We start from the raw sequence: 111,015 nt of genomic DNA, 5'->3' as shown, positions 1-111,015 counted from the left end.
TCGTGGCCCGTATCCGGCGCCTGCTGCGTATCGCGGCGGCCTTCGAGATCGTGCCCGGCGCGGCGGATGGCGCGCTCGGCGGCCTTCTCGCTCTTCGCCCCGTTGAAGATCAGGTTCAGCACCACGGCCGACACCGAAGCGAGCAGGATGCCGCTATGGAGCAGCGGCGAAAGCGCGGGCGGAAGCTTCGCGAAGAAGTGCGGCGACACCACCGGCACGAGGCCGAATCCCACGCTCACGGCGACGATGAACAGGTTGTGCTGGTTCTTCACGAAGTCCACGCGCGAGAGCACCTTGATGCCGTTCGCCGCCACCATGCCGAACATCACGATGCCCGCGCCGCCCAGCACGAACGCCGGCACCGAGGCGACCATCTGCGCCATCTTCGGAAAGAGGCCGAGCAGCACGAGAATCACGCCGCCCATCGCGCATACATAGCGGCTCTTCACGCCCGTCACGCCGATCAAGCCGACGTTCTGCGAAAACGACGTATGCGGAAACGAGTTGAAAATGCCGCCGATCATCGTGCCGAGACCGTCTACGCGCAGGCCGCGCACGAGCGTCGCCTGATCGACGGGGCGATCGACCATGTCGCCCACGGCGAGGAACATCCCCGTCGATTCGATGAAGGTCACGAACATCACGATCACCATCGTCGCGATCGGAAGGATGTGGAACTTCGGCACGCCGAAGTGGAACGGCATGACGAAGCCGACCCACGGCGCGCTCGCCATGCCGGCGAGATTCACGCGCCCGAGCGCGAGGGCGATCGCGAAGCCCGCGACGATGCCGAGCAGCACCGAGATATTGGCGATGAAGCCGCGCCCGAACTTGTTGATGAGCAGGATCAGCATCAGCACGAGCAGCGACAGGCCGAGATAGACGGGGTTGCCGTAGTCGGGATTGCCGACGCCGCCCGCGGCCCAGTTGATGCCCACTTCCATGAGCGAGAGGCCGATCACGGCGATCACGGTGCCGACCACGACGGGCGGGAAGAAGCGCAGCAGCTTGCCGATCATCGGCGCGATCAAAATGCCGATCGCGCCCGCGGCGATGGTCGAGCCGAAAATGTCGAGAATGCCGAGCGAGGGGTTGGTGCCGATGGCGATCATCGGGCCGACCGAGGCGAACGTGCAGCCCATGATGACGGGCAGGCGGATGCCGAAGATCCACAGGCCGAGCGTCTGGATCAGCGTGGCGATGCCGCAGGCGAAAAGATCGGCGCTGATGAGGAAGGCGATCTGGTCCTTCGGCAACCCGATGGCGCCGCCGATGATGAGCGGCACGGCGACCGCGCCTGCATACATCACGAGCACGTGCTGGATGCCGAGTGTCAGCAACTGGCCGAACGGCAGGCGCTCGTCGCAGGGATGGACCTGCTTCTGGCCGGACCGCTGGGCGGCCTGGTCCTCAATGCCCTTGGCTTGCATGTCGTCTGTCTCCGTCTCTCTGTTCAAGGATATGGCCTCCAAGGTATGCGGTACGAAAACATGCAACAAGACCGCTGGGGACTATTCCGTGCTTTCCGGGGACGATATGCGCTCGCGCCGCCGCAGGGGCGACATAAGGGTGCAATCGGCGCGATCGGTATGCGCGCGGCGGCTTCGGGGCGTGCCGCCTCGCCACGCACATGCGGCGGCGCAACGCGCGAAGCCCCTTGTTTCCCGGCTTCGAAGGCCCTTGCGTAACAGGGAGGGCGTGTGAACCCCGCGGCGAAACGGCGGCGACGGCATGGACGCGCACATCGTCGGCGCAGGCCGAAAATGCGCGGCGGGCCATGCCGCATATGGCCGCGCCGTTATGATCTCTATTTCGAATGCGGAATGTGAGCCATTCGACATTGCGCGAACCTCCACCGGGTTTACCCGCGAAAGCACGTTTTCGCAGGGAAATCGGCGGGGTTGCGTGCGGGTTCGCGGCGGGTTCGAAAGCGCTGCCGGATGCGATCTTCGCGTCGCTTATCTCGCTGCGCCCTGCGCCGGTATGATGGCGCTTTCCCTTCTTCCTGCCTCGCGCACCGTTTCCCATGAGCTCATCGCAGACGCGTTTTCTCGGCATCGACCTCGGCACCGGTTCGCTCAAGCTGGGCATGTTCGATAGCGATGGCGTCGAGCGCGGCGCCGCGAGCGTCGCCTATGCGCTCGAGACGCCGCAGCCCGGCTGGGCCGAAATGCACGTCGAACGTTGGTGGGATGCGCTCGTCGCGGCTTGCGCGCAACTGCCCGAAAGCGAGCGGGCGGCGGTGCGCGCGATCGGCTTTTCCGGGCAGATGCACGGCGTCGTGCTCACCGACGCGGCGGGCCACGCCTTGCGTCCCGCGATGCTCTGGCCCGACACGCGCGCGCACGCGCTGCTCGACGCGTGGCCGGACGAGCCCGCGCGTGCGCAACCCAATCCCGTCGCGCCCGGCATGGCGGGTCCGCTGCTGCGCTGGGTGCTGCAGTACGAGCCGTACATCGCGCAGGCCGCGCGCTGGGCGCTGCAGCCGAAAGACTGGCTGCGCGTGGCGCTGGGCGGCGCGTTCGTCGCGGACCCGTCGGACGCGTGCGCGACGGCGCTCGCCGCCCCCGACGGCGCCTGGGACTTCGCGCTGATCGAGCGCCTTGGTTTGCCTTCGCGCTGGTTCGCGCCGCTGGCCGCTTCCTGTGAAGCGAGCGGGACGCTAAGCGCCGCAGCTGCGCACGCGCTAGGCCTGCCGGCCGGCATCGTGCTCGCGACGGGCGCGGGCGACACGCCCTGCGCCGCGCTCGGCAGCGGTCTTGCCGACGAAGGCGGCGCGCTCCTCACCACGGGCACGGGCGGCCAGATCGTCGTGACCGCGCGCAGCGAGCCGCGCGCGCGGCGCGGGCTCCATCGCTATCGTTCGGCCACGGGCGGCTGGTACACGATGGCCGCCATGCAGAACGTCGGTGTTGCGCTCGAAGCGGCGCGCGGCTGGTTGGCTTACGATTGGGCCCTCGCTTATGCGGACGCGTTCGCCGCGCCGCCATCCGCGACGCTCGCGTTCCTGCCTTACCTGAGCGGCGAGCGCTCGCCGTGGCTCGATCCCGCGGCGCGCGGCGGCTGGCTTGGCGCGTCGCTCGGCGACACGCGCGGCACGCTCATGCGCGCGGCGTTCGAGGGCGTCGCGTTCGCGTTGCGCGCGGGGCTGGACGCCGTGCGCGACGCCGGCGAGCACGGGGACGAGGGCACGCGCAATGCGCAAACCGCACGGCCCGTGCCGGCGCTCAAGCTCGCGGGCGGCGGCTCGGTGGACGCGCGCTGGCGGCAGTTGCTCGCCGACGCGCTCGACGCCGACCTCTACGCGATCGACTGCCCGAACGCGGCGGCGCGCGGCGCGGCGCTGCTCGGCGGCCTGGCGAGCGGGCACTGGCGCAACAGCGATCTCGCGGCGCTTGCGCCGGCCGCGACCCGTGTGGCGTCGCCGCGCGCGGACGCGGCGCTCGCGCAACCGCTTGCACAACCGCTTGCACAACGTTACGCGCGCTTCATCGATCTGTACGGCCGGGTGCGGACATGGTTCGCACCGGCGGCGCGATGAAGCGCATCGATATCACCGCTTCACAGGAGCAACGAAGATGAAAACGAAAGCCGCCGTCGCATGGAAGGCAGGTGCGCCGCTTACGATCGAGGAAGTGGATCTGGAAGGCCCGCGCGCGGGCGAAGTGTTGATCGAGGTGAAGGCGACGGGCATTTGCCACACCGACTACTACACGCTTTCGGGCGCCGATCCCGAAGGGCTGTTCCCGGCGATTCTGGGCCACGAGGGCGCGGGTGTGGTCGTCGATGTCGGGCCGGGCGTGGGCACGGTGAGGAAGGGCGATCACGTCATTCCGCTCTATACGCCCGAATGCCGGCAGTGCAAGTTCTGCCTCTCGCGCAAGACGAATCTCTGCCAGGCGATTCGCTCGACGCAAGGCAAGGGGCTCATGCCCGACGCGACGTCGCGCTTCTCGCTCAACGGCAAGCCGCTCTATCACTACATGGGCACTTCGACGTTTTCGAATTACATCGTCGTGCCGGAAATCGCCGTGGCGAAGATTCGCGAGGACGCCCCGTTCGACAAGGTTTGCTATATCGGTTGCGGCGTGACGACGGGCGTGGGCGCCGTCGTCTATTCGGCGAAGGTGGAAGCGGGCGCCAACGTGGTGGTGTTCGGTCTCGGCGGCATCGGCCTGAACGTGATTCAAGGCGCGAAGATGGTCGGTGCCGACAAGATCATCGGTGTCGACATCAATCCGAAACGCGTCGAGCTTGCGAAGAAGTTCGGCATGACGCACTTCATCAACCCGAACGAAGTCGAGAACGTCGTCGATCACATCGTCCAGCTGACCGACGGCGGCGCCGACTATTCGTTCGAATGCATCGGCAACACGAAGGTGATGCGCCAGGCGCTCGAATGCACGCACAAGGGCTGGGGACAGTCGTTCATCATCGGCGTGGCGGCCGCGGGCGAGGAAATCAGCACGCGTCCGTTCCAGCTGGTGACGGGCCGCGAGTGGAAGGGCTCGGCGTTCGGCGGCGCGCGCGGGCGCACCGACGTGCCGAAGATCGTCGACTGGTACATGGAAGGCAAGATCAACATCGACGATCTCATCACGCACACGCTCAAGCTCGACCAGATCAACGAGGGCTTCGACCTCATGAAGAAGGGCGAGTCGATCCGCTCGGTGGTGCTGTACTGAACGGAGGCGCGCGATGCTGACCCTGCTCGAAGAGCACGCCTGTCATGACGGCGTGCAACGCATCTACAGGCACGATCCGGAAACGATCGGCCTGCCGATGCGCTTTTCGGTGTATCTGCCGCCGCAGGCCGGTGGCACCGGCGGTGCCGGCGTGCCGGGCCTCTTCTATCTCGCGGGTTTGACCTGCACCGAGGAGACGTTCCCGATCAAGGCGGGCGCGCAACGCTTTGCCGCGCAGCACGGCATCGCGCTGATCGCGCCGGACACGAGCCCGCGCGGCGCGAACCTGCCGGGCGAGGCCGATGCGTGGGACTTCGGCGTGGGCGCGGGCTTCTATCTCGACGCCACGCGCGAGCCGTGGTCGAAGCACTGGGGCATGTACTCGTACGTGCGCGACGAATTGCGCGAGGCGGTGACGGCGAATCTGCCCGTCGATGGCGCGCGCCTCGGCATCTTCGGGCATTCGATGGGCGGGCACGGCGCGTTGGTGCTTGCGCTGCGCAACCCGGAGATTTATCGCTCGGTGTCGGCGTTCGCGCCGATCGCGGCGCCCACGCGCTGCCCGTGGGGCGAAAAAGCGTTCAGCGGCTATCTCGGCGACGACCGCGAAGCGTGGAAGCAGTACGACGCCAGCGAGCTCGTCGGCCGCGCGGCGCGCAAGTTCGAAGAAGGCATTCTCGTCGATCAAGGCACGGCCGATCCGTTCCTGCCGAACCAGTTGAATCCGGATGTATTCGAAGCAGCCTGCAAGGCGGCGGGGCAGCCGCTCACGCTGCGCCGCCACGACGGCTACGATCACGGGTACTTCTTCATCCAGACGTTCGTCGAGGATCACCTCGCGCATCACGCGCGGATCCTGCTGAAGTAGCGGGCGCCTCGCAAGGGCGAAAAAAAGGCGTTGCCACCGCGAGGGGCAACGCCTTTTTCCATGCGCACGCAACGTGTCAGCGCCGTCCGGTCAAACTCGCGCCGTAGACGAGCGCGGCGAGCGCGGTGATCCAGAAGCTGGTCGGCCAGTCGGTGTAGAAGGCGAGCGTGACGCCAAGCCACGCCTGCACGAGGGCGAGCAGCGCCGCGAGCACGAGGCCGGTCGAAAGGCGCGTGGTGAGATTCTGCGCGGCGGCGGCCGGGCCGACCATCAGCGTGAAGACGAGCAGCACGCCGACGATCTGCGTGCACGCGGCCACCGCGAGCGCGGCGATGGCGAGGAACAGCATCGAAACCGTGCGTAGCGACACACCTTTCGCTTCGGCGAGTTCGGGCTGCAGCGAGGCGAACAGCAGCGGTCGCATGATGGCGGCCAGCGCCGCCAGGCTCGCAACCGCGAGCGCGGCGAGCACGCCGAGCGTCTCGCGGCTCACGCCGAGCACGTTGCCGAACAGGAGCGCCGTGACCTGCGTCGCATACGACGTGAAGAAGTGCAGGAACAGGAGGCCGAAGCCGAGCGCGAGCGAAAGGATCACGCCGATCGCCACGTCGCGGCCCGCGAGTTTTTCGCCGAGCGCGCCCATCGATACGCCCGCGGCAAGCGTGAAGCCCACCATGCCCCACATTGGCGAGATGCCGAGCAGCACGGCGCCCGTTGCGCCCGTGAAGCCCACGTGCGAGAGTGCGTGGCCCGCGAAGGTCTGTCCGCGCATGACGAGGAAATAGCCCACCACGCCCGCGAGCACCGCGACGATGCCCGACGCCGCGAAGGCGTTCACCATGAAATCGTATTCAAGCATCGTGCGTGTGGCCGTGTGCGTTGTCGTTGCCGCCGCGATCCTGTCCGTGGTCGTGGTCGTGGCCGCCGTGATCGTGCTCATGCTCGTGGTCGTGCTTTTCGACTTCCACGTCGCCCGACATCACGAAGATGCGGCCCTTCATGCGCATGACCTCGATGGGCGAGCCATAGAGGCGCGAAAGCACGGGCGCGGTGATGACTTCGTCGACGCCGCCGAGCGCGGCCACGCCGTTGCCGAGATAGAGCACGCGGTCGAGCGCATTGAGCAGCGGATTGAGCTCGTGCGCGGAGAACAGCACGGCGATGCCGAGTTCGCGCTGCACCCGGCGCACGAGTTCGACCACGCCACGCTGATGATTCGGGTCGAGGCTGATGAGCGGCTCATCGAGCAGCAGCAGCTTCGGGTCGCCGAGCAGGCACTGCGCGAGCAGCAGGCGCTGGCGCTCGCCGCCGGAAAGCTCCGGGAGCGGGCGATCCGCAAGCGCGCTCGCGCCCACGAGATCAAGCACGCGCGCGACGTCGGCGCGCGTGGCGGCGTCGGCGCGCGGCAGGCCCCAGCGATGGCCGTCGGCGGCCATCGCCACGAAGTCGCGGCCGCGCACGCGCCGGCTCGCCAGCGCGGCGCGCGTTTGCGGCATGTAGCCGATCTTCGCGTTGCCGCGCGCGACCGGCTCGCCCAGCACCCGGATCACGCCGCGCGTGGCCGGCACGAGCCCGAGAATCGCGCGCATGAGCGTGGTCTTGCCCGCGCCGTTCGGCCCCAGCACACCGATGAATTCGCCCTGGTTCACCGCGAAGTTCGCGTCGCGCAGGATCGTGCGTTCGCCGAGCGCGAGCGTCACGCCCGCGAGCGTGAGCACGGGCGTCGGCGCGTGCTGGGCACCCTGCGCGTCGTGCCGCGGCGACGCGGCGGGTGATTCGCGACGGTTGGGCGAGGGGCCGGCCCCTGTCATGGCGTGTGTCCTTGCTGAATATACGGTTAGTGTTGCGCCGGCGTTCCCGCTGCGAGCGCCTTGTCGAGCGCGTCGAGCTGCGCAAGCATCCATTGCTGGAAGTTCACGCCGGACGGCTGCGTTTCGGTCACGCTCACCGACGGCACCTTCGACTGCTGCGCCAGCGCCAGCATGCGCCGCGTGAGGGCTTCGGTCGCCTGGCTGTTGTAGATCAGCACGCGCACGCGTCGCTCGCGCAGGTCGCGCTCGAACGCCGCGATGTCCGAAGCGCTCGCCTCGGTGTCGTTCATCGCGGCGAGCTGGAAGCGCTGGTTGCGCATGTCGAGGCCAATCGCATCCGACATGTAGCCGAACACCGGCTCCGTGGCCGTGACGGGCTGGCCGTGGTAGCGCGTGCGCAGTGCCGCGACCTTTGCGTCGACCGGTTGCAGCGAAGCGAGGAACGCCGCCAGGTTGGCATCGTACACGCTCTTGTGCGCCGGGTCCGCCGCGCCGAGTGCGGCGCTTATGGCGCGCGCGACGGCGGGCATGGTCTTCGGGTCGTACCAGAGGTGCGGGTTGTCGCCCGCCTTCTTCCCGATGAGATCGGCCGCGATGATCGTCGCGCGCGCGCCGCCGTTCTTTCCTCCCTGCGTGGCGCCGAGCAGCTTCGTCATCCACGGATCGTAATCGGCGCCGTTGTAGACCACGAGGCGCGCGCTCTGGAGCGCACGGGCCGTCTTCGGGCTTGCCTCGAAGAGGTGCGGGTCCTGGTCCGGGTTGCTCAGGATGCTGGTCACGTCCACGTGGCTGCCGCCGATCTGCTTGACGACGTCGCCGTAGAAGTTTTCCGCCGCGACCACGGGAATCGTGGCGCTGCTTGCCTGCGCGGCCAGCGCGGCGCTTGCGCCGCCGAGCGCCGCGCCCAGCGCGAGCGCGAGCCCGCCCGCGAGGCGCGCGAGCGCGGGTGCCAGACGCCGGGTGCGGTTCGCGTGGGTGAACGTAATCATGGTTCTATCCTTATCTTGGCGGAGTCTGAAAGAGAACGGGGACGCGTCGATGTTGCGAAGGCGAGATGATATAACGTATCACTCAACTTGGCGAGCCGGCTCGCTGTCCGGCCGACGGGGCCGGGTCCGTCAGCCGCAGTCGGCTGTGGCTTGCGCGTCGCACCATCGAAATCTTGCTCAATCGTGTGGGTTCGCCTTGACAGGCTCCTGGTCGTATCCGATCATTCGATCAACGATAGAGCAAATGCTCACATGTCGGGCGATCGCTCAGGTGCTCCTACGGAATGCCTGCCGGGCGCAGCCCGCACGAACGAAAACGAAATTGGAGACAACCCTGTGGCACATTCCGCGACCTCGGCGGCAGGACGTTTGCAGGACAAGGTGGCCGTGCTCACCGGCGCGGCGAGCGGCATCGGTGAAGCCGTTGCACAGCGGTATCTGGACGAAGGCGCGCGCTGCGTGCTCGTCGACGTGAAGCCGGCCGGGGCCGTCGCGCCCGCGCTGGCCGCCGCCTGCCCCGAGCGCGTGCTCGCCCTGACCGCCGACGTCACGCGTCGCGACGACATCGAGCGCATCGTGCAGAGCACGGTCCAGCGCTTTGGCCGCATCGACATTCTTTTCAACAACGCGGCGCTCTTCGATATGCGCCCGCTCCTCGACGAATCCTGGGACGTGTATGACCGCCTCTTCGCCGTCAACGTGAAGGGCATGTTCTTTCTCATGCAGGCGGTGGCGCGCCGCATGGTCGAGCAGGGGCAGGGCGGCAAGATCATCAACATGTCCTCGCAGGCGGGCCGCCGCGGCGAGGCGCTCGTTTCGCACTACTGCGCGACCAAGGCCGCGGTGCTGAGCTACACGCAGTCGGCGGCGCTGGCGCTCGCGCCGCATCGCATCAACGTGAACGGCATCGCGCCGGGCGTGGTCGATACGCCCATGTGGGATCAGGTCGACGCGCTCTTCGCACGCTACGAACACCGTCAGCCCGGCGAGAAGAAGCGCCTCGTCGGCGAGGCCGTGCCGCTCGGGCGCATGGGGCTGCCCGGGGATCTCACGGGCGCTGCGCTCTTTCTCGCCAGCGCCGACGCCGACTACATCACCGCGCAGACGCTCAACGTCGACGGCGGAAACTGGATGAGCTGACTTCCCGCAACCTGGCACGACGCAACACGACAGCAGCACGACATAACGCAACGAACAAGGAGACAACGCCATGAAACCCGCTTTGAAGACCGCAGCAGCGCGCATAGGTCGAGTTGTGAGTGCGGGCGCACTCGTCGCCGCGGCGAGCGCCGCTCACGCGCAGACCGTGACGATCGCCATGTTGAACAATCCGGACATGATCGAGCTGAAGAAGCTCTCGCCGGCTTTCGAAAAGGCGAATCCGGGCGTCAAACTGAACTGGGTGATTCTCGAAGAGAACGTGCTTCGCCAGCGCGCGACCACCGACATCACGACCAACAGCGGCCAGTTCGACGTGATGATGATCGGCACCTACGAGGCGCCGCAGTGGGGCAAGCGCGGCTGGCTCGTGCCGATGACGAACCTGCCCGCGAGCTACGATCTCGAAGACGTGGTGAAGACGGCGCGCGACGGCCTTTCGTACAACGGCACGCTGTTCGCGCTGCCGTTCTACGTGGAAAGCTCGATGACGTATTACCGCAAGGACCTCTTCGCGAACAAGGGCCTCAAGATGCCCGACCAGCCGACGTATGACCAGATCAAGGACTTCGCCGACAAGCTCACCGACAAGTCCGCCGGCACCTACGGCATCTGCCTGCGCGGCAAGGCAGGCTGGGGCGAGAACATGGCGTACGTGACGACGGTGGCGAACACCTTCGGCGGCCGCTGGTTCGACGAAAAGTGGCATGCGCAGCTCACGTCGCCCGAGTGGAAGAAGGCGGTGAACTTCTACGTCGATCTGCTGAAAAAGGACGGCCCTCCGGGGGCGAGCTCGAACGGCTTCAACGAGAACCTCACGCTGATGTCGTCGGGCAAGTGCGCGATGTGGATCGACGCGACGGTGGCGGCCGGCATTCTCTACAACAAGCAGCAGTCGCAGGTGGCCGACAAGATCGGCTTCGCGGCCGCGCCCACGCAGGCCACGCCGAACGGCGCGCACTGGCTGTGGTCGTGGGCGCTTGCGATTCCGAAGTCGTCGAAGTCGCAGGATGCCGCGAAGAAGTTCATCGAATGGGCCACGTCGAAGGACTACGTCGAACTGGTCGCGAAGGACGAGGGCTGGGCTTCGGTGCCGTCGGGCACGCGTATTTCGACGTATCAGCGTCCCGAGTACAAGCAGGCCGCACCGTTCTCGGACTTCGTGCTGAAGGCGATTCAGACCGCCGACCCGAACCACCCGACCGCGAAGCCGGTGCCGTACACGGGTATCCAGTTCGTCGGGATTCCCGAGTTCCAGTCGTTCGGTACGGTCGTGGGCCAGAGCATCGCGGGCGCCGTCGCGGGACAGATGAGCGTCGACCAGGCGCTTGCCGCCGGCAATGCAGCGGCCGACCGCGCCGTGGCGCAGGCCGGGTACCAGAAGTAATGCTGCGAAGTCATGCGTGAACCCGCGCAGCCAGCGTAGTACTGCAAGTGCGCGCCGCACCACCCGGCGCGGCGCGCACCCTCGCAGCCGATGCAGCGCCGTGCCTCCCGCAGGCGCGCAATAGAGAAGGGTGGTTCTCATGCGTCATCTCCATCTCCCCATGCCCATATTCAATCGAGCGCGTACGCCCCGGTCCCGGCAGGTCGAAACGCGGCGCTCGGCGTCACGCTGGCTCGTGTCGCCATCCGTCGCGGTGCTGCTGCTATGGATGACGATTCCGCTCGCGATGACGATCTGGTATTCGTTCACGCGCTACAACCTGCTGAACCCCGACCTCAAGGGGTTCGCGGGCTTCGACAACTACCGGTTCCTCGCCACCGATCCCTCGTTCGTGCCGTCGATCGTGCACACCATCGAGCTGATCGTGGCGGTGCTCGTCATCACCGTGGTCGGCGGCGTGCTGATGGCGGTGCTGTTCGACCGCAAGTTCATCGGCCAGGGCGTGGCGCGCCTGTTCGCCATCGCGCCGTTCTTCGTCATGCCCACGGTGAGCGCGCTGATCTGGAAGAACATGATCCTGCATCCCGTGTACGGCCTCGTGGCCGTCGCGATGCGCGCGATGGGCATGACGCCCATCGACTGGTTCGCCGTCTATCCGCTCACCGCGGTCATCATGATCGTGGCGTGGCAGTGGCTGCCGTTCGCGTTCCTCATTCTCTTCACGGCGATCCAGTCGCTCGACCAGGAGCAGAAGGAAGCCGCGAAGATCGACGGCGCGGGCGCGTTCGCCCTGTTCTTCTACATCACGCTGCCGCACCTGCGGCGCGCGATTGCCGTTGTCGTGATGATGGAGACCATCTTCCTGCTCTCGATCTTCGCCGAGATCTACACGACCACGGGCGGTGGCCCCGGCAACGCGACCACCAACCTCACTTACCTGATCTACTCGATGGGCCTGCAGCAGTTCGACGTGGGCATCGCCTCGGCTGGCGGCATTCTCGCCGTCGTGCTCGCGAACATCGTGTCGTTCTTCCTCGTGCGCATGCTTGCGCGCAACCTCAAAGGGGAGTACGAAAAATGAGCCAGATTACCGCTACGCCCGCGCCATCGCCCGACGCGGTCAACCGCGCTTCGCCGCTGCAGTTCGTCGGCCGCGCGCTGCCGGGGCTGCTTGCATGGATCATCGCGCTCGCGCTGTTCTTCCCGATCTTCTGGATGACGATCACGGCATTCAAGACCGAGCAGCAGGCCTACGTGCCGACGATCTTCTTCATGCCGACCCTCGACAGCTTCCGCGAGGTATTCGCGCGCAGCAACTACTTCGCGTTCGCGTGGAATTCGGTGCTGATTTCGGCGGGCGTGACGATCGTGTGCCTGATCCTCGCCGTGCCCGCCGCCTACGCGATGGCGTTCTTTCCCAACCAGCGCACGCAGAAGATCCTGCTGTGGATGCTTTCCACGAAGATGATGCCTTCGGTGGGTGTGCTCGTGCCGATCTACCTGCTGTGGAAGAACTCGGGGCTGCTCGACACCGTGACGGGGCTCGTCATCGTCTATACGCTCATCAACCTGCCGATTGCGGTGTGGATGGCCTACACGTATTTCAACGAGATTCCGCGCGACATTCTCGAAGCCGGACGCATGGACGGCGCGGCCACATGGCAGGAAATCGTCTATCTGCTCATGCCGATGGCCGTTCCCGGACTCGCGTCCACCGCGCTGCTGTTGATCATTCTTTCGTGGAACGAAGCATTCTGGAGCATCAATCTTTCCAGCTCGAACGCCGCGCCGCTCACGGTGTTCATCGCTTCTTATTCGAGTCCCGAAGGGCTCTTCTGGGCGAAGCTTTCGGCGGCGTCGCTGCTGGCGGTCGCGCCGGTGCTGATCGTCGGCTGGCTTTCGCAGAAGCAGCTGGTGCGCGGGCTCACGTTCGGGGCGGTCAAGTAATGGCGAATGCGACTGCCTTTCGAGCCCTGATCTGCGACTGCGACGGCGTGCTGATCGACAGCGAGGCCGTGGCGGCCCGCGTGCTGGTGCGCGAGCTGGAAGCGCGCTGGCCCGGGGTGGACGCCGCGCCGGTCGTGCTGCCGCTGCTCGGCCAGCGCATCGAGCGCGTGCTGGGCGGCGCGGGCGCGGCGCTCGAGCGCAGCCTCACGGCCGCCGACGTCGACGCGATCCGCACGGTAGCCGAGGCCGAAGCGCGCGAGGCGCCGCTCTTTCCCGGCGTGGCGGCCGCGCTGGAAGCGGTGACGCTCACGAGGGCCTGCGCGAGCAACAGCTACACCGACGTGGTGCGCGAAGTGCTGGCGCGCAACGGATTGCAGCGCTTCTTCGGCGAGCGCGTGTACTGCGCCGATATCGTGGCGATGCCGAAGCCGGCGCCCGACGTCTACCTCGCGGCGGCGCAGGGTATGGGCGTTGCGCCCGCCGCCTGCCTCGTGGTCGAGGACAGCGTGACGGGCGTGAGCGCGGCGCGCGCGGCGGGCATGACGGTGCTCGGTTTCGTGGGCGGCACGCACGTGGGCGGCGACGCGCATGCGCATGAGCTGCGCGACGCGGGTGCGAGCGAAATCTTCGACGACATGACGACGCTGCCCGCGCGGGTGGCGCACTGGATGAACAAGGCGGAAGTGGGCTCGCACTGAGCCGCTTTTGCAGCAAAGGAGACACATCATGGCAAGCGTGATCCTGAGAGACGTACTGAAGCGCTACGACGACAACGAAGTGCTGCGCGACGTGAACCTCGACATCGCCGACGGCGAGTTCGTCGTGTTCGTGGGCCCGAGCGGCTGCGGCAAGACCACGCTCATGCGGATGATCGCGGGGCTGGAGGATATCAGCGGCGGCGACCTGATGATCGACGGCACGCGCATGAACGACGTGCCGCCCGCGAAGCGCGGCATCGCGATGGTGTTCCAGTCGTACGCGCTCTATCCGCACATGACGCTTTACGACAACATGGCGTTCGGCCTCAAGCTCGCGGGCGCGAAGAAGCCTGAAATCGACGCGGCCGTGAAGAACGCCGCGAAGATCCTGCACATCGACCATCTGCTCGATCGCAAGCCCAGGCAGCTCTCGGGCGGCCAGCGCCAGCGCGTGGCGATCGGGCGCGCGATCACGCGCAAGCCGAAGGTGTTCCTGTTCGACGAGCCGCTCTCGAACCTCGACGCCGCGCTGCGCGTGAAAATGCGCCTCGAATTCGCGCGCCTGCACGACGAGCTGAAGACGACGATGATCTACGTGACGCACGATCAGGTCGAGGCGATGACGCTCGCCGACAAGATCGTCGTGCTGTCGGCGGGCAACGTCGAACAGGTCGGCAGTCCGAACCGTCTGTATCATGCGCCCGCGAACCGCTTCGTGGCGGGCTTCATCGGCTCGCCGAAGATGAACTTCCTCGACGGCACCGTTCAGCAGGTCGCGAGCGACGGCATCGTCGTGCGCTACGAGACCGGCGAGACGCAGAAGGTGGCGGTCGAACCGGGCAACGCGCGCGAAGGCGACAAGGTGACGGTGGGCATCCGCCCCGAGCATTTGCACATCATGGCGGGCGCGGAAGGCGTGAGCGCGAAGGCGATGACCGTGGAGTCGCTCGGCGACGCGGCGTATCTCTACGCGGAATGTCCGGTTGCGCCCGAAGGCCTGATCGCGCGCATTCCGCCGCTCGAGCGGCACGAGCGCGGCGAGTCGTTCAAGGTCGGCTCGACGCCCGATCACTGCCATCTCTTCGATGCGAACGGCCTTGCCTTCGAGCGTCGTTTCGCGCAGCAACTGGCTGCGTGATTTCACTGGCTTGCTGGACGCACCGCCTCGACGGATGAGGCGGTGTGCTGTGTGGCGAGGTACCTGAGGTTGTCTTTCATACGCCCGCTTCGCGCGGGCGTTTTTTTCGCCACGAGCATCTGGCGCGCGGGCGTTAGCGTTCGAGCGCCGCGCGCGCGCTCAGCTCGTCGGTGACGAGCCCGGAAAGCCAGCCGCCGTTGAGCGCCGCGATCACCGCTTCGCGCTTGCGCGCGCCGCCCGCGAAGCCGATGGTCGGGCGCCGCGGCGGCGAATCGAGGTACACGCTCGTCACGCGCCGGCCCGTGGGCGAATCGACGCGCTTGCCGGCCGCGTCGATCGGCAGGCCCAGCATTTCGGCCACGGCGCCCTGGCTCATCAGTTCGCGCACTTCGTCCGAGGTGATGAAGCCGTCCTCATGCAGCGGACAATGCTCGCCGATGTTGCCGATGCCGACGAACGCGACGTCGGCCTCGCCCGAAAGCGATTCGACGATGCGATAAAGCCGGTGATTGCACCATTGCGCGCGCTCGGCCTCGTTATCGGCGATGAGCGGCGCGGGCAGCAGGAAGTGCTTGCCGCCGGTCTTCTCCGAGATATGGAGCGCGACGTCGTAGCGGTTCGACGAACCGTCTTGCGCGATGGCGCCCACCATCGAAACGAGCCGGTGCTGAGGCCGCTCGAGCTGCGCGATCTGATCGACGGCCGCCTTGAGCGTGCGGCCGCTGCTCACGGCCACGACCATCGGCCGCTCTTCGCCGAGGTAGCGCTCCATGACCTGTGCGCCCGCCACCGCGAGCTTGCGATCGATTTCCTCGGCCGTGTCGTTGTCGACGGGCACCACTTCGCAAACCGAAAGACCGTAGCGCTTCGAAAGCGCGTCGGCGAGTGCGAGGCAATCGGCCAGCCGGTGATCGACGCGCACGCGTATCAGATTCTTTTCGACCGCGAACGCGACAAGGCGCTGCGCGACCGGGCGCGACACCTGCAGCTTCTCGGCGATTTCGTTCTGGGTGTTGCCGGCCACGTAGTAGAGCCAGGCGGCGCGGGTCGCGAGATCGAGTTTTTCGGAGGACTTGGGCACGGTGAAGGTCGTCGGGTCGGGATCGAGACGGGCGGTGCGCTGCGCACCTTACGCAAGGCGTTCGCGCGAAGGCTCGAAGAGCGGGCGCACATGGCGGTACAGCGAGCGATAGGCGGCGAGGCGCTCGCGCAGCGCCGCGTGGCGCGCGGCACGCGGCGTGTACTCGGCCACCACGGGCGGCTTGCTCAGCACTTCGCGCGCGTCGCCGCCCGCCGCGAGCCAGCCAAGACGCGCCGCACCGAGCGCCGCGCCCGTCTCGCCGCCGCCGTGCTGACGCGTGGGCGTATCGAATGCGTCCGCGACGAGTTGCGCCCAGTAGCCGCTGCGCGCGCCGCCGCCCAGCATCGACAGCGCGCCCACCTCGGTGCCGGCGGCCGCGAGCGCGTCGAGGCCGTCGGTGAGCGCGAGCGTCACGCCTTCGAGCACGGCATAGCCGAGCAGCGCGCGGTCGGTCGCGTGCGTCATGCCGAAGAACACGCCCTGCGCATACGGATCGTTGTGCGGCGTGCGCTCGCCCGAAAGATAGGGGAGAAAGAGCGGCGCTTCGCCGAGCGTTTGCGGGGCGAGCTGTTCGACTTCGGCGAGCAGCGCGGGCTCGTTCGTGCCCGTGAGCTTGCAGACCCAGCGCAGGCAGCTTGCCGCCGAGAGCACGACGCTCATCTGATGCCAGCGGTCCGGAATGGCGTGGCAGAACGCATGCACGGCGGAGGCGGGATTGGGCCGGAAGCGGTCGCCCACGACGCACAGCACGCCCGAAGTGCCGAGCGAGACGAAGCCGTCGCCGGGCTGGGTCGCGCCGATGCCGATTGCGCTCGTTGCGTTGTCGCCGCCGCCCGCCGCGACGACCACGTCTTCGCGCAGGCCGAATTCTCGCGCGAGCGCGGGCAGGAGCGTGCCGGAGGGCGCGCTGCCTTCGGCGAGCGAGGGCATGTGCGCGCGCGTCATGTTGCAGGCGTCGAGCAATGCGTCGGACCAGTCGCGCTTCGCCACGTCGAGCCAGAGCGTGCCCGCCGCATCGGATGGATCGGACACCTTGCCGCCCGTCAGGCGCAGGCGCAGATAGTCCTTCGGCAGCAGCACGCAGGCCGTCTCGCGAAAGATGTGCGGCTCGTGGCGCGCAACCCACAGCAGCTTGGGCGCGGTGAAGCCCGGCATGGCCAGATTGCCGGCGATGCGATGCAACTGCGGCGCACGCGCGGTCAGTTCGGCGCATTCCTCGACGGCGCGCATGTCGTTCCAGAGGATCGCGGGGCGCAGCACGTTGTCGTGCGTGTCGAGCAGCACGGCGCCGTGCATCTGCCCGGAAAGGCCGATGCCGCGCACCTGCGCGAATTCGTGCGGATGCGCCCCGCGCAGCGCGGCGAGCGCGCGGCGCGTGCCGTCCCACCAGTCGGCGGGATTCTGTTCGGACCAGCGCGGATGCGGGCGCGAGACGACGAAGGGCGTGCCGGCGGTGCCGATCACGCGGCCGTCGGGCGCGAGCAGCAGAACTTTCACTTCGGAGGTGCCGAGGTCGATGCCGAGATACATGGGGCGCGCTGAAGTCGTGATGAGAGTTGCGCTACTTTAGCGGCCCGCCGGGCGCGACGCCATGCGCGCCGACCCGCAGGGCGCGCGTGGCGCGTGGTTTGCCGCTTGCCGGGCGGTTCGGGGTTCTGTCTGCGCGCGTCGTCAAACGCTGCAGCCGCGCGAGGCGAGCCATTGGTCGACGCGCGCGAGCGCGCCGCGGATCGCGCCGCCGAGTGCCGGGTTGCCGGCGAGACCGCCCCAGAGCAGCTTGTCGCCGAGAAACGTCGAGACCGGATCGCCGCTCTCGAACATCCGATGCACGGCCGCATCATCCATTACGCCGTCCTGGTAGCGGTAGGGCAGCGTGTCCTTGTGCCAGCGTTCGAGAAAGCGCAGGAAAAGCGCGGGCAGCATGGCCGTGGCGGCGGGCGTCGCGCCTGCGGCGATCCGCTGAGCGAGTGTCGGCGCGATGAAGCCGGGGATCTTCGAATAGCCGTCGGCGGCCACGCGCTGGTTCGTGTCCTGGATGTACGGATTGCTGAAGCGCTCGAGCACGATGTCTCGATACTTCGCGAGATCGAGCGGGCTGGGCGTGAGGCAGGGGATCACGTCTTCGCTCACGTACTCGCGCGCGAAGGTGCGGATATCCGGGTCGTTGGTGCCCTCGTGAATGAAGTCGAGCCCGACGAGCGTGCCCGCCCACGCAATGCAGCTATGCGTTGCATTGAGAATGCGGATCTTCGCTTCCTCGTAGGGCATCACCGATTCGACCATTTCCGCGCCCGCGCGCTCCCAGGCGGGCCGCCCGGCGCAGAAGTGATCTTCGATCACCCATTGGATGAACGCCTCGCCCATCACGGGGCAGGCGTCGTCCGCGCCGGTTGCCGCTTTCACGCGTTCGCGCACGTCGGGCGTGGGGCGCGGCGTGATGCGGTCGACCATCGAGTCGGGGCAGGCCGTGTTCGCGTCGAACCAGGCGCGCAGATCCGTCGCGCCGCGCAGCGCGAGGAACTCGCGCATGCCCGCGTGAAAGCGCTTGCCGTTGCTGCGCAGGTTGTCGCACGTTTGCAGCGTGACGGGGCCGCCGCTGCGCGCCATGCGGGCTTCGAGAATCGTGGCGAGCGCGCCGTAGATCGTCGTGCGCGCGCCCTGGAGGTCGGCGGCGAGGTCCGGGTTCGCGGTGTCGAGGCGGTCGTGCTCGTCCAGGTAGTAGCCCCCCTCGGTCACCGTGAACGCAATGATCTTGCACGACGCGTCGGCGCCCGCGTCGATCAGGCCCGCGAGGTCGGCGGACCAGGGCAGCACGCGCGTGATCGAGCGGATGGTTTCGTAGCTGCGCTCGCCTTGGGGCGTGACGGTTTCGAGCGTGTAGACGCCGTTTTGCGCGGCCAGCGCCTCGAGCACGGCGTTCATGTCGGCGCGGATATTGCCGACGGTGAGCGACCAGGCCGCCTCGCCGGGCTTGCGAGCGAGGTTCGCGCGATGCAGGTACCACGCCTGATGCGCCCGGTGAAACGACCCGGCGCCGATGTGCAGGATCACGTTCGCGTCGCTGCGTTCGGTGTTCATTCGGTGTCTCCTTACTCAAAGCTGCCGGTCGGCCAATGCTTGAGCAATTGCTCTATTGATGAACGAATGATCGTATCCGGGCGATTGAAAGTCAAGCGGGCCGCGGCGGTTTTCCGTGGCGCGCTGCGGTGGGGGACGATTTGCTCGTGGCGGTCGAAGGGGCGCCGCGCGGGGGTTTCTGGAGGATTTTGTGGCGCACAAGCCCGCGCCCGGAAAGCGGCTCGCAAGCCGACGGCGCTGTGCGGCGCGTGTCGCCGGTCGCGATATTCGCCGTTCGCGGCTCGCGCGAAGACGACCACCGGCGCGCAGACGCCCTAGCCGCCTGTCCGCTCCACCGCCGCAACGGCCTGCGCGGTCGCGTCGGCCGCGCAGCAATCCACGACGATGCGCTCCGGCATCGCGCGCAGCCACGTGAGCTGGCGTTTGCAGAGCTGGCGTGTGGCGAACACGCCTTTGTCGCGCATGGTGCCGTAGTCCACTTCGCCGTCGAGGTATTCCCACACCTGGCGGTAGCCCACGCAGCGCATCGAAGGCAGGTTGGGATTCAGGTCGCCGCGCGCGCGCAGCGCCTTCACCTCGTCGATGAGACCGCCCGCGAGCATCGCGTCGAAGCGCGCTTCGATGCGTGCGTGCAGGACGCCGCGATCCGAAGGTTCGAGCGCGACGGGCACGAAGCGGTAGCGCTCGGCTTCGTCTTCGCGCGTGGATGGCGTGGCGAGCAGCACCGACATCGGCTGCCCGCTCAGCATGAATATTTCGAGCGCGCGCTGGATGCGCTGCGAGTCGTTGGGCGCGAGGCGCGCCGCCGTGGCCGGATCGACGAGCGCGAGGCGCGCATGCATGGCGGGCCAGCCGCCGCGCGCGGCTTCGGCGTCGAGTTGGGCACGCACGGCGGGGTCGGCCGCGGGCAGATCGTTGAGGCCTTGCGTGAGCGCCTTGTAGTAGAGCATCGTGCCGCCCACGAGCAGCGGCACGTTCCCGCGCGCGACGATTTCGCCCGTCACGCGCAGCGCGTCGGCGCGAAAGTCGGCGGCGGACCAGGCATCCGCCGGATCGACGATATCGATCAGATGATGCGCGACGGCTGCGCGCTCGTCGGCGGTCGGCTTCGCGGTGCCGATGTCCATCTCGCGGTAGACGAGCGCCGAATCGACGCTCACGATTTCGACCGTGCGCCCGCGCGTCGCCGACTGCGCGGCGTAGGCGAGCGCGGCCGCCGTCTTGCCCGAGGCCGTGGGGCCGAGCAGGCACGCGACGGGCAACGCGCTGCGGGGTGTCGTGGCCTGCGTCATTGACCGCGCATGAAGAGCCGATCGAGATCGGCGAGCGTGAGCTGATACCAGGTCGGCCGGCCGTGATTGCACTGGTCGGCGCGTTCGGTCGCTTCCATCTGGCGCAAGAGCGCGTTCATCTCGTCGAGCGTGAGACGGCGGTTCGCACGCACCGCGTGATGGCAGGCGAGCGTGCCGAGCATCTCGTGCTGCCGCTCGGTCAGCACGCGCGAGCCGCCGTACGCATGCAGATCGGCGAGCACGGCGCGCGCGAGCGCCTGGAGGTCGGCGTCCTTGAGCAGCGCGGGCACCGCCCGGATCGCGATCGACGTGGGCGAGAGCACGGCGAGATCGAAGCCGAGCGCTTCGAGCGTGGCCTTTTCTTCTTCGACGGTGCCGGTTTCGACGGGATCGGCCGTCATCGAGATCGGGATCAGCAAGGGCTGCACGGCGAGCGAGCGCTCGGCGAGCGCCTGCTTGAACTGCTCGTAAAGAATGCGTTCGTGCGCGGCGTGCATGTCGACGATCACGAGGCCGCGCGCATTTTGCGCGAGCACGTAGATGCCGTGCACCTGGCCGAGCGCGAAACCGAGCGGGTGGTCCTCGCCGGCTTCGAAGGCCGGTTGCGGCGCGCGGGCGGCCAGCTCGCCCGCGGCGGCGTCCGCCTGCGGCACGGTCGCGCCTTGCGCCGTGCCCGCGCCGACGTCCTTGCGGCCGAACAAGGCGTCGTACAGCGCGAGCGGCTGCGCGACGGGCAGGCTGCCTTGCGTCATGCGGGACTGGCGCAGCCAGGTGTTGCCGCTACCGCTGCTGCCCGAGCCCGAGCCGCCCGGCGGCCCGAAGCCGGACGCCCGCGATTCCGCGCCGCCCGAGCCGCCGAAGCTGCTTGCCACGCTAGCCGTGCCGAATTGGCCGGCCGCGCCGAAGCGGCTGGCTGCGCCAGGCGCGCCGTCTGCGTGCGGGCGATCCGCCGCGCCGGAAGCCAGCCCGGCCGAAGCGCCGAGCACGCCGGCGCCCGGCAACGCACGCGGCTCGATGAGCGCGGCATGTCCGCCCGCGGTGGTTTCGGGCGACGCGCCCGCATGGCGCGCGAGCGCGCGCTGCACCGCATGAAACACGAACTGGTGAATCGAGCGCGAGTCGCGGAAGCGCACCTCGATCTTCGAGGGATGCACGTTCACGTCGACGGCCTCGGGCGGCAGGTCGAGGAACAGCACATACGACGGATAGCGCTCGCCGTGCAACACGTCCTCATAGGCCGAGCGCACGGCGTGCGTGAGCAGCTTGTCGCGCACGAAGCGACCGTTCACGAAGAAATACTGCTGATCGGCGCGGTTGCGGCTGGCCGTGGGCAGGCCCGCGCAGCCATAAATGGCGAGCGGACCCGCGCGCTCGTCGAGCGGCAGGTGCGCCGTGGCGAACACTTCGCCGAGGATCTTCGAGACGCGCGTGCCCGGATCGCTTGCATTCCAGTGCTCGACGGCGCGCCCGTTGTGCAGCACCGAGATCGCCACGTCGGGGCGCGCGAGCGCGCTGCGGCGGATCATTTCGAGGCAATGACCGAGTTCGGTCTGTTCGCTCTTCAGGAATTTGCGGCGCGCGGGCGTGTTGAAGTACAGCTCGCGCACTTCGATGGTGGTGCCCTGGCCGCCCGCCGCGGGCGAAACGGCACCCGTGTGCGCTTCGATCTTCACGGCGTGCGGCGCGTCGGCGCTGCGGCTCGTGATCGACATTTCGGCCACCGAGGCGATCGACGCCAGCGCTTCGCCGCGGAACCCGAGCGTCGCGACGCTCTCCAGTTCGGCAAGCGAGCGGATCTTGCTCGTGGCGTGGCGCATGAGCGCGAGCGGCAACTCGGCTTCGGGAATGCCGCAGCCGTCGTCGGCAATGGAAATGCGCTTCACGCCGCCCTCATCGAGCAGGATGCGCAGCGTGCTCGCGCCCGCGTCGAGCGAGTTTTCCAGCAGTTCCTTGACGACGGATGCGGGCCGTTCGACCACCTCGCCGGCGGCGATCTGGCTGATGAGCTGGTCGGGCAGGGCCTGGATCGCGCGCGGGAGCTGGGCGGCGCGCGGCGCGGCCGCAGCGCCGGTGATGCCGGCGGCGGAATCGGCGGTCCGGGCCGGATCGGGCGCGGCACCGGTGAGTTCGGAATTCGAAGACATGCGCGCAATTATAACGACTCGGCGCCATGCGGCTGGGCGCCCATGGGGGACCGGGAAAGCGCCGTCTCGCGGCGCTTTGTGCGCGAATTCACCGAAATTCGCGGGAAATTTTCGTGACGTAAGGGCACTTTCGGTATCATGGCGCGGTCAATTTTGCTTCTCGCGCAACACGGGGCGAACGCACGTTTTCAGGCGCGCGGCCCACGTCAATAAGGGACACCTTTGGATACGCTTCTGCAGTTCGCCAACCTTGTCTTGCACATCGACAAGTTCCTTGGGGTCTTCATCCACCAGTACGGCGCCTGGGTCTACGCGGTGCTGTTCCTGATCGTGTTCAGCGAAACCGGGCTCGTCGTCCTGCCATTCCTGCCCGGCGATTCGCTGCTCTTCATCGGCGGCGCGTTCGCGGCCACGCACGAGATGAATCTCGGCCTGCTGATCGTCCTTCTGGTCGCCGCGGCGGTTTCGGGCAATACGGTCAATTACCTCATTGGCCGCGCCATCGGCCCCAAGGTGTTCAACACGCACATTCCCGTGCTCGAACGCTTTCTCGATCGCGCCGCGCTGCAGAAAACGCACGAGTTCTACGAGCGCCACGGCGGCAAGACCATCGTGCTCGCGCGCTTCATCCCCGTCGTGCGCACGTTCGCGCCATTCGTGGCCGGCGTTTCGCAAATGGGCATGAAGCGCTTTCAGCTCTTCAACATGGCGGGCGCACTCTTCTGGGTGCTGCTGCTCGTGCTGCTCGGCTATTTCTTCGGCAACATTCCGTTCATTCGCCAGTACCTCAACGTGATCGTGCTCGTCGGCATCGGCGCCGCCATCGTGCCGGTCGTGATCGGCGGCGTCTGGAAGATGATGCGCAAGGACTCGCGCGGCGGCGCGGTGCGCAAGCCGAACGGCGGCTGAGCGCGTTCGTCCCGCTACGGGTCACGCTAGAAAAAGAAACGGCATCGCCTGCGAGGGCGATGCCGTTTCTTTTTGGCGACGACGTAAAGCGCGTAAAGCGCTACGAACCCACGCGACGAATGATCGACGGTGTTTCGGGCGTCGGGTAGCCGGCGTCCTTGAAGGTCTCGACAATCGCGCGATTGGTGTCGAAGTAGACCTGCCAGTAGGTCTCGTTGCCGGTGTAGGGCCGCACGGCCAGCAGCGGCCCTTCGGGCGTGAACGAGAGGATTTCGACGTCGGGCGGCGGATCCTGCGCAACGTTCGGAATCTTCGCGATGGCCGCGCGCAGGCGGCTGGCCGCATCGACGGGATCGACGCCGTTGGCGATCTTCGCGGTGAGCTCGACGCGTCGCACGGACGTCGCGCTGAAGTTCGAGATGGTGTCCGAAAAGATCTTGTTGTTACCGACGATGTTCACGACGTTGTCCGGCGAGATGATGGTCGTGCCGAAAATGCCCAGTTCCTTCACGGTGCCCGTCACGCCGCCCGCCGTCACGAAGTCGCCCACCTTGAACGGCCGCAGCACCTGCATGAACACGCCCGCCGCGAAGTGCGCGAGCAGGCCGCCCCACGCCGTGCCGATGGCGAGGCCGAGACCGGCGAGCAGCGCCGCGAACGAGGTGGTCTGCACGCCGAATACCTGGAGGATCGCGAGAATCAGCAGCAGGTTCAGCACGGCGGCGAGTATCGAGCTGAGGTAATGCGCGAGCGTGGCGTCGACGCGTTCGTTGCGCGCGAGCACCTTGCGCAGCAAGCCGGCAACGAGGTTGATGGCCCAGCGTCCGATGATCCACAGGACGATCGCCGCCACGACCTTGGTCCCGAAATCGATGCCTCGGGTCATGATGAAGACGCGGATGGTTTCGAGATCCAAAATGCCCTCGCTTGTGCCGTGGTTGAGCCGGAAAGACGTGCAACTGACATTGGCGGGGAGCCGTGAGCGGCGTCGATGGCCGGCGCCGTCTGTCCCTCGGTGCATTTATAGGCGAAGTGGCAAAAGCGCGCATTCAACGTGCCCGACTGCCTGCCTCGCGGTTGACACTGGGCAGGCCGCGCGGACCGGTCGATGCGGCACGGACGGCCATTCGCCTGTATCGTTGCGAACCGGCACGGACACGAAAAGGAGGCCCGCCATGAACCTTCAGAACACCGACCTTCATCTCATCACCGTGAAGCTCGCCGAATTGCGCCCTACGCAGATCACGGTTGGCTATCGCGAGGTGAGCGCCAAGCGTGCGCACTGGAATACGCTCGGCAGGAAGGGCCGGGCGGCGGTCATCGACTCGCACTGGTTTCCCGCCGTGCTCGGGCCGAAGTCGCGCTACTACGTGGTCGATCACCACCACCTTGGGCGCGCGTGGCTCGAGGAATCGGTGGAAAGCGTGCGCGTGACCGTGCTCAAGGACCTTTCCTGGCTCGAGCCCACCCTTTTCTGGCGCATGATGGAGCACAACCAGTGGGTGCATCCGTTCGATGCGGCGGGCGAGCGCTGCGAATTCGACCAGTTGCCGAAACAGCTCCTCGGTCTTGCCGACGATCCGTATCGCAGCCTCGCGGGCGAATTGCGCACGGCGGGCGGCTATGCGAAGGACACGACGCCGTTCAGCGAATTCCTGTGGGCCGACTATCTGCGCCGCAAGGTGTCCGAAACGCGGCTGCGCAAGGACTTCGACGCCGCACTCGCCGATGCGCTTTCGCACGCGCACGATCCCGAGGCGCGCTATCTGCCGGGTTGGTCGGGCGTGGTGCCGCCCGTAACGGCGGCGGCTCCGGGCAAGGACGGGAAGGCCGGCAAGGTCAAGAAAGGCTGACGCGGGAAGATGCGATCCGCGTGCGAGGCGGGACGCGGGGTTTCGTGCGTCTTACGTCACGTCGGCAGCATCGATTTGCTGCACGCGGACGTCGGGGGCGGCCGTTGGCGCCCCGCGTGCCTTGCATGCCTCTCGCGCGTCATGTGATTTCCGCCGCCGCGCGCGCCACGCCGGATACCACGCGAGCAATGCGGCCAGCACGTAGGCGAGGGCGCGCTCCCGCCAGGTTTCGCTCGGATTATGCGATCGCCACGGACCGCCTGCTTCGGCGAAGACGAGGAAGGTGACCGCCGTATCGAACGCGAGCGCGATCGCCATCAAGCCTTGAAACAGGCGTGCGCCGTTCGGCGTGAGATCGGGCCGCGCGCAGCCGACGAGCCAGCAGCCCACGCGCACGGCGACGAGCAAGGCGAGATTCCAGAGCAGAACACAGACGAAGTTGACCATGATGCGAGTTGACCGACCCGGATGACGCGCAGCCCGCTCCGAGGCGAGCGGTGGCGCGATCCTGGCATGGCGATGCATCTTGATAAATACGGACAGGCCGTGGTTTTGGCTCGCGTGTCGCATGCGCCGTCCGTGCGAGCAAAGCGCGGCGCGGCTCGCGCCGGTTTGTCAAGCATGGTCAAGCGTGCGCGCCGTTGCGTGCGCACCACGGCTACGCGCTGCCGGGTTTCAGCGCGCGTCGGGCAACGGCGCTTGCGGCGGCGTGCCTTGCGTCAGGTAGTGGCTGAGCCACTCGCTCGCCGGGCCCCTCGCCGTATCGGTGCGATGGATCAGCGAAACGTTGTAGTTCACCGAGCGCCGGTCCGCGAGCGCCACGCGCACGAGCCGCCCGGCTTCGAGATCGGCTTCCACGAGATGCTTCGGCATCGAACCCCAGCCGAGGCCCGCGAGCAGCAGCCGGTGCTTCGCGCCCAGGTCGCCGAGCTTCCACGCGCGATTGCTGTACACCCCGAACGTTTGCCCTTCGGTAAGGCGGCTGCGATCGGTCAGGACGAGTTGCGTGTGCTCGCGCGCATCCGAAATCCGCACGGGCTGATCGGCCTTCGCGAGCGGATGGCAGGGTGCGGCGACGAGCACGAGCTCCACCGTGCCGATGGACTGCGCCTCGATCACGTGCGGCCAGTTATGGTTCGGCCCGCTGATGCCGAATGCGCAGTCGCCGTCGAGCACGAGCTTGAGCACGCCGCCAAGCGCTTCCATCGTGAGATTGAGCGCGACAGTGGGGAACGCGAACGCGAATGCCTGCAGCGCCTCTACGAGCCGCTGCGACGGAAACATCACGTCCACGGCCACCGAAACTTCGCCTTCCAGCCCGCGCTGCAGGCCGGCCGCCTTGGCGTTAAGCTGGCCCATGAGCAGATCGAGGCGGCGCGCGTCGGCGAGAATCGCGCGGCCCGCGGCCGTGAGTTCCGGCTTGCGCTTGCCGCGCGCGAACAGCGCGACGCCCAGCAGCGCCTCGAGATTGGCGATCGTATAGCTGACCACCGACTGCGCGCGGTCGAGCTGGCGCGCGGCCGCCGAGAAGCTGCCCGTTTCGGCGACGGCGATCAGCGCGCGCAACTGTTCGAGGCTAGGGGAGCGGTCCGAGGTGCGGTCCATCGTCGAATTATCGAAAAAATAGATGATAACGATCCATTTTAGACGATTGTTTGAATATGTTTGCCCGGGTAAAGTGCATGCCTCGAATATTGGAGCCGTATGCCGATGAACCCTACCGTCAAGCCCGCCGGCCGCTATAACGGCATCGCCATGCTGCTGCACTGGTTGATCGCCGCGCTGATCGTCTGGGGCTTCGCGCTCGGCTGGGTGATGACCGACATTCCCGGCATCACGCCCACCAAGCTGCGTTACTTCTCGTGGCACAAGTGGATTGGCGTGACCGTGCTCGCCCTCGTGCTCGTGCGCATTCTCTGGCGCGCCACGCACGCCGCGCCCGCGCTGCCCGGGTCCATGCACGGTTGGGAGCGGCGCGCCGCGCATGCGGGCCATTTCGCGCTTTACGTGCTGATGGTCGCGATTCCGGTGACGGGCTACCTCTACAGTTCCGCGGCCGGCATTCAGGTCGTGTATCTCGGCATCTGGCCGCTGCCCGTGCTGATCGGTCCGGACACCGCGCTCAAGGGCGTACTGCGCACCGTGCACGTTGCGCTCAACTACACGTTGCTCGCCGTCGTCGTGGTGCACGTGCTCGCGGTCGCCAAGCATCAGTTGATCGACCGCCAGAACATCCTTTCGCGCATGCTGCCGTTCGGCACGCCGCGCGACTGACCGCACGGCGTGTTTCGCGTCATGCGAAACACGCCGGAACCTTTCCCCCACGCATTGCCTGCATCCACCTTGGAGCGACCGCCCATGATCCAGCGTCTTGCCCATGCCGCTTCCGTCGTCGCGCTCGCCGCAGGCGCGGCGGCTTTCGTCACGAATGCCGACGCCGCCGCCGAAGCCGCAAAGAACTCCGTGACCGCCGTGTTCAAGCAGATGAACGTGCCGGTCGAGGGACGTTTTAACCACTTCACCGCCAATGTGCGCTTCGATCCGGCCAACGTCGCGGCGTCGAGCGCGAAGCTCGACGTCGACGTGGCGAGCTTCGACATCGGCGCGCCGGAATACAACAAGGAAGTCGCGGGCGACGAGTGGTTCGACGCGGCGCACTTTCCGCACGCGACTTTTGTCTCGACGCAGATCAAGCCCGGCGCGAACGGCGCGTTTAGCGTGACCGGCAAGCTGACGATCAAGGGCAAGACGACCGACGTCGTCGTGCCGGTGCAATACCACAAGGACGGCGCGAACCAGGTGTTCGACGGCACGCTGCCCATCAAGCGCCTCGCGTACAACATCGGCTCGGGCGAGTGGAAGGACACCTCGGTCGTCGCCGACGACGTGCAGATCAAGTTTCACATCGTGTCCGCCGCGCACTGACGCGCGCCGGGCATCGCTTTTTCACGCAGTTTCTCTTCCCAGGAATCGTTTCATGAAGACCACGATTATCGCCGCAGCCGTCGTTGCCGCTTCGTTCGCGGCCGCCGTTGCCACGCCCGCGCTCGCGGCCGCTACGACCTACAATCTCGACCCGACGCACACGTATCCGAGCTTCGAGGCCGATCACTTCGGTGGTGTCTCGGTGTGGCGCGGCAAGTTCACGAAGAGCTCGGGGACGGTTACGCTCGATCGCGCGGCGAAGACGGGCACGGTGGACGTGACGATCGACGCATCGTCGATCGATACCGGCAACTCGCAGCTCGACAAGCATGTGAGCTCGGCAGAATTCCTCGACACCGCGAAGTACCCGACGGCTACCTACAAGGGCACGTCGATCCGCTTCGACGGCGACAAGCCCGTGGAAGTGATCGGCACGTTCACGCTGCACGGCGTGACCAAGCCGCTGAACCTGAAGATCGATTCGTTCAAGTGCTTCCAGAACCCGATGCTCAAGCGCGAAGTGTGCGGCGCGGACGCATCGGCGCAATTCGACCGTGCGGACTACGGCGTGAACTGGGGCCAGTCGTATGGCTTCAAGACGGCCACGACGCTGCAAATCCAGGTCGAAGGCATCAAGGCCGACTGAGTTTGCGCGCGGCATTGCTCGCTGCCCGTGCGCTCTGTGGCGCGCGGGCTTTTTCATAGCGGGGGCGGGGGGTGCCGTTCGGCGACCCTCAAATATGCTGACGACGATGAGGATTGCCAGGTAGTCGTCGAAGCGGTCAAGCCGAACGCATGGCCGCGCGGGCGCCGGCCCGATGCCCGCGCTTACTGGATCGGCGAGCTTGTGCGCGTGCTGCGCGGCGACAGCGCGACATCGACGACGTGCGAATGCCAGATGCCGCAGGTGGCCTTCACGGGAACCCAGGCGTACTTGCCGCGCACCTTGGCGAATGCGTGCAGATTGATGAGCGTGTCGATGGGTGTTGACTGCGCGACGGCGGCGCTCGCCGAGGGCACGGGCGTGGCGTTGACGGGCGCGGGCTGCTCGATTTTGGCGGAGAGCGCGTGGCGATCGGGCACGAGCAGCGAATCATAGCGCTGCGCCTTGTGCACCCACTGGTCGAGCGCGGCGACGCAATTGACGACGGCGTCCGGCACACGAATGCGGCGCAAATACGCGTAGTCTTCGGGTTGGGGCTGGGTTTGCGCCTGAACGCGCAGACTGAGCCAAAGAAGCGCGAGCAGAGCGCAGGCAAGGGTCGTGAACTTCATGATGACGTGGCCTGTGCAGCGGAGGATGGGACGGCGGGGAAGGAGCGAGTATACATGCTGAGCGCACGCCTACGTGCCGAGCGTTTCATCGCCGGTTGCAGCCGATTCCCAATGATAGCCGCCGACGCCGCGAAGATCCGGCGCGAAAAGCAAAAAGCCCAGTCCGAAGACTGGGCTTTTTGATTGATTCTTTGGTAGGCCGTACTGGATTCGAACCAGTGACCAACGGATTAAAAGTCCGCTGCTCTACCAGCTGAGCTAACGACCCAAAAGAGAAGCGGGATTATAGCGGGGCACGGTCGAAGCGTCAACCGTTCCCGCCACAATGTCGATGGAAAAAGCCCGAAGCACGCCGTGCCCCGGGCCTTTTCTGTACGCGAGAGGCGCATTTCGCGGCATTGGCATATCGTGCCGCCGCGTCACGCCAAAAGCCGTCAGCAGCGCTTATTTGAGTTGTGAAAGCTTGCTCTGCGCCGTCTGTGCCACATCCGAGCTGCCATACTGCGCGACGATCTGCTCGAGGGTGCGCCTGGCCGCAGCCTTTTGCCCCTGCTCGATCTGATTGTTCGCGATCGCCAGCAACGCCTCGGGGGCGCGCGGATGCTGCGGGTAGTTCTTGACCACGTTCTGCCACGTAGCGGTCGACCCCTTGTAGTCCTTCAACGCATAGAGTGCGTTGCCGAGCCAGTACTGCGCGGTCGGCTGGTAAGGGCTCTGCGGATACTTCGAGATGAAGCTGCGGAACGATGCAGCCGCGTTCTTGAAGTCGCCGTTGCGAAACTGCTGCGAAGCGGCGTTGAAGGCGTCCATTTCACCGGGCTGAACCGTGCCTTGCATGCCGTCCACGGTTTCCTGCTGCGGCTCGAACTTCTTGAGCCGCGTGTCGAGATCCGTGTAGTAGTCCTTCTGTTGCTTCTGCAGGGTCGCCAACTGGTTCGCCATGTCCTCGTTCTGTCCGCGCAGCGTGGCGACCTGCTGGTTAAGCTGGTCGAGATGGTTGGACTGGTCGAGGATCGTGCGCTGGGCGGCGGACAACTGGCTGGACAGGTTGTCCGTTTTCGCGCGCAGGTCGAGGATCGCCTGGCGCGCCTGATCGTCATCGAAGAGACCCGCGTGGGCCGGCAGCGCCGCAAAGGCGACGCCGGCCACGCAGGCGGCTGCGGCTGCCCGCAGCGGGGAGAAACGGTGCGACATACGCCCCTTCATCCAATGCTCAATTACTGTTGATACACGAGGTCAGCACGGCGGTTTTGCGCCCACGATGCTTCGTCGTGGCCCGTTGCGACCGGCTTTTCCTTGCCGAGGCTGACAGCTTCCATCTGCGAGTCGGGCACGCCCATCAGCGAGAGGGCGCGACGCACGGCTTCAGCACGCTTTTGACCCAGCGCCAGGTTGTACTCGCTCGTGCCGCGCTCGTCGGTGTTGCCCTGGATCAGGACGTGACGTTCCGGGTGCGTCTTGAGGTATTGCGCATGAGCTTGCAGCAGCGACTGGTAGTCGTCCTTGACGGCGTAGCTGTCGAAATCGAAGTACACGCTGCGCTTGGCGAGCGGGCTGTTCGGGTTGTTCAACTCATCGACGTTCACCTGCGCAACCGCGTTCGGGTTCGGCTGGGTGTTCATCGCGCCGGCGTTCGGGTTCGTTTCCTTGACACCCGACTTGCACGCTGCCAGCGCACCGATCATCAAAACAGCCAAGGCCAGGCGTACTTTCTTCGACATCATTTTTGCTCTCCTGAAGTGTTATTGCATAAAAGGACCCCAGGACGGCTCGCGTACGCTGCCGCCCTGAACGGACAGGATTTGCCGCGTACGACCGTCGGTCGATACAGCGGCCAGCACGCCACGGCCGTTCACCTGAGTGGCGTAAAGAATGTACTGACCGTTCGCCGCGAAGCTGGGCGATTCGTCATGTGTCGTGTCAGTGAGCGCCGTGGCGACGCCGGACTGCAGATCTTGAATGTACAGCTTAAATCCGCCACCCGTGCGTGAGATGTACGCCAGTTGCTTGCCGTCGGGGCTGACCCGCGGGCTCGTATTGTAGTTGCCGCTGAACGTCACGCGTTGCGCCGCTCCGGCGCTTTCGCCCTGGGCCGGCATCTTGTAGATCTGAGGCTGGCCGCCGCGGTCGCTCGTGAAATAAATCCAGCGTCCGTCGGGAGAGTAGGTGGGTTCGGTGTCGATCGTCGTGCCTTGCGTGAGGCGGCGCAGGCCGGTGCCGTCCGCGTTGACGGCGAAGATCTGCGTGTTGCCCGTGCGCGACAGCGCGACGGCGAGCGTGCGTCCATCCGGCGACCAGGCGGGCGCCGAATTGTTGCCCTTCTGGTCGGAAATGATCACGCGACGACCCGTGGGAAGGTCATGCACGTAGACGATCGGCTTCTTCTTTTCGAAAGATACGTAAGCGACTTTGGTGCCGTCGGGCGACCAGGCCGGCGAAATGATCGGCTCGGGACTCGAGAGCGCGATGTGCGCGTCTTGTCCATCGGAGTCCGAAACCTGCAACTGGTAGCGGCTACCGGTCTTGATTACGTACGAAAGACGCGTGGCGAACACGCCGCGATCGCCGAGCAGCTTCTGGTAGATATAGTCCGCAACCTTGTGCGCGGTCATGCGCAGGCCGCTCGGTGGGCTCGTCAGCACGAGGCCGCCCAGGCTTTCGCCCTTCACGGTGTCGTAGAGCTTGAAGCGCACTTCGTACTGGCCGTTCGCGAGCCTGTTCACGCTGCCTGCGACGAACGCATTGGCGCCCTTGGCCTTCCAGCTGCCGAGGTCGACGGAGTCGTTTTCCGAGACGGGCGCGCCGCCGGCGTCGATATTGGTGAATTTCCCGCTGCGCTGCAGGTCGGCGCGCACGATGGCGGCGACCTGTTCGGGCGAATTCGCTTCACCGGCAAAGTTTGCCGTGGCGATGGGGAACTGGGTGGAGCCCACGCCGGTGACGAGGACGTTGAGTTGAGCGTTCGCTGCGCCGCCCGCCGTGATCAGGCAGGACGCGACGAGGGTTCGCAGGCCAAGCTTCGTCATCAAACTCATGCTGTGATGTTTCCTGAAAAAAGCAATTTTTATCACACCGCGTAACAGCAGACTGACCGGCAAACGTCCGATTCGTTCCTTGGTCAGCCGCTTGTTCCACTGTTGCGCGCGGGCTTTCCTCAACCTCTCCATGTCTTGCGGTGGCCGTTAACCCGCCGGGCGCAAGGTAATCGCGAAGCTCGCAGGCGTTTTGCCGTCCGTATCGACCGGCATCGGATCCGAGCGCTGGACCGCCCGCAACGCGGCGTCGTCCCACGACGAATTGCCGCTGCTGCGCGTGATCGTCGCCGAAAGCAGCGTGCCCGTCGGCGAGCATCGCACGGCGATCTCGGTTTCGAGACCAGACGTCTCGCCCGACCAGATGATGTTCGGACGCACGCGGCGACGCACCTTGTCCGCATACCCCGGCGATGTCGCGTTGCCGCCCGATCCGCTGCCAGTGCCGCTCTTCGCGAGACCGTTGCCGCTCGTGCCTTCGCCGCCGCCCATCGAGCCTTGCATCTGCGCGATACGTGCGCGGCGTTCCGCGTCGAGCTTCTTCGCCTGGGCGTCAGCCTGTGCCTTCGCCTTGGCCGCCTTCTCGGCGTCGGCCTTCTTTTGCGCGTCGAGCTTCGCCTGCTTCTGCTGCTCTTCTTCCTGCTGCTGCTTCTTGAGCGCTTCCTGTTGTTGCTGCTGTTTTTGTTTTTCGGCAGCGGCCTGCTGCTGCTCCTGCTTCAGTTCCTGCTGCTTCAACCTCTCCGCCTTCTGCTGCGCCGCGAGCTGCGCAGCCTGCTGGGCCGCGAGCTGCTGCTGGCGCTTCGCCTCGGCTTCCTGCTGCTGCTTGAGGCGCTGCTGTTCGGCCAGTTGCGCCTCGCGCTGGGCTTCCTGCTGCTTACGCTTTTGCTGTTGCAGCGCGATGTCCGCTTCCTCGGTTTGCGGCGGCGGCGGGGCGGGCGCTACCGGCGCAGGAGGCGGCAGTGGCTTCGGTGTCGACATGTCCGGCACCTCGGTCCAGAGTTCCGCCTCTTCACCTGCCGGCGTGCTGTTCTGCCAGTGGATGCCGTGATAGAGGAACAGACCGAGCAGCACGTGCATGAGCACCGCGAGCGCGATAGCACGTCCCGTGCCACGCTCACGCGGAGGCTGCAGCGGATACGAATCGTTCTTACGGGTCATTGCGATTTGACGAGCAGTCCGACACGTTTGACGCCATGTGCTTTCAGATCGGACATCACGTTCATCACCGTCTCGTATTTGACGGACTTGTCGGCGGCGATCACGACGGGCTGGTCGGGATGGCTCTGCTCGCGGTCGGCGACGAAGCCGTTGAGATCGGCGCGCGTCATGTTTTCCTGCTGCGTGGCGCCGGAGTCATCTTTATAGCGTACGCTCAGATTGCCGTCGGGGCGAATGTTCACCACGACAGGCGGCGTTTGCTGCTGCTGCGACGCACCGCCCACTGTGGGCAGGTTGATGATGGACGGCGCGACGAGCGGCGCCGTCACCATGAAAATGACGAGCAGCACCAGCATCACGTCGATATACGGCACGACGTTGATGTCGGCCATCGCACGGCGCGAGCGGCTGCCTCGCATGCTCGAACGGACTGAGCCTCCCATCTTCGACTCCTTGCTTCGTGAAGATTAGTGAGCCTGACGCTGCAGGATATTCGAAAACTCTTCGATGAAGGTTTCGAAGCGGATCGCCAGACGGTCGATGTCGTGCGCGTAGCTGTTGTACGCGACCACCGCAGGAATGGCGGCAAAAAGACCGATCGCGGTGGCCGTCAACGCTTCCGCAATGCCGGGCGCAACGTTGGCGAGCGTGGCCTGCTGAACGTTCGCGAGCCCGCGGAACGCGTTCATGATGCCCCATACGGTGCCGAAAAGACCGATGTACGGGCTCACCGAACCGACCGACGCGAGGAACGAGAGATTGGCCTCGAGCGCGTCCATCTCGCGCTGGAAGGCCGCGCGCATGGCGCGGCGCGCGCCGTCGAGCACGAGGCTCGGATCGCTCAGGCGCTTCTCTTTCGCCTTCAGGAATTCGCGCATGCCCGATTCGAAGATACGCTCAAGCGCGCCGATCGTGTGACGGTTGTTGGCCGCGCTTTGATAGAGCGCCTGCAGGTCGCCGCCCGACCAGAAATCGCGCTCGAAGCGCTCGGTCTGGGACCGAGCCCGGCGGATTGCAAACCACTTGCGGAAAATGAAAGTCCAGGAAATCAGCGACATGAGCAGAAGAAGCCCCATCACCGCCTGTGCCAGTACGCTCGCATTAAGAACGAGAGAAATGATCGAAAGATCTTGTGTAGTGTTCATATAGGTTCGTTGTGACGTCCCGAAAGGGGCGAGCGGCTGCAAGGCAACGCAAGGCTTCCCGTAGGCGTTCGGGAAGCTCTCGCGCCGTTGCGGCCGAACCCTGCTTGGTCCTGCATTGACCGGCGCGAGTTCACTGGCGTCGTATCAACGGTAATTACTGCACCGCCGTTGACACGGCGTGCAGCTCTTTCTGTGGCCCGCGCTGCAAGACGTCATGAACGCAGGCCGGAATGGGGGCGGGGCGCATGGCTTGCCCGTCGACGCAGGCGACGCGAATGGTCCCGGTGGCGAGCAGCACGTCGTCGCGCCACGCCTCCTGCACGAAATCGATCGAGGCACGGCCGAGTTTCCCGACGCGGCTTACGGTCATGACGGTGTCGTCGAGTCGCGCGGGCGAGTGGTAACCGAGCGCAGTGCTGCGCACGACGAACAGAACGCCCGTTTCATCGGCGAGCCGGCGCTGATCGATGCCGCACGCGCGCAGCCATTCGGTGCGCGCGCGTTCGAAGAATTTCAGGTAATTCGCGTAAAACACTATCCCGCCGGCATCGGTGTCTTCGTAGTAGACGCGGACCGGCCACGTAAAACCGCGCCCGGCCGGGGACGACGCCTCGTCCGGCTTGCTGGTGGAATTTTCCATGCCGCGCATTCTACCGGAACGCGCCGCCCCTACGTCTTTCGGGCGACTGACGCAAGTATCAAATTTGTAAGGTGTTCGGCGGCCCGAAGGACATGGGCGGGGCGCGTGGCCGGCGTTGCCGCCCATGAAAACGTGCGGCGCGGCCGGCGCGCTGGGGCTGGGGGCGGGCGGTTGCCTATTCCCTCCCATTCCAATACACTAACGCGCTCAATCCCTGCGTGACTGGCGATAGGGTCCCTGAATGGCTGCGGTCCACGCTTTTTTGGGGGCTGAAGGTGGAACGACCCACCGTGAAGCGCAGGGTGCCGTTTTGCCGTTCGCCTGGGCAGCCTGTTCCGCGCGCTTTCGTTAGCGCTGCCGGGGCTGCCCTGCCTCGCGTGTGCGGCACCATCTTCCGCCACGTCAAGGCTGGCCACTTCGCCAGCAGCGCCGCGTACCCGCTACGCGTTCCGCGCGAGACCCGGTCAACCTGAACACACTTAACGGAACCCGTATGTTTGACAGAGCCGAAAGCACCATCGCCAACGTCGATCCCGAACTCTTCAAGGCGATCGAACTCGAGAACCGCCGGCAGGAAGAGCACATCGAGCTCATCGCGTCGGAAAACTACACGTCGCCCGCAGTCATGGCCGCGCAGGGTTCGCAGCTCACTAACAAGTACGCCGAAGGCTACCCTGGTAAGCGCTATTACGGCGGCTGCGAATACGTGGATATCGTCGAGCAACTCGCAATCGACCGTGTGAAGCAACTGTTCGGCGCCGACGCCGCGAACGTCCAGCCGAACTCGGGTTCGCAGGCGAATCAGGGCGTGTTCTTCGCCATGCTCAAGCCGGGCGACACGATCATGGGCATGAGTCTCGCGCACGGCGGTCACCTCACGCACGGGTCGCCGGTCAACATGTCGGGCAAGTGGTTCAACGTCGTGAGCTACGGTCTGAACGAAGCCGAAGACATCGACTACGAAGCGGCCGAAAAGCTCGCCCAGGAACACAAGCCGAAGCTGATTGTGGCGGGCGCTTCGGCGTTCGCGCTGCGCATCGACTTCGAGCGCTTTGCGAAGATCGCGAAGAGCGTGGGCGCGTACTTCATGGTCGACATGGCGCACTACGCGGGCCTCGTGGCCGCGGGCGTCTACCCGAACCCGGTGCCTTTCGCCGACTTCGTCACCACGACCACGCACAAGAGCCTGCGCGGCCCGCGCGGCGGCGTGATCCTGATGAAGGCCGAGTTCGAGAAGCAGATCAACTCGGCTATCTTCCCGGGCATTCAGGGCGGTCCGCTCATGCATGTGATCGCGGGCAAGGCCGTGGCGTTCAAGGAAGCGCTTTCGCCGGAATTCAAGACCTACCAGCAGCATGTGGTCGAGAACGCGCGTGTGCTGGCGGAAACGCTGGTCAAGCGCGGTCTGCGCATTGTTTCGGGTCGCACGGAAAGCCACGTCATGTTGGTGGACCTGCGTGCGAAGAACATCACCGGCAAGGCTGCCGAAGCGGCGCTGGGCACCGCGCACATCACGGTCAACAAGAACGCGATCCCGAACGACCCGGAAAAGCCGTTCGTGACGAGCGGCATTCGCCTCGGTTCGCCGGCAATGACGACGCGCGGCTTCGGCGTGAAGGAAGCCGAGCAGGTGGGCAACCTGATTGCCGACGTGCTCGACAATCCGGAAGACGCTGCGACGATCGAGCGCGTGAAGGCGCAGGTCGCCGAGCTGACCAAGCGTTTCCCGGTTTACCGGTAAGCCGCGCGCCAGCCCATGCGCTGCCCCTTTTGCCGGCACGAAGACACGCAGGTCGTCGACTCGCGCGTGTCCGAAGACGGCGCCGCGATCCGGCGCCGCCGCCGCTGCCCGGCCTGCGACAAGCGTTTCACGACGTATGAGCGGGTCGAACTGGCCATGCCGGCCATCGTCAAGAAGGATGGCAGCCGCACGGAATTCGACCGCCGCAAGATCGTGGCGAGCATGCAACTGGCGCTGCGCAAGCGCCCGGTTGCGGCCGATGCGATCGACGAGGCGGTGGCGCGCATCGAGTATCAACTGCTCGGCAGCGGCGAGCGCGAAGTGCGCAGCGAGCGCCTTGGCGAACTCGTGATGGGCGAATTGCGCGAGCTCGACAAGGTCGCGTTCGTGCGGTTTGCTTCGGTGTACCGCCGCTTCGAGGACGTCTCCGAATTCGAAGACGTGATCGAGGAATTCCGCCGCACGGGCGGTGCTGCCGCCCCCACGAAAAAGCGCTGAGCGCATTCGCATTCTTTTTTCCTCCCGCATTGTCGCAGTCGTGACGCCCGTATTCTCCCGAGCCCACGCTGCGCGCACCAGCTAGCCGTTCGGCTAATTGTTTCGTTTCGCCTTCGACCGTAGATTGATGGCAGTCCGCTCAACCTGAGGATTGCTGATGAAGTTCAGAGGATTCACGCTCATCGAGACGATGGTCGTCGTCGTCTTGCTGGCTATCTGCGCTACGGTTTCCACGCCGGTCTTTACGGCGTGGCGCGTTCGCGACCAGGTCGATGCGCGCGCGAACGCGATGCTCGGCACGCTCGCCTACGCGCGCAGCGAGGCGATACGGCGCAAGGCGCGCATCACCGTTTGCCGAATCGATGCGGCGCGCAACTGTCTTGCGGCGGCCAAGGCGTGTCCATCCGGTCTTGCCGACTGGTCCTGCGGCTGGGCCGTCATGTTCGAGCGAGCCGGCGCGTATGCGCCGTTGCGTGTCCAGCCCCCGCTCGACGCGATTGCCGTGGCGTCGGGGCTCACGGCCATCACGTTCACGCCGCCGGCAGGACAGAGCATCGGTAGCCTGCGCAATATCGAGATCGGCCCCCGCGTCGCGTCGGCCGCGCAGCGTGGCACGGGCTGGCGGCGCTGCATACGCATTGCGGCAGGGGGCCGAGCGCGCATGAGCGACGGCGCGTGCACGGGGGCGTCATGAGCCGGGTGAGTACGCGCAGCGTACGCGGTTCGACGTTGCTCGAAGTTGCCATTGCGCTCGGCATCATGGCGATGTGCGGTCTCGGTCTGATCGGCACGCAACTTGGGCTCGCCCGGCACGCGCAACTGGCGGCAACGCAGGAGCGTGCCGTTTTCGTTGCCGACGCGCTTGCCGAAGGCGCACGCATGGCGGGCGGCCCGGGCGCGTCAACTGCTGCGACGGACAAATGGAAGGCGCTGACCGCGGCCATCGTGCCGGAGGGGCGGGCCGAGATGGCTGGCGCGGGCGGCGACGCGTCTATCGCGACCATCACCTGGGCGGCCGCGCAGTTTGCCGCAGCGTCGGGCTCGGCGGCGGTTTCCCGGCGCGGGCCGTGTATCGACGCAACCGTGCCAGCCGGGCGCGCCTGCGTCGCCCTGGCGTTTCTGCGATGAACAAGCGTCGCGCCGCAGTGTGCCGGCAAGGTGGTCACACGCTACTCGAACTGACGATCGCCATCGCGCTCGGTCTCGTGGTGACGCTCGGCGCGCTGTCGGCCTACCGGGCACAACGCCAGGCCTTCGCATATGCAAGCGACGCCACGCGCATCCACGAGGCCGGCATGAACGCGCTGATGCTGGTTGGCGAGCAAATCCAAATGGCCGGTTTCGTAGCCGCCGATGCGCGAGCGCCGCTCGCCGCCCCGGCGATCTTCGGCTGTACGGCCGGGCGGCCAGCCGGCGCCGATGCCGTGCTCGCCTGCGAGTCGCTGTCGAGCCGGTCGGACGGACTCGCCGTGCGCTATCAAGGCGACGGCATTTCGACGTGGCCCGCCACGAGTGGCCAGGTTACCGATTGCCTGGGTCAGGCCGTGGGCGCAGCGGGCGTCGAAGTCGTCAACCGCTATCACGCCAAGGCGAGCAGTTCCACTGGCGAGCCCGAGCTTTATTGCGAGGGCTCCGGCAAGGTCGGCACGGCGCAACCGCTCGTCGAAGGCGTCGAGCGGTTGAGGTTGCGCTACTGGATAGCGGGTGCGGCGCAGGCGCTCGATGCGTCGGCGCTCACACGCGAGCAATGGGCCTCGGTCGTCGCCGTCGATTTGTGCGTGCTGGTGCGCGGCGCAACTTTTCCGCGGCGCACGCGCTATCTCGATTGCGACGGCGCGCAGGCGTTCGGCGCGGACGGGCGCGCGCGGCAGGCCTTTTGGCGGCACGTCGTACTGCGCAACGTGGCGCAGGCGCCGTCATGAGCCCACGCCGTCGGCGGCGGCTCTGCCGCATGGGGGTGAAGAGGCGCGGCGTCGCGTTGCCGGTCGTGCTGCTCATCGTTTCGATGATGCTGGTCACGTCGGCGGCCAGTTTCGAGGCTGCGCTGATGGAGCGGCGCAATGCGGACGCCGTCGCCGATCATCTGCAGTCGTTCCATGCCGCCGATGCTGCACTCGTGCTGTGCGCGCGTGCGCTGACGGAGGGCTCGCTGGCCGTATCCGCCGCAGCGACGCAATCCGGCGAACCCCAAGCGTGGCGGCGACAGGACAGCTTCGAACGGCAGTCCGTGACGCCCGTCGCCGCCTGGCCGGGTTCGGCTCGCGCGCCGCAATGCGTCGTCGAGGCGTGGCGCATCGACAGCCGGCCGCTCGCTCGGGCGTACCTCCTCACGGCGCGTGGATTCGGCGCCTCCGAAGACACGGAAAGCTGGCTGCAGGATCAGTTGGTCATCGAGGCGGCGGGCGAAGCGACGCGCGTCGAGCATCACTGGCGGCACGTCGTGGCGAGGCCGTTTTGACGAGGGAAATGGGAGGGAGGGTGAAGAGCGACCAACGCCATGCATTTACATTGCTCGAATTGGTTATTGCGCTAGCGGCAGCAGCCATTGTCGCGGCTTTCGCGTTGCCGGGATGGTACGCGCAGATTGCGCGCGGGCATCGTATCGATGCGGTGGCCGCGCTCTATCGTGCCGCGCAGTTGATCGATACGCAGGGCACGTCGATGACGGCATTGCCAGCGGGATTCGATCAGGCTCCGGCAACGGGCACGCCCGTCTACTGGCTGAGGCTCATGCCCGGCGACGAATCGAACGGCGGCTATGCCATAGCGGCCGAGCCTGTCGAAACCGGGCCGATGCGCGACGACGCCTGCGGCGCGTTCATGCTCGATGCCACCGGCGCTCGCGGCAATCAGGCTGCCGGCGGTGTTGCCGCTGCGGCAACTGCGCAAATGTGCTGGAAAGACCGGTGAACGTCCGGGTGCCCCGCAGGAAACGATCAGCCGGTGAGATCGTCTTCGTCAGACGAATCGCGGGGAGGGCGGCCCGGGGAGGTGCTGCGCTGGCGGCGAACCTGTTGCCATACGCGATACGCCTCCCATGCAGTAAACGCAAGGCCGCCCCACTTGATGACGGGGCGTGCGGCCGAAACCACGCTTGCGCGCAGCGGTTTCGCAACGATGAGCGAGATAAGAGAACTGAGCAGTGGATACTGTTTGAGAAGGCTGCCAAGGCCAGCTGCCACGCCGGCGCCGCCGCTGGCTCCGGCATGCCCGAAACCCGGCACGATGAAGCGTAGCCAGCTGAGATTGTTGACCGTCGAACGGAGCTCCACGAGCGCTTCGGCCATTTCGGCGCGCTCGACGCTGGCGCGCACGAGCAGCAACTCCTTGCGCAGCGCTCGCAACTGCGGCGCGGAGAGATCGCGCGAGCGGTTGTTGCGGCGGGGGCGGAAGGCGGTGTCCGGTTGGGGTTGGCTCATGGCGTCGGCTCGCGGCTATGGTTTCACGGACGGGGCATGCAAGGTGACGGGCAACCTGCAGGCGGGCGGTGCATCGGGCAACGCGCGGCGGTGCATGCCGAAACTTCCCGGCTAGGGGTTGCGCAGGGCATCGCGGTCTTTCTCGAATTCTTCGAGCGTCGCCTGGAACACGAGCGGCGCGGCATGCAGCCCGCGGCGGGCTTTCAGCGCGCACACAATGGCGGCGATCGCATATACCGCCACGATGCAGGCGAGCGCCTGCCAGCGGTACGTGTCCCAAAAGGCGATGGCAATGAGCGCAGTGAGCGCGATCAGGGCGAGCATCGCGAGCATCATCGCTGCGAGGCCGAGAAAGAGTACGCCTATCAGCCGCTCCTTCTCTTCAGCGAGTTCGATGCCGATCAGTTCGAGACGCGTCTGAAGCATCGCGGACGCGGAGCCGAGCAGTCGGCGCAACGGTCCGTGTTCCTGGCGCTGCGAGTGAGTGTCTGTCGTCATGGCGAAGGCAGGTGGCGCAGGCGGGTGCCCGAGCAATGCGCAAGAAAATACAGCCGGCAAGAGCGCCCGGCTAAACCACCACGCGGCACGCTGAGCCAGCAGGAAGCGGCCGGCGCGAAGGCATCCAGACGCTTCCCGGGTACGGTGCGAGCGATGGTGCTACCGCCCGCGCCGCACAGCGATGCTGGTAGACCGCTTATTTGCGGTTGATCAGCAGCCCGACCAGCACACCCACGCCGGCGGCGATGCCGATCGACGCCCACGGATGCTCGTGCACGTAGTCGTCGGTGGCGCGCACGGCTTTCTTGCCTTTCTCCACCACGACGACCTGAACGTCGGCGGCCTTCTCTTTTGCCTGTTTCAGACGCGAGAGTGCTGTTTCACGCAACTCCGAAGCGCGCTCGCCCGTGGCGCTCGCAGCCTGCTTGAGCAGGTCCTCCGCATCTGCGAGGACGGTTTTGATATCGGACATCAGCCTCTCCTTGTTGACTTCTGACATTGACTGGCTCCCATCGTGTCACATCACGCGTGAATCGTAACAAAGATACGGGCGCTGGCAAGCGTGACGCGCCGCCACGAGCGCAAATTCGCACGATCCGTTCCCGCGCAGGCGTGTGCACCGGCATGCATCCAGGAGCAAAAAACGGGCACAGGTGAGTGTCATTGAGTTGATCCGGCACCTAAAGTTTCCCTCAAATGACTCAAAATTACAAAAACTCATACCGGTGTGAGGCGATGTTCGTTCGCGGGGCGCAACCAGGACCTGTATGCTTGACATGTAAATGTCTACCGGATCAACGGGCAGCGCGCCCACCTCGTTCAAAGGAACCACCATGAGTCTACGTCTTGGCGACATCGCACCCGACTTCGAGCAGGACTCGAGCATTGGACACATCAAGTTTCACGAGTGGCTCGGCAACAGCTGGGGCGTGCTTTTTTCGCACCCCGCCGACTTCACGCCGGTCTGCACGACCGAGCTTGGCCTGACCGCGAAGCTCAAGGACGAGTTCGAAAAGCGCAACGTGAAGACCATCGCGCTTTCGGTGGACAGCGCCCAGTCGCACAACGAGTGGATCAAGGACATCAACGAGACGCAGGCGGCGAGCGTCGGTTTCCCGATTCTCGCGGATGGCGACCGCAAGGTGTCCACGCTCTACGACATGATCCACCCGAACGCGAACGAGACGCTCACGGTTCGCTCGCTCTTCGTGATCGACCCGAACAAGAAGGTGCGTCTCATCATTACGTACCCGGCGAGCACGGGCCGCAACTTCGACGAAGTGTTGCGCGTGATCGACTCGCTGCAACTCACCGACAACTACCAGGTCGCGACGCCCGGCAACTGGAAGCAGGGTGACGATGTCGTGATCGTGCCGTCGCTGAAGGACGAGGAAGTCATCAAGCAGAAGTTTCCGAAGGGCTACAAAGCGCTGCGCCCGTATCTGCGCATGACGCCGCAGCCGAACAAGTAAGCCGGTTGGCGCAGCGCTTGCGGAGCCGCAAACGCGCGAGGCCACCGCCAAAACAAAAACGCCGCACGAATTGACTCGTGCGGCGTTTTTTTGTGCGCTTTGGCGCTGGGTGGGACGGCGATCAGAAGAACGCCTGAATGCCCGTTTGCGCGCGGCCGAGGATCAGCGCGTGGATGTCGTGCGTGCCTTCGTAGGTATTCACGACTTCGAGGTTCACGAGGTGGCGCGCCACGCCGAACTCGTCGGAAATGCCGTTGCCGCCCAGCATGTCGCGCGCGAGGCGCGCGATGTCGAGCGACTTGCCGCACGAATTGCGCTTCATGATCGACGTGATCTCGACGGCCGCCGTGCCTTCGTCCTTCATGCGGCCAAGACGCAGGCAACCCTGCAGGCCGAGCGTGATTTCCGTCTGCATGTCGGCGAGCTTCTTCTGGATCAACTGGTTTGCCGCGAGCGGGCGGCCGAACTGCTTGCGGTCGAGCACATACTGGCGCGCCGTGTGCCAGCAGGATTCCGCCGCGCCGAGCGCGCCCCAGGCGATGCCATAGCGCGCCGAGTTCAGGCACGTGAACGGACCGCGCAGGCCTTTGACGCCCGGCATGATGTTCTCTTCCGGCACGAATACTTCGTCGAGTACGATTTCGCCGGTGATCGACGCGCGCAGGCCCACCTTGCCGTGAATGGCCGGCGCCGAGAGACCCTTCCAGCCTTTTTCCAGGATGAAGCCGCGGATGTCGTCCTTGCCGTCTTCCTCGAGCTTTGCCCAGACGACGAATACGTCGGCGATCGGCGAGTTCGTGATCCACATTTTCGCGCCCGAGAGCGAATAGCCGCCGTTCACTTTCTTCGCGCGCGTGACCATGCTGCCCGGGTCCGATCCGTGGTTCGGCTCCGTGAGGCCGAAGCAGCCGATCCATTCGCCGCTTGCGAGCTTGGGCAGGTACTTCTGCTTTTGCGCCTCCGAGCCGAATTCGAAGATGGGCACCATCACGAGCGACGACTGCACCGACATCATCGATCGATATCCGGAATCGACGCGCTCCACTTCGCGCGCGATGAGACCATAGCTCACATAGTTGAGGCCGGGGCCGCCGTATTGCTCGGGAATCGTCGGGCCGAGCAGGCCGACTTCGCCCATTTCGCGGAAGATCGAGGCATCCGTCTTTTCATGGCGGAACGCCTCAAGCACGCGCGGCGCGAGCTTGTCCTGCGCATACGCGGCGGCGGCGTCGCGCACCATGCGCTCTTCTTCGGTGAGCTGCTGGTCGAGCAGAAGCGGGTCTTCCCAATGGAACTGGGCGTGTGCGGCCATGGTGTCTCTCCTTCCTTTCCTGAATCCTTAGAAGTGGGCAAATTTGCGCTTGACTGAAGTTCCGCTATGCGGAACAATGTTTTGCAAATTGACCTTAGTGTAGCACTAGCGCGCCCATGTCTGCATCCGGATCGACCACTTCTTCGTTTTCTTCCTCGCTGGCCGACGGCCCGATCGACGAGCGCAAGTTCGTCGTGGCGCTTGCGCGCGGTCTCGACCTGCTGCGCGCATTCCGCCCCGGCGAAACGCTGCTTGGCAACCGTGATTTCGTGGAGCGCACCGGCTTGCCGAAGGCGACCGTGAACCGGCTCGCCTACACGCTCACCGTGCTCGGCTACCTGCGCTTCGACGAATCGCTCGGCAAATACGCGCTCGACGCCGGGGTGCTGTCACTCGGCTTCGGGCTGCTCTCGGGCATCGACACGCTGGAGCTCGCGCGCCCTCATATGCGGGCGTTCGCGCGCGAGGTGGGCGCCGCGGTGTCGCTGGGCTGTCGCGACGGCCTCGACGTGATTTATCTGGAGACGATCCGCAGCGAGACGGCGCTCACGCTCGGCCTCGCCTCGGGCTCGCGCCTCTCGATGCTGACGAGCTCGATGGGCCGCGCCTACCTCGCCGTGCAGCCGATCGACGTGCGCATGGCGCTGTTCGCGGAACTGGAGAAGGCGGCGGGCGCCGAGGGGCCGGCGCTGGTTGAGGCCGCGAAGCGCGAGATCGAGGCGTTCGGGCGGGAAGGGTGCTGCTATTCGTTTCGCGATTGGCACGAAGACGTCAATGCGGTAGCGGTGCCGTTTCGCGAGCCGCGCGAACGGCGCTGGCTCGTGCTCAGTTGCAGCGGGCCGGCTTCGTCGATGGGGCCTGAGGTATTCCGGGAGCGTGTGGCGCCGCTCCTGAAGTCGCTGGCCCGGCGTCTCGGCGAAACGGTCTGACTGCGGGCGCGCATAAAAAAGCCGACCCGAGGGTCGGCTTTTTGCATGGCGGCTGCGTGGGTTCGGCTCAGTGATTCAGACGACCGAGCAGCAGGAACTCCATCAGCGCCTTCTGCACGTGCAGGCGGTTTTCCGCCTCGTCCCAGACCACGCTTTGCGGGCCGTCGATCACCTCGGCGCTCACTTCCTCGCCCCGGTGCGCGGGCAGGCAGTGCATGAAGAGCGCGTCGGCGTTGGCGCGGGCCATCATCGGGGCGTCCACGCACCAGTCGGCGAAGGCCTTCTTGCGCGCTTCGTTCTCGGCTTCGAAGCCCATGCTCGTCCACACGTCGGTCGTGACGAGGTCCGCGCCGCCGCAGGCGTCGTGCGGATCGTCGAACATTTCGTAGAATGGCTTGCTTTCAGGCGCGACCAGCGTCGGGTCGAGCGGATAGCCCGGCGGCGTGGAGATGCGCAGCTTGAAGTCGAGGATCTGCGCGGCTTCGATCCACGTGTAGAGCATGTTGTTGGCGTCGCCGACCCACGCGACGGTCTTGCCGCGAATCGGGCCGCGATGCTCGTAGTACGTGAAGATGTCGGCCAGCACCTGGCAGGGGTGATATTCGTTCGTGAGGCCGTTGATGACGGGCACGCGCGAGCTTTCGGCAAAGCGACGGATGATGTCCTGGCCGAACGTGCGGATCATGATGATGTCGACCATGCGCGAGATAACCTGCGCCGAGTCCTCGATCGGCTCGCCGCGGCCGAGCTGCGTGTCGCGCGTGTTCATGAACACGGCGTGGCCACCCAGCTGGAAGATACCTGCTTCGAACGAGAGGCGCGTGCGCGTGGAACTCTTCTCGAAGATCATCGCCAGCGTGCGGTCGTGCAGCGGGTGATAGGTCTCGTAATTCTTGAACTTGCGCTTCAGGATGCGCGCGCGCTCCAGCACATATTCATAATCGTCAAGAGAGAAATCCTTGAACTGCAGGTAATGGCGTATGGTCCGGGAGGTCATGAAGCGAAAACGGCGCCCGATCCGGCCTCGAACTGCAGGTTTGGGCCGGCGACGCCGCTGCGGTTGGTGGTAAGTCAAAGCAGCATAAAGGATTTTGCGCATTTTGACGAGTTGCCCAAAAGTTGGGCGGCATGTGCCGGCGCGCGGCAGGCGGCGGCCCGGTCGACATCTGCGGGACCGGCTTTCGTCTTTCGGATGCCTTGTGTGCGGTGCGTCAAAACGGTCGGTACGCTATAATCTCAGCGATTTCTTAGGCACGACAAACGGGCCCTGAGCGTATGTGTCGGCAAGGTGGCAACGCCTCGCGGCAGCGGCAGGCAAGCCCGCGGGAGCGGCCTGTGCGCTGACTGGCAGTGCGCCGCGAAATCGGCTTGTCGAACGGCTTGCGATGTTTTGCAAGTGCGTCGCCGGCCATTTTCGAGACTTGAAGCCGGGCGGGGTGCGCGGGCAGCCGTTCCCTATGCATCGGACTGTCCATGCGCGTGGCGGCGGGCGAACTCCCGCGGCCGGCATCCCGCGACAAAAACGCGGGCGCAGCGCTCGTGCCGCCGTTACATGCTGCAAACGCACCCAGCAGCTATACACACAGGTACTTCTGCATGGCCGACGAAGCTCCAACCGAATACTTCATTCAAGGCATCACCAGCAAGGGGAAGAAGTTTCGTCCGAGCGACTGGTCGGAGCGTCTGGCGGGTGTGATGTCGAGCTTTGGCCCCAAGGCGACGGCCAATGCGCGCGGGCCGAACGCATATCTCCGCTACTCGCTCTACGTGCGCCCGACAATGATCGGCGACCTCAAGGTCGTGGTGCTGGATTCGCGTCTGAAGGACGTCGAGCCGATGGCCTTCAACTTCGTGATGAACTTCGCCAAAGACAACGACCTCGTCGTGACCGAGGCATGCGAGTTGCCGCAGGATCACGCGACGCAGCAGGGCGGCACGCGCTAACGGCGCGCTGCGGCTGCAGGCGTGCCCCGGTCGGGGCCGACTGCCCGCCTGGCGCAACGAATGACCCGCTTCGGCGGGTTTTTTTGCGCTTTCGCGGGTGGTGCGACGGACGGAAAGCGCAAACAAAAAACCCGCCGAAGCGGGTTTTTTGTGACGCAGCGGAAACGGGTCATGGCCGCCGTGGCGGCCCCCGAAACGCTTACTGCGCGGCTTGCATCGCCTTGATGGCGGCAGCCAGGCGGCTCTTGTGGCGAGCGGCCTTGTTCTTGTGGACGATCTTCTTGTCGGCGATGATGTCGAGCGTCTTTGCCGATGCCTTCAGAACTTCGGCGGCCGCTGCCTTGTCGCCGGCGTCGATTGCCTTGCGAACGGCCTTGATGGCGGTGCGGAACTTCGAGCGCAGTGCCGAGTTGTGCGAGTTTGCCTTCGCGGCCTGACGGGCGCGCTTGCGTGCTTGTGCGGAGTTTGCCATTACGATTCCTTGAGTTTGCGGAGCAGAGGCTTGCCGACAATGAGTCTTGCGGGGCGACGCTCTTTGCCTGGATTTGCACTTTCGGCAATGTTGCCGGAAAGCGCAAAACGGTATTCGCCGGGTTCGCTTGCGCGGACTGCATCTGCTTGCCGGCCGCGCCTTTTGTGCCAAAGCGAAGAGGTCAGCCCGAACCTTCCGGCCACGTTTAACTCTTTCGCTTCCTTTCCAAGACGCGCTTCGAGCACCCATTGAGAGAACTCGAATCGGCGATTATAGCAGCAAGTTAATCGGTGCAGCAATCAACGGCGATCGGCAGAAAGGGTGCGGCCGGAGGTGAACGCCAGTACCGCGACGCGGTCACAATCAGCGGACTTCAATCAGCGGACTTCAATCAGCGCACTTCCGCCGTTGCCGCCTCGCCGTATGCGCCGCCGCTCGGGCCTTGACGCCACGCATCTGCGACGGACCTGACGGCGCCCGTATAATGACCGCCCCATGAATCTATTCCGAGCCCTGCTGACAGTCAGCGGCTTCACGCTGCTGTCGCGCGTGACCGGTCTGGCCCGAGAAACGCTGATTGCGCGCGCGTTTGGCGCGAGCCAGTACACCGACGCGTTCTACGTCGCGTTTCGCATCCCCAACCTGCTGCGCCGCATCTCGGCAGAAGGCGCGTTTTCGCAGGCGTTCGTGCCGATTCTCGCGGAATTCAAGAACCAGAAGGGCCACGACGCTACGCGCGCGCTCGTCGATGCGACCTCGACCGTGCTCGCCTGGGCGCTCGCCGTTCTCTCGCTGCTCGGCATTTTCGGCGCGTCGTTCGTCGTGATCGTGGTCGCGTCGGGCTTGAAGAACGACGGGCAAGCGTTCCCGCTCGCCGTCGCGATGACGCGCATCATGTTCCCGTACATCGTGTTCATCTCGCTGACGTCACTCGCGTCCGGCGTGCTGAACACATACAAGCAGTTTTCGCTGCCCGCGTTCGCGCCGGTGCTGCTGAACGTCTCGTTCATCGCGGCGGCCGTGGCGTTCGCGCCTCACATGAAGCAGCCCGTCTACGCGCTCGCGTGGGCCGTGATCGTGGGCGGCGTGCTGCAATTCCTCGTACAGTTGCCCGGCCTCAAGCGCATCGACATGATGCCGCGCATCGGCCTGAACCCGCTCAAGGCGCTCGCCCACCGCGGCGTGAAGCGCGTGCTCGCGAAGATGGTGCCGGCCATGTTCGCCGTTTCGGTCGCGCAGATCAGCCTCATCATCAACACCAATATCGCCTCGCGGCTCGGCGCCGGCGCCGTATCGTGGATCAACTACGCCGACCGCCTGATGGAATTTCCCACGGCGCTGCTCGGCGTGGCGCTTGGCACGATCCTCCTGCCCAGCCTCTCGAAGGCGCACGTCGACGCCGATCCGCACGAGTACTCGGCGCTGCTCGACTGGGGCCTGCGTGTGACCTTCCTGCTCGCCGCGCCTTCGGCCGTTGCGCTCTTCTTCTTCGCCGAGCCGCTCACGGCTACCCTGTTTCACTACGGCAAGTTCGACGCCAACTCGGTCGTCATGACGGGCCGCGCGCTCGCGGCATACGGGGTGGGGCTCATCGGCCTCATCCTCATCAAGATCCTCGCTCCTGGGTTTTACGCGCGCCAGGACATCAAGACGCCGGTGAAGATCGGCGTCGGCGTGCTCATCGCCACGCAGATCAGCAATTACATCTTCGTGCCGATCTTCTCGCACGCGGGCCTCACGCTCTCGGTCGGCCTGGGCGCCTGCATGAACGCGCTCCTGCTCTTCATCGGGCTGCGCCGCCGCGGCATCTACATGCCGTCGCCGGGCTGGACCCCGTTCTTCGCGCAGTTGCTCGGGGCATGTCTCGTGCTGGCAGGCGCGATGCACTGGTGTGCGATCAGCTACGACTGGATCGCCCTGCGCCACGAACCGCTCGCGCGCATTGCTCTGCTCGGTGCGTGCCTCGTCCTGTTCGCGACGTTATATTTCGGTATGCTGTGGTTGATGGGCTTCAAATACGCGTACTTCAAGAGGCGGGCGAAGTGACAACGATGACTACGCGGGTTCTGGATTATTTCAGCGCGCTCGTTGCCGACGACGAGAGCCTGCCGCTCACCGAAGCGGCGCTCGCGATCGCGCAGGACGCGTATCCCGATCTCGATCTGCAAGGCACGCTCGCCGAGATCGACGAACTCGCGCTGCGTGTGCGCCGCCGCATGCCCGAAGGCGCAGATGTGCGCCAGCAGGTTGCGGTGCTCAACCGCTGCTTTTTTCGCGAGATGGGCTTCGCGGCCAATCTCAACGATTTCCTCGACCCCGACAATAGCCACCTGAACGTCGTGCTCAAGCGCCGGCGCGGCATTCCCATTTCGCTGGCGGTGCTGTATCTGGAGATGGCGGCGCAACTCGATCTGCCGGTGAAAGGCGTGTCGTTTCCGGGGCATTTTCTGCTGCGCGTCTCGCTGCCCGAAGGCGACGAGATGGTCGATCCCACCACAGGCCGCACGCTCACCGAGTCCGACATGGTGGAGATGCTCGAGCCCTTCGTCGCCAATGCCGGCGACTCCGTGGCGCGCGCATTGCGTATGCTGCTCGAGCCGGCCACGCGCCGCGAGATCGTCGCGCGCATGTTGCGCAACCTGAAGTCGGTGTATCTCCAGACCGAACGCTGGCAGCGCCTGCTCGCCATCCAGCAGCGGCTCGTGATCCTGCTGCCCGAGAGCATCGAGGAAGTACGCGATCGCGGCTTCGCTTATGCGCGGCTCGACTATCTGCGGCCTGCGCTCGAAGACCTCGAACAATATCTCGACGAGCGTCCCGACGCGGAAGACGCTACCGTCGTCGAATCGCAACTGCAGGAGCTGCGCCAGCGCACGCTCGACAACGATTGAGCCCGGCGCCGGCATAAAAAACGAAAAAGCCCGCGATGCACTCGCGGGCTTTTTTATCGGGAGGGCGAGGGCGAGGCCTCACTTCGGTTGCATGCGGATCGCGCCGTCCAGACGAATCACTTCGCCGTTGAGCATCGGATTCTCGACGATCTGCTTGACGAGCATCGCATACTCGTGCGGCTTGCCGAGGCGCGGCGGGAACGGCACCATCGCGCCGAGCGCATCCTGCACTTCCTTGGGCATGCCGAGCAGCATCGGTGTTTCGAAGATGCCTGGGGCGATCGTCATCACGCGGATGCCGTTGCGCGAGAGGTCGCGCGCGATCGGCAACGTCATCGCGACGACGCCGCCTTTCGACGCGGCGTAGGCTGCCTGGCCGATCTGCCCGTCGTAAGCGGCCACCGAAGCGGTGTTGACGATCACGCCGCGCTCGCCGTCCTCGAGGGGCGCGGTCTGGGCGATGGCCGCCGCCGCGAGCCGGATCATGTTGAACGTGCCGATCAGATTGACCGAAATGGTCTTCGAGAACGTGTCGAGCGGATGCGGGCCATCCTTGCCCACGGTCTTCACGGCGGGCGCGATGCCGGCGCAGTTCACGAGTCCGCGCAGCGTGCCCAGCGCCGTTGCCGCGGCCACGGCGCGCGCGCCGTCCTCTTCGCTCGCGACGTTGCACTTCACGAACCGGCCGCCCAGTTCCCCGGCGAGCGCGTTGCCCGCGTCTTCATTGAGATCGGCGAGCACGACCTTGCCGCCCTCGGCCGCGATGAGGCGCGCGCTGGCCGCGCCGAGCCCCGACGCGCCGCCGGTGACGAGGAACACGTTGTCGCGAATCTGCATGTTTGTCTCCATCTGCTTGCGCAAGGCGCTTCGCGATCGCGCGGGGCGCTTCGGCGTCAAGCGCGATTCGTTGTAGATGTGCGCGGCCCGCGCAAGGAGGAAGCCGCGAAGCCAACCAAAACAAAGCGGGCCGCCCGGCACCGCCTGCCCGGGGAGACCCGGGAGCGACGCCGGCCGGCCCGCAGGCAAACCAGCAAGCGTGCCGGGCCCGGCCCGGTTCGCTTACTTGAGCGCTTCGAACACGCGGTCGCGAATTTCGTCGACGGTGCCGAGGCCCGAAATGGCGCGATACTGCGGCGCTTTCAGACCGTTTTCCTCGCCGCGCTTCGCCCAGTCGCTGTAGTAGGCGATGAGCGGCTTGGTCTGGGCAACATACACGTCGAGACGCTTGCGCACCGTCTCTTCCTTGTCGTCGTCGCGCTGGACGAGCGGTTCGCCCGTCACGTCGTCCGTCATCTCCACTTTCGGCGGATTGAACCTGACGTGGTATGTGCGGCCCGAAGCCGGGTGCATGCGGCGGCCGCTCATGCGCGTAATGATCTCGTCGAACGGCACGTCGATCTCGAGCACGTAGTCGATCGCGACGCCCGCCTGCTTCATTGCCTCGGCTTGCGGCAGCGTGCGCGGGAAGCCGTCGAACAGGTAGCCGTTCCTGCAGTCGGGCTCCTGAAGGCGTTCCTTCACGAGATTAATGATGAGTTCGTCGGTCACGAGCTCGCCGGCATCCATGAAACGCTTCGCTTCGAGGCCAAGCGGCGTACCGGCCTTGACGGCCGCGCGCAGCATGTCGCCCGTCGAGATTTGCGGGATGCCGAACTTCTCCTTGATGAAGTTTGCCTGGGTTCCCTTGCCCGCACCCGGGGCGCCCAACAGGATCAAACGCATGTGAACAATCTCCGATCTGTGTGAATTCTTGCGGCGCGGCGACCACCTCACACGCGGTGGGGTGGCGTCGGCGGCGTCCGTGCGTCTCCTTGCCCATGCGCTGACGGCCGTCGAGGCACCGTGCTGGCGGGGCGGCGACACGTCCCACGCGGCTTTTGCCCGGTGCCTGTGACATGGGGCGGCGCTGCGGGGCGGTGCCGAAAAAGCGGGGAAGCCCCGACGCACAAAGGCTTTAGACGGCTCGCGCAAACAATTGATTATGCCATGGGATTTTTGCCCCACGGACGGAATTAAGGCCGGTATAACGCTTGCACGCGCACGAGGTCGGCCAGGGTGTCGACGCCCGGCGCGGGCGCCTGAGCCGTCACGAGCACGGCGATGCGCTCGCCGTGCCACATCGCGCGAAGCTGCTCGAGCGCTTCGACCTGCTCGATCGGCGAGTGCGCGAGCGAGGGGTAGCTGCGCAGGAATTTCGCACGGTACGCATACAGGCCGATGTGGCGGTAGACAGTCGCAGGCGCTGGCGGGGCGGGCATTGCGCCGAGATCGAGGCGCGCCGGCGACCAGTGCGGCTGCCAGGCGTCGCGGGCCCAGGGAATGGGCGCGCGCGAGAAATAAAGCGCGACGCCGCGCGCGTCGAGCACGACCTTCACGACGTTCGGGCTGAAGATTTCTTCGGGCGCCGTAATGGGGTGCGCCGCCGTGGCGATCGCGCATTCGGGGTGCGTGGCGAGGTGCGACGCAACGTCGCACACGAGCGCCGGGTCGATCAGCGGCTCGTCGCCCTGCACGTTGACCACGATCGTGTCGTCGCTCCAGCCGAAGTGCTCGGCGACTTCCGCGAGCCGGTCGGTGCCCGACGGATGATCGGCGCGCGTGAGCACGGCGTCGAAGCCGTGCGAGCGGGCGGCGTCGAGCACGCTCTGGGCATCCGAGGCGATCAGGACCTGTTGCGCGCCCGAATCGCGCGCGCGCTCGGCCACGCGCACGACCATGGGCTTGCCGCCGATGTCGGCGAGCGGTTTGTTGGGCAGTCGCGTGGACGCAAGACGCGCCGGCACGACGGCAATGAAAGGTTGTACGGGAGCGGTCATGGCCAGTTCCGGCAAGGACGGATTTCAGGAAGCAAAAGCGCGCCGGGGAGGGCGCGCTGGTTTGGCCTCGATTAGGCCTTGATTGGGCTTCGATGGGGCCTCGACCGGATCTCGATCGGGCCGCGCTCGGCGTCCAACCGGGAAGGGGGGCGGGCCGCCGGGCGAGCCTTATGCCGCGCCCGGCCCGACCGGATCGACCGGCGTGCCCTCCACGGTTTGACGGGCTTCGTCGACGAGCATGACGGGGATGCCGTCGCGGATGGGGTAAGCGAGCTTGTCGGCGCTGCAGATCAGCTCTTGCGCGGCGCGGTCGTAGCTGAGTGGGCCCTTGCAGATCGGGCAGACCAGGATTTCAAGCAGACGAGCGTCCACGGAGTTTCTCCACAACCAGGGTAATGAGGCGATGATCGAGCGCGGCTTCCACGGGGACGACCCAGATGCGCGCGTCGTTCCAGGCCCCCAATTTTACTGCATCCTTTTCGGTGACCAGGATTGCGTCGGCGACGACGTCGGCGAACGGATTGGTCGCGTAGGCGTAGTGGTCGGGCAGCGGCATGGTTTGCGGCGTCAGGCCGGCCGCCCGCAGCGTCGCGAAAAAGCGTTCCGGCGAGCCGATGCCGGCTGCCGCCACGATACGCGGGACATCTTGCGGGCCCTGTGCGCCTTGCCCCGGCGCGCTCGCCGCGAACTGCGCGAGCGGGCGGCGCAGCGCCGGATTCGCGAGGTGCCAGGCGTCCCCGGGTTCGAGCTTGAGGGCGAACGTGTTGGGCCAGGGCGGCAGCGTGCGCTCGAACGGATTGTTGACGAGGGTGGCGTCGCGGCGCCGCGAAAGCGGCTCGCGCAGCGGCCCCGCGGGCAGCAGAAACCCGTTGCCGCCGAGCCGGTGATCGAACACCACGACCTCGACGTCGCGGACGAGGCGGTAGTGCTGAAGACCGTCGTCGCTCACGATCACGTCGACGTCGCGATGCGCGCCGCACAGCGCCATAGCCGCCGCGACGCGATCGGGCGAAACCCATACGGGCACACCTGTGCGGCGCGCGATCAAAAGCGGTTCGTCGCCCGAGAGGCGCGCGGGCGTGTCCGGCGTGACGGGCGTGGGGCGCTCGACCTTCGCGCCGTAACCGCGCGAGACCACGCCGGGCGAGAAGCCCGCCGTGCGCAGCGCCTCGACGAGCGCGATCACCGTCGGCGTCTTGCCGGTGCCGCCGACCGTCACGTTGCCGACCACCACCACCGGCACGCCCACCCGCACGCTCTTGAGCCAGCCCGCCGCAAACGCGGCGCGGCGCATCCCGCTCGCGGCGGCGAACACGGCGGCGAGCGGCGTGAGTGCCCAGGCGAGCGCGCCGCGCCGTTGCCACGCGTGCGCGATCCGCGCTTCGAGGCGCTCCTTGAGGCTGGACGCGGGGCCGCTCATCGGCAATCTACGCGGGGGACTGCATGGCAAACCGCGCGGCGTCCGGCGTGCGCGCACGAGGCGTCGGACGCGGGATGCGGGAAGCTGGCAGGCAGGGCGGGCATCGAGGCGGTTCTCCGGTTCGGGGTGAGCGCCACAGCAAGAGGGCGGACGAGGGGACCAGCGCGCGGCACCGCTTCGGGCCTCGCATGGCGCGGCGCGGGCGGCTGTGAACCCGGCACTCTAGCGCGGGTCGGCAGCATGCGGCAAGCGGACTGTCCGCAGGCAACCGCCGTTTCGGCGGCTCCTCATGAAATCCCGGAAAATTCAGCGCCTGTGGATAACTTTGTGGAGAAATGGGCGCCATGAAGGCTGAAAGGCCCATTATTCGGCCCTCTCATCGGTCGGCAACGATGTTATAGAGATAAAAACTCTATATAAATCAATCGGATGTGAAAATTTATCGGCGTTTGCAAGGTGTTGCCGGTCATCATGCCGCATGACGCATACGGTGTGGACACTTCGCGCGGCTTGCCGGCCGGGCCTCATTCGTGCTGGACTGCCGCCCCCCGAACGGTCTATCGTCTGTCCGGCCGATGCTTATCCACACCTCCCGCATGCTATCCGACCGATTTTCCGCTTCCTCCGCCTCCCCGGGCGACGTCGTCGTGCCGGTCTCGGCGCTCAATCGCGCAATCGCCTCGATGCTCGAGCGCACGTTCCCGCTGGCATGGATTTCGGGCGAAGTCTCGAACTTCACGCGCGCCGCGAGCGGCCACTGGTACTTCTCGATCAAGGACGCGCAGGCGCAGATCCGCTGCGTGATGTTCCGCGGCCGCGCGCAGTACGCCGGGTTCACGCCGCGCGAGGGCGACCGCATCGAAGTGCGTGCGCTCGTCACGATGTACGAGCCGCGCGGCGAACTGCAACTGAACGTCGAGGCCGTCCGCCGCACCGGCCAGGGCCGCCTCTATGAAGCCTTCCTGCGCCTGAAGGCGCAACTCGAAGCGGAGGGGCTCTTCGATCCCGGGCGCAAACGCGCGCTGCCCTCGCATCCGCGCGCCATCGGCGTGATTACGTCGATGCAGGCCGCCGCGCTGCGCGACGTGCTCACCACGCTGTGCCGCCGCGCGCCCCATGTGCCGGTGATCGTCTATCCGGCGCCGGTGCAGGGCGCGGGCTCGGCCGAAAAGCTCACCGCGATGCTCGAAACCGCGAACGCGCGCAACGAGGTGGATGTGCTCGTGCTGTGCCGCGGCGGCGGCTCCATCGAGGACCTGTGGTCGTTCAACGACGAGACGCTGGCCCGCACGATTGCCGCGAGCGCGATTCCCGTGGTGAGCGGCGTCGGGCACGAAACCGATTTCACGATCGCCGATTTCGCCGCCGACGTGCGCGCGCCTACCCCGACGGGCGCGGCCGAACTCGTGAGTCCGCAGCGCACGCTGCTGCTGCGCGACCTCGATCAGCGTCACGCTACGCTGGCGCGCGATTTCGGCCGCCTGCTCGAGCGGCGCGCACAGCAGCTCGACTGGCTGGCGCGCCGGCTCGTCTCGCCGGCCGAGCGGCTCGCGCAGCAGCGCACGCATCTGCGCCAACTGGCGATACGGCTCGCTTCGGCCGGCGTGCGCGCGGGCGCCGAGGCGCGTGCGCACCTGAACGTCATGCAGATGCGCTGGCAGCGCGCGCGCCCCGACGCCGCCGCGCGGCGCACCTCGGTCGAGTCGCTTGGCCGCCGTCTCGACAGCGCGTTCGCGCGACAGCGCGAACGCGAGGCGGCGTGCGTTTCCGAACTCGCGGCTCGGCTCGAAGTGCTGAGCCCGCAGCGCACGTTCGAGCGCGGCTACGCTGCGCTGCTCGACGCGCAAAGCGGCACGGCCGTGCGTTCGCCGGCCGTGCTCAAGCCCGGCAAGCGGCTCACCGTGCATCTCGCGCAGGGCAGCGCGGACGTCGCGCTCGCCGATGTCCAGCCGCGTCTCGCGGACGGCTTCTGAAGATTGGCCGCATGGCAGGCGCGCGGCTTGCTGGCTCACGAAGAACCGGCGCGAACGCACCAGTGCGCGCCGTCATGACGCCATGCCGTGGCGGTGCGTAATCGTTGCAGTCCTCGTTGCGGTCTCGTTGCAATCGGATTGCATGCCGGTTACGCGAACGTTGCAACGGGTCTGCGGGTTTGCTGCATGCGTGCGCGCTCCGGGATGGGTCGCACTGCATCGCATCAAACGTGCATTGGCGCCTGCGCCGCCGTGCGCTGGCTGCACGCAGCATCAGCAAGTGAACAAGCATATGAGCGAGCACGCCATGCCGGCACGCCATCTCGCATGGCGCCGGAAGCGCTGTTCGAGCGTCGCCGCATCTTGCGACGGGCTGCGTGCGCCCAGTGCAGCACGGCAACATTGAACCGGGGAATCGGCGTAAAACGGTGTAGACGGATATGCACAAAAGCCCTTTGCAAACGATCTCCGGCATAAAGGCCGCGTGTTTGCGGGGTTATTCCAACTCGCCTACAATCGAGTGCTCCATGCCGGTTATCACGCAGAACTCCCCATAACACGACGAAGGAACCGCATCATGTCATTTACGCTCCCGCCGCTGCCGTTCGCGAAGAACGCTCTCGCTCCGCACATGTCGGAAGAGACGCTCGAGTTCCACTACGGCAAGCACCACCAGGCTTACGTCACGAATCTGAACAACCTGATTCCGGGCACCGAGTTCGAAAAGCTCTCGCTCGAAGAAATCGTCAAGAAGTCGTCGGGTGGCGTGTTCAACAACTCGGCGCAAGTCTGGAATCACACGTTCTTCTGGAACTGCCTCTCGCCGCAAGGCGGCGGCGCACCGTCGGGCGCGCTCGGCGACGCGATCAACGCGAAGTGGGGCTCCTACGACGCGTTCAAGGAAGCCTTCACGAAGGCCGCAGTAGGCAACTTCGGCTCGGGCTGGACGTGGCTCGTGAAGAAGGCCGACGGCTCGCTCGACATCGTGTCGACCAGCAACGCCGCCACGCCGCTCACGACCGACGCCAAGGCGCTCCTCACGATCGACGTGTGGGAACACGCTTATTACATCGACTACCGCAACGCGCGTCCGAAGTTCGTCGAAGCGTTCTGGAACATCGTGAACTGGGACTTCGCCGCGAAGAATTTCGCGTAATGCGAATTCCGTTCCGTGCCGTGTTTTAGTTTATTGCGGCACATGCAAAAAAGCCCTCGATGCGAATCGAGGGCTTTTTCTTTTACGCGAGCGCCGCGATGGTCTCCTGCGTCGAACGCACGTGGCCCATATGGCGGAACAGTTTCTCGAACGTGAAGTGGTGCATCTCTTCATTCAGTGCCGAGGTGGCGTCTTCGACGAACACGAGTTTGAAGCTGAAGTCGAACGCCGCGCGCGCCGTGGATTCGACGCCGAAATTCGTGGCGATACCGCCGATCACGATGGTATCGATGCCGCGGCGGCGCAACTGCTGCTCGAGGTCGGTGCCGTAGAACGCGCCCCATTGGCGCTTCGAGACGATCACGTCGCCGGCTTGCGCGCCGACTTCGGGTACGAGCTCGGACGCCTGCGCCGGGGCAGGCGGCGCATCGGGGGCGCGCGTGGGCGCGTCGGCGGGCAGGGCGAGCAGTTCGTTCAGGAGCACGCGCACCCAGACGACGGTGCCGCCCTTGGCGCGCAGCGCGTCGGCGAGCGGCCTCGCGTTAGCCACGACCTGTGCGCCGCTATGGGGCGCGACGGGGCGGCCCACGATGCCGTGCTGAAGGTCGATCATCACGAGCGCCGTGGTGCGCGGATTCAGTGAAAGTGCTTGCGTCATGGTTCACCTGTATGTGAGGATGGCTTCACATATGATACGCGAGATGTGAAGGAGGTCTCAGATATGGCCGCTGATCCGCTCGCGCGCAAGGAAGCGCAAACCGCTGGCGCACGGCGCGTGCCGCGCCAGGAACGCGCGGCGCGCACCGTGGACGCCCTGCTCGAAGCCGCGGGCGAGGCGTTCGCCGAACGCGGCTTCGAAGCGGCGACGATGACGCAGATCGCGCAGCAGGCGGGCGTGTCGGTGGGCGCGGCGTACCAGTACTTTCCAAACAAGGAGGCACTGGCGTTCGCACTGCGCAAGCGTTACGGCGACGAGATGGACGCGCGCTGGAGCGCGCTCGTCGCGGCGCACGACGACGCGGGCGAGTTGCCGCTCGCGCAGCTGGTGGAGCGCCTGTTCGATCTGATGGTCGATCTGATGCATCACTACCCCGCGTATTTGCCGCTGCTTTCCGTGCCGCTCGGGTTCAAGCGCGACGCCGCCGCGCGCAATTTGCTGCGCCAGCGTTTCACGGCGCTCTTCCTGCGCTACCAGCCGGCGCTTTCGGCTGACGAGGCCTATCGCGTCGCGGAGGTCATGCTGCAGGTCATCAAGAGCCTCAATCCGCTTTACGCCGCGGCGAAGCCGAAGGAGCGCAAGCTGCTCGTCGCCGAGTACAAGGGCGTGCTGGCGGCGTGGCTGACCGTGCGGCTCGCATGAGGCCGCGCCTCAGCGCAGCGTTTGCTCGCGCGAAGCCAGCACGCGATCGATCAGCCCATAATCGGCCGCGGCTTGCGCCGACATGAAGTTGTCGCGGTCGGTGTCGTGCGTGATCTGCTCGATGCCGCGCCCCGTGTGTGCGGCGAGCATCGCGTTCAGGCGCTCGCGCTGGTAGAGAATTTCGCGCGCCTGCAGCTCGACATCGGCGGCCGTTCCCTGTCCGCCTCCAGACGGCTGATGGATCATGATGCGGGCGTTCGGTAGTGCGAAGCGTTTTCCCCGCGCACCCGCGGCGAGCAAAAACGAGCCCATGCTGGCTGCGAAACCGGTGCACAGGGTCGAGACATCGGGTTTGACGAACTGCATCGTGTCGTGAATGGCGAGACCGTCGTAGACTGAACCGCCCGGCGAGTTGATGTAGAGATTGATGTCCTTCTCCGGATTTTCGGCTTCCAGAAAGAGCAGTTGCGCCACCACGAGGCTCGCGGTCTGCTCGGTCACGGGGCCGACGAGGAACACGATGCGCTCGCGCAGCAAACGGGAGTAGATGTCATAGGCGCGCTCGCCGCGCCCCGAGGTTTCGATCACGGTGGGGACGAGATTGAGCGCGGTCGGCGGCAGTGCTGCATGATGCGGTGCGAAGGGTTGCATGAGCGTGTCCTGGTTTTTCCGTGGGTGTGACGGCGCGTTTGCGCCGCTGCGCACATGACGCTTCGCCGGCACACTGCGTGACGAATATTTTTTTGCGCGCGGCTGTCACGTTGTCAGGCTGCCGGACGTCATCGAAGAAACGGCACGGAAGCAGGACAGAGCGAGGCGAAGGAGCAAAGCGAATGATGCAGGCAATCGGCGGGACGAATCTGGGCGCGCTCGATGAGGGCGCGATTGCGGCGGACGACGAAGCCCGGCGGCAGCAGGGCGCGTGGACCGAGGCGCGACGCGCCGCTGCGTTCGGCGAGGCGCGCGGGCGTCTTCTCGCGCTGGCGTCGCGTGTGCTGGGCAGCCGCGCGGAGGCCGAGGACGTCGTGCAGGACGCATGGTTTCGCTGGCGCGACGCCGACGCGCAGGCGGTCCGCACGCCGCAGGCGTGGCTCGCCACCGTGACGGTGCGGCTTGCGATCGACCGGCTGCGGCGTTTGCGTCGCGAGAGCGCGGCCGAACACGACGCTCCCTGTTTCGACGACGCCGCGCCGTCCGCGGAGGAGGCGGGCTTGCGCGCGGCTCGGCTTTCGGATGGCCTCGTGCTCATGCTCGAGAGGCTCGGGCCGCTGGAGCAGGCTGTTTTCGTGTTGCGCGAGGCCTTCGATTGCGATTACGCGCAGATCGGCGCGCTCACCGGCTGCACGAACGAGCACTGCCGCCAGATCGTGCGGCGTGCGCGCGTGCGCCTTGCGCGCGAGGCTGCGCCGCGGGCGGCTCCGGCCGATAAGGCGCGGCATGCGCGCACGGTGGAGCGTCTGCGCGAGGTGCTGCGTGCGCAGGATCGCGCGGGGTTGATGGATTTGCTGGGCGTGACCGCAACCGCGCTGGTAGCGGCGAGCGCGGCCAGCGTTCCTGCTGGCCATGCCGCGTCCGCGCGCCCGTTGCGCGCCGAGGCGCTCGCGCTGGACGGCGAGCCGGGCGTGGCGCTCGTCGCGCAGAACGGCGAGCTGGCTGCGTGGCTCCACGTGCGCACCGCCCGCGGCGGCCGCAACGAGCCGATCGTCTGCAGTGCGGCGATGGGCGACGCCAATGCGCTCCAGGCGGCGAACCGCGCTTTCGCCGCCGGCGAGGCCGTGCGCAAGCTGCTCGCGCGACTTGCTTCGGGCGACGCCGCAGCGTGCATTTCGACGCGCTCCGTCACTGCCGCCGCGTCCGCCCGTCGGGACGGCGCGACGCTGCTTGCGCAGGCGCTCGTCGTCGCGTGATCTAGCCGCGCTGCGAAGCCGCTTCCCAGTTGATGTCGACGCAGAGCACCTGCACGCCGTGCTCGGTTTGCGCGGCGACCGAGGCGGTCACGCACAGGTGCGCCTCGTTGATCGAAAGATAGGGCGGCGTGAACTGCACGCGGCCCGGCACCTTCATCGCGCCGATGAAGTACGGCCGGCGCTCCCAGCTTGCGCCCTCGGAATGCAGCAGCGGCCGGAAGCGCTTGGCGCGCTGCGACGTGCGGCCGTCGGGCAGGATGTTGTCACCGATCTGGCGGCCCGACGCATCGAGCAGAAAGCAGCGCGCCGTTTCGTTCAGGCCGAGCAGCGGCAGAGTGGCGTCGGACATGCTCGCGCCTTCGGCAAGCCGCCTCGCCGCCGACTCGATAGCGCTCACGTACGGCGCGAGGCGCGCGGCCTGCGCCCGGTCGCGCGCGGCGACCCGTTCGCGCAGGCGCGCGGAAAGATCGTCCATGAGCTGCGCAGCCGTGGCCGGCGGCACCGGTTCGACGTCGGGGCGCGCGAAATACGCGCCCTGCACGAAATCGGCGTTGCTTTCGAGCGCGATCAGCGCGTCGCGCTCGGTCGATAGGCCGCCCACCAGCACGAGTTGACCCGACTCGTGCAGCATCGAAACGAGCCCCGGCAGCACGCGCTCGATGTGCGCGTGGCGGCTCGCCTGGTCGAGCAGGCTGCGGTCGAGCGTGACGATGTCCGGCCGCAACTGCCACACGCGGTCGATGTTCGAATGCTTCGCGCCGAAGCCGTCCAGCGCGATCACGAAGCCTGCCTTGCGCAGCCCGTCGATGATTTCCGCGAAGCGCGAATTTTCGCCGCCGGCCTGTTCCGACACTTCCAGCACCACGCGCTGCGGCTGCAGGCCGAGCGCCTTGAGGCCGGCGAGCAGCGCATCGCCGTAGCTCGTGTCCATGAGCGCGGCCGGGTGCAGGCTCAGGAAGAGCCATTCGTCATGCGAATCGAACGCGTTGAAGTTGCCCAGATGCAGCGATTCCGCGAGGCGCCCGAGTTCCAGCAGGTCGCCGCGGCGCGCCGCCTGCGTGAACACCTCCTGCGACGGCACCTGCAGGCCCTGCTCGTCGTGCGCGCGAAGCGACGCGTGATAGCCGATCGCGCGCCGGTGCGCGACCGAGAACACGGGCTGGAACACGCTGAAGACGGTGTAGCCGCCGTACAGCACGGTGCGGCGGGCGCCTTCTTCGCCGGCGATGGGGCGCGACTGGTAGCCGGGGGGATCGAGATCGATCATGCTGGTCTTTGAGTTTGATGGCGCGCGTGACGGGCGGGGACGCGTGAGCGTCAAGTTTACAGGATAGGACAGCAAAAAGTATGCGAGTCCAGGGGCCCGCGGCCATCGGCCGTGCGCTGGCGCACGCGATATGGCGCGATGGTGCGCGCGGGCGAGAGCGGCGCACGGCCGCGAGGCGCGTGCTGCACCGTCACGGTGCGAGCGCTCGCGGCAACGGTGTGAAGACAAGGAGCACGGGGACGGCGGCCCTTCCATGGCTCGCCGGGTTCGCTGTCAGGTCCGCTCGGACGGATCGGTCTTCTTCGCGGTGCGCCGCAGGTCCGGCGAGAGTTGCGCGAAGATCCACGACGAGCCCGCCGTGATGATGCCCACGCAAATGAACGTCGCGTGGAACGCCGGAATCACGTTCTCGCCCGTCTTGTGGCCGATGATGCCCGTGAAGGTGGTGAGCAGCGCGCCCGCGACGGTCACGCCGAGGCTCATCGAGAGCATCTGCACGAGCGAGAAGAGGCTGTTGCCGCTGCTCGCGCCGCCGGTGCCGAGGTCCTTGAGCGTGAGCGTGTTCATCGCCGTGAACTGCATCGAGTTCACGCCGCCGAATATCGCCAGTTGCGCGATGCGCACCCAAAGCGGTTCGTTCGGCGTGGAAAGCGCGAAGCTCGCCATCATGAGGCCCACGAGCACGGTATTCGCGACCAGCACGCTGCGGTAGCCATAGCGCATGATGAGATACGTCACGAGCCGCTTGGAGAACATGCCGGCCGCTGCCGTGGGCAGCATCATGAGACCGGCCTGGAAGGCCGTATAGCCGAGCGCCACCTGCAGCAGCAGCGGAATCAGATACGGCATGGCGCCGCTGCCGATGCGCGCGAACAGGTTGCCGAGCAGCCCCACGCTGAAGGTGTGAATCTTGAAGAGGTCGAGCGAGAAGATCGGCTGCGGCGTGCGCACTGCATGCAGGCCATAGGCCACGAACGCGGCGAGAGAGAGGATGAAGAGCACGAGCACCGTTGCGTGCTGGATGCCGAACTCGGTGCGTCCGTCGAGCGCGAACGAAATCGCCACCATGCCGGTGATGAGCAGCAGGTAGCCCGGCAGGTCGAAGCGCGGCGTGTCCGGATTGCGGCTGTCGGGCATGAAGATGAAGGTAGCGACGCAGCCCACCACGCCCACCGGCACGTTGATGAGAAAGATCCAGTGCCACGAGGCGATCTGCACGAGCCAGCCGCCGAGCGTGGGGCCGATGAGCGGGCCGATCAGCCCCGGAATCGCCACGAACGAGAGCGCCGGCAGATAGCGCTCGGCGGGAAACGTGCGCAGCACCGCGAGACGCCCGACCGGCAGTAGCATCGCGCCGCCGACCCCCTGTGCGATGCGCGAGAGCACGAGCTGGTTCAGCGTGTGGGCGCTCGCGCAGAGGAGCGAGCCGACCGTGAACACGAAAATCGCGCCGAGGAACACGCGCCGCGTGCCGAGCTTGTCCGCGAGCCAGCCCGAGACCGGAATCATTACCGCCATCGTGAGCGAATAGGCGATCACGACTGATTGCATGCGCAACGGCAATTCGCCGAGGCTCGTCGCCATCGCCGGCAAGGCCGTGTTGACGATGGTCGAATCGAGGGTCTGCATGAAGAAGCCCGTGGCGACGAGCCACAGCATCACGGACAACGAGCGCGGAGACGGCGTGCTGCTTGACGAAGTGGATGGTGCGGACATGGGCGAGGAGTGGGCGCGCAGGCAAGCGCCATTGTAGGGAAAACGGCGTCTGCGCGCAGATCGCGCCCCGTCGGTTACCTGCCTGGCTGCTTACCGGCGCCCCCCGCCTGACGCCGCCTTTTCGCCACCGGCCGCGCGTACGCTCGTGTCGCGCGCTTCGCCGTCGAGCCGCGCCGCCGCCGCGAAGAACGCCTGCGCACGCGGATCGGGCGTGAGCGCCACGTTGATGCGGATCCACGGGCTCGTCTCGCCGTGCGGCCGGAAGTGGCTGCCGGGCGAGACCGCCACGCCGAACGGCTCGCCGCAAACCGCGAGCCGCGCCGAGTCCTCCACGTGCGGCACGCGCGCCCAGACGAACTTGCCGCCGGTCTGCGTATAGCCGCGCGCGGCGGGCGCCGTGGCCGCCGCCGCCGGGCCGCCGAACAGCTCCCAGCCGTGCGCTTCGAGCGTGCGCGCGGCCGAACCTTGCGCCTCGGCGACGCGCCTGCGCAGCCGTTCGAGGTACTTGCGGTACGCGCCGCGTTCGAGCAGCGTGGCCGCCACGGCCTGCGTGAAGCGCGAGCCGCTGATGGTCGTGAGCGCCTTGATGGCCGCGAGATCGCGCACGATCGCCGGGTTGGCCACCACATAGCCCACGCGCAGCGCCGAGGAGAGCGTCTTCGAGAGGCCGCCCACGTAGACGACGTGCTCGAACTGGTCGAGCGCCGCGAGCCGGTCGGTGGGATCGGCCTGGAAGTCGGCGTAGATGTCGTCCTCGACGATCGTGAAGCGGTGCTCGCGCGCGAGCTGCAGCAGCCGGAACGCGACGGGCGGCGAGATCGTCGAGCCGGTCGGATTGTGGAAGACGGTGTTGACGAAGAACGCGCGCGGCCGGTGTTCGGCGAGCATCGCGTGCAGGTGGTCGAGGTCGGGCCCGCTCGCCGTGCGGCGGATGCCCACGAGGCGCACGCCGTGCAGCTTCAGCAGGCCGTACAGGTTGTAGTAGCCGGGATCCTCGACGAGCACGGTGTCGCCCGGTTTGAGCATGTAGCGCATGAGCAGGTCGAGGCCCTCGCTCGCGCCTTCGGTGATGAGAATGTGCTTCGCGTCGGCGGCGATGCCGAGCGGCGCGAGCCGGTTGCGCAGATGCTCGCGCAGCGTGGCGTCGCCGGCCGGCGTGCCGTAGTCGACGAGGCTCGCCGGATCGGTGCGCGAAACGTGCCGGATCGCCTGGCCGAGTGCGTCGACGTCGCGCCATGCCTGCGGGATCGAGCCGCTGTCGAGTTGCAGCAGTTCGCCCGCGCGCTCGAACTGGCTGAGCAGATGGCCCGATTCGTCGGCGGCGTTCGTGAGATCGCACGTGCCCATGCCGGACATGCCGCTGCGCGCGTACTCGCTCACGTAGAAGCCCGAGCCGTGGCGCGAGTCGAGATAGCCGAGCGAGACGAGCCGGTCGTAGGCCTCGATCACGGGAAACCGGCTGATGGCGTAGTCGGCGGCGAACTGGCGGATCGACGGCAGGCGCGCGCCGGGATGTGCCGCGCGCGAGCGGATCCACGTCTGCACGGCGGAGACGATCTGTTCGGTGAGCGGCACGTTGCTCGTGCGGTCGAGTTCGAGTTTCATCGGGGTCTCGCTGGAATCCTGCCTCGGGCGCGGTTCGAGGCTACCTTAAGTGTTCACTTTTTTGACTGCACAGTTCCATGTGTACTGTTCGGAACTGTACATGGGACTGTGCCTCGCTGACCGCAATAATGCTCCTGCCGGGAAGTCGCTTCAAGTCGTCGCGTTTCGTGTAATCGGCATTCCGGAGGCCAGCCGAGTCCCATCGGCGGCCAGTCTGCAAGGAGCATGGCAATGCGCGAAATCCGAATCTTCCAACTGGAACACGGCGAGCCCCTCGAGACCTGGCGGCTCGCACAGGCAATGCAACTGCACGTGAGCGATGGCGAGCTCTGGCTCACGCTTGCGGGCGACGCCGGCGATTACTGGCTGCGCGCCAACGAGTCGATCGACCTCCCGGCCGGCGTGCGCGTGCACGTGAGCGCGGGCCGCGAAGGCGCGCGCTTCGTGCTGGCGCTGGGCGGGGCGATGGCCGGGGGGACGGTCGAGGCGGCCGGGCAGGCGCGGGCGGCGGCTTTGCGGGGCCTGGCCGGACGCATCGGCGAGGGGGTGCGCGCGTGGGCACAACGCGGGCAATGGGGCGTGCGGATTGCTGGCTGAGTGCCCGTCGCAAGGGGCGCGCTCGCGCTACACGACGTGCTCCCGCTCGCTTGCCGGTTCCCCGACGTAGCGCGCGCGTGGGCGGATCAGCCGCCCATCGGCCGTCTGCTCCAGCGCGTGCGCGATCCATCCCGTCACGCGGCCGGCGGCGAACAGCGTGAACGCCGCGCCGCGCGGCAGGCCCAGCACGCGTTCGATGGCCGCGAGCGCGTAGTCGAGCGTCGGCCGCGCGCCGCTCGTTTCGGCCACGGCCTGGGCGAGCGCATCGACTTCGTCCATCGGCGAGCGCGTTGGCGCACGCTGCGCAAGCAGGTCGAGCAGCAGGCGCGCGCGCGGGTCGCCGTCGGGATAGAGCGGATGGCCGAAGCCGGGGAGCGCCGGCGCGATGCCGCGCTCGTCGGGCGCGAGACGGCCGGCCAGATAGCGATGCAGATCGTCGGCGCGCGCGGCTTCGTCGAAGAGCGCGGCCACGCGCGCGGTCTCGCCGCCATGGCGCGGGCCCGCGAGCGCGGCGAGCCCGCCCGTCGCGGCGCCAAACAGATGCGTGCCCGTGGACGTGATGCAGCGCACCGTGAACGTCGAGGCGTTCAGCTCGTGGTCCGCGCATAGCACGAGCGCCGCGCGCAGCAGATCGGTTTGCGCGCGCGAGCGCACGCTCCATGCGTCGCCGAGCTGGCGGTGCAGCGGCTCGTTCGACGGCGCGGCGGAAACGAGCGCCGCCGCGAGCAGGCGCATGAGCATCGCGCCGGTATCGAGCTGCGCGTCGCGGCCCTGCGCCCAGATGCGCGGCATTTGCGCGGCGGCGGCCGGGAGCAGCACGAGCGCGCGTTCGAGCGGCGTGTGCGCGCTCCAGATCTTCAGCCACGCCGACCATTGCGCGGCCGCGATCGGGGCTTCCGGGGCCTGCAGCACGCGGCGCGGTGCGCATTGCCAGAGCAGCGCCGCCACTTCTTCGAGCGACGCCTGGCGCGCGAGCGCGACGGCGTCTTCGCCGCGATAGAAGAGCTTGCCGTCCGCGATCAGCGTGATCGACGATTCAAGCACCGGCACGCCCCAGTCCAGCACCTTCTGCGCGACCTTGCCCGCACGCTTGCCGTCGGCCTTGCGGCGTGCGAGGCGCCGCACCTCGGCGGCGGCGTACCGGTTGTGGCGGCCGTCGGGCGAGGGCGCCGAAGCGATGAGGCCCCGGCTCACGTACGCGTAGAGCGTGGCCCGGCTGATGCCGAGCGCGGCAGCGGCTTCGGCCGCGTTCATATAGCTGGACATGATGGGTCGCCTCGTACAAGCGAAGAAATCAATCTATGTTGATGATAGTAATCAAGATTGATTCGGGATTCGAGCGGCGCGACGATTCGTGACGCCACCTCGACACCTTTTCTCCCGCGAAAGGACTGCCCGCCATGACACCACGCGACGCGCTCGCACACCTTTGGATGCTCGCCGACTGCGACTCCGCCGCGCTCGAGCGGCTCGACATCGAAGGCGACGATCCCGGTCTGCCCTCGATCTTCCGCGTGGGCACGCTCGCGGCGGCGAGCATCGGCGCGGCGGGACTCGCCGCCGCGCAGCTTCACGCGCTACGCACGGGGCGCGCGCAGCGCGTGGCGATCGACGTGCGCCGCGCGCTGGCGGCGTTTCGCAGCGAGCGCTATCTGAGCGTGGACGGCAAGCCGCCCAGTGAACTGCGTCATCCCGTGACCGGCCATTTTCCGACCGGCGACGGCCGCTGGATCCAGCTACACGCGAATTTTCCGCATCATCTCGCGGGCATCTTGCGCGTGCTGCAATGCGCGGAGGACCGCGCCGCCGTGGCGCGCGCGATCCTCGGCTGGGAAGGCGCGGCGCTCGACGACGCGCTCGCGCAAGCCGGCCTGTGCGCCGCGCTCGTGCGCGCGCCGCGCGAATGGGCCGTGCAGGAGCAGGCGAAGGCCGTGGCGAGCCTGCCGCTTCTCGAGATCGAGCGCCTCGGCGATGCGCCCGCCGAGGCGCCGCGAGCGGGCGGCGGGGCGCGTGCGCTCGAGGGCGTGCGCGTGCTCGACCTCACGCGCATCATCGCGGGCCCGGTGGCCGGGCGCACGCTCGGGCAGCATGGCGCGGACGTGCTGCTCATCAACGGTCCGCATCTGCCGAACATTGCGCCGCTCGTGATCGACAACGGGCGCAGCAAGCGCTCGGCCACGCTCGATCTGCGCGACGCCGCCGCGTGCGGGCAGTTGCGCGCGCTCGTGCGCGAAGCCGACGTGTTCGTGCAGGGCTACCGGCCCGGCGCCCTCGCCGCGAGAGGATTCGCGCCCGAAGCGCTGGCGCAGTTGCGGCCGGGCATCGTGTGCGTGTCGATCAGCGCGTACGGGCATCGTGGTCCGTGGCGAGAGCGGCGCGGCTTCGACAGCCTCGTGCAGTCGGCGAGCGGCATCGTGTGGGCCGAGAGCGCGGCGGCGGCGAAATCGGGCAACGGCGGCGCGGCGGGCGCGCTGCCGTTCGCGGCGGCCCGGCCGCTGCCCTGCCAGGCGCTCGATCACGCGACGGGCTATCTCGCGGCGTTCGGCGCGATGGTCGCGCTCGCGCGGCGCATGCACGAAGGCGGCAGCTGGCACGTGCGCCTCTCGCTCGCGCAAACCGGGCGTTGGCTGCAAACGATGGGCACGCTGGAAGATGGCCAGCGCGCACCGGAGGTGAGCGCCGCCGATATCGCCGATTGCCTCGAGGAGATGGATTCGCCTTTCGGGCGCGTGCGCGCCGTGGCGCCCGCCGAGCGGCTCGCGCTCACGCCGCCGTTTCACGCGCGCCCGCCGGTCCCGATCGGCACGGACGCGCCGGTGTGGGGCGATTAGGGCCATCGCGCGCAAGCAAAGCGCGCCGCCTTACTTGCGCAGTTCCGCGACGAAGTCGTAGTAGTCGTTGCGGCAATATGTATCGGTGAGTTCGATGGCGCGCTGGTCGGCCGTGTAGCCCACGCGCGTGATGAGCAGCAGCGCCTCGTTGGGCGCGATGCTCATCTGCCGCGCGATTTCCTCGCTCGCGTTCACGGCGCGAAAGTGCTGCAGCGCGCGCACGATCGAAAGGCCGCGCTGCTCGAGAAAGCTGTAGAGCGAGTCGCCGATCGCGCTCGGGTCTGGAATCAACGCGGCCGGGAAGGTGGAGTTCTCGACGGCCATGACGATGCCGTCGGCGAGGCGCAGGCGCTTCAGGCGCGTGACGGCCGCCGCGGGCGAGAGGCCGAGCTGGATCACCTCGTCGCGGCTCGCCGGCTGGATTTCGCGCGAAAGCCAGCGCGAACCGGGCGTGAAGCCGCGCTGGCGCAGCATTTCGCTGAAGCTCGTGAGGCGCGAGAGCGGGTCTTCGATGCGCGGCGTGATGAAGCTGCCCGCGCCCTGGGTGCGGCGAATCAGGCCTTGCTCGACGAGCAGCGCGATCGCCTTGCGCGCCGTGATGCGCGAAACGCCGAGCGATTCGGCGAGCACGCGTTCCGAAGGCAGGGCTTCGCCGGCATTCCACCGGTTGTCGTGAATCGCGATGCTCAGCTTGCGCGCGAGCTGCAAATAGAGCGGGGTGTCGTTTTCCGGATCCGGGCGCAGGTCGCGCCAGCGGTCTTCCGTGGGTGCGTTCATGGGAGGCGGGCAGGGAAGGCGAACGGCAATTTTATGTCATCGGCGTGCGAACACGGTAATGAACAGCTTGCGTGGGTGCGTATGACCGCACTGCGCGCGAGGCGATACACTGGTCCTTCGATTGGCCAGCCGCGCCGCCGCAGCGGACGCAAGGGGAGATCATGACGACCGATATCGCCACCGTCGCATTGCCGGACGGCGAGCGCATTCCGAAGCTCGGGCAGGGCACGTGGGAGATGGGCGAGCGCGGCGCGCACCGCGCGGCGGAAATCGCGGCGTTGCGCGAAGGCGTCGCGCTTGGCATGACGCTCGTCGACACCGCCGAGATGTACGGCGACGGCGCGACCGAGCGGCTCGTCGGCGAGGCCTTGCAGGGGCTGCGCGACGAGGTGTTTCTCGTGAGCAAGGTGTATCCGCACAATGCGGGCAGCAGCGGCGTCGTGCGCGCGTGCGAGGCGAGCCTGAAGCGCCTCGGCACCGACCGGCTCGATCTTTATCTGCTGCATTGGCGTGGCGGCGTGCCGCTCGCGGAGACCGTCGAGGGTTTCGGGGCGCTCGTGCGCGCGGGCAAGATCCGCCACTGGGGCGTGAGCAACTTCGACACCGACGACATGGAAGAACTCTTCGCGACGCCGGGCGGCGACGCGTGCGCGACCAACCAGATTCTCTACAACGTCGCGCGGCGCGGACCCGAATTCGATCTGCTGCCGTGGAGCGCCGCGCATCGCATGCCCGCGATGGCGTATAGCCCCGTCGATCACGCGCGCCTGCCGAAGCGCTCGCCGCTCGACGATATCGCCCACGCGCACGGCGTATCGGTCTATCGCGTGGCGATGGCTTGGGTGCTGGGTCGAAGCGGAGTCTGCGCGATTCCGAAGGCGGCTCGCGTGGAGCACGTGCGCGACAACCGCGCGGCGCTCGATCTCGTGCTCGGCGCAGACGAATGCGCGTCGCTCGACGCATGGTTCAAGCCGCCGCGCGCCAAACGTCCGCTGGAGATGCTGTAGCGCCTGCGTTGGCCGCGTGCTCGCCCGAGCGGTCATGGCGTGCGCCGGCGTATCGCGAGCAGGCAGCCTCGGTGGCCGCCCAGGTTTGAGACGATGCGCGCGGCGTATCCGGCGACCGGCCCCCGGCGGCGGAGCCCGGCCGGGGGACCGGGACGCCGCCGCCGATGCCAGGACTGGCGCGATTGGCCGTCGCGCCAGATCGGAGTGGCTGCTGCGGCCGGCCTGCACCGCCGTGCAGGTTCAATGACCGCTGCCATGGCCGCCACCGTGGCCGCCGCCGTACCCGCCGCCCGGGCCGCCCGACGGTCCACCCTTGCCGAATCCGCCTCCGAAACCTCCGCCGAAACCTCCGCCGAAACCTCCGCCGAAACCGCCTGCGGGTCCTCCCGAAGGTCCGCTTGCCGATGCGCCGTGGCCGCCGCATCCACAGCCGCCTGAGTTACCGCCGCCGTTGTTACCACCGCCGTTGTTACCACTGCCGTTGTTACCACTGCCGTTGTTACCGCCACCGCTGTTACCACCGCCACCACCACCGCTGTTGCCGCTGTTACCGCCACCGCTGCCACCCCCACTCTTTCCGCCGCCGGAACTGCTGGACCCCCCACCCGATCCGCTCGGGCCAGTGCCGCCCACACTGGAGCTGCCGCTGCGAGCGGGACCCGCCCCGCTTGCCGGAGCGGCACCCGCGCCGCCGCCGTTCGAACCCGATGCGCCGGAACCGCCGTGGCTGCCGCCGTTGCCCCGAACACACGTGCCACCGGGGCGGCTGACACAATCGCCCGGCGCGAACACGGCGGAAACGTCGGCCGCGAGGTTGAATGAATCGGATTCCGAATCATCCTGCGAGGCCGCTCCTCTTGCGGGTGACCCTGGACCAGGCGATGGGGCAACCAGTGCGCCGGCGGCGCCGAAACCTTCAGGCCCGCTGGCTGGCAATGGCGCGTCGGCGAGAAGGATCACCGGATTGATGGCGTCGTCGCTGTCGGCGGCATGCGCGGCGAGCGCCGGGAGCAGCAGCCCCGCTCCCATCGCACATATTGCCGTTCGCCGAATTACCCCGTAGCAGTGCTGATGAATCTTCGCATTTTTCATCGTGTTCTCCCCGCGAGGCAGCGGCGTCTTGCGGCGTCGCTTTTCGCCTCCCCGTGCCGGGCTGCACACCCCGTATGCGTGCGCCGGTCCCCGTCGGACGACGCCCGCAGTCGATACACAGGGCACCCAGACGACCACGCGTCGGATGACCGTCTTACGCAGGACTGCTTGAGGATTGTCGGTGCCCGCGTCGTGTGGGGCGGCAGATCACAAGCGTGTCGAGCGCCCGGTCATCCGTGCGTCCGGCGCGACGACCCGCGGTGTCGCGCTGGATTGCGGCGGCTGGATGCCGCTGCGGATCTAGCCAGTTCTGTGCCATTGGCCCGGGAGTGGCCTGTGGGATGGGCTTGACATTTGATGTACCGTCCACGCGACGGAAAATCCGCTGAAAACGTTGCGGCGATGAAACGCGCCCGTGTTACCGCGTGACTTCGCGTTGCAAAAGCGGACAGCGCAACGAATTCGCGGCGATATGCGCGGCAACGCACACTCAGGTTGCCGCGCGTATGTCTTTTTCCGCGTCTTGCAATGCGCGCAGTTCAGCAATGGGAATGTGGCAGAGAATGCGATGGCCGCCACCCGCATCGGCGAGCGGAGGGGGCGCCTCGTCGCAGATGGCGCCGAGCTTGCGCGGGCAGTGCGCACGGAAGATGCAGCCGCGCGGCGGCGCCAGCGGCGTGCCGTTTGCGGACGATTCGCCAAGCGCGCGCGCGGCGAGCAGCGTTTCCGTATACGGATGCCACGGGCCGTCGAACACGGCCGCGGCGGGACCGCTTTCCACGACGCGGCCCGCGTAGAGCACGACGACGCGATCGGCGAGATAGCGCACGACGTCGAGGTCGTGCGAGATGAACAGATAGCTCACGTCGCGCTCGCGCTGCAGGCGCGCGAGCAGATTGAGGATGGCGGCCTGCACGGAGACGTCCAGCGCGGAAGTGGGCTCGTCGCAGATCACGATGCGCGGCTCGCCCGCGAACGCCTGGGCGATCGCCACGCGTTGCTTGAGGCCGCCCGAGAGTTGACGCGCGCGCGCCGCGAGATAGCGCGCGGGCACGCGCACGGCTTCGAGCAGCCCAGCGATACGGGATTCGTCGGAGGCGTCGTGCGTCGGCGGGGCGCCGTCGTGAGGCCGCGCAAGCGCGCGTGCGATCAGCCGCTTCACGGGCAGCGCGCGATTGAGCGAGCCGTCGGGATGCTGGAACACGACGCGCAGCGCCGCCCGCTCGCCGGCACGACGGCGAGCCACGCGCGCGTGCAGGCGCTTGCCGTCGAGTTCGACGGCGCCGCCCGCGTCGGGCGCGTGCAGGCCTAGCAGCAACCGCGCGAGCGTCGTCTTGCCGCTGCCCGATTCGCCGACGAGCCCGAGCGTCTCGCCCGCGTGCAGTTCGATCGACACGCCGTCTAGCGCGCGCACCGCCTGCGCGCCGTGTCCGAACGTGCGCGAGACATCGAGCGCGCGCAGCACCACGCGCGGTTCGCTTTCGCCATTCAGGACGGCGCCTTGCGATGTCCGCGGCGCCTCGGGGGGAGCGGCAAACGGCAATTCGATCGCGCGCTCGTGATAGTGGCAGCGCGACATCTGCTCGCCGTGCACCGAGGCCATGCGATGCGGCGGCGGCGCCTGCTCGCGGCAACGCGCATCGGCGAGGCGGCAACGCGGCGCATAGATGCAGCCTGGCGCGCTCGCACCGGGCGCCGGCAGCTCGCCGGGTATCGTGTCGAGCGCGCCCGCGTGCTTGTTGCGCCCGCGCGTCGGCAGGCAGCGCAGCAGGCCGACCGTGTATGGGTGGCGCGCGCGCTCGAACACGTCGCGCGTGGCGCCTTCCTCCACGAGCCGCCCCGCGTAGAGCACGCCCACGCGTTCGCACATGCGCCCGATCACGGCGAGATCGTGGCTGATGAGCAGCACGGCCATGCCGAGTTCGGCGCGCAGCTTCGCGATGAGATCGAGGACCTCGGCTTCGACGGTGGCGTCGAGGCCCGTGGTCGGTTCGTCGAGGATCAGGAGCGCGGGGTTCGACGCGAGCGCCATCGCGATCACCACGCGCTGCTGCATGCCGCCCGAGAGCTGATGCGGATAGCTCGCGAGCACGCGGCCCGGATCGGCGATGCGCACGCGTTCGAGCATCGCGTGCGAGCGCGAGCGCGCCACGCTCGCGTCGGCGCCCGCGGCTTCGAATGCTTCGCTCAACTGGCGCGCAACGGTGAGCGTGGGATTGAGCGCGCCCGCCGGGTCCTGGTAGACCATCGAAACCGCGTTGGCGCGCAGCGTGCGCAGGCCGTCGGCGTCGAGCGCGAGCACGTCCTCGCCGGCGACGGCGATTTTGCCCGCCTTCACGCGGCCGTTGCGCGGGAGATAGCGCAGGGCGGCGAGCGCGACCGTCGACTTGCCGCAGCCCGACTCGCCCACGAGCCCATACGCCTCGCCACGCCGGACGCGCAGCGAGACGTCGGTGAGCACGTCGCGCTCGCGCCCGCGCACGCGGTAGGCGACGGTGAGGCCGACGAGCGCGAGCGCGTCGTCCTCGCGCGGGGCGCCGAACGTGGCGAGAGCGGGGCGGGAGGAAGCGGGGCGGTTCACGACTGGAGCACCTCGCGCAGGCTGTCGGCGATGAGGTTCACGGCCACCACGAGCGAGGCGATGGCGAGCGCGTCGAACGCGACGGTCCACCATGCGCCGCCCGCGAGCAGCGTGTACGACTCGGCGAGCGCGAGCCCCCAGTCGGCGGAAGGCGGCTGAATGCCGAAGCCGAGGAACGACAGCGTCGCCACCGCGAAGATCGCATAGCCGAGGCGCACCGTCGCCTCGACGACGATGGGCGGCCACACGTTCGGCAGGATCTCCGTGAACATCACGGCCAGCGCGTTCGCGCCGCGCAGCCGCGCCGCCGCCACGTAGTCGAGATGGCGCTCCGCGAGCACGGCGGCCCGCACCGTGCGCGCGACGAGCGGCGCGAACGTAATGCCGATCACGAGCACTACCGCGAGATTCGAGGCGCCCACGGCCGCGAGCACGAGCAGCGCGACGATCACGAGCGGCAGCGCGAGCACGGCGTCGAGCGTGCGCGCGACGAGCGTGCCGAACACGCCTTCGAAATAGCCGGTGACGAGCCCGAGCGCCGCGCCCGCGAGCGTGCCGACGAGCGTGGCGAGCGGCGCGATCGTGAGGATGTCGCGCGCGCCCACGATCACGCGCGAACAGATATCGCGGCCAAGCTGGTCGGTGCCGCACCAGTGCGTATGGTCGGGCGGCGTGAGCGAGCTGAGCGGGTCGGACGCATAGGCGTCGTACGGCGCGAACCACGGCCCGGCGAGCGCGCAGACGATCCACCAGACGAGGATCAACACGCCCGCGACGAACGAGGGCGAGCGCAGCAGCAGATGCAGCGTGTCGCGCAGGCGCGTGTCGGCGAGCGGCTCCGTCTCCGGCTCGCCGTGCGAAATTGCTTCGGATGCCGTATCGTTCATGCGCCTCCCGGGGTGCGCAGGCGCGGGTCGAGCAGCGCGTGCAGCGCGTCCGCGGCGAGATTTGCAACCGTGTAGACGGCGCCCACCGCGAGCACGCCCGCCTCGAGCAGCGGGAAATCCTTCGCTTTCGCCGCGTTGTAGACGAGCGAGCCGACGCCCGGATAACGGAACAGCGTTTCCACCACGACGAGCCCGCCGATCAGATAGCCGAGCTGGGTGGCCGCCACCGTCACGCTGGGCAGCAGCGCGTTGCGCAGCACGTGCCGCACGATCACGACGTGGCTTGGCAGTCCTTTGAGGATCGCGGTGCGCGTGTAGTCGGCGTCGAGCGCGGCGATCGTGCCCGCCCGCGCGATGCGCGCGAGATAGCCGAAGAACACGAGCACGAGCGGCAGCACCGGCAACGCGAGATGCCGCAATTGTTCGAGCGCGCCCGCGCCGGCGGGCGCGGCGGCTTCGATCGGCAGCCAGCGCAGCCACACGCCGAAGATGAGGATCAGCACGATCGACGAAACGAACTCCGGCACCGCGCTGGCGCACAGCCCGCCCGTGCTGATCGCGCGATCGATCAGGCGGCCTTCGTGCAGCGCCGCCCACACGCCGCCCGCGATACCGAGCGGCACCACCACCACGAACGCGAGCAGACCGAGCGTGGCCGACTGCGCGAGCGCGTCGCCCACGAAGGGTGCGACGGGCTGCCTGTAACTCCACGACATGCCGAAGTCGCCGCGCAAGGCGTGCGCGATCCACGAGAGGTATTGGTCGACGGCCGGCCGGTCCGCGCCCAGCTCGTGATTGAGGGCGGCGACGGCGCGCGCGTCGGCGAGCGGGCCGAGCACGGCGCGGCCGATGTCGCCGGGCAGCAACTGGCCGCCCGCGAACACGAGCACCGAGAGCAGCCAGAGCGTGAAGATCGCCCATGCGGCGCGCCGGCCGAGAAAGCGCGCGATGCCCGCGCCCGGCGTGAACGTGCGCGGGCGCGCCGCGCCGGCGGGACCGGCCGGATGAGGCGCTGGCGGGAGCGGAGTAGCCATCGAACCTCCGTTTCGGTTGCGCTTGCGTCGCGCGCCGGGTTCAGGCGGCGAGCGTCGCGCGGTCGAAATAGAGCTGGGCGAGCGCCGTGAAGCGCACGCCCGAGAGCGCGGTGCGCTGCGCGATCAACTGGTCGTAGAAGTACGGGATGATCACGGGCGTTTCGTCGAGCAGGAGCGTCTGGATCTGCTTCGCCACCTGCTTCTGGGCGGCCACGTCGAGCGTCGCCGCGAATTGCGCGACCAGCTTGTCGTACTGCGCGTTGCGAAAATGCGCAGCATTCCACGTGCCGCCCGAAGTGAGCGGCGCATTGAGGAACACGTTCGGCACGCCGCGATGGCCGTAGTCGGTAATGCCGAGCGGCGAGTCGAGCCAGTCCGATTTGCCGAACGTCCCCGCGCCGTAATACTGCGACTGGCTCTCCACCTTGAGCGTCACGCGAACGCCGATCGCTTTCGCCGCGTTCTGCACGACCACCGCGAGGTCGGGGATCTCCATGTACTTTTCGGTGGTGAGCGTCACGTCGAAGCCGTTGGCCACGCCGGCCTGCGCGAGCAACTGGCGGGCGGTCGCGAGATCGACCTTGCGTTGCGGCACGCCGGTCGCCGTGGAGGGGAAGATCGGCGCGAACGGGCTGTCGTTGCCGACCACGGCGCGGCCCTTGAAGAGCCCGCGCACGAGCACGTCGCGATCGAGCGCCAGCGCGAGCGCCTGGCGCACGCGCTTGTCCCTGAACGTGGGCGAGTCGTTGCGCATGTGGATCTGGCGGTGCGCGCTCGAACGCACGCCGATCACCTTGAAGTCGGGATTGTTGAGGATGCCGATGCCGCCCTGCACGGTGAAGGTGCCCATCACGTCGGCCTGATGGCCTTGCAGCGCGAGCAACTGCGCCTGCTCGTCGGCGTAGAACGCGAACTGCACGCGCTCGGGCAGCGCCTTGTCGCCCCAGTAGCCGGGATTGCGCACGAAGCTCGCGCCGCGCCGCGCTTCGTATTTGTCGAGCTTGAACGGTCCCGTGCCGATGAAGGTCTTTTCGTAATTGCCCGCATAGTTGGCGGGCAGCATCACGGCATTGTAGTTGTCCGAAGAAACGTAGTAGGCGAAGTTGCCGTTGGGCGCGTCGAGATGGAACTCGACCGTGTGATCGTCGATGGCCTTCGCGCCGCCTGTCGAGAGCACGCCCTTGAGTACCGAGAGCGCCGCCGAGCCGCTCGCGGGATCGGCGAGGCGATCGAAGGTCGCGACCACGTCCCTCGCGCCGAACGGCTGGCCGTCGTGGAATTTCACGTTGGGGCGCAGCTTGAACGTCCAGACGTCTGCTTTGGCGTTCGCTTGCCACGAGAGCGCGAGCGCCGGTTGCAGACGGCCTTGCGCGTCGTCGTTGGCGAGGAATTCGCCGGTCTGGTTCAAAAGGCACAGCGCGCCCGCGTCGGTCACGGTGAGCGGGTCGACGGCGCCCGCGGGCATCAGGTGGGCGACGCGGATCGTCTGGTTGCCGGGTTTCGCCGCGGCCTGCGCGTGCGCGCTGCGCGGCACGGCGAGTCCCGCAAGGGCCGGCAGCGCCGTGAGCCCTATCGCGCTCGCGTAGCGCAGCAGCTCGCGGCGTGTGAGACGGCCGGCGAGGAATTCGTCGAGGGCGTGGTTGCCGTGGTCGCCGGCATGACGGCGCAGCGGGGCGAGGCGGGACGGGTCGGACAGGCCAGGGCCAAGGCCAGGAAAACGGCGGGACTGCGGTCGTTTCATCGGTGCGGATTTCCGTGCGGTTCCGTTCAGGGGACGCGCTGGCGTGCGCGACGGCGGCATGCGGTACGGCAAACGACGAATGGTTCCCGCGAAGCGGGGCAATCCGCGCCTAGTTTACGCGTTTTCGGCGAACGAGGCGTAGGGCAGGGTCACGCGAGGTTGCGCACGGCTAAGGCATCGTGCGAAGGGCGGCGGGCTTCGTTCAACGAGCTGGCGCGGGCCGGCGCCAGCGGTGGAACAGCACCGAGCCGATCCAGCAGGCGATGAACGCCGCGACGATGCCGTAACCCAGCTCGCCGAAGCGCTCGTTCAGGGCGGCCACGAGCATCCATGCGCCGCCGCTCGCGCCGAGCTTGCCGGCGATGAGCCCGAGCGCTTCCACGCCGCCGATCACGATCGCCACGAGCGCCGAGACGAACGTGATGCTCGCGTTGTAATAGAGCTTGCGCTTCGGGTCGTCCATGGCCCAGCCGTAGGCGTGGACCATCAGAACGTTGTCGGTGGAATCGACGAGCGTCATGCCTGCCGTGAAGAGCGCCGGGAACACGAGAATCGAATACATCGGCAGGCCATTGCCCGCTTCGGCGGCGGCGATGGCGAGCAGGCCGATCTCGGTGGCCGTGTCGAAGCCGAGGCCGAACAGCACGCCCACGGGGTACAGGTGCCAGCTCTTCGTGACGAGCGCGAAGAGCGGACGCAGCGCGCGCGAGAAGAGCCCGGCCGGAGCGGGGACGTCGCCCGCGTCGTCACCGTGCTGCGCGCGCCGGTAGCGCGTCCACACGTCGCGCAGGATCACGAGGTTCACGCCCGCGAGCACGAGCAGGAACGTCGACGAAACCAGCGTGCCGATGGTCGAGCCGATTTCGTGGAACTGCTCGAAGCGGCCGTGCAGCGAGAGCGCCGTGAGCGCGATGCCGAGCGTCGCGACGATGACGACCGTCGAATGGCCGAGCGAGAACGCGAGCCCCACGCCGAGCGGCCGCTCGCCCTGCTGCATGAGCTTGCGCGTGACGGCGTCGATGGCGGCGATGTGGTCCGCGTCCACCGCATGGCGCAGGCCGAAGCCGTAGGCGAGCAGCGCGGTGCCGAGCAGCAGCGGATAGTGGCGAAACGCGATCAGCGCCCACGCCCAGGCACCGAGATTGACGGCGGCAAGCGCGGCGTAGAGCGCGATCAGGCGGGTGCGGAGCGGGGCGGCGGGAGTCGTCATTGGCGTGGTGCGCTGCGCTCAGTGATCGTGCGGATGGCGGTGGATCGGATCGACCCAGTAGACGGTTTCGGGCTGTTCCACGGCGTCGATGTTCAGGTTCACGACGACGGCCTCGTTGTCGCTGCGCACGAGCACGCATTCGAGCGGGTCGTCGGTGCTTGCGTTGATCTCCTGGTGCGGCACATAGGGCGGCACGAAGATGAAGTCGCCGGGGCCCGCTTCGGCGGTGAACTCCAGATGTTCGCCCCAGCGCATGCGCGCGTGGCCGCGAACGACGTAGATCACGCTCTCCAGCGCGCCATGATGATGCGCGCCCGTCTTCGCGTTCGGATGGATCGTGACCGTGCCCGCCCAGATTTTCTGCGCCCCCACGCGCGCCGCGTTGATGGCGGCCGCCCGGTTCATGCCCGGTGTTTGCGCCGTGTTCGTGTCGAGCTGATCGCCGCGAATCACCTTTACGCCGTGCTCGCGCCAGTCGGGCGTGGAGGGCGCGGCGCCGTGCTCATTGTCGTGGTCGTGGCTCATGGTCGTGTCTCCTTTGGGGGGGCCGTCGCGCTTCGTCGTCCATTGCCCGATTTGCCCGGCGGATATATCGGCTCATTGTGACATGGTCAAAATTGACGCCTCGCTCCGCGCTGCATGGGCGGTGTTGCGCACAAGCACGCCGGGCGAAAAAAAAGCCCGTCCTCGCGGTAATGCAGGGGACGGGCCTCGGGTCGCCTTGCCGGGCTGGCGCCGGCAAGGCGCTTATGACTTCTTCGCGTTGATGACCGCTTCGGCCACGTTCTGCGGCGTTTCGGCGTAGTGCTTGAACTCCATCGTGTAGGTGGCGCGGCCCTGGGTGAGCGAGCGCAGCGACGTGGAGTAGCCGAACATTTCCGAGAGCGGCACCTCGGCGCGCACGATCTTGCCGCCGCCGCCCGCGATGTCCTCCATGCCCTGCACGATGCCGCGCCGGCTCGACAGGTCGCCCATCACGTTGCCCATGAAGTCCTCGGGCGTCTCGACTTCGACGGCCATCATCGGTTCGAGCAGAATGGGCTTCGCGCGCCGCATCGCTTCCTTGAACGCCATCGAGCCGGCCATGCGGAACGCGTTTTCGTTCGAGTCGACGTCGTGGTACGAGCCGAACGTGAGCGTGACCTTCGTGTCGACCACGGGGTAGCCCGCGAGCACGCCGGCCTTCAGCGTTTCCTCGATGCCCTTGTTGACGGCCGGGATGAACTCGCGCGGAATCACCCCGCCCTTGATCGCGTCGACGAACTCGTAGCCCTTGCCCGGTGGCTGCGGTTCGAGCGTGATGACCGCATGGCCGTACTGGCCGCGCCCGCCCGACTGCTTGACGAACTTGCCCTCGACGTCCTCGACCTTGTTGCGCACCGTCTCGCGGTACGCGACCTGCGGCTTGCCGACCGTGGCCTCCACGCCGAACTCGCGCTTCATGCGATCGACGAGAATTTCGAGGTGCAGCTCGCCCATGCCCGAGATGATGGTCTGGCCGGATTCCTCGTCAGTCTGCACGCGGAACGACGGGTCTTCCTGCGCGAGCCGGTTGAGCGCGATGCCCATCTTTTCCTGGTCGGCCTTGGTCTTCGGCTCGACGGCCTGCGAGATCACGGGCTCGGGGAAGATCATCTTTTCGAGCACGATCGGGTGAGCCGGGTCGCAGAGCGTGTCGCCCGTCGTCGCTTCCTTCAGGCCGACGGCCGCCGCGATGTCGCCCGCGCGCACTTCCTTGATTTCCTTGCGCTCGTTCGCGTGCATCTGCAGGATGCGGCCGAGGCGCTCGCGCTTTTCCTTGATCGCGTTGAGCACGGTGTCGCCCGATTCCACCACGCCCGAATAGACGCGGAAGAAGATCAACTGGCCGACGAACGGGTCGGTCATGATCTTGAAGGCGAGTGCCGAGAACGGCTCGTCGTCGCTCGGGTGGCGCTCGATTTCCTTGTCGTCGAGGTCGTGGCCGAGAATCGCCGGCACGTCCACGGGCGAGGGCAGGTAGTCGATCACGGCGTCGAGCATGGCCTGCACGCCCTTGTTCTTGAACGCGCTGCCGCACAGCATCGGCACGATCTCGTTGGCGATCGTGCGCTTGCGCAGGCCGGCCTTGATCTCCTCTTCGGTCAGGCTCTCGTGATCTTCGAGATATTTTTCGAGCAGCGTTTCGTCGGCTTCGGCGGCGGCCTCGACCATCTTCTCGCGCCACTCGTGCGCGAGATCGACGAGGTTCGCGGGGATGTCCGCGTATTCGAACTTCACGCCCTGGCTTTCGTCGTCCCAGACGATCGCCTTCATCTTCACGAGATCGACCACGCCCTGGAAGTGGTCCTCGGCGCCGACCGGAATCTGGATCGGCACGGCCACGCCCTTCAGGCGCTCGCCGATCTGCCGCTGCACGCGGAAGAAGTCCGCGCCGACGCGGTCCATCTTGTTGACGAACGCGATGCGCGGCACCTTGTACTTGTTCGCCTGGCGCCACACGGTTTCCGACTGCGGCTGCACGCCGCCCACGGAGTCGTACACCATGCACGCGCCGTCGAGCACGCGCATGGAGCGCTCGACCTCGATCGTGAAGTCGACGTGTCCCGGCGTGTCGATGATGTTGATGCGATGTTCGGGATAGTTGCCGGCCATGCCTTTCCAGAACGCGGTGGTCGCGGCCGACGTGATCGTGATGCCGCGTTCCTGTTCCTGCTCCATCCAGTCCATGGTCGCCGCGCCGTCGTGAACCTCGCCCAGCTTGTGATTCACGCCGGTGTAGAAAAGGATGCGCTCGGTCGTAGTGGTTTTGCCGGCATCGATGTGAGCGCTGATCCCGATGTTGCGATAGCGCTCGATGGGGGTCTTGCGAGGCACGGTGATCTCCTTGGAATGACGCGCCATGGAAGCTGCCGGGCGGCACGCGGCGCGGCCAGCGCGCGGCCCGATGCGCCGCACGGCGCCGGCCATCGTGGCACGGGTCATGCGGGGTTAACAGGATAGCGCTTGCGCGGCGGTTTTGCAGGGCATATGTCGCGGCGCGGGAAGGGCTGCGGCGGCGCCGGGCGGGGCGCCGGAGCGTAGGCGCGCGCTATGCAATGCGCACGGCGCCTCGGCGTTTACGGACGCAAAAAAACCGGCGCCGCGTGCGGGCGGGGCCGGTTTGTGCTTGTGCGCCGCGCCTCGTGACGCGCGGATATCGCACAGTTACCGCGGTTACTGATTACTGTAGCGGCGGCAATCCCTGGATCTTCATGCCGGGCTTGATGCCCTTCGACGTGAACCAGCCCTTGGGCATTTCTAGCGCAAAGGTGCCATTGTTGCGCGGGCAGTGGTTATTGGTCGTTTCGGCCTGCATTTCGTCGATGTCGGTGATCGTGCCGTCGGCACGAATGAATGCAATCGACAACGGGATCAACGTGTTCTTCATCCAGAAGCAGTGCACCGCATTCTCGCCGAAGACGAACAGCATGCCTTCATTGGGTCCGAGCTGCGTGCGGTACATGAGGCCTTGCTCGCGATCCGCATCGTTGGCGGCGACCGCCGCGTCGATCACGAACATGCCTGCCGTGAGCTTCACGCGCGGAAATTCGCCGGGTTGTTTTGCGCCGGGCGGCATTTGCTGCGCGTGGGCGATGCTCGACGTTGCCGCCGTGGTGATCGTAAGCGCCGCGCAAACGGCGAACGGCAATGCGACGGCAAACACGCAGCGCACGAAGAACGGGCGCAGTGAAAATCGCACGAGGGGCTCCTTGCTTTAGGTTAATTCGGGCATGTTACGCGACCAGGTCAGAACCGGTCAAAATGTGCTGCGCCCGGCGGATGTGCGTCCCGAGACGACACGCATGAAAACCGCGCGGCCAAACAAAAAAGGCAGAACGCCTTGCGGCGCCCTGCCTTTCGTCGCGCTGAAGAGCGGCAGCGTATGCCGTTCCTCGATGCGTCTTACAGCGAGCTTACTCCGAAGCTGCCGAAGCGGCTTCAGCCTTCGCTGCCTTCTTGTGCGACGACTTCTTGTGGGCCTTCTTGTGAGCAGCCTTGTGTGCCGGTGCCGAAGCAGCAGCAGCCGGAGCGGCCGAAGCGGCTTCCGGAGCCGAAGCTTGTGCGAATGCAGCCGATGCGAAGAGGCCAGCGACCAGAGCAGCGATCAGTTTGTTCATGTTGTGAATCCTCAGCTTGAGTTAATTAACCAAGTGACCCGGTTTTTGGAGTCAGGTCGGTAAACGTGCCATCCACCTTTCGGTTGACAGTCGCCTTCGACAAATTCGCAAGAACTTGCGTTGGTACGTCTGCCAGCGGTCGGGACCGTGCATTGCTGCGAGGACCCTGAAGGCTGAATGCCGGATAGCTTCGGGGCGGCATCTGCGTCGAATAACGCATGGTCTCGCAAGACGGTTGACGCGAAGTTTTTATTTGCTTCATCACGAGCCGGGCACGAATAGGGGGGGACGTGTCGCGTGATTGAAGAAAATCAATTGGCCGGCGAAAAATGCTTGCGCGACAGTCACTTGTGTTTGCGAGGAGCGCTTTGCCATGGGGCATTGGCGGGCACGTCAATGCTTTCGCCGGGCGCAAGGCCGAGCGAAAAAATATCGATCGCGCCGATCGCGACGCGCACGAGGCGCAGCGTCGGATAGCCCACCGCAGCGGTCATGCGTCGCACTTGCCGGTTCTTGCCTTCGCTGATCGCGATCTCGATCCACGTAGTGGGTATCGACGCGCGATAACGAATGGGCGGATTGCGCGGCCACACATGTTCGGGCGCCGCGATCACTTTTGCGCGACACGGCTGCGTCACGAAGTCACCGAGATCGACGCCGCGTTCGAGCGCGGCAAGTGCGGCCGCATCGGGCTCGCCTTCCACTTGCGCCCAATAGCGCTTCACGAGCTTGCGCTTCGGTTCGGCGATGCGTGCCTGCAAGGCGCCGTCGTCGGTGAGGAGCAGGAGCCCTTCGCTGTCGGAGTCGAGTCGGCCTGCGGGATAGACGCCCGGCACCTTCACCCAGTCCGCCAGTGACTGACGCGTTTCATGCGGCGAGAACTGGCAGATCGTACCGAACGGTTTATTGAGGGCGATCAAACGCATGAGAGGGCGGCCGGGAACGAATGGATGACGGGTTAGCGCCGTGCATCTTAATGCATAACCGGCCTCGTCGATTTCCGTGTCTTATATAAGACATAAGACAGGGGCGGGCCGGATCGCAGCCTCGCGCAGTCACGTGGGCTAGAATAGCCGCCAGATTCTCATGCGCACGGGCCGCTCGCGGTGCTTCTTCACCGTGTCGCGCGCCGTGCGCCGCGTGCCCCCGGACAGTCTTGCCGCGAACATCGACCGCGCTGGATGTCGGGAAGCCTCGACGGGGAGAAGCATGTCCGCGGTCGAAACGTCGCCGCTCCCGGAAGCGCTGCGTCATACCCGCTTCCACAGCCTTGCCCTTACTGGAGTCGATCATGCCGTATCAGCACATCAAGGTTCCGACGGGCGGTGACAAGATCACCGTCAATCCGGATTTCTCGCTCAACGTCTCCGACCAGCCGATCATCCCGTACATCGAGGGCGACGGCACGGGCGTCGACATCACGCCGGTCATGCTCAAGGTGGTCGACGCAGCGGTTGAAAAGGCTTATGGCGGCAAGCGCAAGATTCACTGGATGGAGATCTACGCGGGCGAGAAGGCAACGCGCGTGTACGGCCCCGACGTGTGGCTGCCCGAAGAAACGTTCGACGTTCTGAAGGAATATGTCGTGTCGATCAAGGGCCCGCTCACGACTCCGGTGGGCGGCGGCATCCGGTCGCTGAACGTCTCGCTGCGTCAGCAACTCGACCTCTACGTGTGCCTGCGTCCGGTGCAGTACTTCAAGGGCGTGCCTTCGCCGGTGCGTGCGCCGGAGAAGGTCAACATGGTGATCTTCCGCGAGAATTCGGAAGACATTTATGCGGGCATCGAATGGCCTGCCGAGTCCGAGGGCGCGAAGAAGCTCATCAAGTTCCTGCGCGAAGAGATGGGCGTGTCGAAGATCCGCTTCCCGGACAGTTCCGGCATCGGCGTGAAGCCGGTTTCTCGCGAGGGCACGGAGCGCCTCGTGCGCAAGGCGATCCAGTATGCGATCGACAACGAGCGCCGGTCGGTCACGCTCGTGCACAAGGGCAACATCATGAAGTTTACCGAAGGCGCGTTCCGCGACTACGGTTATGCGCTTGCGCAGAAGGAGTTCGCGGCGGAACTCATCGACGGCGGACCGTGGATGAAGATCAAGAACCCGAAGACGGGTGGCGACATCGTGATCAAGGACGTGATCGCCGATGCGTTCCTGCAGCAGATCCTGCTGCGTCCTGCTGAATACGACGTGATCGCCACGCTGAACCTGAACGGCGACTACATTTCCGACGCGCTCGCGGCGCAGGTGGGCGGCATCGGCATCGCACCGGGCGCCAATCTTTCGGATTCCGTAGCGATGTTCGAGGCGACGCACGGCACGGCGCCGAAGTATGCGGGCAAGGACTATGTGAATCCGGGCTCGGAGATTCTCTCGGCGGAAATGATGTTGCGCCATCTCGGTTGGGTCGAGGCGGCCAACCTTATCATTGCGTCGATGGAGAAGTCGATTCTGCAGAAGCGCGTGACGTACGACTTCGCGCGCCTGATGGAAGGGGCGACGCAGGTGTCGTGTTCCGGGTTTGGGCAGGTGATGATCGAAAACATGTAGGCGCGCCGCGCGGCTGCGCGCCGTCTCGCGACTCCCGGCTGGCCGACGGTCTGCCGGGGTTTTTGCTTTTCATGCGGAAATTGCGGACGGGTTGCGCGTGTCCCTGTCGGCGAGCACCGCGATGCCTCTCGTGCGATATGATGATGCGCACCAACTCAGCCGGTCCGTCGCTCCAGTCCGCATGAAATTCCTGTGTCGCTTTCTTCTAGCCTGCCTGTTCGCACTCTTTGCCGTGCGCAGCGCCACGGCATGCGAACACATGCAGCGCAGCGCGTTGCCGCCACAAGCCGTGGCTGCGGCCAGCGCGCATTGCGAGACGGCGAATGCGGGCGACGCGACGCAAACCGGCCGCCACGGTTCTCATGGCGCATGCAGCGCGACCTGCTGCGTCGCCGGTTGCGGTGCGCACTGCGGCGCGCTGCCCGTCGCGATTTCCTTCGATGCGCGGACCACCGGTCGCACCGTGCTCGCCATTCTCCCCGCAGCGCTGCGCGCCGGGATCACGCACGCTCCTCCTTTGCCTCCTCCGATCGCCTGAAGCGGGCCGCTCGCAGGTCGTCGAACACGACCCGCTGCTCGATCGAGGTGCTTCGCGCACGAGTCGCGCGCGAAGCGAATGGCCGCGCGCGCGGCGCGCCTGTCGCTGCGCGTCGCGTGCCCAGGCATGAACGAGGTAGGAGGAACCATCGATGAAACGAAGAACGTTCTTGTCCGGCGCGTTGAGCGCCGCCACGGCGTCGCTGTTCGCGCGGCGCGCATTCGCGCAAGAAGCGAACGATGCCATGCACGCAATGTCCGGCATGGCGGATATGCCCGCCATGTCGGGCGGCATGATGCAGTCGCCGCTGGCGGCTGCCGACGCGTTGCCCGCCGGCGCGCCGCTGGCCGCGCTGCGCACGCTCGCCAACGAGAGCCGCGAGCCGGGCCAGTTTCGCGCGACGCTCGTCGCGCAACTCGCGGCGCGGCCGTTGCTGCCCGGCAAGCCGCCCACGGTTTTCTGGCAGTACGATGCCGGCGCGCCGGCTGAAAAAGACGGTCCGGTCATCGGCCCGCTGATCGACGTGCACGAGGGCGACAACGTTGAAATCACGTTCGTCAACCGCCTTCCCCAGCCGTCGACGATCCACTGGCACGGTTTGCCCGTGCCCCCCGATCAGGATGGCAATCCGTCGAGTCCCGTCGCGCCGGGCGGGCAGCGCGTTTATCGCTTCACGCTGCCGCCGGGAAGTGCGGGCACCTACTGGTATCATCCGCATCCCCACATGCTGACCTCCGGGCAGGTGTCCCATGGGCTGGCGGGCCCCATCGTCGTGCGCGCCGCCGACGATCCGCTCGCCGCGTGGCCCGAGCGGCATCTGTTCGTTTCGGACCTGAAGCTCGCGGCGGACGGCACGATTGCCGCGAACAGCATGATGGACTGGATGAACGGCCGCGAAGGTCAGTTCGTCCTCCTGAACGGTGCGCGGCAGCCGCAGATCGAAGTCGTGCGCGACGAGCGCTGGCGCGTCTGGAACGGATGTAACGCGCGCTATCTGCAACTCGCGTTCGACGACGGCCGCGCTTTCGCGCAAGTCGGCACCGACGGCGGCTTGCTGGGCGCGCCGCGTGAGGGGGGCACCGCGCTTTTGCTGGCCCCCGGCGAACGCGCGGAACTGATCGTGCGCGCCGGGCCGGGTGCGTCGCACGCGTCGTTCATCGCGGCGCAGTACGACCGCGGCAAGATGTCGATGTCGCACGGCAGCTTGCCTGCGGGGCCATCGATGACATTGGCAAACGTCCGCTTCGCGCCGGAACGCGCTACGCATTCCATGCTGCCTGCGCGCCTGCGCGAGATCGTGCCGCTCGATTCGTCACTTACGCGAACGCCCCCGAAGAAAAGCGTGGTGTTCAGCGAGGCGATGGACATGCGCCTGATGCATCAGCCGGGCGCGTCCAGGCGCCGCATGCCGCGCGGCATGCAATTCATGGTGAACGGGGCGGTATTCGATCCGGCGCGCGTGACACTGTCGAGCCGGCGCGGCGAAGTGGAGCACTGGGCGATCGGAAACGGCACGGACATGGATCATCCGTTTCATTTGCACGGCACGCAGTTTCAGGTGCTGGCCCGCGAGCGGAACGGCGAGCGCAAGGAGGAGGAACTGCTGGCGTGGCGCGACACGGTGAACGTGCGGCCCGGCGAGACCGTGCACATTGCGACCGTTCAGCACGAGGCAGGCGATCGCATGTTTCATTGCCACATCATCGAGCACGAGGATCTCGGCATGATGGGCACGTTGCGCGTGAGCTAGCACGCGAACGTTAAAAAACGATGAAGCAAAAAGAAACCCGGCCGTAGCCGGGTTTCCAAGGTACGGGTACCGAACGGATCAGGCTGCTGCCTGAATGTTCGATGCCTGTTTACCCTTCGGGCCTTGCACGACCTCGAAGCTCACCTTTTGCCCTTCTTTGAGGGTCTTGAAGCCGTTCATCTGAATGGCCGAAAAGTGAGCGAACAGGTCCTCACCGCCTTCATCCGGCGTAATGAACCCGAAACCCTTCGCGTCGTTGAACCACTTGACCGTACCGGTTGCCATACCAACTTCCCCTGTAACTCATGTCACTACCACGAGCAGTTCGAAAAGCTAAACGATCGCGGCGCGATCGCCCCCTCCTCACAAGCTCACCAACGGCATTTTTTCGAATTTGAGGCGGTTGAAAAAAGTGCCAGCTTGATTGTTGGGGCTCTTTATTCTGCTGTCAAGAATATTTTGAGACGTTCTCTGACGCGTTGTAAAGAACGCATTTCCAGGGTTTTTCCTGCTTTTCGCCGACGCTGCGCGCAGTGTGCGCGTCATCTTGAAAAACCGCACAATCGACGCACATGGGATGCACCGCATGGAATCTGACATGCTGCGTGCGGGCGCCTACAGTCGCTTTCCACGGCGACGCCAAGGTTGTGCGATACTCGATTCAACGGTGGCGCGAAAGCTGCTGGCAGCAGAATTGTGTACCGGCCCCGCAGCCGGTCGAAGGGATCGGGGCCGGGTCACGGCGCGTGAATTGCTGGCGACGGCATGCAGGTCGCAAGCGCCGGGTTCACCGGACGGCCGGTCGGGTTACGGCAGGATTGCGGGCCTGTCCGAGTTGTTTAGAATGGGTGTATGGCGATTATCCCGGACAAGCAGGATTCAACCGTACTGGAGCGGCAGGAGCAAAAGGTCAAACCGCCCTCCATGTACAAGGTCGTGCTGATGAACGACGACTACACGCCGATGGAATTCGTCGTGATGATCGTGCAGGAATATTTCAATAAGGACCGCGAGACCGCAACGCAGATCATGTTGAAGGTGCATCGCGAGGGCAGGGGAGTTTGTGGGGTCTATACGCGGGACATCGCGTCGACCAAGGTTGAGCAAGTCGTTACCCACGCACGGCAGGCCGGGCATCCGCTGCAGTGTGTGATGGAGGAAGCATGATTGCCCAGGAACTGGAAGTCAGCCTGCACATGGCGTTCATGGAAGCACGTCAGGCGCGGCACGAGTTCATAACGGTCGAGCATCTGCTCCTGGCGCTGTTGGACAATCCAACGGCGGCGGAAGTACTGCGCGCGTGTGCCGCCAATATCGAAGACCTGCGACAGAACCTGCGCAACTTCATTCACGACAACACCCCCACGGTCCCCGGCACCGACGACGTCGATACGCAGCCGACGCTCGGGTTCCAGCGCGTGATCCAGCGCGCGATCATGCACGTCCAGTCGACTTCGAACGGCAAGAAGGAAGTGACGGGCGCGAACGTGCTGGTCGCCATCTTCGGCGAGAAGGATTCGCACGCGGTGTACTACCTGCAGCAGCAGGGCGTCACGCGGCTGGACGTCGTGAACTTCATTTCGCACGGCATCGCGAAAACGGGTAGTGGCGAAGCGGCCAAGGCCAGCGACGCGAACGCCGAAGCCGAAGACGCCGCCGGCCAGAAGGAAACGCCGCTCGCCCAGTTCACGCAGAACCTGAACCAGATGGCGAAGGACGGCCGCATCGATCCGCTGATCGGGCGCGAACTGGAAGTCGAGCGCGTCGTGCAGGTGCTGTGCCGCCGCCGCAAGAACAATCCGCTGCTCGTGGGCGAGGCCGGGGTCGGCAAGACCGCGATCGCGGAGGGCCTCGCCTGGCGGATCACGCGCGGCGAGGTGCCGGACATCCTCGCGGACGCGCAGGTCTACTCGCTCGACATGGGCGCGTTGCTCGCGGGCACCAAGTATCGCGGCGACTTCGAGCAGCGCCTGAAGACGGTGCTCAAGGAGCTGAAGGAGCGTCCGCACGCGATCCTGTTCATCGACGAGATTCACACGCTGATCGGCGCGGGCGCCGCGTCGGGCGGCACGCTCGACGCCTCGAACCTGCTCAAGCCGGCGCTGTCGTCGGGCACGCTCAAGTGCATCGGCGCAACGACGTTCACCGAGTATCGCGGGATTTTCGAAAAGGACGCTGCATTGTCGCGGCGCTTCCAGAAAGTCGATGTGGTCGAGCCGACCGTCGAGCAGACGGTGGCGATCCTGCGCGGCCTGAAATCGCGCTTCGAGGAGCACCACGGCGTGAAGTATTCGTCGGGTGCGCTGAATGCGGCCGCCGAACTCTCGGCGCGCTTCATCACCGACCGTCATCTGCCCGACAAGGCGATCGACGTGATCGACGAAGCGGGCGCGGCGCAACGCATCCTGCCGAAGTCGAAGCAGAAGAAGACCATCGGCAAGAGCGAGATCGAGGAGATCATCTCGAAGATCGCGCGCGTGCCGGCGCAAAGCGTCTCGCAGGACGACCGCAGCAAGCTGCAGACGCTCGACCGCGACCTGAAGGCCGTCGTGTTCGGCCAGGACCCCGCCATCGACGCGTTGTCCGCCTCGATCAAGATGGCGCGCGCGGGCCTCGGCAAGACCGACAAGCCGATCGGCTCGTTCCTGTTCTCGGGCCCGACCGGCGTCGGCAAGACCGAAGTGGCGCGGCAGCTCGCGTTCACGCTCGGCATCGAGCTGATCCGCTTCGACATGTCGGAGTACATGGAGCGCCACGCGGTGAGCCGCCTGATCGGCGCGCCGCCGGGCTACGTCGGGTTCGACCAGGGCGGTCTGCTCACCGAAGCCGTCACGAAGAAGCCGCACTGCGTGCTGCTGCTCGACGAAATCGAGAAGGCGCATCCGGACATCTTCAACGTGCTGCTCCAGGTGATGGACCACGGCACGCTGACCGACAACAACGGCCGCAAGGCAGATTTCCGCAACGTCATCATCATCATGACGACGAATGCGGGCGCCGAGTCGATGAACAAGGCGACGATCGGTTTCACGACCCGCCGCGAGCAGGGCGACGAACTGGCCGACATCAAGCGGCTGTTCACGCCCGAGTTCCGCAACCGGCTCGATGCGACGATCAGCTTCCGCGCGCTCGACGAGGAAATCATCATGCGCGTGGTCGACAAGTTCCTCATGCAGCTGGAGGATCAGTTGCACGAGAAGAAGGTCGACGCGATCTTCACCGACGCGCTGCGCAAGCATCTGGCGAAGCACGGCTTCGACCCGCTCATGGGCGCGCGGCCGATGCAGCGCCTGATCCAGGACACGATCCGCCGTGCGCTCGCCGACGAACTGTTGTTCGGCAAGCTCATGAACGGCGGCCGCGTGACCGTGGACGTGGATGCGGACGACAAGGTCCAGCTCACGTTCGACGAGCAGCCTGCGCCGCGCAACCCGGAAGCGGTCGAAGTGGAGTAAGCGGCCGCGCGGTACGGCGCGCCTGGTCATGCGAGACGGCGTGGTCCGAAAGGACTGCGCCGTTTTCTTTTGCCCGTCGCCGCCTGGGAGGCGGGTGAAGCCTCGCCAGCTAAAATAGGCGCTTTGTCTCGCCGTCGGCGGTTCTTTCATGCGCAGCGCCCGGTCGCGTCTGCGCGAAGCAGGGGTGTAAATAGTGGTACCACATAAATCGGGGGCGTTCGAAACCATCGTCGAGCGCGAAAAGGGGCTGCGCCAGGGCTTGTCCGCCGGGCAGATGACGATGATCGCCGTCGGCGGGGCGGTCGGCACGGGGCTCTTTCTCGGCAGCGGCTTCGCGATTTCGTTTGCCGGCCCGGGCGTGCTGGTCTCTTATGGGATCGGCGCGCTGATCGCCTTGCTGTTGATGGGCGCGCTCGCCGAAATGACCGTCGCGCACCCGGTGCCGGGCTCGTTCGGCGCGTATGCCGAGCACTACATCGGTCCGCTTGCCGGTTTCGTCGTGCGCTATGCGTATTGGTCCGCCTATGTGCTTGCGGTCGGCACCGAGGTTGCGGCGATCGCCGTCTACATGAAATTCTGGTTTCCGCACGTGCCGGGGCTCTACTGGATCGTCGGATTTTCGGCGGCGCTGATCGTTGTGAACGCAATGAGCGTGCGCGCCTACGGCACCATCGAATACCTCTTTTCGAGCCTCAAGATCGCGGCCATCGTCGCGTTCATCGTGCTGGGTGCGTGGTTCGTGTGGCGGGCGCCGGCCGGGTCCGGCGTGGGTTTCGCGAACTACACCTCGCACGGCGGATTGCTGCCGAAGGGTTGGTGGGGCGTCTGGGTGGGGACGATCGTCTCGCTGTTCAGCTACCTCGGCGTGGAGACGATCGCCGTCGCCGCCGCCGAGGCGCGGGACCCGCAGCGCGCCGTCACGCGCGCGTTCCGCGCGACCGTGCTGCGCCTCGTGCTGTTCTACCTGCTCACGCTCGCGCTCATGCTCGCCATCGTGCCGTGGACCGCGGCGGGCGGCGACGAGAGCCCGTTCGTGAAGGTCATGGCCGCGACCGGCGTGCCGTACGCGGCGGGTGCGATCAACTTCGTCGTGCTCGTGGCGGCGCTCTCGGCGATGAACAGCCAGCTCTACATCACCACGCGGATGATGTTCAGCCTCTCGCGCGCCGGGTACGCGCCCACGGTGTTCGGCCGGCTCACGCGCCACGGCGTGCCCACCGCCGCGCTTTCGCTCTCCACCATCGGCATTGCCGTGGCGGCCGTGCTCAATGCGCTCTGGCCACAGGCGGCGTTCACGCTGATGATGTCGATCGCCATGTTCGGCGCGATGTTCACGTGGCTCATGATCTTCGTCACGCAGATATTCTTCCGCATGCGCCGGGAGCGCGAAGGCGGCGCAGCGCTGCGGTTCCGCATGTGGGGCTTCCCGTTCACGAGCGTGCTGGGCGCGATCCTGATGCTCGGCATTCTGGCCGGCACGGCGTTTACGCGCGAGTTCCGCATGACGCTGGCCTATGGCCTCGCGTTTCTCGTGGTGCTCGTGGTGGCGTATGCGCTTTGGTATCGCCGGCGCCCCGATGTGGCCGGGCGAACCGAGGCCACGCTCTAAAAGCAAAAAAGCACGCCTCGGCGTGCTTTTTTGTGGCCTGCGCAATGCACAGGCGAGCGCGTTGCGCTCAATGCTTGCCCGTGCTGCCGAAGCCGCCCGCGCCGCGCTCGCTTGCCTCGAAGTCGTCGACGATATTGAACTGCGCCTGCACGACCGGCACGATCACGAGCTGCGCGAGGCGCTCCAGCGGGTTGAGCGTGAACGTCGCGTGGCCGCGATTCCAGGTGGAGATCATCAGCTCGCCCTGGTAGTCGGAGTCGATCAGGCCGACCAGGTTGCCGAGCACGATGCCGTGCTTGTGGCCGAGGCCCGAGCGCGGGAGGATCAGCGCCGCGTAGCCCGGATCGGCGACGTGGATCGCGAGGCCCGTCGGCACGAGCTTCGTTTCGCCCGCTTCGAGCGTGATCGGCGCGTCGATGCACGCGCGCAGGTCGAGGCCGGCGCTGCCCGGCGTCGCGTATTGGGGCAGCTGGTCGCGCATGCGCTCGTTCAGGATCTTGATGTCGATTTTCATGACGATTCGGTTGTTGTGGCGGTGGTGGGTTGTTCAGGCGCGAGGCAACTGGAACGCCTCGGCGAGAAGTTCGCAGGAGCGCAGACGAGCCTTGTAGCTGCCCGCGACGGTTAGCACGATGAGTTCGTCGGCGCGAAAATCGTCCCTGATCGCAAGCAGGCGCTCGGTCACGCTCGCGGGCGTGCCGATGACGCTGCGCGGCTTCTCGCGGTCGATCACGATCTGCTCGCGCTCGCCGTATTCCTGAGCGCGCCCCTGCTCGATGCTCGGAATCGGCGCGTTCAGGCCGTAAGCCATTTGCACGCGACGCAGATCGACGGCTTTTTCGAGATCGGCGGCTTCGGCTTCCGTGTCGGCGCAAATCGCGAATACGGCGCACGCGAGATACGGCTTCGCTTCGTGGCCCGCCTTGAAGCGGTCGCGATATGCCTCGGCCACGAGATGCCCGAAGTGCGCGTTGATGAAATGCGCGAATGAGAAGCGCAGCCCGAGCTGCGCGGCGAGGATGCCGCCGAAGTCGCTGGAGCCCAGCACCCAGAGCTGCGGGCGCGTCTCGATCTGCGGCTGCAGCACGACGCCGTGCGCGAGGTGGTCGGCGGGCAGCGTGCCGTCCATCAAGCCGACGAGATCCTGCACCTGCTGCGCGAACTGGTCGCCCCGGTTGTACGCGCCCGCGGCCACGGCCTGTGCGGTGCGCATGTCGCCGCCCGGCGCGCGTCCGACGCCGAGGTCGACGCGGCCCGGAAAAAGCGCCTCGAGCATCATGAACTGCTCGGCAACCTTGAACGGGCTGTAATAGGGCAGCATGACGCCGCCCGAGCCGATGCGAATGCGCTTCGTCACGCTGCCGAGCCGCGCGAGCATGACTTCCGGGCAGGGATTGCACACGCCCAGCAGGCCGTGATGCTCGGCGCACCAGTAGCGCGTATAGCCGAGGTCGTCGGCGAGCTGCGCAAGTTCGATGGTGGCGGCGACGGCGTCCGCCGCGCTGTGCCCAGCGATGACGGGGGACTGATCCAGTATGGAAAGCAGTGTCATGGCAGTACTGCTCCTTGCCTACGTTCGCGGCGCCGCGCGCCGGCACACGGATGCGCCGGCGCGCGCGTCACGAGATGATGCTGGGGTCGGGCAGACGCCGCGCGATCTCGGCGACGAGCGTCTGCGCAAGCGCCTGCTTGGCCGCGCGCGGCAGCGGCGTGCGGCCGTCTGCCTCGAACAGCACGACTTCATTGTCGTCCCGGCCGAACGTGAGCGGGCCGAGATTGCCGATCAGGAGCGGCACCTTTTTGCGCGCGCGTTTTTCCTCGCCGTGTACCTCGAGGTCGTCGCTTTCGGCCGCGAAACCCACGCAGAACGGCGGATTCGGCATCGCCGCGACCGACGCCAGAATGTCGGGGTTCTCGACGAACGTGAACGTGGGCATGCGCTGCCCGGCCGTCTTCTTGATCTTGTGCCCGGCTACGTGGTCGACGCGCCAGTCGGCCACCGCCGCCACGCCGATGAAGACGTCGGCGTCAGGCGCGGCGCGCATCACTGCGTCGTACATCTGCTGCGCGGTTTGCACGTCCTCGCGATACACGCCCCACGGCGTTTGCAGCGCAACCGGGCCCGCGACCAGATGCACGTCGCCGCCGGCTTGCTGCGCGGCGCGCGCGAGCGCGAAGCCCATTTTGCCGCTCGAACGGTTGGTGATGCCGCGCACGGGATCGAGCGGCTCGAAGGTCGGGCCGGCGGTGATGAGGAGCTTGCGGCCCGCCAGCACCTTCGACGCGAAGAACGAGACGATCGACTCGTACACGGCCTCGGGTTCGAGCATGCGGCCGTCGCCGACCTCGCCGCACGCTTGCGGGCCGGAGTCGGGTCCGAGCGTTTCGACGCCGTCCGCGCGCAGCTGCGCGACGTTGCGCTGAGTGGCGGGGTGGTTCCACATCTGCCGGTTCATCGCGGGCACGACCAGCAGCGGACAGTCGCGCGCGACGCACAGCGTGGAGAGCAGGTCGTCGGCGAAACCGTGGGCGAGCTTCGCGAGGAAGTCGGTGGAGGCGGGCGCGATGACGACGGCGTCCGCGCCGCGCGAAAGGTCGATGTGCGCCATGTTGTTGGGCACGCGGCCGTCCCACTGGCTCGTGTAGACGGGGCGCCCCGAGAGCGCCTGCATCGTGACCGGCGTGATGAACTGCGTGGCCGCCTCGGTCATCACGACCTGCACGGTCGCGCCGGCTTTGGTCAGGAGGCGCGTGAGCTCGGCGATCTTGTAACAGGCAATGCCGCCCGTCATGCCGAGGACGAGGTGGCGCCCGGCCAGCTCGCCCGGGTTTGCAGCGGAGGTGTTCAAGTCAGGTCTCCTGTCGGCCGGAGCGGGTGCCTTTGCCACTTGCTCCGGTCCCATGCACACTCAGCGCGCGCCGCGCACGCGCCGCAATTCGTCGAACACCAGCAGCACCGCCCCGACGGTGATCGCGCTGTCGGCGAGGTTGAACGCCGGCCAGTGCCAGCCGCCCACGTGGAAGTCGAGAAAGTCGATCACGTGGCCGTACATCAGGCGGTCGATCACGTTGCCGAGCGCGCCGCCCATGATGAGCGCGAGCGCCGTGCAGAAGAGCTTCTGCGCGGCGTGACGCTTGAGCAGATAGCAGATCACGAGCGCCGCGACCACGCCGAGCGCCGTGAACGCCCAGCGCTGCCAGCCGCCCGCCGCCGACAGGAAGCTGAACGCCGCGCCCTTGTTGTAGACGAGCACGAGATTGAAGAACGACGTGATCGCGCGGCCTTCGCCGTAGCTGAATATCTTCGCGATGGCGATCTTCGTGAGCTGGTCGGCGAGGATCACGATCACCGCGATGCCCAGCCACGGCACGAGCGTGCCGCCCGCGCCGTTCGATCCGGACTGCTTCGGCAGGGTTTTCGCCATTATGCCGCGCTCCGTTTCTCGCCGTCGCCGAACAGATTCGCGACGCAGCGGCCGCACAGGCCCGGATGTTCCGCGTTCGCGCCGACGTCCTCGCGGTAGTGCCAGCAGCGTTCGCACTTGAGGTATTTCGACGTCACCACCTCGACGCCTTCCTCCGCCTCGCTTGCCACCTTCACGATTTCCGCCCCGGACGTGATGAGCACGAACTTGAGGTCGTCGCCGAGCGAGGCGAGCGCGTCGTAGCGCGCGCCGCTCGCGAGAATGCGCACTTCGGCCTGCAGCGACGAGCCGATCTGGTTCGCCACGCGCGCCTCTTCGAGCGCCTTCGTCACGTTGCCGCGCACTTCGCGCAGCAGCGTCCACTTGACGATCAGATCCTGCGCGGCGGCGATGTCCGGGAATGCGTGGAACGTCTCGGTGAAGATGGTTTCGCTGTGCGGCTGGAACACCTTCCACGCTTCCTCGGCCGTGAACGAGAGGAACGGCGCGAGGATGCGCAGCAGGCTGTGCGTGATGTGGTGCAGCGCCGTTTGCGCGCCGCGGCGCGCCTTCGAGTCGGCCGCGCTCGTGTAGAGGCGGTCCTTCAGCACGTCGAGGTAGAAGCCGCCGAGGTCTTCCGAGCAGAACGTCTGCAGCTTCGCCACGACCGGGTGGAACTCGTAGCGGTCGTAGTGCGCGAGCACGTCGTTTTGCAGCGTGTGCGTGAGCGCCACCGCGTAACGGTCGATTTCGAGCCACTCGTTCGCGGGCAGCGCGTGCGTGTCGAAGTCGAAGTCCGAGAGGTTCGAGAGCAGGAAGCGCAGCGTGTTGCGGATGCGGCGGTAGCCTTCCGTCACGCGCTTCAGGATTTCCTCGGAGATCGCGAGCTCGCCCGAATAATCGGTCGAGGCGATCCACAGGCGGATGATTTCCGCGCCGAGGCGGTTCGCCACTTCATGCGGATCGACGCCGTTGCCGAGCGACTTCGACATCTTGCGGCCCTCGCCGTCCACCGTGAAACCGTGCGTGAGCAGCGCGTTGTAGGGCGGGCGGCCGTCGAGCATCGAAGCCGTGAGCAGCGACGAGTGGAACCAGCCGCGATGCTGGTCCGAGCCTTCAAGATAGAGGTCGGCCGGGAACTGCAGCGCGTCCTTGTGCGAGCCGCGCAGCACGTGCCAGTGCGTCGTGCCCGAGTCGAACCAGACGTCGAGCGTGTCGCGGTTCTTCTCGTACAGGTTGGCGTCGTCGCCGATCAGCTCGCGCGGATCGAGCGTCTGCCACGCCTCGATGCCTTCCTTTTCCACGCGCTGCGCGACCTGTTCGAGCAGCTCGATCGTGCGCGGATGCAGCTCGCCGGTCTCCTTGTGCACGAAGAACGCCATCGGCACGCCCCATTGGCGCTGGCGCGAAAGCGTCCAGTCGGGGCGGTTGGCGATCATCGAATAAAGGCGCTGCTTGCCCCAGGACGGGTAGAACGCCGTGGCCTCGATGCCTTCGAGCGCGGTTTCGCGCAGCGTCTTGCCGCCGTCCTTCGGCGTCACGTCCATGCCCGCGAACCACTGCGACGTGGCGCGGTAGATGATGGGCGTCTTGTGGCGCCAGCAGTGCATGTAGCTGTGCAGGTACTTCTCGCTGCGCAGCAGCGTGCCGGCGGCGTCGAGCGCGTCGACGACCTGCGGGTTCGCGGCCCAGATCGAGAGACCGCCGAACAGCGGCAGCGATTCGACGTAGCGGCCGTCGCCCATCACCGGGCTGATGATGTCCGAGTCGGCCATGCCGTGCGCCTTGCACGACACGAAGTCTTCCACGCCGTAGGCGGGCGCCGAGTGGACGATGCCCGTGCCGGTGTCGGTCGTGACGTAGTCGCCGAGGTAGATCGGCGAGGTGCGCCGGTAGCCCGGATGCGCCGAGGCGAGCGGGTGATGAAAGCGCAGGTTCGCGAGCTTTTCGCCCTTCGCGGTGGCGACGATCCGGCCTTCGAGGCCGAAGTCCTTCATGCACGCCTCGACGCGCTCGACGGCGAGGATCAGGAGGCCGCGCTGCGTGTCGACGAGCGCGTAGTCGATCTCCGGGTGCACGTTCAGCGCCTGGTTCGACGGGATCGTCCACGGCGTCGTGGTCCAGATCACGATGCCGCCTTCCTCGCGCGGCAGCGCGGCGAGGCCGAATGCGGCCGCCGTTTCGGCGGGCTGCGCGAACGGGAACAGCACGTCGATGGTCGGATCGGTCTTGTCCTTGTACTCGACTTCGGCCTCGGCCAGCGCCGAGCCGCAGTCGAAGCACCAGTTCACGGGCTTGAGGCCCCGGAACACATACCCTTTCTCCATGATCTTCGCGAGCGCGCGGATCTCGCCGGCCTCGTTGACGAAATTCATGGTCTTGTAGGGGTTGTTCCAGTCGCCGAGCACGCCGAGGCGCTTGAAGCCCTTCTTTTGCGTCTCGATCTGGCCGGCCGCGTACTCGCGCGCCTTCTTCATCACTTCCTGGGCGGGCAGCGACTTGCCGAACTGCTTCTCGATCTGGATTTCGATCGGCATACCGTGGCAGTCCCAGCCCGGCACGTAGACCGCGTCGAAGCCCGCGAGGTTGCGCGCCTTGACGATCATGTCCTTGAGAATCTTGTTGACCGCGTGGCCGAGGTGGATGTCGCCGTTCGCATACGGCGGGCCGTCGTGCAGGATGAACTTCCTGCGGCCCTTCGAGGCCGCGCGGATCTTCTCGTAGACCTGGTTGTCCTCCCATTCCTTGACCCATTTCGGCTCGCGTTTGGGCAGGTCGCCGCGCATCGGAAACGGGGTGTCGAGCAGATTGACGGGGTATTTCGACTCGGACTTCTGCGGCTTGCCGGAGGATGCTTTCTTGTCGCTCATGGTGAGATCACGTGGAATTCGGAGGATGCATGGCGTCAGCATTGCGGCCGATGCCGCGCAACCGTCGCCTCGGGCGCGATCGCGCGATGGACTTCCGCGCGCGGCGCCTGGGGGCGGGCAGCCCGCTCGTGCGGGCCGCAGGTCACCTAATTCGGTCGGTGGCCGAAGTGGCGAAGCCGGTGGATGCGCCGCCGGCCACGTCGGCGCCCGCGGCGGCGAACCACGCGCGGGCGTTCGCCACATCACGCGCGATCGCGGCGGTGAGCGTTTCGAGGTCGGCGAACTTTTCCTCGTCACGCAGCTTCTTGAGGAACTCGACGCGCACGAGCTTGCCGTAGGCGTCGCCGTGCCAGTCGAGCAGATGCACTTCGAGCAGCACGCGGCCCGAGTCGTCCACGGTCGGGCGCAAGCCGAGGCTCGCCACGCCCGGCAGCGGATGCTCGGCGATCCCATGCACCTGCACGACGAAGATGCCCTTGAGCGCCGGCCGTTTGTGGCCGATCGGCAGGTTCATCGTGGGAAAGCCGAGGTCGCGGCCGAGCTTCAGGCCGTGCGTGACGTGTGCGCTGATGTGGTAGCCGCGGCCAAGCGAGGCGCGCGCGGCGTCCAGATCGCCGGCGTGGAGCTGCGCGCGCACGGCGGAGCTGGAAATACGCACGCCCGACGGGTCGGCCACGGTCGCCATCTGCTCGACTTCGAAGCCGTGCTGCGCGCCTGCCGCCTGTAGCGAGGCGAAGTCGCCCGCGCGCTTCGCGCCATAGCGGAAGTCGTCGCCGATCATCATCCAGCGCGCGTGCAGGCCGCTCACGATAATGCGCTCGACGAACGCCTCGGGCGACTGGCTCGCGAAGGTGTGGTTGAAGTGCTCGACCACGACGCGGTCCACGCCGTTCTCGCGCAGCGCTTCGAGCTTGTCGCGCAGCATGGCGATGCGCGGCGGCGCGCCGGCCGGATTGAAGAACTCGCGCGGATGCGGTTCGAAAGTCATCACGCAGACGGGCAGGCCGCGCGCGTCGGCCGCCGCGCGCACGCGCGCGAGCAACGCCTGATGCCCGCGGTGGACACCGTCGAAATTGCCGATGGTCAGCGCGCAGGGCGCGCGGCTTTCGGCGTTGGGAAGACCGCGGAAGACTCTCACAATAGCGGAACCTGGAGGAACCTCGAAAAGCGCGTCGGCCGGGCGCGCATGCTAAGGGCCGATCGAGCGGCCCAAGGGCCGCGACGAAACAGGAGATTATAAACGCACGAGGCGACGATCGCCGCCGCACGAGCGTGGCGCACGTCCCCCAATGATAAAATCCGCGGATGAAAAATCTCGTCATCCTGATTTCGGGGCGGGGCAGCAACATGGAAGCCATCGTGCGCGCGTGTGCGCACGAAGCTTGGGGCGCGCGCATCGCCGCCGTGATTGCCAACCGCCCCGACGCCGCGGGCCTCGCGTTCGCGGCTTCTCACGGCATTGCCACGGCGGTCGTCGATCACCGCCAGTTCCCCGATCGCGCCAGCTTCGACGCGGCGCTCGCGCAAGTCATCGACGGCTATGCGCCGGACCTCGTCGTGCTGGCGGGCTTCATGCGCGTGCTGACCGAATCCTTCGTCGACCATTATTCGGGCCGGATGCTCAACATCCATCCGTCGCTGCTGCCGATGTTTCCTGGCCTCAAGACGCACCAGCAGGCGCTCGACGCGGGTTGCCGCGTGCACGGGGCAACGGTCCATTTCGTCACGCCCGCGCTCGATCATGGTCCGATCGTGGCGCAGTCGGTGGTGCCGGTGCGCACCGGCGACGACGCCGCCGCGCTCGCCGCGCGCGTGCTCGAGACCGAACATGTGATGTATCCGCGCGCGGTGCGCTGGTTCGTCGAAGGGCGCCTCGCGCTCGACGGCGAACGCGTGACGCTCACGCCGGCCGAGCCACAGTGGCTCTTCTTTGACGACTCGCAAGCCGCCGGGGAGGGCGCATGAGACTGCATGGTTTTCTGATCGGACAAACGGAGACGCTGCTCGCCGACGTCCTCAAGTTCACGGGCCCCGCCGACGCGGTGACGAGCCGCTTCTTCCGCGAGCATCCGAAGCTTGGCCACGCCGAGCGCGGCGTGATCGCCGAGGCCGTGTTCGCCGTGCTGCGCCGGCGCATGGAGTTCGCGCATCTGGCCGAAAGCGGCACGGGCAGCCCGACGCGCCGCCTCACGCTGCTCGGCCTGATGGCCACTGCGGGCCGCTCGGCGATCCGTCCGTTCGTTTCCGATGCGGAAGCAAGCTGGCTCGAGCATGTTTCGAAGGTCGACCCGGCGAGTCTGCCGCAGCGCGTGCAGCTCAATTTGCCGGAGTGGATCGTGAAGGCGCTCGAAACGCGCTTCCAGCCCGCGGAGCTTGCGCAACTCGCGGCCGCGCTCAACTATCCGGCGCCGCTCGATCTGCGCGCCAATCCGGTCAAGGCGAATCGCGACGAACTGCTGCGCGCGCTTGCCGAAGCCGGTATCGAAGCGGGCGAAACGCCGTTCGCGCCGTTCGGCGTGCGCGTGACGGGCAAGCCGGCGCTTGCGAAGCTCGACGCATTCAAGAACGGCTGGTTCGAGGTGCAGGACGAGGGTAGCCAGCTGCTTTGCTCGCTGGTGGCGCCGCGCCGCGGCGAGATGGTCGTCGACTTCTGCGCGGGCGCGGGTGGCAAGACGCTGGCGCTCGGCGCGACGATGCGCTCCACGGGCCGTCTCTACGCCTTCGACGTGTCGGACCGGCGCCTTGCCAAGCTCAAGCCGCGCCTCGCGCGCAGCGGTCTCTCGAACGTCAATCCCGTGCTGATCGACAGCGAGCATGACGCCAAGATCAAGCGACTGATCGGCAAGATCGACCGCGTGCTCGTGGATGCGCCGTGCTCGGGCCTCGGCACGCTGCGCCGCAATCCCGACCTCAAGTGGCGCCAGACGCCGGAGTCGGTGGCCGAGCTCGCACCCAAGCAGCTTTCGATCCTTACGAGCGCGGCGCGGCTCCTGAAGCGCGGCGGCCGTCTCGTCTACGCGACCTGCAGCATTCTCGAAGCCGAGAACGAAGCGGTCGTGAAGCAGTTCATCGAGGCGCACCCCGAGTTCGTGCTGGTGAGCGCGCGCGACGTGCTTGCCGAGCAGCGCGTGGGCCTCGACACGGGCGACTACCTCTCGCTGTGGCCGCACCGCCACGCCACCGACGGCTTCTTTGCCGCCGTGCTGGAACGCCGCGGCGACGCGAAGCCGAAGACGAAGGCAGCAGGCGCGCAGACCACGCCCGAAGAAGCTGCGGCAGCGCAAGAGGCGTCCGACGCGATCGCGAAGGCGCAGGAAAGCGAAGCCGCCGAGCCTGACGCAGCGCTCGAGTAGAGCGCGGCGGCCATGATGGGCGCCCGCCCGGCCAACAACAGCCGGGCGGGGGCGGTTGTCCGGTGCGTTCTCTCGACCGGATGGCGCTGAAAGACTGGATGAGGCCGAACGTCGCAGGAAAGGCTGGAGCGGGTGCGGCAAAGCGCCTCGAAACGCCGTCCCGATATTGACGCCGTATCCATTAAAGAAAAAAATCTTCCTTTGTTACAAACACTTGGAACGGTTCTAGTAGAATGCCGTCCAATCACCTCTAGTCGCTTTCACTTTCTTGACAATGGCGCATGGCTGAAAGGCCGCCGCGCTTCGCTTCACGGGTAAAAACCTTGTTGAACTCCCTGCTTGATTTCCTCGCCCATGGGGTGCTCCATTTCTCGTGGTGGCAGATCGTGCTGTTCGCGGCGGTGGTGACTCACATCACGATCGTCGGCGTGACGGTCTATCTGCATCGCTGCCAGGCGCACCGCGCGCTCGACCTGCATCCCATCGCGAGCCACTTTTTCCGCTTCTGGCTTTGGATGACCACGGGCATGCTCACGGGCCAATGGGCGGCGATCCATCGTAAGCATCACGCCAAGTGCGAAACCGAGGAAGATCCTCACAGCCCGCAAACGCGCGGCATCTGGAAGGTGCTGCTCGAAGGCGCCGAACTCTATCGCGCTGAAGCGAAGAACGAAGAAACGTTGCGCCGCTTCAGCCACGGCACGCCCAACGACTGGATGGAGCGCAACGTCTACACGCGCTACCCCATCCTCGGCGTGAGCATCATGATGGTGATCGACGTTGCGCTGTTCGGCGTCGTCGGTCTCACCGTGTGGGCCGTGCAGATGGCGTGGATCCCGTTCTGGGCGGCGGGCGTCGTGAACGGCCTCGGCCACTTCTGGGGCTATCGCAACTTCAACTCGGCTGACGCGAGCACGAATCTGTTCCCGCTCGGCATCATCATCGGCGGCGAAGAGCTGCATAACAATCACCACACGTTTGCAACGTCGGCGAAGCTTTCGAACAAGTGGTACGAGTTCGACATTGGCTGGATGTACATCCGCATGATGCAGGCGGTCGGTCTCGCCAAGGTGAAGAAGGTCGCGCCCACGCCGCGCCTTACCACGGGCAAGCTCGTGCCCGACCACGAAACGCTGCAGGCCGTGCTCTCGAACCGTTATGAAGTGATGGCGCGCTACGCGAAGGCCGTGAAGCAGGCATATCGCCAGGAGCTTGCGCACCTCAAGGAAGTGGGCGAGCGCGAGAAATACAAGCTCATGCGCGGCGCGCGCAAGTGGTTCGACAAGGAAGAAGCCAGCCTGGACGAGCCGCAAAAGCGTCAGCTGCCGCAGATTTTCGCGAGCAGCCAGAAACTGCGCACGTACATCGAGCTGCGCAACGAACTGGCCGCGATCTGGGAGCGTTCGAGCGCCTCGCGCGAACAACTGCTCACGCAGCTCCAGGATTGGTGCCATCGGGCCGAACAAAGCGGCATCAAGGCGCTGCAGGAATTTGCGTCGCGCCTGCGCCGCTACGCCTGAGCGGCTTTGGGCTCCGCAGTGGCGGCCAGGAAAATCCATTAGAATTACGAGACGTCACAAAACCCCGCGCTGGCGGGGTTTTTCTTTTTGGGCCGCGAAAAAGCCGGAGTCCCCACAATGGCTTGGATGGCGCGGCGATCGGCAGGGGTAGGAGATCATGAGTCAGGCAATCAGGAAGGTCGAATACGACCGGCCGCAGGGTGCCGTCTGCAGCGTTGGACAGGCTTGGGCACGTGTACCCGACGCGCCTTCCACGGCAGAGCGCGCTGCATTGAAGGAGCGGATTCGCGCGTTGCTCAAGCGTGAAAAGGCGGTGCTCGTCGCACACTATTATGTGGACCCCGAATTGCAGGAGCTCGCCGACGGAACCGGCGGCTGTGTGGCCGATTCGCTCGAGATGGCGCGCTTTGGCCGCGATCACGAGGCGCAGACGCTCGTGGTGGCGGGCGTGCGCTTTATGGGCGAGACCGCGAAGATCCTGAGCCCGAACAAGCGCATCCTCATGCCCGACCTCGACGCGACCTGCTCGCTCGATCTCGGCTGCCCGATCGACGAGTTCTCGGCGTTTTGCGACGCGCATCCGGACCGCACCGTCGTCGTCTACGCGAATACGAGCGCGGCTGTGAAGGCGCGCGCGGACTGGATGGTCACGTCGTCTATCGGACTTGAGATCGTCGCCGATCTGCACGCGAAGGGCGAAAAGATTCTGTGGGCGCCCGACCGGCATCTCGGCAGCTATATCCAGAAGAAGACCGGCGCGGACATGCTGCTGTGGCAGGGCTCGTGCCTCGTGCACGACGAGTTCAAGGGCATCGAGCTCGACCTGCTGCGCGCCGAATATCCGGATGCCAGGATCCTCGTGCATCCCGAATCGCCGGAAAGCGTCGTTGCGCTCGCGGACGTGGTCGGCTCGACCACGCAGCTCATCGACGCGGCCGTGAAGCTCGACGCGCAACGCTTCATCGTCGCGACCGACCTCGGCATTCTGCACAAGATGCGTCTCGCGGCGCCGGGCAAGACCTTCATCGAAGCGCCCACGGCCGGCAACAGCGCTACCTGCAAGAGCTGCGCGCACTGCCCGTGGATGGCCATGAACGGCCTCGCGAATCTCGCCGACGTGCTCGAGCGCGGTCACAACGAGATTCACGTCGATGCGGCGATCGGCGAGCGCGCCCGTCTACCGATCGACCGCATGCTGGCGTTCGCGGCGGAGCACAAGCGTCGCGTGCAAGCGAGCGGCGATCTCGCGCGCGACACCGCGCTGTTCTCGCAAGTGGGGGCGGCGTAATGGGGGCGCTTGAATTGCTCGCGGTGGACGCGGTTTCGCCTGTGCTGGAGGAGGTTCGCGCGCAGTACGGCGCGGCGTTCGACGCCGCGATCGCACGCAACGTGGCCGACGCGCTCGAAGAAGATGTCGGTCCCGGCGATCAGACGGGCCGCCTCGTGCCCGCCGGCGAAGTGCGCGACGCGCGCATCACCGTGCGCGAGGAGGCCGTGCTGTGCGGCGTGCTCTGGTTCGACGGGGTGGTGAAGCGGGTCGATCCGCGCATTGAAGTGCGCTGGCACTATCGCGAGGGCGATCGCATGGCCGCCGATACCACCGTATGCTCGCTGCGCGGTCCGGCGCGCTCGCTGCTCACGGCGGAGCGCAACGCCATGAACTTCCTGCAGCTGCTTTCCGGCGTGGCGAGCGTGACGCGCCGCTACGTCGACATGATCGCGCATACGCATGCCCGCATTCTCGACACGCGCAAGACGCTGCCCGGATTGCGTCTTGCGCAGAAGTACGCGGTGCGTGTGGGCGGCGGCGCGAACCAGCGCCTTGCGCTCTACGACGGCATCCTCATCAAGGAAAACCACATTGCCGCGGCGGGCGGCGTGGGTGCGGCGATGGATGCGGCGCTCGCGCTCGACGCGGGTGTGCCGGTCCAGATCGAAGTCGAGACGCTTGAACAGCTCGAAGTGGCGCTCGCACATGGTGCGAAGTCGGTGCTGCTCGACAACTTCTCGTTCGACATGATGCGCGACGCGGTGAAGCTCACGGCGGGGCGCGCGGTGCTCGAAGTCTCCGGCGGCGTCAACTTCGATACGGTACGCACGATCGCGGAAACGGGCGTGGACCGCGTTTCCATCGGCGCGCTGACGAAAGACCTGCGCGCGACGGACTTCTCGATGCGCATCGTCTGAATTCGCGCGTTCGATTCGCTGCATCCAGTGAAAAAGGCCGCCTCGCGATGAGGCGGCCTTTGTTTTTGCGGCGTGACGCGGCGCGGCGAGTTTATGAAACCAGGCGGTTGCGCACGCGTTCCGGCGCGAGAACCGTCGGGAGCGCCTTGGGCAGCGAGTTCGGCCAGTCGCGGCTGAAATGGAGGCCACGGCTTTCGCGGCGCGAGCGCGCGCTTTCCACGATCAGCGAAGCCACCTCGACGAGGTTGCGCAACTCGAGCAGGTCGCGCGTGACGCGGAAATTCGCGTAATACTCCTGAATTTCGTCGCGCAGCAGCGAAATGCGGTGCTGCGCGCGCTCGAGCCGCTTGTCGGTGCGCACGATGCCGACGTAGTTCCACATCAGGCGGCGCAACTCGTCCCAGTTGTGCGCGACCACGACTTCCTCGTCGGAATCGGAGACACGGCTTTCGTCCCAGTCGGGCAGCGGCGCGTGCGCACCGGCGCTGAAGCCTTCCGCCTCGATCGCCTCGGCCGCCGACCGGCCGATCACGAGGCACTCCAGCAGCGAATTGCTCGCGAGCCGGTTCGCGCCGTGCAGGCCCGTGCAAGACGTCTCGCCTACCGCATAGAGGCCCGCGAGATCGGTGCGCCCGGCCAGATCGGTGACGACGCCGCCACACGTGTAGTGCGCGGCGGGCACGACCGGAATCGGCTCTTTTGTGATGTCGATGCCGAACTCGCGGCAACGCGCGAGGATGGTCGGGAAATGCTCTTCGAGAAACGCCGGCGGCTGATGGCTGATGTCGAGATGCACGCAGTCGATGCCGTGCTTCTTGATTTCGAAGTCGATCGCGCGGGCGACGATGTCGCGCGGCGCGAGTTCGGCGCGCGCGTCGTGCGCGGGCATGAAGCGCGTGCCGTCGGGCAGGCGCAGCACGCCGCCTTCGCCGCGCACCGCTTCCGAAATCAGGAACGACTTGGCGTGCGGGTGGAAGAGGCAGGTCGGGTGGAACTGGATGAACTCCATGTTCGCCACACGGCAGCCTGCGCGCCACGCCATGGCGATGCCGTCGCCGGTGGCGGTGTCCGGGTTCGTCGTGTAGAGGTAGACCTTGCCCGCGCCGCCCGTGGCGAGCACGGTGTGCGGCGCCTGGATCGTCACCGTGCGGTCGTTATCGAGATCGAGCGCGTAAAGGCCGTGACAGCGCCGGCCGGGCAGGCCGAGCCGGTCGGACGTGATGACGTCGATCGCCTGATGGTCTTCGAGAATCGTGATGTTCGGGTGCGAACGCGCGCGCTCGAGCAGCGTTTGCACGACCGCGTGGCCGGTGGCGTCGGCGGCGTGAATGATGCGGCGATGGCTGTGGCCGCCTTCGCGAGTGAGGTGGAAGCCGAGTTCGGCGGCTGCGTCCTTCGTGAACGGCACGTCCTGGGCGATCAGCCATTCGATGGCCGCGCGCCCATGCTCGACGATGTAGCGCGTCGCCGCCTCGTCGCACAGGCCGCCGCCGGCGACGAGCGTATCGTCCACGTGGTTTTCCACGCTGTCGGCCGAATCGAGCACGGCGGCAATGCCGCCTTGCGCGCGGTCGCTCGCGCCTTCTGTCATGGCGCGCTTGGCGATCACCACGACGCGTCGCGTGTCGGCGAGATTCAGCGCGACGCTTAGTCCTGCGAGGCCGCTGCCGACGATCGCTACATCGAAATTCATGATCCTGCTTCTCCGTCTCTTTTGTTCTGCGCTTTTACCGCCTCGGGCTGTCATAGGGAGATGACGCGCGTGTGGCGGCCGGTAAAGCGGCAAGCATACTCCGAGAGCGGAGTGAACGGATAGCCGCAGATCGGGTGCGGACGGGAAAACACCATTGCTGGGCGCGGGAATGGCGCGCAGGGGGAGTGCATAAAGAAAAACCCCGCTAAAAAGCGGGGTTTTTCTGTCTTCGTCAGGCTCGGAACCAGATTACTTGATCTTGGTTTCCTTGTACTCGACGTGCTTGCGAACAACCGGGTCGAACTTCTTGATCGACATTTTTTCCGGCATGTTGCGCTTGTTCTTCGTGGTCGTGTAGAAGTGACCCGTACCTGCGGTCGACTCCAGCTTGATCTTGTCGCGGACGCCCTTGGCCATGGTTTACTCCTTACACTTCACCGCGTGCGCGCAGGTCTGCGAGCACGGAATCGATGCCGTTCTTGTCGATCAGGCGCAGACCTGCGTTCGAGATACGCAGACGCACCCAACGGTTTTCGCTTTCAACCCAGAAACGGCGGTTTTGCAGATTCGGGAGAAAACGACGCTTGGTCTTGTTGTTCGCGTGGGAAACGTTGTTGCCGCTCATCGGCGCTTTCCCAGTGACTTGGCATACGCGTGCCATGAGAGCACTCCTAATACGCTAATTCTGAGTTCGAAACGCCGCTGGCAGTCTCCCAGGCGAGAAGTGGCGGGCAGATCTCATGTATGGATGAGAACGGTCCGGTTCACTCCCCTGGAACACCCGTGATGGGCTTCGGAACAGGGTTGGAAATAGGCAAACCGTGATTCTAGCAGAAAAATGCCTGGAAAATCAAACCCGATTTGCGGATGTCGTTATGCGGCGCGTGACGCGACAGCTCAGTTCCAGCCGTGTCGCGCGAACGAAAACGTGTCGCGCGCGCCGATCACGAGGTGGTCGACGAGCTGAACCTCCACGAGCGCGAGCGTTTCGCGCAGCACCCGGGTAAGCCGCCGGTCGCTCGCGCTGGGCTGCACCGCGCCCGAAGGATGGTTATGGGCGACGATCAGGCTCGCGGCGTTGAGCATGAGCGCGCGCCGCACGATTTCACGAGGATACACCGCCATGCGCGTGAGCGAACCGCGCGAACTTTCTTCGGAGCGGATCAGCCGATGGCGCGCATCCAGAAACAGGCAGACGAACACTTCGTGCGGCCGCCCGCCGATCAGGAGCCGCAAATAGTCTTCGACCGCGCCGGGGGAGTCGACGAGAGGCTTGTCGTCCAGCGCTTCGGCAAGCGAGCGTCGTGCGAGCTCCGTGACGGCTTGCAGCATCGAGGCTTTTGCGGGCCCGATGCCGCGCAGGGCCTCGAATTCCTCGCGCTGCGCGTCGAGCATGGCGCGCAGGGAGCCGAAATGGGCAAGGAGCGAGCGGGCCACCACGAAGACGTCGTGGCCTGGCAATCCGGAGCCAAGCAGGATCGCGAGCAGCTCCACATCGGAGAGCGCGGCCGGGCCGGCCTTGCGCAGACGCTCGCGGGGCATGTCGCGGCGCCGTGTCGCAGGCCGTGTCGCAGGCTGTATGGCGCCGCGAGCCGCTTCCGGCGAAGGCCCCGCAATGGCGGGCGCCGCGCTTCGGGCGGGACCGCGCTCCGCGCAGCCCGCGGTTGGCAGAGGCAGGGCCAGGGTGCCGCCAATGGCGCTCGGCGCCGTGTCCGGCGTGCAGGCAAGTTCCGTCATGGCAATCTCCGCAGGCAGGGCCGGGGCGCACGGCGCATGCGTGCGTTCCTGCTGGCAGTGCACAATCGTGCCGCGACCGCCCCGGCCAAGTGGCTTACAATAGGTATTTTCCGGCCTGACGCAGGCCGGACCGGCGCCTTGCGGCGCGCATGCGCGAAGCGCGCATTTCGACGAAATGAGTTACGCATGAGCATCATCGACATCTCCGAAGTAAAAGCCGGTTCCCACGTGACGCTGCACTACCGGCTTTCGCTCGCCGATGGCACCGAAATCGTCAATACCTTTGTGGACCGTCCCGCCACCCTGCTGATGGGCGCCGGCCAGCTCGCGCCGCCGCTGGAAGACATTTTGCAGGGGCTGAAAGTGGGCCACCATTCGACCTTTCAGCTAGAACCTGGCGTCGCTTTCGGTCAGCGCAATCCCGACCTGATCCAGCGCGTCTCGCTCAAGACCCTGCGCGAAAACGGCATGATCGGCGAAGAGTTCAATCCGGGCGATCTGATCGAGTTCAACGCTCCCGACGGCGGCCGTTACGCAGGCGTGCTCAAGGAAGTGAACGAGACCTCCGCGCTGTTCGATTTCAACCATCCGCTCGCTGGCCAGGCGGTTGCGTTCGAAGTGCAAATCATCGGAATCCTCTAAAACTCATGACCAATACGGACACGTCCCTCATCGCCGACCTGGCCGAAGCGGAAATCCTGCTCGCGCAGCCGCGCGGCTTCTGTGCCGGGGTCGATCGGGCCATCGAGATCGTCGAACGCGCCATTCAGCTTCACGGCGCGCCGATCTACGTACGCCACGAGATCGTCCACAACGCCTATGTCGTCGACGACCTGCGCAAGAAAG

General features: G+C 66.5%; 107 protein-coding genes, 1 tRNA gene and 1 riboswitch (2 of these 109 running past the window's edge). Of the genes, 48 read left to right on the top strand and 60 right to left on the bottom strand.

Going from position 1 to position 111,015, the window contains the following annotated elements:
• On the bottom strand, positions 1–1,430 hold the 5' portion of the coding sequence (locus BLU17_RS08455; protein WP_091996275.1) for a nucleobase:cation symporter-2 family protein. Its footprint begins 25 nt before the window's first position; only the first 1,430 of its 1,455 coding nucleotides appear in the window; it begins with the start codon at positions 1,428–1,430; the stop codon falls past the left edge of the window.
• A gap of 596 nt (positions 1,431–2,026) precedes the next feature.
• Here BLU17_RS08455 and BLU17_RS08450 point away from each other — a divergent pair.
• Genes BLU17_RS08450 through fghA form a run of 3 tightly spaced genes read left to right on the top strand, consistent with a single transcriptional unit; the run spans position 2,027 to position 5,553 of the window.
• Positions 2,027–3,541, top strand: coding sequence for an FGGY family carbohydrate kinase (locus BLU17_RS08450; RefSeq protein ID WP_091996274.1), 1,515 nt, complete (start codon positions 2,027–2,029; stop codon positions 3,539–3,541).
• A 37-nt stretch (positions 3,542–3,578) separates the two neighbouring features.
• Positions 3,579–4,685, top strand: coding sequence for an S-(hydroxymethyl)glutathione dehydrogenase/class III alcohol dehydrogenase (locus tag BLU17_RS08445; protein WP_091996273.1), 1,107 nt, complete (start codon positions 3,579–3,581; stop codon positions 4,683–4,685).
• A gap of 13 nt (positions 4,686–4,698) precedes the next feature.
• Positions 4,699–5,553 (top strand): S-formylglutathione hydrolase, encoded by an 855-nt coding sequence (gene fghA, locus BLU17_RS08440; protein WP_091996272.1) that lies wholly within the window; start codon positions 4,699–4,701, stop codon positions 5,551–5,553.
• Between the two features lie 76 nt (positions 5,554–5,629).
• Here fghA and BLU17_RS08435 read toward each other — a convergent pair whose 3' ends face one another.
• From BLU17_RS08435 to BLU17_RS08425, 3 genes are read right to left on the bottom strand one after another with little or no spacing between them, the layout of a single operon-like run.
• Positions 5,630–6,412, bottom strand: a complete 783-nt coding sequence (locus BLU17_RS08435; RefSeq protein ID WP_091996271.1) for a metal ABC transporter permease — start codon at positions 6,410–6,412, stop codon at positions 5,630–5,632.
• A complete protein-coding gene (locus tag BLU17_RS08430; protein ID WP_091996270.1) occupies positions 6,405–7,364 on the bottom strand; it encodes an ABC transporter ATP-binding protein in 960 nt (319 codons plus the stop codon). The genes BLU17_RS08435 and BLU17_RS08430 overlap by 8 nt, the downstream gene beginning before the upstream one ends.
• 26 nt (positions 7,365–7,390) lie before the next feature.
• Positions 7,391–8,353 carry a metal ABC transporter solute-binding protein gene (locus tag BLU17_RS08425; protein ID WP_091996269.1) on the bottom strand — a complete coding sequence of 321 codons (963 nt, stop codon included), beginning with the start codon at positions 8,351–8,353 and terminating at the stop codon, positions 7,391–7,393.
• 336 nt (positions 8,354–8,689) lie between these two features.
• On the opposite strand from BLU17_RS08425, the gene BLU17_RS08420 reads away from it, so the two are divergent.
• From BLU17_RS08420 to BLU17_RS08395, 6 genes are all read left to right on the top strand, one after another.
• Entirely contained in the window at positions 8,690–9,493 is an 804-nt protein-coding gene (locus BLU17_RS08420; protein ID WP_245746769.1) for an L-iditol 2-dehydrogenase, read from the top strand.
• Between the two features lie 70 nt (positions 9,494–9,563).
• Positions 9,564–10,898: an ABC transporter substrate-binding protein gene (locus tag BLU17_RS08415; protein WP_091996267.1), complete on the top strand. Its 1,335-nt coding sequence runs from the start codon at positions 9,564–9,566 to the stop codon at positions 10,896–10,898.
• Positions 10,899–11,037: 139 nt separating this feature from the next.
• Positions 11,038–11,979, top strand: coding sequence for a carbohydrate ABC transporter permease (locus BLU17_RS08410; RefSeq protein ID WP_091996266.1), 942 nt, complete (start codon positions 11,038–11,040; stop codon positions 11,977–11,979).
• Positions 11,976–12,845 carry a carbohydrate ABC transporter permease gene (locus BLU17_RS08405; RefSeq protein ID WP_091996265.1) on the top strand — a complete coding sequence of 290 codons (870 nt, stop codon included), beginning with the start codon at positions 11,976–11,978 and terminating at the stop codon, positions 12,843–12,845. Before BLU17_RS08410 ends, BLU17_RS08405 begins: the two co-directional genes overlap by 4 nt.
• The gene (locus BLU17_RS08400) at positions 12,845–13,543 is read left to right on the top strand and encodes an HAD family hydrolase (RefSeq protein WP_091996264.1); all 699 of its coding nucleotides are present in this window, start codon (positions 12,845–12,847) and stop codon (positions 13,541–13,543) included. The genes BLU17_RS08405 and BLU17_RS08400 overlap by 1 nt, the downstream gene beginning before the upstream one ends.
• Positions 13,544–13,571: 28 nt before the next feature.
• Complete coding sequence (locus tag BLU17_RS08395; RefSeq protein WP_091996263.1) at positions 13,572–14,681, top strand: ABC transporter ATP-binding protein; 1,110 nt, start codon at positions 13,572–13,574, stop codon at positions 14,679–14,681.
• Positions 14,682–14,814: 133 nt separating this feature from the next.
• On the opposite strand, the gene BLU17_RS08390 is transcribed toward BLU17_RS08395, so the two are convergent.
• From BLU17_RS08390 to mutL, 5 genes are all read right to left on the bottom strand, one after another.
• Positions 14,815–15,762, bottom strand: coding sequence for a sugar-binding transcriptional regulator (locus tag BLU17_RS08390; protein WP_091996262.1), 948 nt, complete (start codon positions 15,760–15,762; stop codon positions 14,815–14,817).
• Positions 15,763–15,810: 48 nt separating this feature from the next.
• The gene (gene xylB, locus BLU17_RS08385; RefSeq protein ID WP_091996261.1) at positions 15,811–17,292 is read right to left on the bottom strand and encodes a xylulokinase; all 1,482 of its coding nucleotides are present in this window, start codon (positions 17,290–17,292) and stop codon (positions 15,811–15,813) included.
• Positions 17,293–17,433: 141 nt separating this feature from the next.
• Complete coding sequence (gene dalD, locus BLU17_RS08380) at positions 17,434–18,840, bottom strand: D-arabinitol 4-dehydrogenase (protein WP_091996260.1); 1,407 nt, start codon at positions 18,838–18,840, stop codon at positions 17,434–17,436.
• A 314-nt stretch (positions 18,841–19,154) separates the two neighbouring features.
• The gene (miaA, locus tag BLU17_RS08375; protein ID WP_091996259.1) at positions 19,155–20,132 is read right to left on the bottom strand and encodes a tRNA (adenosine(37)-N6)-dimethylallyltransferase MiaA; all 978 of its coding nucleotides are present in this window, start codon (positions 20,130–20,132) and stop codon (positions 19,155–19,157) included.
• Positions 20,129–22,276 (bottom strand): DNA mismatch repair endonuclease MutL, encoded by a 2,148-nt coding sequence (gene mutL, locus BLU17_RS08370; RefSeq protein ID WP_091996258.1) that lies wholly within the window; start codon positions 22,274–22,276, stop codon positions 20,129–20,131. The genes miaA and mutL overlap by 4 nt, the downstream gene beginning before the upstream one ends.
• Positions 22,277–22,498: 222 nt before the next feature.
• On the opposite strand from mutL, the gene BLU17_RS08365 reads away from it, so the two are divergent.
• Complete coding sequence (locus tag BLU17_RS08365) at positions 22,499–23,185, top strand: VTT domain-containing protein (RefSeq protein WP_091996257.1); 687 nt, start codon at positions 22,499–22,501, stop codon at positions 23,183–23,185.
• 100 nt (positions 23,186–23,285) lie between these two features.
• On the opposite strand, the gene BLU17_RS08360 is transcribed toward BLU17_RS08365, so the two are convergent.
• On the bottom strand, positions 23,286–24,101 hold the full coding sequence (locus BLU17_RS08360; RefSeq protein WP_091996256.1) for a mechanosensitive ion channel family protein: 816 nt from the start codon (positions 24,099–24,101) through the stop codon (positions 23,286–23,288).
• Positions 24,102–24,360: 259 nt separating this feature from the next.
• On the opposite strand from BLU17_RS08360, the gene BLU17_RS08355 reads away from it, so the two are divergent.
• The gene (locus BLU17_RS08355; RefSeq protein WP_091996255.1) at positions 24,361–25,038 is read left to right on the top strand and encodes a ParB-like protein; all 678 of its coding nucleotides are present in this window, start codon (positions 24,361–24,363) and stop codon (positions 25,036–25,038) included.
• Between the two features lie 51 nt (positions 25,039–25,089).
• Here BLU17_RS08355 and BLU17_RS08350 read toward each other — a convergent pair whose 3' ends face one another.
• Complete coding sequence (locus BLU17_RS08350; protein WP_143189197.1) at positions 25,090–25,608, bottom strand: hypothetical protein; 519 nt, start codon at positions 25,606–25,608, stop codon at positions 25,090–25,092.
• A 105-nt stretch (positions 25,609–25,713) separates the two neighbouring features.
• A complete protein-coding gene (locus BLU17_RS08345; RefSeq protein WP_091996253.1) occupies positions 25,714–26,643 on the bottom strand; it encodes a LysR family transcriptional regulator in 930 nt (309 codons plus the stop codon).
• Positions 26,644–26,748: 105 nt separating this feature from the next.
• Between BLU17_RS08345 and BLU17_RS08340 the strand changes: the two genes are divergently transcribed.
• The 3 genes from BLU17_RS08340 to BLU17_RS08330 all read left to right on the top strand — a co-directional run bounded on the left by BLU17_RS08340 (position 26,749) and on the right by BLU17_RS08330 (position 28,609).
• Positions 26,749–27,312, top strand: coding sequence for a cytochrome b (locus BLU17_RS08340; protein WP_245746768.1), 564 nt, complete (start codon positions 26,749–26,751; stop codon positions 27,310–27,312).
• Between the two features lie 84 nt (positions 27,313–27,396).
• Complete coding sequence (locus BLU17_RS08335; RefSeq protein WP_091996251.1) at positions 27,397–27,963, top strand: YceI family protein; 567 nt, start codon at positions 27,397–27,399, stop codon at positions 27,961–27,963.
• 52 nt (positions 27,964–28,015) lie between these two features.
• Positions 28,016–28,609, top strand: a complete 594-nt coding sequence (locus BLU17_RS08330; RefSeq protein WP_091996250.1) for a YceI family protein — start codon at positions 28,016–28,018, stop codon at positions 28,607–28,609.
• A 182-nt stretch (positions 28,610–28,791) separates the two neighbouring features.
• Here the strand turns inward: BLU17_RS08330 and BLU17_RS08325 are convergent, their stop codons facing one another.
• Positions 28,792–29,238 (bottom strand): BspC domain-containing protein, encoded by a 447-nt coding sequence (locus tag BLU17_RS08325; RefSeq protein ID WP_091996249.1) that lies wholly within the window; start codon positions 29,236–29,238, stop codon positions 28,792–28,794.
• 54 nt (positions 29,239–29,292) lie between these two features.
• Between BLU17_RS08325 and BLU17_RS34220 the strand changes: the two genes are divergently transcribed.
• The gene (locus tag BLU17_RS34220) at positions 29,293–29,421 is read left to right on the top strand and encodes a hypothetical protein (RefSeq protein ID WP_281247806.1); all 129 of its coding nucleotides are present in this window, start codon (positions 29,293–29,295) and stop codon (positions 29,419–29,421) included.
• Between the two features lie 9 nt (positions 29,422–29,430).
• Here the strand turns inward: BLU17_RS34220 and BLU17_RS08320 are convergent.
• The 8 genes from BLU17_RS08320 to ybgC all read right to left on the bottom strand — a co-directional run bounded on the left by BLU17_RS08320 (position 29,431) and on the right by ybgC (position 35,222).
• Positions 29,431–29,506: transfer RNA gene (locus tag BLU17_RS08320), tRNA-Lys, on the bottom strand.
• A 176-nt stretch (positions 29,507–29,682) separates the two neighbouring features.
• Complete coding sequence (gene ybgF, locus BLU17_RS08315) at positions 29,683–30,432, bottom strand: tol-pal system protein YbgF (protein WP_091996248.1); 750 nt, start codon at positions 30,430–30,432, stop codon at positions 29,683–29,685.
• A gap of 23 nt (positions 30,433–30,455) precedes the next feature.
• A complete protein-coding gene (gene pal, locus BLU17_RS08310; RefSeq protein ID WP_042266217.1) occupies positions 30,456–30,962 on the bottom strand; it encodes a peptidoglycan-associated lipoprotein Pal in 507 nt (168 codons plus the stop codon).
• A gap of 18 nt (positions 30,963–30,980) precedes the next feature.
• Positions 30,981–32,273 carry a Tol-Pal system beta propeller repeat protein TolB gene (gene tolB, locus BLU17_RS08305; protein ID WP_091996247.1) on the bottom strand — a complete coding sequence of 431 codons (1,293 nt, stop codon included), beginning with the start codon at positions 32,271–32,273 and terminating at the stop codon, positions 30,981–30,983.
• A 147-nt stretch (positions 32,274–32,420) separates the two neighbouring features.
• Entirely contained in the window at positions 32,421–33,428 is a 1,008-nt protein-coding gene (gene tolA, locus BLU17_RS08300) for a cell envelope integrity protein TolA (RefSeq protein WP_091996246.1), read from the bottom strand.
• On the bottom strand, positions 33,425–33,871 hold the full coding sequence (gene tolR, locus BLU17_RS08295; protein ID WP_091996245.1) for a protein TolR: 447 nt from the start codon (positions 33,869–33,871) through the stop codon (positions 33,425–33,427). The genes tolA and tolR overlap by 4 nt, the downstream gene beginning before the upstream one ends.
• Before the next feature lie 24 nt (positions 33,872–33,895).
• The gene (gene tolQ / locus BLU17_RS08290) at positions 33,896–34,573 is read right to left on the bottom strand and encodes a protein TolQ (protein ID WP_091996244.1); all 678 of its coding nucleotides are present in this window, start codon (positions 34,571–34,573) and stop codon (positions 33,896–33,898) included.
• Positions 34,574–34,727: 154 nt separating this feature from the next.
• Complete coding sequence (gene ybgC, locus BLU17_RS08285; RefSeq protein WP_091996243.1) at positions 34,728–35,222, bottom strand: tol-pal system-associated acyl-CoA thioesterase; 495 nt, start codon at positions 35,220–35,222, stop codon at positions 34,728–34,730.
• 199 nt (positions 35,223–35,421) lie between these two features.
• Positions 35,422–35,547: riboswitch (ZMP/ZTP riboswitch) on the top strand.
• A gap of 159 nt (positions 35,548–35,706) precedes the next feature.
• On the opposite strand from ybgC, the gene glyA reads away from it, so the two are divergent.
• From glyA to BLU17_RS08245, 7 genes are all read left to right on the top strand, one after another.
• Positions 35,707–36,954 (top strand): serine hydroxymethyltransferase, encoded by a 1,248-nt coding sequence (glyA, locus tag BLU17_RS08275; protein WP_091996242.1) that lies wholly within the window; start codon positions 35,707–35,709, stop codon positions 36,952–36,954.
• 15 nt (positions 36,955–36,969) lie between these two features.
• The gene (nrdR, locus tag BLU17_RS08270; RefSeq protein WP_091996241.1) at positions 36,970–37,452 is read left to right on the top strand and encodes a transcriptional regulator NrdR; all 483 of its coding nucleotides are present in this window, start codon (positions 36,970–36,972) and stop codon (positions 37,450–37,452) included.
• A gap of 157 nt (positions 37,453–37,609) precedes the next feature.
• A complete protein-coding gene (locus tag BLU17_RS08265; RefSeq protein WP_091996240.1) occupies positions 37,610–38,146 on the top strand; it encodes a GspH/FimT family pseudopilin in 537 nt (178 codons plus the stop codon).
• Positions 38,143–38,580: a type IV pilus modification PilV family protein gene (locus tag BLU17_RS08260; RefSeq protein WP_091996239.1), complete on the top strand. Its 438-nt coding sequence runs from the start codon at positions 38,143–38,145 to the stop codon at positions 38,578–38,580. Before BLU17_RS08265 ends, BLU17_RS08260 begins: the two co-directional genes overlap by 4 nt.
• Entirely contained in the window at positions 38,577–39,374 is a 798-nt protein-coding gene (locus tag BLU17_RS08255; RefSeq protein WP_091996238.1) for a PilW family protein, read from the top strand. The genes BLU17_RS08260 and BLU17_RS08255 overlap by 4 nt, the downstream gene beginning before the upstream one ends.
• Positions 39,371–39,910 (top strand): pilus assembly PilX family protein, encoded by a 540-nt coding sequence (locus BLU17_RS08250; protein WP_245746767.1) that lies wholly within the window; start codon positions 39,371–39,373, stop codon positions 39,908–39,910. Before BLU17_RS08255 ends, BLU17_RS08250 begins: the two co-directional genes overlap by 4 nt.
• 20 nt (positions 39,911–39,930) lie before the next feature.
• Complete coding sequence (locus tag BLU17_RS08245; RefSeq protein WP_245746766.1) at positions 39,931–40,362, top strand: type IV pilin protein; 432 nt, start codon at positions 39,931–39,933, stop codon at positions 40,360–40,362.
• A gap of 26 nt (positions 40,363–40,388) precedes the next feature.
• Here the strand turns inward: BLU17_RS08245 and BLU17_RS08240 are convergent, their stop codons facing one another.
• The 3 genes from BLU17_RS08240 to BLU17_RS08230 all read right to left on the bottom strand — a co-directional run bounded on the left by BLU17_RS08240 (position 40,389) and on the right by BLU17_RS08230 (position 41,868).
• Complete coding sequence (locus BLU17_RS08240; RefSeq protein WP_091996235.1) at positions 40,389–40,871, bottom strand: DUF3318 domain-containing protein; 483 nt, start codon at positions 40,869–40,871, stop codon at positions 40,389–40,391.
• 111 nt (positions 40,872–40,982) lie between these two features.
• Positions 40,983–41,369, bottom strand: a complete 387-nt coding sequence (locus BLU17_RS08235) for a phage holin family protein (protein WP_091996234.1) — start codon at positions 41,367–41,369, stop codon at positions 40,983–40,985.
• 196 nt (positions 41,370–41,565) lie between these two features.
• Complete coding sequence (locus BLU17_RS08230; RefSeq protein WP_091996233.1) at positions 41,566–41,868, bottom strand: ElaB/YgaM/YqjD family protein; 303 nt, start codon at positions 41,866–41,868, stop codon at positions 41,566–41,568.
• 334 nt (positions 41,869–42,202) lie between these two features.
• Between BLU17_RS08230 and BLU17_RS08225 the strand changes: the two genes are divergently transcribed.
• On the top strand, positions 42,203–42,841 hold the full coding sequence (locus BLU17_RS08225; protein ID WP_091996232.1) for a peroxiredoxin: 639 nt from the start codon (positions 42,203–42,205) through the stop codon (positions 42,839–42,841).
• 121 nt (positions 42,842–42,962) lie between these two features.
• Here the strand turns inward: BLU17_RS08225 and BLU17_RS08220 are convergent, their stop codons facing one another.
• Positions 42,963–44,153 carry an acyl-CoA dehydrogenase gene (locus BLU17_RS08220; RefSeq protein WP_091996231.1) on the bottom strand — a complete coding sequence of 397 codons (1,191 nt, stop codon included), beginning with the start codon at positions 44,151–44,153 and terminating at the stop codon, positions 42,963–42,965.
• A gap of 116 nt (positions 44,154–44,269) precedes the next feature.
• Here BLU17_RS08220 and BLU17_RS08215 point away from each other — a divergent pair, with 116 nt between their 5' ends.
• On the top strand, positions 44,270–45,082 hold the full coding sequence (locus tag BLU17_RS08215; protein ID WP_091996230.1) for an IclR family transcriptional regulator: 813 nt from the start codon (positions 44,270–44,272) through the stop codon (positions 45,080–45,082).
• Between the two features lie 67 nt (positions 45,083–45,149).
• On the opposite strand, the gene argF is transcribed toward BLU17_RS08215, so the two are convergent.
• Positions 45,150–46,079, bottom strand: coding sequence for an ornithine carbamoyltransferase (gene argF, locus BLU17_RS08210; RefSeq protein WP_091996229.1), 930 nt, complete (start codon positions 46,077–46,079; stop codon positions 45,150–45,152).
• 599 nt (positions 46,080–46,678) lie between these two features.
• Between argF and BLU17_RS08205 the strand changes: the two genes are divergently transcribed.
• The gene (locus tag BLU17_RS08205) at positions 46,679–47,026 is read left to right on the top strand and encodes a DUF3579 domain-containing protein (protein ID WP_091996228.1); all 348 of its coding nucleotides are present in this window, start codon (positions 46,679–46,681) and stop codon (positions 47,024–47,026) included.
• Positions 47,027–47,225: 199 nt separating this feature from the next.
• On the opposite strand, the gene rpsT is transcribed toward BLU17_RS08205, so the two are convergent.
• Complete coding sequence (gene rpsT / locus BLU17_RS08200) at positions 47,226–47,498, bottom strand: 30S ribosomal protein S20 (protein ID WP_091996227.1); 273 nt, start codon at positions 47,496–47,498, stop codon at positions 47,226–47,228.
• Between the two features lie 495 nt (positions 47,499–47,993).
• Here rpsT and murJ point away from each other — a divergent pair, with 495 nt between their 5' ends.
• On the top strand, positions 47,994–49,544 hold the full coding sequence (gene murJ / locus BLU17_RS08195) for a murein biosynthesis integral membrane protein MurJ (protein WP_091996226.1): 1,551 nt from the start codon (positions 47,994–47,996) through the stop codon (positions 49,542–49,544).
• 5 nt (positions 49,545–49,549) lie between these two features.
• On the top strand, positions 49,550–50,389 hold the full coding sequence (locus tag BLU17_RS08190; protein WP_091996225.1) for a SirB1 family protein: 840 nt from the start codon (positions 49,550–49,552) through the stop codon (positions 50,387–50,389).
• A 78-nt stretch (positions 50,390–50,467) separates the two neighbouring features.
• On the opposite strand, the gene BLU17_RS08185 is transcribed toward BLU17_RS08190, so the two are convergent.
• The 5 genes from BLU17_RS08185 to lpxK form a co-directional block, all read right to left on the bottom strand.
• Positions 50,468–51,226, bottom strand: coding sequence for a 3-hydroxyacyl-CoA dehydrogenase (locus tag BLU17_RS08185; RefSeq protein ID WP_091996328.1), 759 nt, complete (start codon positions 51,224–51,226; stop codon positions 50,468–50,470).
• A gap of 222 nt (positions 51,227–51,448) precedes the next feature.
• Positions 51,449–52,111, bottom strand: coding sequence for an adenylate kinase (gene adk, locus BLU17_RS08180; RefSeq protein WP_091996224.1), 663 nt, complete (start codon positions 52,109–52,111; stop codon positions 51,449–51,451).
• A 290-nt stretch (positions 52,112–52,401) separates the two neighbouring features.
• Entirely contained in the window at positions 52,402–53,205 is an 804-nt protein-coding gene (gene kdsB / locus BLU17_RS08175; protein WP_091996223.1) for a 3-deoxy-manno-octulosonate cytidylyltransferase, read from the bottom strand.
• A 168-nt stretch (positions 53,206–53,373) separates the two neighbouring features.
• Positions 53,374–53,577, bottom strand: coding sequence for a Trm112 family protein (locus tag BLU17_RS08170; RefSeq protein ID WP_091996222.1), 204 nt, complete (start codon positions 53,575–53,577; stop codon positions 53,374–53,376).
• On the bottom strand, positions 53,558–54,625 hold the full coding sequence (gene lpxK / locus BLU17_RS08165; protein WP_091996221.1) for a tetraacyldisaccharide 4'-kinase: 1,068 nt from the start codon (positions 54,623–54,625) through the stop codon (positions 53,558–53,560). The genes BLU17_RS08170 and lpxK overlap by 20 nt, the downstream gene beginning before the upstream one ends.
• A 596-nt stretch (positions 54,626–55,221) precedes the next feature.
• On the opposite strand from lpxK, the gene xseA reads away from it, so the two are divergent.
• Together xseA and sodB are read left to right on the top strand one after the other, a co-directional pair.
• On the top strand, positions 55,222–56,598 hold the full coding sequence (gene xseA / locus BLU17_RS08160; protein ID WP_091996327.1) for an exodeoxyribonuclease VII large subunit: 1,377 nt from the start codon (positions 55,222–55,224) through the stop codon (positions 56,596–56,598).
• Positions 56,599–57,175: 577 nt separating this feature from the next.
• Entirely contained in the window at positions 57,176–57,754 is a 579-nt protein-coding gene (sodB, locus tag BLU17_RS08155; protein WP_091996220.1) for a superoxide dismutase [Fe], read from the top strand.
• A gap of 82 nt (positions 57,755–57,836) precedes the next feature.
• On the opposite strand, the gene BLU17_RS08150 is transcribed toward sodB, so the two are convergent.
• Positions 57,837–58,412: an isochorismatase family protein gene (locus BLU17_RS08150; protein ID WP_091996219.1), complete on the bottom strand. Its 576-nt coding sequence runs from the start codon at positions 58,410–58,412 to the stop codon at positions 57,837–57,839.
• A gap of 63 nt (positions 58,413–58,475) precedes the next feature.
• Between BLU17_RS08150 and BLU17_RS08145 the strand changes: the two genes are divergently transcribed.
• Entirely contained in the window at positions 58,476–59,114 is a 639-nt protein-coding gene (locus tag BLU17_RS08145) for a TetR/AcrR family transcriptional regulator (RefSeq protein WP_091996218.1), read from the top strand.
• 9 nt (positions 59,115–59,123) lie between these two features.
• Here the strand turns inward: BLU17_RS08145 and clpP are convergent, their stop codons facing one another.
• Positions 59,124–59,765, bottom strand: coding sequence for an ATP-dependent Clp endopeptidase proteolytic subunit ClpP (clpP, locus tag BLU17_RS08140; protein WP_091996217.1), 642 nt, complete (start codon positions 59,763–59,765; stop codon positions 59,124–59,126).
• Between the two features lie 182 nt (positions 59,766–59,947).
• Here clpP and BLU17_RS08135 point away from each other — a divergent pair, with 182 nt between their 5' ends.
• Positions 59,948–61,021: a sigma-70 family RNA polymerase sigma factor gene (locus tag BLU17_RS08135; protein WP_091996216.1), complete on the top strand. Its 1,074-nt coding sequence runs from the start codon at positions 59,948–59,950 to the stop codon at positions 61,019–61,021.
• 1 nt (position 61,022) lies between these two features.
• Here BLU17_RS08135 and BLU17_RS08130 read toward each other — a convergent pair whose 3' ends face one another.
• Both BLU17_RS08130 and mdtD read right to left on the bottom strand, forming a co-directional pair.
• Positions 61,023–62,288 (bottom strand): EAL domain-containing protein, encoded by a 1,266-nt coding sequence (locus BLU17_RS08130; protein ID WP_091996215.1) that lies wholly within the window; start codon positions 62,286–62,288, stop codon positions 61,023–61,025.
• 273 nt (positions 62,289–62,561) lie between these two features.
• On the bottom strand, positions 62,562–63,947 hold the full coding sequence (gene mdtD, locus BLU17_RS08125) for a multidrug transporter subunit MdtD (RefSeq protein ID WP_245746773.1): 1,386 nt from the start codon (positions 63,945–63,947) through the stop codon (positions 62,562–62,564).
• Here mdtD and BLU17_RS34215 point away from each other — a divergent pair.
• On the top strand, positions 63,916–64,041 hold the full coding sequence (locus BLU17_RS34215; protein ID WP_281247808.1) for a hypothetical protein: 126 nt from the start codon (positions 63,916–63,918) through the stop codon (positions 64,039–64,041). The two genes, mdtD and BLU17_RS34215, sit on opposite strands and share 32 nt — an antisense overlap.
• A 53-nt stretch (positions 64,042–64,094) precedes the next feature.
• On the opposite strand, the gene BLU17_RS08120 is transcribed toward BLU17_RS34215, so the two are convergent.
• Positions 64,095–65,609, bottom strand: a complete 1,515-nt coding sequence (locus tag BLU17_RS08120; RefSeq protein WP_091996213.1) for an aminotransferase-like domain-containing protein — start codon at positions 65,607–65,609, stop codon at positions 64,095–64,097.
• A gap of 231 nt (positions 65,610–65,840) precedes the next feature.
• Between BLU17_RS08120 and BLU17_RS08115 the strand changes: the two genes are divergently transcribed.
• Positions 65,841–66,206: a DUF2917 domain-containing protein gene (locus tag BLU17_RS08115; RefSeq protein WP_176928971.1), complete on the top strand. Its 366-nt coding sequence runs from the start codon at positions 65,841–65,843 to the stop codon at positions 66,204–66,206.
• A 27-nt stretch (positions 66,207–66,233) separates the two neighbouring features.
• Here the strand turns inward: BLU17_RS08115 and BLU17_RS08110 are convergent, their stop codons facing one another.
• Positions 66,234–67,472 (bottom strand): citrate/2-methylcitrate synthase, encoded by a 1,239-nt coding sequence (locus BLU17_RS08110; RefSeq protein ID WP_091996211.1) that lies wholly within the window; start codon positions 67,470–67,472, stop codon positions 66,234–66,236.
• 134 nt (positions 67,473–67,606) lie between these two features.
• Between BLU17_RS08110 and BLU17_RS08105 the strand changes: the two genes are divergently transcribed.
• Positions 67,607–69,037 (top strand): CoA transferase, encoded by a 1,431-nt coding sequence (locus tag BLU17_RS08105; RefSeq protein WP_091996210.1) that lies wholly within the window; start codon positions 67,607–67,609, stop codon positions 69,035–69,037.
• 30 nt (positions 69,038–69,067) lie between these two features.
• Here BLU17_RS08105 and BLU17_RS08100 read toward each other — a convergent pair whose 3' ends face one another.
• Complete coding sequence (locus BLU17_RS08100; RefSeq protein WP_091996209.1) at positions 69,068–69,814, bottom strand: GntR family transcriptional regulator; 747 nt, start codon at positions 69,812–69,814, stop codon at positions 69,068–69,070.
• 161 nt (positions 69,815–69,975) lie between these two features.
• On the opposite strand from BLU17_RS08100, the gene BLU17_RS08095 reads away from it, so the two are divergent.
• The gene (locus BLU17_RS08095; RefSeq protein WP_091996326.1) at positions 69,976–70,821 is read left to right on the top strand and encodes an aldo/keto reductase; all 846 of its coding nucleotides are present in this window, start codon (positions 69,976–69,978) and stop codon (positions 70,819–70,821) included.
• A 1,582-nt stretch (positions 70,822–72,403) separates the two neighbouring features.
• Here the strand turns inward: BLU17_RS08095 and BLU17_RS08085 are convergent.
• From BLU17_RS08085 to BLU17_RS08040, 10 genes are all read right to left on the bottom strand, one after another.
• Positions 72,404–74,494 (bottom strand): ABC transporter ATP-binding protein, encoded by a 2,091-nt coding sequence (locus BLU17_RS08085; protein ID WP_245746765.1) that lies wholly within the window; start codon positions 74,492–74,494, stop codon positions 72,404–72,406.
• Positions 74,491–75,381 carry an ABC transporter permease gene (locus BLU17_RS08080; protein ID WP_091996207.1) on the bottom strand — a complete coding sequence of 297 codons (891 nt, stop codon included), beginning with the start codon at positions 75,379–75,381 and terminating at the stop codon, positions 74,491–74,493. Before BLU17_RS08080 ends, BLU17_RS08085 begins: the two co-directional genes overlap by 4 nt.
• Positions 75,378–76,415, bottom strand: a complete 1,038-nt coding sequence (locus BLU17_RS08075; protein ID WP_091996206.1) for an ABC transporter permease — start codon at positions 76,413–76,415, stop codon at positions 75,378–75,380. The genes BLU17_RS08080 and BLU17_RS08075 overlap by 4 nt, the downstream gene beginning before the upstream one ends.
• Positions 76,416–76,455: 40 nt before the next feature.
• A complete protein-coding gene (locus BLU17_RS08070) occupies positions 76,456–78,156 on the bottom strand; it encodes an ABC transporter substrate-binding protein (RefSeq protein WP_091996205.1) in 1,701 nt (566 codons plus the stop codon).
• Between the two features lie 202 nt (positions 78,157–78,358).
• Positions 78,359–79,366 carry a HoxN/HupN/NixA family nickel/cobalt transporter gene (locus tag BLU17_RS08065; protein WP_091996204.1) on the bottom strand — a complete coding sequence of 336 codons (1,008 nt, stop codon included), beginning with the start codon at positions 79,364–79,366 and terminating at the stop codon, positions 78,359–78,361.
• An 18-nt stretch (positions 79,367–79,384) separates the two neighbouring features.
• The gene (locus tag BLU17_RS08060) at positions 79,385–79,891 is read right to left on the bottom strand and encodes a cupin domain-containing protein (RefSeq protein WP_091996203.1); all 507 of its coding nucleotides are present in this window, start codon (positions 79,889–79,891) and stop codon (positions 79,385–79,387) included.
• A 222-nt stretch (positions 79,892–80,113) separates the two neighbouring features.
• Entirely contained in the window at positions 80,114–82,222 is a 2,109-nt protein-coding gene (gene fusA, locus BLU17_RS08055) for an elongation factor G (RefSeq protein WP_091996324.1), read from the bottom strand.
• A gap of 346 nt (positions 82,223–82,568) precedes the next feature.
• On the bottom strand, positions 82,569–83,087 hold the full coding sequence (locus BLU17_RS08050; RefSeq protein ID WP_091996202.1) for a DUF192 domain-containing protein: 519 nt from the start codon (positions 83,085–83,087) through the stop codon (positions 82,569–82,571).
• A gap of 214 nt (positions 83,088–83,301) precedes the next feature.
• Positions 83,302–83,505 carry a hypothetical protein gene (locus BLU17_RS08045; protein ID WP_091996201.1) on the bottom strand — a complete coding sequence of 68 codons (204 nt, stop codon included), beginning with the start codon at positions 83,503–83,505 and terminating at the stop codon, positions 83,302–83,304.
• Between the two features lie 344 nt (positions 83,506–83,849).
• Positions 83,850–84,431: a pseudouridine synthase gene (locus tag BLU17_RS08040; RefSeq protein WP_091996200.1), complete on the bottom strand. Its 582-nt coding sequence runs from the start codon at positions 84,429–84,431 to the stop codon at positions 83,850–83,852.
• A gap of 365 nt (positions 84,432–84,796) precedes the next feature.
• Between BLU17_RS08040 and icd the strand changes: the two genes are divergently transcribed.
• The 3 genes from icd (at position 84,797) to BLU17_RS08025 (ending at position 88,341) form a co-directional block, all read left to right on the top strand.
• A complete protein-coding gene (gene icd / locus BLU17_RS08035; RefSeq protein WP_091996199.1) occupies positions 84,797–86,053 on the top strand; it encodes an NADP-dependent isocitrate dehydrogenase in 1,257 nt (418 codons plus the stop codon).
• Between the two features lie 181 nt (positions 86,054–86,234).
• The gene (locus tag BLU17_RS08030; RefSeq protein WP_091996198.1) at positions 86,235–86,591 is read left to right on the top strand and encodes a hypothetical protein; all 357 of its coding nucleotides are present in this window, start codon (positions 86,235–86,237) and stop codon (positions 86,589–86,591) included.
• 151 nt (positions 86,592–86,742) lie between these two features.
• Positions 86,743–88,341 (top strand): multicopper oxidase family protein, encoded by a 1,599-nt coding sequence (locus BLU17_RS08025; protein WP_091996197.1) that lies wholly within the window; start codon positions 86,743–86,745, stop codon positions 88,339–88,341.
• Positions 88,342–88,419: 78 nt separating this feature from the next.
• Here BLU17_RS08025 and cspD read toward each other — a convergent pair whose 3' ends face one another.
• Positions 88,420–88,626 (bottom strand): cold shock domain-containing protein CspD, encoded by a 207-nt coding sequence (cspD, locus tag BLU17_RS08020; protein WP_017776809.1) that lies wholly within the window; start codon positions 88,624–88,626, stop codon positions 88,420–88,422.
• Positions 88,627–89,193: 567 nt separating this feature from the next.
• Between cspD and clpS the strand changes: the two genes are divergently transcribed.
• The 3 genes from clpS (at position 89,194) to BLU17_RS08005 (ending at position 93,405) form a co-directional block, all read left to right on the top strand.
• Positions 89,194–89,508: an ATP-dependent Clp protease adapter ClpS gene (gene clpS, locus BLU17_RS08015; protein WP_091996196.1), complete on the top strand. Its 315-nt coding sequence runs from the start codon at positions 89,194–89,196 to the stop codon at positions 89,506–89,508.
• Positions 89,505–91,796, top strand: coding sequence for an ATP-dependent Clp protease ATP-binding subunit ClpA (gene clpA, locus BLU17_RS08010; RefSeq protein ID WP_091996195.1), 2,292 nt, complete (start codon positions 89,505–89,507; stop codon positions 91,794–91,796). Before clpS ends, clpA begins: the two co-directional genes overlap by 4 nt.
• Before the next feature lie 193 nt (positions 91,797–91,989).
• Positions 91,990–93,405: an amino acid permease gene (locus tag BLU17_RS08005; RefSeq protein WP_245746764.1), complete on the top strand. Its 1,416-nt coding sequence runs from the start codon at positions 91,990–91,992 to the stop codon at positions 93,403–93,405.
• A 67-nt stretch (positions 93,406–93,472) separates the two neighbouring features.
• Here the strand turns inward: BLU17_RS08005 and dut are convergent, their stop codons facing one another.
• The 6 genes from dut to BLU17_RS07975 form a co-directional block, all read right to left on the bottom strand.
• Positions 93,473–93,919, bottom strand: coding sequence for a dUTP diphosphatase (dut, locus tag BLU17_RS08000; protein WP_091996194.1), 447 nt, complete (start codon positions 93,917–93,919; stop codon positions 93,473–93,475).
• A gap of 33 nt (positions 93,920–93,952) precedes the next feature.
• Positions 93,953–94,957: an LLM class flavin-dependent oxidoreductase gene (locus BLU17_RS07995; protein WP_091996193.1), complete on the bottom strand. Its 1,005-nt coding sequence runs from the start codon at positions 94,955–94,957 to the stop codon at positions 93,953–93,955.
• Between the two features lie 67 nt (positions 94,958–95,024).
• The gene (gene coaBC / locus BLU17_RS07990) at positions 95,025–96,197 is read right to left on the bottom strand and encodes a bifunctional phosphopantothenoylcysteine decarboxylase/phosphopantothenate--cysteine ligase CoaBC (protein ID WP_245746772.1); all 1,173 of its coding nucleotides are present in this window, start codon (positions 96,195–96,197) and stop codon (positions 95,025–95,027) included.
• Positions 96,198–96,314: 117 nt separating this feature from the next.
• Complete coding sequence (gene lspA, locus BLU17_RS07985; protein ID WP_091996191.1) at positions 96,315–96,830, bottom strand: signal peptidase II; 516 nt, start codon at positions 96,828–96,830, stop codon at positions 96,315–96,317.
• Positions 96,830–99,679, bottom strand: coding sequence for an isoleucine--tRNA ligase (gene ileS, locus BLU17_RS07980; RefSeq protein ID WP_091996190.1), 2,850 nt, complete (start codon positions 99,677–99,679; stop codon positions 96,830–96,832). The genes lspA and ileS overlap by 1 nt, the downstream gene beginning before the upstream one ends.
• Positions 99,680–99,821: 142 nt before the next feature.
• Entirely contained in the window at positions 99,822–100,817 is a 996-nt protein-coding gene (locus BLU17_RS07975) for a bifunctional riboflavin kinase/FAD synthetase (protein WP_091996189.1), read from the bottom strand.
• 167 nt (positions 100,818–100,984) lie between these two features.
• On the opposite strand from BLU17_RS07975, the gene purN reads away from it, so the two are divergent.
• From purN to nadC, 5 genes are all read left to right on the top strand, one after another.
• The gene (purN, locus tag BLU17_RS07970) at positions 100,985–101,644 is read left to right on the top strand and encodes a phosphoribosylglycinamide formyltransferase (RefSeq protein ID WP_091996188.1); all 660 of its coding nucleotides are present in this window, start codon (positions 100,985–100,987) and stop codon (positions 101,642–101,644) included.
• Complete coding sequence (locus BLU17_RS07965; RefSeq protein ID WP_091996187.1) at positions 101,641–103,032, top strand: RsmB/NOP family class I SAM-dependent RNA methyltransferase; 1,392 nt, start codon at positions 101,641–101,643, stop codon at positions 103,030–103,032. The genes purN and BLU17_RS07965 overlap by 4 nt, the downstream gene beginning before the upstream one ends.
• 323 nt (positions 103,033–103,355) lie before the next feature.
• Complete coding sequence (locus tag BLU17_RS07960; protein ID WP_091996186.1) at positions 103,356–104,552, top strand: DesA family fatty acid desaturase; 1,197 nt, start codon at positions 103,356–103,358, stop codon at positions 104,550–104,552.
• A 157-nt stretch (positions 104,553–104,709) separates the two neighbouring features.
• On the top strand, positions 104,710–105,840 hold the full coding sequence (nadA, locus tag BLU17_RS07955) for a quinolinate synthase NadA (RefSeq protein ID WP_091996185.1): 1,131 nt from the start codon (positions 104,710–104,712) through the stop codon (positions 105,838–105,840).
• Positions 105,840–106,739 carry a carboxylating nicotinate-nucleotide diphosphorylase gene (nadC, locus tag BLU17_RS07950; protein ID WP_091996184.1) on the top strand — a complete coding sequence of 300 codons (900 nt, stop codon included), beginning with the start codon at positions 105,840–105,842 and terminating at the stop codon, positions 106,737–106,739. Before nadA ends, nadC begins: the two co-directional genes overlap by 1 nt.
• A 91-nt stretch (positions 106,740–106,830) precedes the next feature.
• Here the strand turns inward: nadC and nadB are convergent, their stop codons facing one another.
• From nadB to radC, 4 genes are all read right to left on the bottom strand, one after another.
• The gene (gene nadB / locus BLU17_RS07945; protein WP_091996183.1) at positions 106,831–108,432 is read right to left on the bottom strand and encodes an L-aspartate oxidase; all 1,602 of its coding nucleotides are present in this window, start codon (positions 108,430–108,432) and stop codon (positions 106,831–106,833) included.
• Positions 108,433–108,681: 249 nt separating this feature from the next.
• Entirely contained in the window at positions 108,682–108,849 is a 168-nt protein-coding gene (rpmG, locus tag BLU17_RS07940; RefSeq protein WP_027794136.1) for a 50S ribosomal protein L33, read from the bottom strand.
• A gap of 10 nt (positions 108,850–108,859) precedes the next feature.
• A complete protein-coding gene (gene rpmB, locus BLU17_RS07935; protein WP_091996182.1) occupies positions 108,860–109,093 on the bottom strand; it encodes a 50S ribosomal protein L28 in 234 nt (77 codons plus the stop codon).
• Between the two features lie 236 nt (positions 109,094–109,329).
• Positions 109,330–110,169 (bottom strand): RadC family protein, encoded by an 840-nt coding sequence (gene radC / locus BLU17_RS07930; protein ID WP_091996181.1) that lies wholly within the window; start codon positions 110,167–110,169, stop codon positions 109,330–109,332.
• 186 nt (positions 110,170–110,355) lie between these two features.
• On the opposite strand from radC, the gene BLU17_RS07925 reads away from it, so the two are divergent.
• Positions 110,356–110,811: an FKBP-type peptidyl-prolyl cis-trans isomerase gene (locus BLU17_RS07925; RefSeq protein ID WP_091996180.1), complete on the top strand. Its 456-nt coding sequence runs from the start codon at positions 110,356–110,358 to the stop codon at positions 110,809–110,811.
• A 5-nt stretch (positions 110,812–110,816) separates the two neighbouring features.
• On the top strand, positions 110,817–111,015 hold the beginning of the coding sequence (gene ispH / locus BLU17_RS07920) for a 4-hydroxy-3-methylbut-2-enyl diphosphate reductase (protein ID WP_091996179.1). It continues 773 nt past the right edge of the window; 199 of the gene's 972 nt are visible here — the first part of the coding sequence; it begins with the start codon at positions 110,817–110,819; the stop codon falls past the right edge of the window.

Source organism: Paraburkholderia lycopersici (genome assembly GCF_900096975.1).
GTDB lineage: Bacteria > Pseudomonadota > Gammaproteobacteria > Burkholderiales > Burkholderiaceae > Paraburkholderia > Paraburkholderia lycopersici.
Note: the sequence above shows the minus strand (reverse complement) of the source record. Positions and strands in the feature narration are given on the sequence as shown.

What these genes read in the sequence shown, in the direction of transcription:
- BLU17_RS08105 (WP_091996210.1), top strand. Translation starts at nt 67,607, where the DNA reads ATGACACCACGCGACGCGCTCGCACACCTTTGGATGCTCGCCGACTGC.
- BLU17_RS08025 (WP_091996197.1), top strand. Translation starts at nt 86,743, where the DNA reads ATGAAACGAAGAACGTTCTTGTCCGGCGCGTTGAGCGCCGCCACGGCG.
- clpS (WP_091996196.1), top strand. Translation starts at nt 89,194, where the DNA reads ATGGCGATTATCCCGGACAAGCAGGATTCAACCGTACTGGAGCGGCAG.
- mdtD (WP_245746773.1), bottom strand. Translation starts at nt 63,947, where the DNA reads ATGCTGTGGCTCGTCGCCACGGGCTTCTTCATGCAGACCCTCGATTCG.
- glyA (WP_091996242.1), top strand. Translation starts at nt 35,707, where the DNA reads ATGTTTGACAGAGCCGAAAGCACCATCGCCAACGTCGATCCCGAACTC.
- adk (WP_091996224.1), bottom strand. Translation starts at nt 52,111, where the DNA reads ATGCGTTTGATCCTGTTGGGCGCCCCGGGTGCGGGCAAGGGAACCCAG.
- BLU17_RS08435 (WP_091996271.1), bottom strand. Translation starts at nt 6,412, where the DNA reads ATGCTTGAATACGATTTCATGGTGAACGCCTTCGCGGCGTCGGGCATC.
- BLU17_RS08325 (WP_091996249.1), bottom strand. Translation starts at nt 29,238, where the DNA reads ATGAAGTTCACGACCCTTGCCTGCGCTCTGCTCGCGCTTCTTTGGCTC.
- BLU17_RS08145 (WP_091996218.1), top strand. Translation starts at nt 58,476, where the DNA reads ATGGCCGCTGATCCGCTCGCGCGCAAGGAAGCGCAAACCGCTGGCGCA.
- BLU17_RS08110 (WP_091996211.1), bottom strand. Translation starts at nt 67,472, where the DNA reads ATGTCCAGCTATATGAACGCGGCCGAAGCCGCTGCCGCGCTCGGCATC.
- BLU17_RS07995 (WP_091996193.1), bottom strand. Translation starts at nt 94,957, where the DNA reads ATGACACTGCTTTCCATACTGGATCAGTCCCCCGTCATCGCTGGGCAC.
- tolB (WP_091996247.1), bottom strand. Translation starts at nt 32,273, where the DNA reads ATGAGTTTGATGACGAAGCTTGGCCTGCGAACCCTCGTCGCGTCCTGC.
- ybgC (WP_091996243.1), bottom strand. Translation starts at nt 35,222, where the DNA reads ATGCGCGGCATGGAAAATTCCACCAGCAAGCCGGACGAGGCGTCGTCC.
- BLU17_RS08190 (WP_091996225.1), top strand. Translation starts at nt 49,550, where the DNA reads ATGACTACGCGGGTTCTGGATTATTTCAGCGCGCTCGTTGCCGACGAC.
- nrdR (WP_091996241.1), top strand. Translation starts at nt 36,970, where the DNA reads ATGCGCTGCCCCTTTTGCCGGCACGAAGACACGCAGGTCGTCGACTCG.
- BLU17_RS07965 (WP_091996187.1), top strand. Translation starts at nt 101,641, where the DNA reads ATGAGACTGCATGGTTTTCTGATCGGACAAACGGAGACGCTGCTCGCC.
- BLU17_RS08040 (WP_091996200.1), bottom strand. Translation starts at nt 84,431, where the DNA reads ATGCGTTTGATCGCCCTCAATAAACCGTTCGGTACGATCTGCCAGTTC.
- ybgF (WP_091996248.1), bottom strand. Translation starts at nt 30,432, where the DNA reads ATGTCGCACCGTTTCTCCCCGCTGCGGGCAGCCGCAGCCGCCTGCGTG.
- BLU17_RS08240 (WP_091996235.1), bottom strand. Translation starts at nt 40,871, where the DNA reads ATGAGCCAACCCCAACCGGACACCGCCTTCCGCCCCCGCCGCAACAAC.
- BLU17_RS08430 (WP_091996270.1), bottom strand. Translation starts at nt 7,364, where the DNA reads ATGACAGGGGCCGGCCCCTCGCCCAACCGTCGCGAATCACCCGCCGCG.
- rpmG (WP_027794136.1), bottom strand. Translation starts at nt 108,849, where the DNA reads ATGGCCAAGGGCGTCCGCGACAAGATCAAGCTGGAGTCGACCGCAGGT.
- BLU17_RS08425 (WP_091996269.1), bottom strand. Translation starts at nt 8,353, where the DNA reads ATGATTACGTTCACCCACGCGAACCGCACCCGGCGTCTGGCACCCGCG.
- tolA (WP_091996246.1), bottom strand. Translation starts at nt 33,428, where the DNA reads ATGACCCGTAAGAACGATTCGTATCCGCTGCAGCCTCCGCGTGAGCGT.
- BLU17_RS08255 (WP_091996238.1), top strand. Translation starts at nt 38,577, where the DNA reads ATGAACAAGCGTCGCGCCGCAGTGTGCCGGCAAGGTGGTCACACGCTA.
- BLU17_RS08100 (WP_091996209.1), bottom strand. Translation starts at nt 69,814, where the DNA reads ATGAACGCACCCACGGAAGACCGCTGGCGCGACCTGCGCCCGGATCCG.
- BLU17_RS08265 (WP_091996240.1), top strand. Translation starts at nt 37,610, where the DNA reads ATGAAGTTCAGAGGATTCACGCTCATCGAGACGATGGTCGTCGTCGTC.
- murJ (WP_091996226.1), top strand. Translation starts at nt 47,994, where the DNA reads ATGAATCTATTCCGAGCCCTGCTGACAGTCAGCGGCTTCACGCTGCTG.
- fghA (WP_091996272.1), top strand. Translation starts at nt 4,699, where the DNA reads ATGCTGACCCTGCTCGAAGAGCACGCCTGTCATGACGGCGTGCAACGC.
- sodB (WP_091996220.1), top strand. Translation starts at nt 57,176, where the DNA reads ATGTCATTTACGCTCCCGCCGCTGCCGTTCGCGAAGAACGCTCTCGCT.
- BLU17_RS08235 (WP_091996234.1), bottom strand. Translation starts at nt 41,369, where the DNA reads ATGACGACAGACACTCACTCGCAGCGCCAGGAACACGGACCGTTGCGC.
- miaA (WP_091996259.1), bottom strand. Translation starts at nt 20,132, where the DNA reads ATGACGCAGGCCACGACACCCCGCAGCGCGTTGCCCGTCGCGTGCCTG.
- BLU17_RS08220 (WP_091996231.1), bottom strand. Translation starts at nt 44,153, where the DNA reads ATGGCCGCACACGCCCAGTTCCATTGGGAAGACCCGCTTCTGCTCGAC.
- BLU17_RS08345 (WP_091996253.1), bottom strand. Translation starts at nt 26,643, where the DNA reads ATGGACCGCACCTCGGACCGCTCCCCTAGCCTCGAACAGTTGCGCGCG.
- argF (WP_091996229.1), bottom strand. Translation starts at nt 46,079, where the DNA reads ATGACCTCCCGGACCATACGCCATTACCTGCAGTTCAAGGATTTCTCT.
- lpxK (WP_091996221.1), bottom strand. Translation starts at nt 54,625, where the DNA reads ATGAGCGGCCCCGCGTCCAGCCTCAAGGAGCGCCTCGAAGCGCGGATC.
- BLU17_RS08225 (WP_091996232.1), top strand. Translation starts at nt 42,203, where the DNA reads ATGAGTCTACGTCTTGGCGACATCGCACCCGACTTCGAGCAGGACTCG.
- nadB (WP_091996183.1), bottom strand. Translation starts at nt 108,432, where the DNA reads ATGAATTTCGATGTAGCGATCGTCGGCAGCGGCCTCGCAGGACTAAGC.
- BLU17_RS08135 (WP_091996216.1), top strand. Translation starts at nt 59,948, where the DNA reads ATGATGCAGGCAATCGGCGGGACGAATCTGGGCGCGCTCGATGAGGGC.
- BLU17_RS08355 (WP_091996255.1), top strand. Translation starts at nt 24,361, where the DNA reads ATGAACCTTCAGAACACCGACCTTCATCTCATCACCGTGAAGCTCGCC.
- BLU17_RS08130 (WP_091996215.1), bottom strand. Translation starts at nt 62,288, where the DNA reads ATGATCGATCTCGATCCCCCCGGCTACCAGTCGCGCCCCATCGCCGGC.
- mutL (WP_091996258.1), bottom strand. Translation starts at nt 22,276, where the DNA reads ATGTCTTCGAATTCCGAACTCACCGGTGCCGCGCCCGATCCGGCCCGG.
- BLU17_RS08150 (WP_091996219.1), bottom strand. Translation starts at nt 58,412, where the DNA reads ATGACGCAAGCACTTTCACTGAATCCGCGCACCACGGCGCTCGTGATG.
- BLU17_RS07925 (WP_091996180.1), top strand. Translation starts at nt 110,356, where the DNA reads ATGAGCATCATCGACATCTCCGAAGTAAAAGCCGGTTCCCACGTGACG.
- cspD (WP_017776809.1), bottom strand. Translation starts at nt 88,626, where the DNA reads ATGGCAACCGGTACGGTCAAGTGGTTCAACGACGCGAAGGGTTTCGGG.
- xseA (WP_091996327.1), top strand. Translation starts at nt 55,222, where the DNA reads ATGCTATCCGACCGATTTTCCGCTTCCTCCGCCTCCCCGGGCGACGTC.
- BLU17_RS08080 (WP_091996207.1), bottom strand. Translation starts at nt 75,381, where the DNA reads ATGAACGATACGGCATCCGAAGCAATTTCGCACGGCGAGCCGGAGACG.
- BLU17_RS08185 (WP_091996328.1), bottom strand. Translation starts at nt 51,226, where the DNA reads ATGCAGATTCGCGACAACGTGTTCCTCGTCACCGGCGGCGCGTCGGGG.
- BLU17_RS08070 (WP_091996205.1), bottom strand. Translation starts at nt 78,156, where the DNA reads ATGAAACGACCGCAGTCCCGCCGTTTTCCTGGCCTTGGCCCTGGCCTG.
- dut (WP_091996194.1), bottom strand. Translation starts at nt 93,919, where the DNA reads ATGAAAATCGACATCAAGATCCTGAACGAGCGCATGCGCGACCAGCTG.
- BLU17_RS08260 (WP_091996239.1), top strand. Translation starts at nt 38,143, where the DNA reads ATGAGCCGGGTGAGTACGCGCAGCGTACGCGGTTCGACGTTGCTCGAA.
- clpP (WP_091996217.1), bottom strand. Translation starts at nt 59,765, where the DNA reads ATGCAACCCTTCGCACCGCATCATGCAGCACTGCCGCCGACCGCGCTC.
- BLU17_RS08350 (WP_143189197.1), bottom strand. Translation starts at nt 25,608, where the DNA reads ATGCGACACGCGAGCCAAAACCACGGCCTGTCCGTATTTATCAAGATG.
- BLU17_RS08030 (WP_091996198.1), top strand. Translation starts at nt 86,235, where the DNA reads ATGAAATTCCTGTGTCGCTTTCTTCTAGCCTGCCTGTTCGCACTCTTT.
- clpA (WP_091996195.1), top strand. Translation starts at nt 89,505, where the DNA reads ATGATTGCCCAGGAACTGGAAGTCAGCCTGCACATGGCGTTCATGGAA.
- BLU17_RS08445 (WP_091996273.1), top strand. Translation starts at nt 3,579, where the DNA reads ATGAAAACGAAAGCCGCCGTCGCATGGAAGGCAGGTGCGCCGCTTACG.
- lspA (WP_091996191.1), bottom strand. Translation starts at nt 96,830, where the DNA reads ATGGCGAAAACCCTGCCGAAGCAGTCCGGATCGAACGGCGCGGGCGGC.
- BLU17_RS08330 (WP_091996250.1), top strand. Translation starts at nt 28,016, where the DNA reads ATGAAGACCACGATTATCGCCGCAGCCGTCGTTGCCGCTTCGTTCGCG.
- BLU17_RS08095 (WP_091996326.1), top strand. Translation starts at nt 69,976, where the DNA reads ATGACGACCGATATCGCCACCGTCGCATTGCCGGACGGCGAGCGCATT.
- BLU17_RS08340 (WP_245746768.1), top strand. Translation starts at nt 26,749, where the DNA reads ATGAACCCTACCGTCAAGCCCGCCGGCCGCTATAACGGCATCGCCATG.
- BLU17_RS08215 (WP_091996230.1), top strand. Translation starts at nt 44,270, where the DNA reads ATGTCTGCATCCGGATCGACCACTTCTTCGTTTTCTTCCTCGCTGGCC.
- kdsB (WP_091996223.1), bottom strand. Translation starts at nt 53,205, where the DNA reads ATGACCGCTCCCGTACAACCTTTCATTGCCGTCGTGCCGGCGCGTCTT.
- nadA (WP_091996185.1), top strand. Translation starts at nt 104,710, where the DNA reads ATGAGTCAGGCAATCAGGAAGGTCGAATACGACCGGCCGCAGGGTGCC.
- BLU17_RS08415 (WP_091996267.1), top strand. Translation starts at nt 9,564, where the DNA reads ATGAAACCCGCTTTGAAGACCGCAGCAGCGCGCATAGGTCGAGTTGTG.
- BLU17_RS08075 (WP_091996206.1), bottom strand. Translation starts at nt 76,415, where the DNA reads ATGGCTACTCCGCTCCCGCCAGCGCCTCATCCGGCCGGTCCCGCCGGC.
- icd (WP_091996199.1), top strand. Translation starts at nt 84,797, where the DNA reads ATGCCGTATCAGCACATCAAGGTTCCGACGGGCGGTGACAAGATCACC.
- rpsT (WP_091996227.1), bottom strand. Translation starts at nt 47,498, where the DNA reads ATGGCAAACTCCGCACAAGCACGCAAGCGCGCCCGTCAGGCCGCGAAG.
- BLU17_RS08045 (WP_091996201.1), bottom strand. Translation starts at nt 83,505, where the DNA reads ATGAACAAACTGATCGCTGCTCTGGTCGCTGGCCTCTTCGCATCGGCT.
- BLU17_RS08250 (WP_245746767.1), top strand. Translation starts at nt 39,371, where the DNA reads ATGAGCCCACGCCGTCGGCGGCGGCTCTGCCGCATGGGGGTGAAGAGG.
- tolR (WP_091996245.1), bottom strand. Translation starts at nt 33,871, where the DNA reads ATGGGAGGCTCAGTCCGTTCGAGCATGCGAGGCAGCCGCTCGCGCCGT.
- dalD (WP_091996260.1), bottom strand. Translation starts at nt 18,840, where the DNA reads ATGAACACCGAACGCAGCGACGCGAACGTGATCCTGCACATCGGCGCC.
- tolQ (WP_091996244.1), bottom strand. Translation starts at nt 34,573, where the DNA reads ATGAACACTACACAAGATCTTTCGATCATTTCTCTCGTTCTTAATGCG.
- BLU17_RS34215 (WP_281247808.1), top strand. Translation starts at nt 63,916, where the DNA reads ATGAAGAAGCCCGTGGCGACGAGCCACAGCATCACGGACAACGAGCGC.
- BLU17_RS08060 (WP_091996203.1), bottom strand. Translation starts at nt 79,891, where the DNA reads ATGAGCCACGACCACGACAATGAGCACGGCGCCGCGCCCTCCACGCCC.
- BLU17_RS08230 (WP_091996233.1), bottom strand. Translation starts at nt 41,868, where the DNA reads ATGTCAGAAGTCAACAAGGAGAGGCTGATGTCCGATATCAAAACCGTC.
- xylB (WP_091996261.1), bottom strand. Translation starts at nt 17,292, where the DNA reads ATGTATCTCGGCATCGACCTCGGCACCTCCGAAGTGAAAGTTCTGCTG.
- BLU17_RS08450 (WP_091996274.1), top strand. Translation starts at nt 2,027, where the DNA reads ATGAGCTCATCGCAGACGCGTTTTCTCGGCATCGACCTCGGCACCGGT.
- radC (WP_091996181.1), bottom strand. Translation starts at nt 110,169, where the DNA reads ATGACGGAACTTGCCTGCACGCCGGACACGGCGCCGAGCGCCATTGGC.
- BLU17_RS08115 (WP_176928971.1), top strand. Translation starts at nt 65,841, where the DNA reads ATGCGCGAAATCCGAATCTTCCAACTGGAACACGGCGAGCCCCTCGAG.
- BLU17_RS08410 (WP_091996266.1), top strand. Translation starts at nt 11,038, where the DNA reads ATGCGTCATCTCCATCTCCCCATGCCCATATTCAATCGAGCGCGTACG.
- coaBC (WP_245746772.1), bottom strand. Translation starts at nt 96,197, where the DNA reads ATGACGGGCGGCATTGCCTGTTACAAGATCGCCGAGCTCACGCGCCTC.
- BLU17_RS08405 (WP_091996265.1), top strand. Translation starts at nt 11,976, where the DNA reads ATGAGCCAGATTACCGCTACGCCCGCGCCATCGCCCGACGCGGTCAAC.
- BLU17_RS08400 (WP_091996264.1), top strand. Translation starts at nt 12,845, where the DNA reads ATGGCGAATGCGACTGCCTTTCGAGCCCTGATCTGCGACTGCGACGGC.
- pal (WP_042266217.1), bottom strand. Translation starts at nt 30,962, where the DNA reads ATGATGTCGAAGAAAGTACGCCTGGCCTTGGCTGTTTTGATGATCGGT.
- BLU17_RS34220 (WP_281247806.1), top strand. Translation starts at nt 29,293, where the DNA reads ATGCTGAGCGCACGCCTACGTGCCGAGCGTTTCATCGCCGGTTGCAGC.
- ileS (WP_091996190.1), bottom strand. Translation starts at nt 99,679, where the DNA reads ATGAGCGACAAGAAAGCATCCTCCGGCAAGCCGCAGAAGTCCGAGTCG.
- purN (WP_091996188.1), top strand. Translation starts at nt 100,985, where the DNA reads ATGAAAAATCTCGTCATCCTGATTTCGGGGCGGGGCAGCAACATGGAA.
- BLU17_RS08065 (WP_091996204.1), bottom strand. Translation starts at nt 79,366, where the DNA reads ATGACGACTCCCGCCGCCCCGCTCCGCACCCGCCTGATCGCGCTCTAC.
- BLU17_RS08205 (WP_091996228.1), top strand. Translation starts at nt 46,679, where the DNA reads ATGGCCGACGAAGCTCCAACCGAATACTTCATTCAAGGCATCACCAGC.
- BLU17_RS08335 (WP_091996251.1), top strand. Translation starts at nt 27,397, where the DNA reads ATGATCCAGCGTCTTGCCCATGCCGCTTCCGTCGTCGCGCTCGCCGCA.
- BLU17_RS08395 (WP_091996263.1), top strand. Translation starts at nt 13,572, where the DNA reads ATGGCAAGCGTGATCCTGAGAGACGTACTGAAGCGCTACGACGACAAC.
- rpmB (WP_091996182.1), bottom strand. Translation starts at nt 109,093, where the DNA reads ATGGCACGCGTATGCCAAGTCACTGGGAAAGCGCCGATGAGCGGCAAC.
- nadC (WP_091996184.1), top strand. Translation starts at nt 105,840, where the DNA reads ATGGGGGCGCTTGAATTGCTCGCGGTGGACGCGGTTTCGCCTGTGCTG.
- BLU17_RS08120 (WP_091996213.1), bottom strand. Translation starts at nt 65,609, where the DNA reads ATGAAACTCGAACTCGACCGCACGAGCAACGTGCCGCTCACCGAACAG.